Consider the following 98855-nt stretch of genomic DNA (forward strand, 5'->3'; position numbering starts at 1 on the left):
CGTGCAGCACCGACAGGTCCAGGTAACTCAGCCCACGGCTCATGAAGTGCTCGATCAAATGCCGCACCAGCACTTCACCGACACCCGGACGCGAACATTGCGGATCGACCGCCAGGCACCACAGGCTGCTGCCGTTCTCTGGATCGTTGAACGCCTTGTGGTGATTGAGGCCCATGACGCTGCCGATGATCGCGCCGCTGTCCTCATCTTCGGCCAGCCAATACACCGGACCACCCTGATGGCGCGGGGTCAGCAAGTTGGCGTCGATCGGCAACATGCCGCGCAAATGGTACAGCTGATTGATCGCCTGCCAGTCCGCATCGCTCTGGGCCCGGCGGATGCGAAAGCCGCGAAACACCCGGGTGGATTGACGGTAGTCGCTGAACCACAGGCGCAAGGTGTCGGACGGGTCGAGAAACAACTGGGCCGGCTCCAGCCCCAGCACTTGCTGAGGTGCAGCCACGTACAGGGCGATGTCGCGTTCACCGGTGTGCTCGTTGAGCAGCTCTTGGGCCAGGCTCGCCGCATCCGGAAAGGTGTGGCCGATCAGCAACCGGCCCCAACCGCAATGCACGGCGATCGGTGCGGCGCCCAATTCACTGCCGTCTTCGGCCAGGCGTGCCTGCAAGCGTTCGTACGAGGGCGCCTGACCGCGCAACAAGCGTTGGTTGTAGGCCGTGGCGTGGGGTTTCATCGATCAGATTCCTTGTTCACTGAGCCACAGGTTCAGGGCCGCCAATTGCCACAGCTTGGAGCCGCGCAACGGGGTCAACTGGCCTTGTGGATCGGTCAGCAGGCGATCGAGCATCTCTGGCTTGAACAGTCCGCGATCCTGGCTCGGATCGAGCAGCAGTTCACGCACCCAGTTCAGCGTGTCGCCCTGCAAATGCTTCAGGCCGGGGACCGGGAAATAACCTTTCTTGCGATCGATCACTTCACTCGGAATGACCAGTCGCGCAGCTTCTTTCAAGACTTGCTTGCCGCCATCCGGCAGTTTGAATTTGCCCGGCACGCGCGCCGACAACTCCACCAGGCGGTAGTCGAGAAACGGTGTGCGCGCTTCAAGGCCCCAGGCCATGGTCATGTTGTCGACGCGTTTGACCGGGTCGTCCACCAACATGATCGTGCTGTCCAGACGCAGGGCTTTGTCCACCGCGGCATCGGCGCCGGGCTGTGCGAAATGTTCTTTGACGAAGTCACCAGCGGCGTCATTCGCTGTCAGCCATTTCGGCTGCACGGTGGCGGCGTAGTCGTCGTAACTGCGGTCGAAAAACGCATCGCGATAGGCGGCGTAGGGATCGGCGGCACCGTCGACTTGTGGGTACCAGTGATAACCCGCAAACAGCTCGTCGGCACCCTGGCCGCTTTGCACCACTTTGCAATGCTTGGCCACTTCGCGGGACAGCAAATAGAAGGCGATACAGTCATGACTGACCATCGGTTCGCTCATGGCGCGGAACGCTGCGGGCAGTTGCTCGATGATTTCTTTTTCGTCGATGCGCAATTGGTGATGCTGGGTGTTGTAGTGCTTGGCGATCAGGTCCGAATACTGGAACTCGTCACCGCGCTCGCCGCCAGCATCCTGGAAACCGATGGAGAAGGTCGACAGGTTTTCAACACCGACTTCACGCAACAGGCCGACCAGCATGCTCGAATCGACACCGCCCGACAGCAGAACACCGACGTCGACCGCCGCACGTTGACGGATCGCCACCGCGTCACGGGTGCTGTCGAGTACACGGTCACGCCAGTCTTCGAGTGTCAGATTCATCTCATCGGCGTGTGGGCCGTAGGGCAGAGTCCACCAGGTTTTATGTTCGGTGGTGCCGTCTGCTTCGACGCGCATCCAGGTCGCCGGTGGCAGTTTTTCAATGCCGGCCAGCAAGGTGCGCGGCGCTGGGACCACCGCGTGGAAATTCAGATAATGATTGAGTGCCACCGGATCGAGGATCGGGTTGATGTCGCCGCCCTTGAGCAACGCCGGCAGCGTCGAGGCAAAGCGCAGGCGCTGACCGGTGCGCGACAGGTACAGCGGCTTCACGCCGAGACGGTCGCGGGCGATAAACAGGCGTTTGGCGTCGCGCTCCCAAATGGCAAACGCGAACATGCCGTTGAGCTTGGGCAGCAGTGCTTCGCCCCAGGCGTGATAACCCTTGAGCAGCACTTCGGTGTCACCACCGGAATAGAAGGCGTAACCAAGGCTTTCAAGCTCGGTGCGCAGTTCCGGGAAGTTGTAGATCGCGCCGTTGAAGGCCAGGGACAAGCCCAATTGGTTGTCGACCATCGGCTGCGCCGAGCCGTCCGACAGGTCCATGATTTTCAGGCGACGATGGCCCAGGGCAATCGGCCCCTGGCTGTGAAAACCCCATGCGTCAGGGCCGCGAGGGGCCAGGTGATGGGTGATTCGCTCAATGGCTGCAAGGTCTGCAGGTTGATGATCAAAACGTAACTCGCCAGCTAATCCGCACATAAATTCCTTACCGGTTTTTCCGTTGGGGAGGGTCAATCGATACCGCGCCAAAAACGGCGGGTACTCAGAAACTGACCCGGCTGAATCCCTGGAGTTTTAGACCGATAAGTTATAAGGCGTGCCGTCAGACTTTTCCGCGGATCAACTGGCGCACGGCGAAACGGTTGGGATGGCAAGCCTCGGCGACCGTTCTGGGCAGGGGCAGCGGTTCGTTTTCGATCCATGCCGCGAGCAATTCACCCGACAGTGGCGCGGTGATCAGACCGCGAGAGCCGTGCCCGCTGTTGACGTAAAAACCCTCAAGCCAGGGGCAGGGAATGTCCGGTACTTGCCGGGCGTCCTTGCTCAGTACCGCGTAGGCATCGGCGAAGGCCACTTGCTCGGCCAACGGGCCAACGATCGGCAGGTAGTCCGGACTGGTGCAGCGGAACGCGGCGCGTCCTTCAAGCTGTTGCGGGTCCAGTGCCTGAGCATGCAGTCGAGTGGCCAGGTCGGGGGAGATTTCCTCGAGCAAGGCCAGGTTGCCGAGGTGTTCGGCGAGGGTCGGGGTCAGGTCATCGCTCTTGAAGTCGAAGCTGGCACCGAGTGTGTGTTCGCCCAGTCGAGCCGGCGCCACATAGCCTTCGGCGCAGACGACGGTGGCCAGGCTCTGGCTTTCAGGTGTTTGCGCCAGTCGGGTGATCTGGCCACGAATGCGTTTGAGGGGCAGCTCGGCGCTGTGCGGGAAACGCTTGATCTCGGCCGCGCCGGCCAGGATCACCACGGGGGCACTGGCCAGCAAATCATCACCGTCCCAGGCCTGCCACTGATCATCAACCTTGCGCAGTTCCAGTACGTCGCGATGGGGCATCCACTGAATGTTCGTCGAAGACGCCTGCCAATGGCACAACGCTGGCGGATGAACCCAGCCGCCCTCCGGGAAGAATAATCCGCCGTGCTCCAGGGCGATGCCGGCCTGAGTCTGGGCTTGCGGTTGATCGAGCAAGTGCACCAGGTCTGGCGAAAAGGCGGCGGCCAATTGCGCCTGACGCTCGGCTTCCTTGGCGTTGAAGGCCAGTTGCAAGACCCCGCAATCGTCCCAGTCGACGCCCCGTTGCAGATGTTCGAGCAAGCGCCGGGTGTGACCGAAACCACTGACGATCAACTGCGACAACGCGGTGCCATGGGCCGACAGCTTGAGGTACAGCACGCCCTGAGGATTGCCCGAGGCTTCCTGCGCCAATGCGTTGTGACGCTCCAGCAGACTCACTTGCCAACCCCGCGCCGCCAGGCTGGCGGCGCTGGCGCAACCGGCCAGTCCGGCGCCGATCACCAAGGCACGACGCTCGCCGTTCAGTGGCGTCGGACGCGCAAACCATGGTTTGGCCGCGGCGGGCGCCGGGACTTCTTCAGGCCAGCCGAGAAACACGCCCCGCAGGATTTCCCATTTGTGGCCGATGCCTGGCGTGCGCTTCATCTTGAAACCCGCCGCATTCAGCAGGCGACGCACCCAACCGGTGCTGGTGAAGGTGCTGATGGTCGAGCCGGGGGCTGCCAGACGCGCCAGTTCGGCGAACAGTTCGGCGGTCCACATGTCAGGGTTTTTCGCCGGGGCGAAACCGTCGAGAAACCAGGCATCGATCTGCGCGTCCAGTTGCGGCAATTGCTCCAGCGCATCGCCGATCAGCAGGGTCAGGGTCACGCGGCCGTTGTCCAGCACCAGACGCTGGAAGCCTTGGTGGATTGCGACGTATTGCGCCAGCAATTGATCGGCAAACGGTTTGAGCTCCGGCCACAGGGCCAAGGCACGCTGCAGATCGGGCAGGCTCAGCGGGTACTTTTCGACACTGACAAAATGCAGCCGCGCCCCGGCCACCGCGTGCTGCTCGAACAACTGCCAGGCGCAAAGGAAATTCAGCCCGGTGCCGAAACCGGTTTCGCCAATCACCAGTCGACCGCCGGCTGGCAACGCAGCGAAGCGTTCACGCAACGCGTTCTGTTCGAGGAATACGTAGCGGGTTTCGTCCAACCCTGACAGATCGGAAAAATACACATCATCGAACACCCGCGAGCGCGGGAGCCCTTGGTCGTCCCAGTCGAGCTGGGCGTGGGGCAATACAGGTTTCATGGCAGGCTCGGCAACGGCAAGGCGGCCATTCTAGCCGATCGCCGGAGCGGTGCTTGATCCATGGCAAGTGTCAGGTTGGGGGCGTCAGGGACAATCGTCACTTTTGTGAAGAGAGAGCGCTTTCTGTGGCGAGGGGGCTTGTCGGAACGCCGCACCGCCCCGTTGGGGCGCGAAGCGGCCCTGAAGCCAGGCGACTCAGTCTGTCTGGTAAACCGCGTTTGCTGATTTCACGACTGCTGCGCAGCCGAACGGGGCGGTGCGGCGTTCCGACGAGCCCCCTCGCCACAAAAGCCCAAACCACAGGGAATTTTCTCTGCTGACTATCGGCCCAATCCGCTAGTCTTGCTCAATCCTGGAAGGAGCCGTCCCATGTTCGAATCTGCCGAAATCGGTCACGCCATCGACAAAGAAACCTACGACGCCGAAGAACCTGCCCTGCGTGAAGCCTTGCTCGAAGCGCAGTTCGAACTGCACCAGCAGCGCCGCTTTCCGGTGATCATTCTGATCAATGGCATCGAAGGCGCCGGCAAGGGCGAGACGGTCAAGTTGCTTAACGAATGGATGGACCCACGCTTGATCGAGGTCCGCACGTTCGATCAGCAGACCGACGAAGAGCTGGCGCGGCCACCGGCCTGGCGCTACTGGCGGATGCTTCCGGCCAAGGGCCGCATGGGGATTTTCTTCGGCAACTGGTACAGCCAGATGCTGCAAGGCCGGGTTCATGGCTTGTTCAAGGACCCGGTGCTGGATCAGTCAATCAACCAGTCCGAGCGCTTTGAAAAAATGCTCTGCGACGAAGGCGCGCTGATCTTCAAGTTCTGGTTCCATCTCTCCAAGAAGCAAATGAAGGCGCGGCTCAAGGCCCTGGCGGATGACCCGCTGCACAGCTGGCGCATCAGTCCACTGGATTGGCAACAATCGCAAACCTACGACAAATTCGTGAAGTACGGCGAACACGTGTTGCGCCGCACCAGCCGTGACTACGCGCCTTGGCATGTGATCGAAGGGGTGGACCCTCATTACCGCAGCCTGGCGGTGGGCAAGATCCTGCTCGAAGGCCTGCAAAGTGCCCTGAAGCGACACAAGGTCCATCCTTCCAAAGTCAATGCCGCGCCGTTGCCCATTCATGTCGATCAGTTGAACCTGCTCGACAGCCTGGATTTGACCCAGCGCCTGGACAAGGACGATTACGAAGAACAATTGATTACCGAACAGGCACGATTCTCCGGCCTGATGCGCGACAAACGCATGCGTCGGCACGCCTTGGTGGCGGTGTTCGAGGGCAATGATGCGGCAGGCAAGGGCGGGGCGATCCGCCGGGTCGCGGCGGCCCTCGATCCACGCCAGTACAGCATCGTGCCGATTGCCGCGCCCACCGACGAGGAACGGGCACAGCCTTATCTGTGGCGGTTCTGGCGACACATCCCGGCCAAGGGCATGTTCACGGTGTTCGATCGTTCGTGGTACGGGCGGGTGCTGGTGGAGCGCGTCGAAGGCTTCTGCCCGCCGGCGGACTGGTTGCGGGCCTACAGTGAAATCAATGATTTTGAAGAGCTGATCGCCGAGGCTGGGGTGATTGTGGTCAAGTTCTGGCTGGCCATCGACAAGCAGACGCAACTGGAGCGTTTCCAGGCGCGGGAAGAGATTCCCTTCAAGCGTTTCAAGATCACCGAAGATGACTGGCGCAATCGTGATAAATGGGACGCCTACCGCGCGGCGGTCGGAGACATGGTTGATCGCACCAGCACCGAGATATCGCCCTGGACGCTGGTGGAAGCCAATGACAAGCGCTGGGCGCGGGTCAAAGTCCTGCGCACCATCAATCTGGCGCTGGAAGAGGCTTTCGAAAAGTCCGACAAGCACAACAGGAAAGTGAAACAGCACAAGAAGTGAGCGATGGTTGCGCATACGCGGGGTGAATGATTGTCGCGGTCGGTAATGCAGTGGACTTATGCTCGGTCCACTCCCAACCGACAACAACAATGAGGTATGCCATGCGTGAAGTGGTGATCGTCGACAGCGTGCGGACCGGCCTGGCCAAATCCTTTCGCGGCAAGTTCAACCAGACCCGCCCGGACGACATGGCGGCTCACTGCGTCAATGCACTGCTGGCGCGCTCGGGTATCGATCCGGCCAGCGTCGAGGACTGCATCGTCGGTGCCGGTTCCAACGAAGGTGGCCAGGGCTTCAACATCGGTCGCAACATCGCGGTGCTGTCGCGCCTGGGCACCGGCACTGCCGGCATGACCCTCAACCGGTTTTGCTCGTCGGGCCTGCAGGCGATCGCCATCGCCGCCAACCAGATTGCTTCGGGTTGCAGCGACATCATCGTCGCCGGTGGCGTCGAGTCCATCAGCCTGACCATGAAAAGCATCAACACCGACAACCTGATCAATCCGCTGTTAAAAGAGCAGGTGCCCGGCATCTATTTCCCGATGGGCCAGACGGCCGAAATCGTCGCTCGTCGTTACAGCGTCAGCCGCGAAGAACAGGATCTGTACGCGCTGCAAAGTCAGCAACGTACCGCTCAGGCTCAGGCTGCTGGATTGTTTGACGATGAAATCGTGCCGATGGCGGTGAAGTATCGGGTTGAAGACAAGGCCACCGGTCAGGTGCAGATCCTTGACGGCATTGTCGATCACGATGACTGCAATCGCCCGGGCACCACTCTGGAAAGCCTGGCGGGATTGAAACCGGTGTTTGCCGAAGACGGTTCGGTGACGGCGGGCAATTCTTCGCAGCTGTCCGATGGCGCGTCGATGACGCTGGTGATGAGCCTGGAAAAAGCACTGCAACTGGGGTTGAAGCCCAAGGCGTTCTTCCGTGGTTTCACCGTGGCCGGTTGCGAGCCGGATGAAATGGGTATCGGCCCGGTGTTCTCGGTGCCGAAGTTGCTCAAAGCCAAGGGTTTGCAGGTTGCCGACATTGATCTGTGGGAACTCAACGAAGCGTTCGCCTCCCAATGCCTGTACAGCCGCATTCGGCTGGAGATCGATAACGACAAGTACAACGTCAATGGCGGTTCGATTTCCATCGGCCATCCGTTCGGCATGACCGGCTCGCGTCAGGTCGGGCATCTCGTGCGTGAATTGCAGCGCCGCAACGTGCGTTACGGCATCGTCACCATGTGTGTGGGTGGCGGGATGGGTGCGACCGGGTTGTTTGAAGCAGTGCGTTAAGTCCGGAAGACTTGTTTTGCCTGGTTAACCGCTATCGCGAGCAAGCTCGCTCCCACAGTGATCTGATGTGCGACATAGATCCCTGTGGGAGCGAGCTTGCTCGCGATGCAGGCGCCGCGGTCTATAAGCTCATACGCAAAAGCAGCATCCGCTCAATGTAAGCCTGTACCTCCCGCGCCAACTTCTCCGGGTTTTCAAACGGCCCCTCCAGGGTGTTTTCCCGGGTGCTGAAATACAAATCCCCATTCACGCGACACACTCGGTCGCAGCGAAAGTGAGTGGCGGGGGCATTGTCCTGGGCGCGTTTGCCGTACATGGCGATCTCCTGAGGAATGTTCCTGTTGGCGAATCCCATGAGCTTATGCATGAACCACTTGCAACGCCTGGCCAGCCGATCGACGGCATATCGCCAATTTAATGGTGCGACCTGCACAGTTTCATTCGCGGCCAACACCCAACTGTCCCTGTGTGCCGAACAGGTCTAAGCCTAGAATGACCGTTCTCGCCACTTGGCTTCGGGGTTCGCAATGCACATTTCATCGGGTCGCTGGGTTTACGGTCTGTTCCTGGCCTTGGTGACCGCGCTGCTGTGGGGAATCCTGCCGATCAAACTCAAGCAAGTGCTCCTGGTGATGGACCCGGTGACGGTGACCTGGTTTCGCCTGATCGTATCCGGCGGGTGCCTGTTCATTTATCTGGCGGCGACCAAACGCCTGCCGAGCCGCAAGGTGCTCGGCCCGCGGGGTGGATGGTTGGTGTTGATGGCGGTGCTCGGCCTGGTGGGCAACTACGTGCTGTACCTGATGGGTCTGAACCTGCTTAGCCCAGGCACCGCGCAACTGGTGGTGCAGATGGGCCCGATCATGTTGCTGATCGCCAGTCTGTTTGTATTCAAGGAACGGTTCAGCGTGGGGCAGGGGATTGGCCTGCTGGTGCTGTTGATCGGCTTTGCCCTGTTTTTCAATCAGCGGCTGGCCGAGTTACTGACCTCGCTGACCGATTACACCGCCGGCGTGCTGTTGGTGCTGTTGGCGTCCACGGTCTGGACGTTCTACGCCTTGGGCCAGAAGCAATTGCTCACGGTGTGGAATTCGCTGCAGGTGATGATGGTGATCTACCTGTTCTGCGCGATGTTGCTGACGCCGTGGGTGCATCCGCTGGAAGCGCTGCAACTGAGTCCGCTGCAAGGCTGGCTACTGCTGGCGTGCTGCATGAACACCCTGATTGCTTATGGCGCGTTTGCCGAGGCTCTGGCCCATTGGGAGGCGTCGCGGGTCAGTGCGACGCTGGCGATTACGCCGTTGGTGACGTTCGCCGCGGTGGCTGTGGCCGCGTGGATGTGGCCGGACTATGTGCATGCCGAGACGATCAATGGTCTGGGTTATGGCGGGGCAGTGCTGGTGGTGCTGGGGTCGGCGCTGGTGGCGTTGGGGCCGTCGTTGATTGCGGGGCTCAGGGCTCGAAAGGCCCGAGTAGCGGTCGGCTGAGGATCTTCAGCGCTGCCAATCGCGAGCGAGCTCGCTCCCACATTAACCGGGTTCTTTCAGAAGAATGCGGTCAACTGTGGGAGCGAGCTTGCTCCGGGCGGCGATCCGACGATGGCGGACTTACTGTCAACGCAGATCTCACCCCTTGGCGCCAGCCTCAAGCATATTCTCCGGCCTTACCCACGCATCAAACTCTTCATCCGTCAGATACCCAAGTTGCAACGCCGCCTCACGCAAGGTCAGCCCTTCGGCGTAAGCCTTTTTGGCGATTTCCGCCGATTTGTCGTAACCAATGTGCGGATTCAGCGCTGTCACCAACATCAACCCACGCTCCAGATGCTCAGCCATTTTCTCTGCATCCGGTTCCAGACCGGCGATGCAATGCTGCTGGAAGTTGCTGCAGCCATCGCCGAGCAGGCGGATCGATTGCAGCAGGTTGTGGATGATCACCGGTTTGAACACGTTCAGTTGCAGGTGCCCCTGACTCGCGGCAAACCCAATGGCGACGTCGTTACCCAATACCTGACAAGCAAGCATCGATAGCGCTTCGCACTGAGTCGGATTGACCTTGCCCGGCATGATCGAGCTGCCTGGTTCGTTGGCCGGCAGTTTCACTTCGGCGAAACCTGCTCGCGGCCCGGAGCCCAGCAGGCGCAGGTCGTTGGCGATTTTCATCAGGGTCACGGCGAGGGTTTTCAGCGCGCCGGACAGCGTGGTCAGCGGCTCATGGCCAGCCAGGGCGGCGAATTTGTTGGGTGCGGTGACGAACGGCAGGCCGGAGAGGGCGGCCAGCTCGGCAGCGATCGCTTCGCCAAAACCGTGGGGTGAATTCAGCCCTGTGCCGACCGCGGTGCCGCCCTGGGCCAGTTCACAGACGGCCGGCAGCGCGCTGCGGATCGCCCGCTCGGCGTAATCCAGTTGCGCGATGAACGCCGACAGTTCCTGACCGAAGGTGATCGGCGTCGCGTCCATCATGTGGGTGCGGCCGGTCTTGACCAGTTTCATATGCCGCGCGGACAGCTCGGCCAATCCGCCTGACAGTTCGCTGATCGCCGGCAGCAATTGCTGTTGCACTGCCTGGGCTGCCGCGATGTGCATGGCGGTCGGGAAACAGTCGTTGGAGCTTTGGGAGCGATTGACGTGATCGTTGGGGTGAACCGGCGACTTGCCGCCGCGAGCATTACCGGCCAGTTCGTTGGCGCGTCCGGCGATCACTTCGTTGACGTTCATGTTGCTCTGGGTGCCGCTGCCGGTCTGCCAGACCACCAGCGGGAACTGGTCGTCATGGCTGCCGTCGAGTACTTCGTCGGCAGCCTGTTCGATCAGCCGGGCGATGTCGGCGGGCAGGTCACCGTTGCGGTCATTGACCCGCGCCGCGGCTTTCTTGATCAGCGCCAGGGCATGCAGCACCGCCAGCGGCATGCGTTCGTTGCCGATCGCGAAGTTAATCAGCGAGCGTTGCGTCTGAGCGCCCCAGTAGGCTTCATCCGGGACTTCAACCTGGCCAAGGCTGTCGGTTTCGATACGGCTCATCATGCACACTCCTGTAGGTCTGATAGCGCAGTTTAGGCCGTGATCGCCGGCCGTGGTTCCATCAGTCTGGTTTTTGACCGTTCAACCCCTCTAAATCAGGCCCGACAAGGCTTGGGGTTGAGCCACACAGTTTTTTAGGCGCAGAATGGACGCCCTTGGGGTTTTACCTCGCCTGCTAGAAAAGGAAACTCGATGACTCGTCTTCGTGCCATCTGTACCGCGGTTGCACTGGTTTGCGCCAGCGGCCCTGTTTTTGCCGATACCGCCAGCCACAACGCCAGTGCCGAAGCTTTCCTGACCCTGGCGCACGCTGACAAATTGGGCACTCCGGTGTACATGCAAGTGCAGCAAATGTTCGCTCAGCGCTTTGAACAAACCAAAGCCCCTGCGTCGAAAAAAGCCTTGCTGGAAACCTACCAGGCCAAGGCCAACGCCGCGCTGGACCAAGCCATTGGCTGGAACAAGCTGAAGCCGGACATGGTCAAGCTCTACACCACCAACTTCAGCGAATCCGAGCTGAAAGACCTGGTCGCGTTCTACCAGTCGCCACTGGGCAAGAAAGTCCTGGAAAAAATGCCGCAGCTGACTCAGCAATCGGCCCAGATGACTCAAGCCAAGCTGGAAAGCGCCGTGCCTGTGGTCAACAAACTGTTGGCTGACATGACAGCCGAGCTGGAGCCTAAAGGCGCCGCCGCTCCAGCCAAGAAAAAGCCTTAAGCGGAGTTCGGTATGACCATGCAACAACGCATCGAATCGACGCTGGGCCTGTTGCAGCCGCAGCATCTGCAAGTGCTGGATGAAAGCCACATGCACAGCCGTGGGTTGCAGACCCACTTCAAGGCCGTGGTGGTCAGCCAGCAGTTCGAAGGGCTCAACCGCGTCAAGCGTCACCAGAAAGTCTACGGCACGCTCGGCGAGCTGATGGGCGAGTTCCATGCGTTGGCGCTGCATACCTACACACCAGAGGAATGGGCACAGATCGACGCGGCTCCGGCCTCGCCGACCTGTGCTGGCGGCAGCAAGCATTAAGCATCGGTTTTTTGCTAGAATCCGCAACGCGCCGCTCACCCGGCGCGTTTTTTTTCGCATCCGGTTCACCCCTTACGAGGGTAGCCACCTGGAGAATCACCCATGACACAACAGATTGTCGTGGCGGCACTGTATAAGTTCGTCACCCTGGAAGATTACGTCGCCCTGCGCGAGCCACTGCTGCAAGCGATGGTCGAAAACGGCATCAAAGGCACGCTGCTGATCGCCGACGAAGGCATCAACGGCACCGTGTCCGGCAGCCGCGAAGGCATTGACGGGCTGATGGCCTGGCTCAAGAACGATCCGCGCATGGACGACATCGACCACAAAGAGTCGTACTGCGACGACCAGCCGTTCTATCGCACCAAAGTCAAACTCAAGAAAGAAATCGTTACCCTCGGCGTCGAAGGCGTGGACCCGAACAAGAAGGTCGGCACCTACGTCGATCCAGAGAACTGGAACGCGTTGATCAGCGATCCGGAAGTACTGTTGATCGACACCCGCAACGACTACGAAGTCTCGATCGGCACCTTCGAAGGCGCCATTGACCCGAAGACCACCAGTTTTCGCGAATTCCCCGACTACATCAAAGCCAATTTCGACCCGGCCGTGCACAAGAAAGTCGCGATGTTCTGCACCGGCGGCATTCGTTGTGAAAAGGCTTCGAGCTATATGCTCAGCCAGGGCTTCGACGAGGTTTATCACCTCAAGGGCGGCATTCTGAAGTACCTCGAAGAGGTGCCGCTGGAAGAAACCAAATGGCAGGGCGACTGCTTCGTGTTCGACAACCGCGTGACCGTGCGCCACGACCTCAGCGAAGGCGACTACGATCAATGTCATGCCTGTCGTACACCGGTCAGCATCGAAGACCGCACATCCGAGCACTACGTGGCCGGCATCAGTTGCCCGCATTGCTGGGATAAGCTGAGCGAGAAGACCCGTCGCAGTGCCATCGACCGGCAAAAGCAGATCGAACTGGCCAAGGCTCGCAACCTGCCTCACCCGATCGGCTACAACTACAAGCAAACTCCTTCCGAGGCTTGAACCATGTCTGCGCAACGCCTGCTCTATGTGATGGACCCGATGTGTTCCTGGTGCTGGGGCTTTGCGCCGGTGGCCAACGCGCTGGTCGAGCAGGCGCAAGCAGCGGGGGTGGACGTGCACCTGGTGGTGGGCGGTTTGCGTACCGGCAGCGGTTCCGCGCTGGAGCCGACCACCCGGCGCTACATCCTTGAGCATTGGCAGGCGGTTACCGAGGCCACGGGTCAACCGTTCAAGCTGGAAGGCGCGTTGCCCGACGGGTTTGTCTACGACACCGAACCTGCCTGTCGGGCGCTGGTGACCGCGCGCAGCCTGGCGCCGGATTGCGCGTGGAAACTGCTGGGGCTGATTCAGCACGCGTTTTACGCCGAAGGTCGCGATGTCACTCATGCCAGTGTTCTGGTGGAGCTGGCGGAGCAGGCCGGTCTGCCGCGCATCGAGTTCGCCGCCGCGTTCGACCGTGCCGATCAGCACGCCGCGACGGCGGCCGATTTCACCTGGGTCCAGGACCTGGGTATTGCCGGTTTCCCTACCTTACTGGCTGAGCGTAATGGTCAATTGGCGCTGTTGACCAATGGCTATCAGCCGCTCAGCGTATTGTCTCCGTTGCTCGGCCGCTGGCTGGAGCGCGCTGCCTGTGCATGATCTGCCCGACGACGCGCCAGCTGCTTCACGTGTCGACCGTCTGAGCTGGGCGGAAATCCGTCGCCTGGCGCTGCATCACAAAAAATCCCTGTGGATCGCCAACGGCGTGGCTGTGCTGGCAACCCTGTGTAGCGTGCCAATTCCCTTGCTCCTCCCGTTGCTGGTCGACGAAGTGCTGCTGGGCCACGGTGACGCCGCACTGAAAGTCATGAACCACGCGCTGCCCGACGACTGGCAGAAAGCGGCGGGCTACATCGGCCTGATGCTGCTGGTGACCTTGTTGCTACGCTGTGGCGCCTTGTTCTTCAACGTGGTTCAGGCAAAGTTGTTTGCGGCACTGGCCAAGGACATCGTGTATCGCATTCGCACGCGGCTGATCGAACGGCTGAAGCGCATTTCCCTGGGCGAATACGAAAGCCTGGGCAGCGGCACGGTGACCACGCACCTGGTCACCGACCTGGACACTGTGGACAAATTCGTCGGCGAAACCCTCAGCCGCTTCCTCGTCGCCATGCTGACCCTGGTCGGCACCGCGAGCATTCTGATCTGGATGCACTGGAAGCTGGCGCTGCTGATCATGCTGTTCAACCCGCTGGTGATCTACGCCACGGTACTGCTGGGCAAGCGGGTCAAGCATCTGAAGAAACTCGAGAACGACAGCACCTCGCGCTTCACCCAGGCGCTGACCGAAACCCTCGACTCGATCCAGGAAGTACGTGCCGGCAACCGTCAGGGCTTTTTCCTCGGTCGCTTGGGACAGCGAGCCCGGGAAGTGCGCGATTACGCGGTGAACTCGCAGTGGAAAACCGATGCCTCGAACCGTGCCAGCGGCTTGCTGTTCCAGTTCGGCATCGATATTTTCCGTGCGGCGGCGATGCTCACCGTGCTGTTTTCCGACCTGTCCATCGGCCAGATGCTCGCGGTGTTCAGCTACCTGTGGTTCATGATCGGTCCGGTGGAACAGCTGCTGAATCTGCAGTACGCCTATTACGCGGCCGGCGGCGCGCTGTCGCGGATCAACGAGTTGCTGGCCCGGGCCGATGAGCCTGAATACCCGGGCGGTGTCGACCCGTTCAACGGTCGCGAAACCGTGGGCATCGAAGTCCAGGGATTGAGTTTCGGTTACGGCGACGAGCTGGTGTTGAACCAGATGAACCTGTCGATCGCCCCCGGCGAAAAGGTCGCGATTGTCGGCGCCAGCGGTGGCGGCAAAAGTACCCTGGTGCAATTGCTGCTGGGCTTGTACACGCCGCTCGCCGGGACCATCCGTTTCGGCGGCTCGACCCAGCAAGAGATCGGCCTGGAAACCGTGCGGGAGAACGTCGCCGTGGTCCTGCAACATCCGGCGCTGTTCAACGATACCGTCCGCGCCAACCTGACGATGGGCCGTGAACGCAGTGACGAGGCCTGCTGGCAGGCGCTGGAAATTGCACAATTGCACAACACGGTCAGGGGGTTGCCCAACGGCCTGGACAGCATCGTCGGACGTTCCGGCGTGCGCTTGTCTGGCGGCCAGCGCCAACGCCTGGCGATTGCGCGGATGGTGTTGGCCGAGCCCAAGGTGGTGATCCTCGACGAGGCCACCTCGGCACTGGATGCCGCCACCGAGTACAACCTGCACCAGGCGTTGGCGCGGTTCTTGAGCAACCGCACCACGCTGATCATTGCGCACCGGTTATCGGCAGTGAAACAGGCCGACCGGGTGCTGGTGTTTGATGGCGGGAAGATTGCCGAGGATGGCGACCATCAACAGTTGATTGCTGATGGTGGGTTGTACGCCAAGCTGTATGGGCATTTGCAGCAACATTAGATCAGTGCCACAGGACGTTCAGCGCATTTTTCCCGCCGTCGAAACCGAATTCCTTGATAACAACCGAACAGGATTCGCAGGGTGGCATGGTGGTGGCGACGTTAACCGTTTCGATCGATCTGGGATCGGGGTATTTTTCGCGAATTACGCGGATCAACTTGCTTTCGCTGTCCAGTGACGTGGGCTTGCGAGTCAGTGTCGGACTATAGTTTTCAATATCTTTTATTGTCGCCGGCACAGCGAGTAATTTGCCTTTATCAGACACAAGGAGTGATGTGCTGGGAAAAACTTCGTTCACATCAACATTGAAGTAGGTCGTTTCACCTATCTTGACCTGATCTGCGCCAAGATTTTGTTTGAACAAAGGCAGATGTCCGGTCGCCCCCTGCGCTCCCGAAACGCTTACATAAACCTCCCGCTTCCCGGTGGCGGTGACTACTTCGGCATAGGCGATGTTTCTAGGATTGAACGGGCGCTGGTGACGAGGGATAAGGTTGTGAAGCTTTTTCATCGTGCTATCGATCCTCAATGCGCTGTCGGTATTCTTCAGCACGATGCTCGGTTCAAGGAACAATGTATCGAAAACCTCCACTGTTCTTTGACGGAAGGCTTCTGATGCGACCTTGCTGCGCGACCAGCTTGTCGCACCTTTCGGCAGCTCAGCGACAATCATTCGCGTCGAGTGATCGAACAGCACCGCTTCGCCTGGACTGGTATCGACCTTGAGCAGCTTGAGCGTATCGGGCGGGTTCACGTGGCCGCCAATCGGAATGGCAATTTCTTCCATGGTTTTCAATGCACGTTCCACCGCTTCCGTACCGTGAATCCTTGCCATATTGTTGGCATTCAACGATCCGGTGTAGACAGTCAGCAATTCTGCTTTGAGATCTTCCGGCAATGTGGAAGCTTTCTTGAAATTCAGCGTGTCTCTTAGGCTTTGACCTTGTGCCAGTTCGGCGACGTAAAAAGCTCCACCATCCAGCCGGGTGAACACATAGTGCTTCGAATTGTCTATCGCCGGGATGATGGTGGCACCGGCCTCGAAGGTATCAAATTGATTTTGGGTCCCGTAGGGAATACTCACCTTGATCCTCCCATAAATCCCTTTTTTGAACTCCAACGTAGCCGGGAACCGGCTTTTTTTCTTCAGGGTTTTAAGCAACATCGCCCGATCCGCAGTGGCCGGCGTATAGAGACTGTCTCCGAACCACGGCGCCCAGCCTTTGTTTTCGTCGAAACTGCCAATGGCTGGCGTCGGTGCCGGATCACGGGTGACGAGTGTGGTCGTGCATACATCGGCACCCGGGCTACGTCGGACGCGGCAAGGCAAGGATTTGAACATCGCCTGATCATCAATCAAGTCGGCACGGCGCAATTGGTTGCCGTCCAGACGATAGGGAATGTCATCAACGAACAGTGTGGTTCGACCATCGACCTCAAGTACTTCACGGATATGGGCGTGTTCCGGGAGTTCTACCAGGGCGTGGGATTCGGCCGGAGGTAACGTTTTGAAGGTTGACCGGCCCTGTATGAGGTTTTCGCTGTGATTGGGCAGGCGCGGGCCATAGGGCAAGGACGTCACCGGGTCGATGGGGTGGAATCGGGTCAGGTCCGACGGGCTGGTATTGCGCACAAGTACATCATCGACACCGTTGACCGTTGCCAGTCGATCGTTGTTTGTCAGCGGTTTCCAGCGCCCCGGATCGGTTGTCTGGGGCAGGTTGTGGACCAGTCGGTAGTTGTCGACGTGTCTTGCCAGTTTTTTGAACCCGCTAACACCCATGCGGCCCACCGTGTACAGTCCTTTCCACGCACCGCTTCCCATTGTCTTGATCAGTGTCGGAACCCCGTCCAGCGGGTTCAGGTTTCTCAGCGAAGCGGTCAGTAGTTTTCGGGTCAACGTTGAAAAGGAGGGCAGACTTGCTTTGACGGTCATGCGTGAGGCCGTGGCCCCGGCCCTGATCAAACGCACCGAACCCGACATGAATTTCCCGACAGGACAGATGAATGAAGCCAGGTCCAATACGAGTCCGATCACGCCTGTGAGTATCCGGTCATTTTTGCCCGACAAAAGGTCCTCAATACTGCCCCAGAAGGGCACAAACTCTTTGGCCAACTCTACGAACGTATTCCGCCGTTGTTCGTTTCTAGCCCTGATGGTGTCGAATGCCGTCATGCCGCGGGCTTGGGTATGCAACTGCGGTTCATCTACGAACAGAAAATTCGTTGCAATGTAGTGGGCCACTGCATTCAAACGGGGGAATACCCGCGCCGTTCCTTCGCTATGGCTAACGGCTGCGTTTGGCAATACAGCCGCGGGCACGTCACCGACCACGCCGAGGATCGCTATGCAGTACGCCTTGTCAGCAGGGCGCGTGCCATTTAAGTGAGCTGCCCAATCAAGAAGCAGCGTAGTGCTGATTTCAGCAGAATATGTTTGTCCGGGGATCGAGGCGTGCAACGCAAACGTGGTGCGAACCCCGTTGACTGTTGAAACTCTCAAGTGGGGTCGGCAACGAATGACGCCAGCACTTGGGATCAGTTCGTAATAGGTGATTTCATGATTGTGGGTCACCTGTAGAACGAAACCTTTTCTTGGCCGGATGTCCCCCATTAATTGGATGTGTGTTTGTTCCAGGTGCAGGCTCAGCAAGCGGACGTCACCGCGTTCTAGGGCATGGCGGTCGGCCAGTGGCAGTGAGGTCAGTAGACTGGCGATCAGGGTCTGGTAGGCCGTCCTGATTTTCGAGAGGTAGTTTGTGAAGTCTGTTTCAAACTGCGCGTTGATATCAGGCAGCGTCTTGCCCTCATATCTGGTAAACACACGCCTTTCGATCCCCCGATGATCCTTGAGAAATTCCTCATGATGCAGGGTTCGCTTGTCATCGATCTTGATCCAGTGACTGGTTCGTGTTTTTCCATCGGATGGGGTTACAAACCATTTGCTTCCGTCATCGAATTGGCCGTCGGCATAGACATCGAGGAATGCATTGCCTGGCAGCTTCAATGAGGGCATATCTCTGAACCCCAAGCTGCTCGGTGGCTCATCACGCAGCAACTTGCGCCCGTCCGATTCGAACATTGCATCGCCAAACAGATCATCCTTTACCTGCTTGGCCATCTTCAGTCTTTCAGGGGGCGGCAAATCGAGTGTCAAGACGGCGTTGTTCAGGCTCTCGCTGTGGCTTTCCAGAGCCGTCATCGCCCGTTTTATATCGTCCTCGTCGTAATCGGATTTTGTTCGCGATTGAACGATGCCGCAGCAGACCGCCCATTCCAGTGCTGGACCCATCCTCAGTCGAGTAATCTGCTCAAGTTGTTCGGACGAGGCGTCGGCGCTCCGAGCCAGGGGTAAGTCGACGAGTTGTTGAAAGGACAGCGCTTGCAATCGATCAAGGCCGAGTTCATCTGCCAGCAGCACGCCGTGTACGAAGTTCACCCACACCACCGAGCTTTTGTAAGGAAGGTCGGGCGGGATATCGCGCACAGCGAAGTCCTTTGAGAGGCGGGTCTCGAACACCCGAGCGAGAAAGGTCGCTTCTTTTGCATCAGCGACCCGTTTGGTGCGCAGCAAGTGCTGTTCAAAATCGCTGCGCAGGGTCTGGTAGCTTTTGCCCCAGTGAGCCGGGTCTTGCCAGCGGAATCCGGCGAGTTCTTGCGAATCGTCAGCCGACGACTCATGAAAGTAGAGGCATATGGCTTTGCAAATCAGTTGATTGCGTACGGATGTCGGCGTCTGTTCGCCGGGGTGTGCGCCATACCACTTGAGTTTCTTGAGCAGCCGGTCTGCCAGATCCTGTGCTTGGGTCGCGTTCAATATCCGCTGGAGAAATACCGAGGGCGTCGCACGCAATTCCTCTTCGGACGCGAGACGCAGTACATCGCCGCCCAGATGACGGATCAACGAGGACTTGCCGGTCATGAAGCTTTTTACGGTGTCGACGATTTGAACATTGATGAGTTTTGCCTTGTACATGTTGATGGTCAGGGATTGCGCGAGGGTGGGTGTCGCGCGTTGCAAAGCCTTGAACCGTTGTCGATCCTGAGCGGTGGGTTGGGTAATAAAAGATTCGATATCAGGGCCGTCATCAAGTCCCAGCGCTTGTCTGGCGCGAAATTCTTCGGTGGCCGATGTGTCGGGTGCAGCTAAAGGTGTCGATGTCATGTCGCACTCCTCATGAAAGTAATTCCCCCAACAAGTAGGGGAATCCTGGAGTGCCCAGTAAATCGATCTCGAAATCTGCTGTGGCTGTACATATATATGGCTGTGTTTAGAGTGTATCGAGGCTGATCCTCCGCTTGCCGGAACCCGGAACGCACCCTAGTCTAGCTGTAGCGATCACGGTGGATGATGATCTGGCAGTGCTAAAACAAGGGACCTCATGAATCAAGCGCGGACTCTCGGAACGCCACGGTTGTTGGGCATCGTCTGGCCATTTATTGCCGTCGTGTTATTTCAAGCCTTGCTGGGCGGTGTCAGCCTGTATGTTCTGTCGGCGGTTCGCGGCTACGTTGCCGGTGAAAGCCTGTGGTCCAAAGGCCAAAAAGACGCCATCTATTACCTCAATCTCTACGCCGACAGCCGCGACGAGACAATTTTCCTCAAATACCAGAACGCCATTGCCGTACCTCAGGGTGGCCACGAGTTGCGTGTGGCGCTGGATCATCGGCCACCTAATATCGAAGCGGCACGGGTGGCGATCCTCAAGGGCGGCAACCACCCGGATGACATCAATAGTGTGATCTGGCTGTACCTGAATTTCCGGCACTTCAGTTACCACGAGAAAGCCATCGACCTTTGGACGGTGGGTGACGCGTATCTGGTGCAACTCGATGACGTTGCAAAGGAAATGCATCAGTACATCACCGCCAATCAGGCCTCCGAGGCCGACATCAAGCGCTGGAAAGACCAGATATTCGTCATCAACGAAAGTGTGACACCGGCGGCGAAAGCCTTTAGCGATGCCTTGGGCGAAGGTTCGCGGATGATCCTGCGGGTGTTGCTGGTGACCAACCTCGCCACCGCCCTGGGCTTGATTGCATTAGCACTGATGCGTACTCACAAACTGCTCAAGCAGCGCCATGCGTTCGCTGAAGCCCTGCAGTTGGAGAAGGATCGGGCGCAGATCACCCTGCAATCGATTGGCGATGGCGTGATCACCACGAATGTCGACGGCGCGATCGCCTATATGAACCCGGCCGCCGAGGCACTGACCCACTGGAAGGCCGAACAGGCGACGGGTTTGCCGCTGGCGGCGCTGTTCAATCTGTTGGACGAGAACGCTCAGGCCGATGGCTTCACGTTGATCGAGCACATTTTGAGCGGACAGCTGAGCGGTGGCAGTGAACACTCAAAACTGATCCAGCGCCTGGATGGCAGCACGGTTTCGGTCACCCTGGTCGGTGCGCCGATCCGCAACGCCGGGAAGGTCAGCGGCACGGTGCTGGTGCTGCACGACATGACCCAGGAGCGACAGTACATTGCCAATCTGTCCTGGCAGGCGACCCATGACGCCTTGACCGGGCTCGCCAACCGCCGCGAGTTCGAATATCGCCTGGAGCAGGCGCTGCACATCCTGGCGCGGCAGTCGGGGCGCCATGCCTTGATGTTCCTCGATCTGGATCAGTTCAAACTGGTCAACGATACCTGCGGCCATGCGGCGGGTGACGAGTTGCTGCGGCATATCTGCGCTCTGTTGCAATCCGGTTTGCGCGAAGGCGATACCCTGGCCCGCCTGGGTGGCGACGAGTTTGGCATCCTGCTGGAGAACTGCGCCCCGGAAGCCGCAGAAAAAATCGCCGAGGGCCTGCGTCAGACCGTGCAGAACCTGCACTTCGTCTGGAAAGGCCGACCATTCGTGACCACTGTGAGCATCGGGCTGGTTCACGTCGCTCAGAATCCGATGACTCTCGAAGCCTCGCTACGCGCTGCCGACATGGCCTGCTACATGGCCAAGGAAAAGGGCCGCAATCGGGTTCAGGTCTATCACGCCGATGATTCGGAACTGTCCCTGCGCTTCGGCGAGATGGCTTGGGTGCAGCGCTTGCACATGGCGCTGGAAGAGGACCGCTTCTGTCTATATGCACAGGAAATCGTCCCCCTTGGTCATATCGAGAAGGGCGGTGGACATATCGAAATTCTGTTGCGTCTGCATGACGAAGCCGGACGCATGATTTTGCCCGACAGTTTTATTCCGGCTGCTGAGCGTTATGGTCTGATGACGTCCCTTGACCGCTGGGTTGTACAGAACGTTTTCAAGATCATTGCCCAATGTATAGCCGAACAGCACAAAGGGCCGTTGGCCATGTGTGCGATTAATCTGTCAGGCACAACTATCGGAGATGAGGCGTTTCTGCACTTCCTGCGTGAACAGTTTGTTACTTACTCCATACCGCCTGAAATGATTTGTTTTGAAATTACTGAAACCAGTGCTATTTCCAATCTCGGAAGTGCAATCAGATTTATTAATGAACTCAAAGGTTTAGGTTGCCACTTTTCACTGGATGACTTTTGCGCCGGAATGTCCTCATTCGCATACTTGAAACATTTACCTGTAGACTTCCTGAAGATCGACGGGAGTTTCGTAAAGGATATGCTGGACGACCCGATTAACCGCGCAATGGTCGAAGTGATCAATCACATCGGTCATGTAATGGGTAAGCGTACGATTGCCGAGTTTGTTGAAACACCCCAGATCGAGCAGGCATTGCTGGAGATCGGGGTGGATTACGCTCAAGGGTATGTTATTGAACGCCCGCATTTGTTTACCTGCGACAGTTTACAAAGTCGTCCAGCCAGGCCTCAGCCTTTGTTATTCAAGGCCCCTGGCACGTTCCGTTGAAATCTCTTGCTGATCCTTATAATCACAATCAAAAGGAGCTCGACAGTGATCGATACATTCAACCGAACCGGACCACTCATGGAAGCTGCAAGTTATCCCGCCTGGGCTCAACGCCTGATCCAGGATTGCAGCGAGAGCAAACGCCGAGTTGTCGAACACGAACTGTATAAGCGTCTGCGTGATAACAAACTCAGTGCAAAGACCATGCGTCAGTACCTGATTGGTGGCTGGCCGGTAGTCGAACAGTTCGCGTTATATATGGCACAGAACCTGACCAAGACTCGCTTTGCCCGCCATCCAGGTGAAGACATGGCGCGTCGCTGGCTAATGCGTAACATACGCGTCGAATTGAACCATGCCGATTACTGGGTGCACTGGAGCCGAGCTCATGGTGTCAGCCTGGAAGATCTGCAAGCGCAACAGGTTACGCCTGAACTTCACGCGTTGAGCCACTGGTGCTGGCACACCAGTTCAGCGGATTCGCTGATCGTCGCCATTGCCGCCACCAACTACGCCATTGAAGGTGCGACCGGGGAGTGGTCGGCGCTGGTCTGTTCCAGTGGCGTCTACGCGGCATCATTCCCCGAGGAAGATCGCAAGCGGGCCATGAAGTGGTTGAAGATGCATGCCCAGTACGATGATGCCCATCCGTGGGAAGCCCTGGAAATCATCTGCACGCTGGCGGGCATGAACCCAAGCAAATCCCTGCAAGTGGAATTGCGTCACGCAGTCTGCAAGAGCTACGACTACATGTTCCTATTCCTGGAGCGCTGCATGCAGCTCGAGCATGCGGAAAAGGCTCCTGTCGCGCGTGGACGCATGGAGCTGGCCGAGAGCTGATCGTTTAATACACGCCATTGAAAAAGCCCGCTCCCCCTGTATCGAAGGGGGGCGGGCTTTTTCGTAATGGCAGCAAACAGTCAGGCGCTGATCTTCAGTCCGACCAGCCCGGAAATGATCAGCGCCACACTGGCCAGCCTGAACAGCGCCATGGATTCACCGAACAGAATGATCCCGGCAATTACCGTCCCGACCGCACCGACACCCGTCCAGATCGCGTAGGCCGTGCCCAGCGGCAATTCCTTCATGGCAAGGCCCAGCAAGCCAAGGCTGATGGCCATGGCGGCAACGGTCAATGCGGTGGGGAGAGGGCGGCTGAAGCCATCGGTGTATTTCAGGCCGACGGCCCAGCCAACTTCGAACAGGCCGGCGAAAAACAGAATGATCCAGGACATGGGAGACCTCCATCGATTGACGGGGTCGTCCCCAGATTAATGACTCGATCGAGCCGCGAGGTCGTCCTCGCGTTTTGCAATAGAGTGCCCATCATTAACCCGGGGATCAAGTTTTCGGATCAGTCGATAGCCTGCTGCGCCGCAGTTTCCCGATCTTCTTTCTCGCTCATCCGGCGGAAATACGTCGAGAGCAGCGCCCCGGAGATGTTGTGCCAGACGCTGAACAACGCACTCGGCACCGCCGCCAGCGGTGAGAAGTGCGCACTGGCCAGGGCCGCACCCAACCCGGAGTTCTGCATCCCGACTTCCAGCGCCAGGGATTTACGCTGGGCCAGTGGCAACTTGAACAGCCTACCGGTGAAGTAACCCAGCAGATAACCAAAGCTGTTGTGCAGCATCACTACGGCCATGATCAGCAGGCCGGATTCGGCAATTTTCGCCTGGCTGGCGGCCACCACGGCTGTGACGATAATGACGATGCTCACCACCGAGATCAGCGGCAGTACTTCCACCGCGTGACGAACCCGATCACCCAGCAGGCGCTGGGCAACCACGCCAAGCACGATCGGCAACAGCACCACTTGCAGGATCGACCAGAACAGCTCCATGAACGACACCGGCAACCAGGCTGAGGCCAGCAGCCAGATCAGCGCCGGGGTTAGCAGTGGGGCAAGGAGGGTGGTGACAGCGGCGATGGCCACCGACAGCGCCAGATCGCCGCGGGCCAGCCAGGTCATCACGTTCGACGAGGTGCCACTTGGGCAGCAGCCGACCAGGATGACGCCGACAGCGATCTCCGGCGGCAAGTGGAACGCCTGGCAAAGTAACCACGCCACACCGGGCATGATCACGAAATGCGCAACCACGCCCAGGGCCACGCGCCATGGATGGCGAGCGACTTCGGCGAAGTCTTCGAGTTTGAGGGTCAGGCCCATGCCGAACATCACCAGTCCCAGCAGCGGCACGATCGCGCCTTTCAGGCCGATGAACCAGGTCGGTTGCAGGAACGCCACGACGGCGAAAATCAGTACCCAGTAAGCGAAGGTGTTGCCGACAAAACGACTCAATGCAGCCAGTGCACGCATGGTCTGATCCTTGTTATTAAGTAACACCACAAAACCAATGTGGGAGCGAGCTTGCTCGCGATGGCGTCAAAACAGTCGACATTAATGTCGACTGACAGTCCGCTATCGCGAGCAAGCTCGCTCCCACAGTAGTTATCACAGGTATTTAGATCCCCTGCGGAGTCTCTTCGCCGCCCAACGCTTCAACCAGCGCCGGCAGGAAGTCACCGAAGGTCAGCATCATCAGGGTGAAGCTGGCGTCCAGTTGGCCGAGGGCTTCTTCGCCACCGTCCTGTTCCGCCTGGTCTTGCAGCAGGTCTTCGAACTTCAGGCGTTTGACCACCATCTTGTCGTCAAGCACGAAAGACAGCTTGTCTTGCCAGGCCAGCGACAGCTGAGTGACCACTTTGCCGGTGCTCAGGTGCAGCTGGATTTCTTCGCTGGTCAGGTCCTGGCGCTTGCAACGCACGATGCCGCCGTCTTCGTGGGTATCGCGCAGCTCGCACTCGTCCAGCACGAAGAAATCGTCCGCAGCTTTCTGGGTGGTGACCCATTCAGTCATGGTCGCGGTCGGGGACATCTTCACGGTCAGCGGACGTACCGGCAGCGTGCCGATGACTTCACGCAGGGTGGACAACAGGTCTTCGGCACGTTTCGGGCTGGCCGAGTTGACCAGGATCAGGCCCTGTTTCGGTGCGATGGCAGCGAAAGTCGACGAACGACGAATAAAGGCGCGCGGCAAGAAGGCCTGGATGATTTCATCCTTGATCTGATCGCGTTCCTTTTTGTAGACCTTGCGCATTTGTTCGGCTTCGATCTCTTCGACCTTTTCCTTCACCGCGTCGCGCACGACGCTGCCCGGCAGAATGCGTTCTTCTTTACGGGCGGCGATCAGCAGGAAGTCGCCACTGATGTGCGCCAGCGGAGCATCTTCGCCCTTGCCAAATGGCGCGACGAAACCGTAGGTGGTCAACTCCTGGCTTGCACATGGACGCGCCAGTTTGGTGGCCAGTGCAGTTTCCAACGCCTCGGCATCAAAAGGCAGATCTTGGGTCAGGCGATAGATAAGCAGGTTTTTGAACCACATGGGGCGAGTCTCTCCTTTATACAAAGGGGGGCATTATTCTCTTCGCAGCGCCATAGGCCAACCCTTCTCTAAGCCTTTGGAAGGCCTGAAAAAATTAATTTAAAAAGTGCTTGCCAGAGATGTGGTCGCTCCGTAGAATGCGCGCCACACCGAAAGTGAAGGGTGATTAGCTCAGCTGGGAGAGCGTCTGCCTTACAAGCAGAATGTCGGCGGTTCGATCCCGTCATCACCCACCATTCGCTTCCAGTGTTACGCGCAGCGGTAGTTCAGTCGGTTAGAATACCGGCCTGTCACGCCGGGGGTCGCGGGTTCGAGTCCCGTCCGCTGCGCCATATTCGGTTATCTGGAACGCTGAACGCCAGGTCACCACGGAAAAGCCCGCTTAACGCGGGTTTTTTTCTGTCCAACGTTTGTAAGTTGTTCCTGCAGGTCGCGTCGTTTTATGGGTTTTCAGATTTTTTTGAAAAATTATTCAATTAAATCAACACTTTATGAAAATCTGTGGCACAATGCGCCCCGCAACGAAGGTAAAGGGTGATTAGCTCAGCTGGGAGAGCGTCTGCCTTACAAGCAGAATGTCGGCGGTTCGATCCCGTCATCACCCACCACTACTTTCAATGTTACGCGCAGCGGTAGTTCAGTCGGTTAGAATACCGGCCTGTCACGCCGGGGGTCGCGGGTTCGAGTCCCGTCCGCTGCGCCATATTCGGTCACCTGGAACGCTGAACGCCAGGTCACCACAGAAAGCCCGCTTAATGCGGGCTTTTTGCTGTCTGGGGTTTGGCTTCTTCCTTCTTATCGTTCGGCGTTGCGGCTGTGTCGGTAGTCGCTCACGGCTTCGTACACGGCTTTGCGCAACCGGTTGATACCGCCAATGGGGCGATGAGCCTCAAGGCCAAACCACGGGTTGAACGACTGGTTATCGCATTGCACGTTCAGCGCAGGCGTATCGAAGTCCTGGGCGGGTACTTTGATCCGCGCCACGGTCTCGAATGGAGCATCGCTTTGCTGCCACTCAATGCTCGTGTCTTCAATCGGCATGTACTTGGCCGGGTCCTGGCGCTGTACCTGCAGGACGAAACAGGCCGGCATCCGGTCGGTCGACAGTTGCTGGTTCAGCGCATTGCGCAGGAAGTTCGGCAACTTCTGGTTTTGCGCGGGCAGGGTGTAGGTCGGGCAGCGTGCCAGATCGGGCATGACACGGAACTTGGCATTGGCTTCGCCGAATTTGTAGGGCGAAACCGAAAAGTAAGTCGCCTGGGTCGGGCTTTCCGGGGCGGGTGACAGTGTCGCCAGCGCGATAAACAGATGGCGAACCTGCCAGGTCCGCGGGTCCCAACCCGGAAAGAACGCCATCAGTTTCATGCCGTCAGCCTGTGCGGCTACATTCTGACGGTACTCGGCGACATCGCTGACGAAGAAATTCGGATGGCTGAACATCACGAAGTCCTGTTCGCCACGACTCTGTTGGTCATGCAGCAGTTGTTTACCGGGCACATTGAGCAACTTGATTGCCATGCCCCGTGCATCGCGAATGCTGTCGAACTGCGGGTAGGCATTGCCGTTGGATAGCCGCATCGTCGCTTGCCAGGTTTTGCCGGGTTCGCTGAACACACCCTGACGCAGTTCCCCCGCCAGATCCGGCAGCACCTCAACCTCGGCCTTCACGCAGCCATGGGCCTTGGCATGGGCGTCGCGCAGGTAGCGGGTGCTTTCACGGTGCTGATCGACGATGCGCACGGCCGTCTGGATGATGTCTTGGGTCATCGCTGATTCGCCATCCGGAATCAGTTCTTCAGCCGAAACCGGGCCGCTGTGCTGCCAGGCGAACCACGCCGTGGCCAGCGCCCAGCCGAGCAATCCAAGGCCTAGCGACCACAGCAGGGTTTTGCCGAGAAAGGCGCCAAAACGCATCCAGAGTCTGCTCATGGCAATTGTGCCTCTAACGGACCGCCCAACACTTTCAGATACTCCAGCAGCGCCCAGCGCTCTTCTGGTTGCAGCAGGCGACCGATGACGCCGTTGCCACGCTTGCCTGCCCGGAATTCGTGGCCGCTGTTGTGATTGCCGGTGATGCGTGTGTCGAACATGAAGCCATTGGTGAAGGCCTCGGTGCGATAACCCAGGTGCGTGGGGTCGTACTCGAAAGTGCCTTTGTAGAAGGTGGTTACGCGTTCATCCTGGGGCGAGAGCAACTGATAAATGCTCGGCACCGAACCGTTATGCAGAAACGGTGCGGTGGCCCAGATTCCCGCCAATGGCCGCGCCTTGTAGGCGCGCAATTCGCGCACGCCAATTGGCAGGCCGAAGCCATCCATGCCCGGTCGTTCTGCCGTAGGAATGTTTGCTTCACGGAAGGCCCGGTTTCCGACGAAAGCGGTGATGTAGGCCAACCCTTTAGCTGATGAGAGCTTGCTCAAATCCAGCGATTCAGTGGGCATCGGCTGCAATTGCACATCCAGCTGCGCCAGCTCTGCCGGGTCCCATTTCAAGGCTGTGAGGTCGAAGCGATGGTCGGCGATGTTATTGGCAGCGCCCGGGTCTGTGCCGATGAACTCCACGGGCAGCATTTTCAGATGTTGCACCCAGCGCCCGCCGCTTTGGACCGATCGAGGTACATGGCAGCCGGCGCAGTTCTCGGTGAATAATTCGCGACCTTTTGCGGCCTGGGTTTTGTCAATGGCGCCCAGCAGTTCTTCCGGCCAGACTGGCGGTTTGAGCCGTTGCAAGGTTTGTTCGATCAGGTGCAGATCGCGCAAGCGGACACTGGATGGATAACGAGCGTCACCTTTAAGCGGTTGGCCGTTAGCGTCGAAGAAGTTCAGCGTGGCACCCACACCCAAGGCCTCACCGATGTTGCGGGCCATCGGTTGCTGCGCCGAACCGTTCCATTGCACCCAGTCGAAGGTCCACATGTCCCACAGTTGCGGATAGTCGACCGGAGCGTTGGCCACGCGGTAGTTGGCGGGGGAAATCGCATCGCCGAAACTGGCGTTGGCAATGCGCCCGAAAGCGTCGGTGCGGCCGGGGCCTTCTTCGGTGGGATAGAGCCCGCGATGGGTGTCGTTCCAGGCCACCTTCAAGAAGGTGTCGAGAGAGACTTTGACGTCTTTGCGCAGTTGTTGATGCCGGGCATCGTAGTCCTGGCCCAATACGTTGCGTGCGAAACGTTCGAATTTCCACGGGTTGTAGTAAGTCGATGTCAGACTCGCTACCAGCGCTTGTCCGAAACTACCGCCGCGCAACGTAGGAACGCTGGATGGCAGAACGTGCTGCGCCGAACCGCCATCGATGCGCATGGCCTGTCCGTTAAAGCGCAGTTCGCCGGTGTGGCAGGCGGCGCAGGTGATGTCCAGAAACTCGTCCTGGCTTCCAGGGTTCTGATGACGGGCAAAGCCCACTGGCAGATTGCCGGGGTTGTTCGGCGTGGGTCTCTGGCTGGGGTCGATCAGAAAACCGAAGCGAGCGAGGTATTCGGGAGCGGCGAATCGCTGTTGCGAGAACGGTAATTCGAGGGCCTTGAACCAGTCGTAGCGCAAGCCTTTGACCTGAGTACCCTGAGGTGTGAAGTAGTAAATCTCGCGGTCGCTGGCGCTCCATTGCTCCAGGTAATGCACTTGCTGCATGGGTGACCAGGCCGGCAGTTTCGGGTTGGCGACGTAGTACAGAACCACGGTGAGGCCCAGCCCCAGCAGGACTGCGAACAGAACCAGCAAGCGAAAGAAGAGGTGCAAGATAAACGTCCTTGTCGATTTATAGCTCCCTTATGCCTCAGCACCTGAGGTGCGGCAAGTGGCCATTACGCCAGATGCTGGGGTTCTGCTATCGGTCTCTGTGGGCGCAAGATGACAGAAGCTTCATCAGCCCATTCCCGAAATGCGTTAAAACACCTGAACTTATCAGAAGTTTCCTGCTCTCATGCCGGTAGCCATTGGTCGTGGCCGCCTGATAAGCTCGCGGCTTTATTCGATTGCCCTTTAGGCGCATGAACAAGGAAATAGCATGAAACAGCATCGGTTGGCGGCGGCGGTGGCCCTGGTAAGCCTGGTACTTGCGGGTTGTGATTCGCAGACCAGCGTAGAGCTGAAAACCCCGGCGCAAAAAGCTTCCTACGGGATTGGCCTGAACATGGGCAAGAGCCTGGCTCAGGAAGGCATGGATGATCTGGATTCCAAAGCCGTAGCCCAAGGCATCGAAGATGCCGTCGGCAAGAAAGAACAGAAGCTGAAGGATGACGAACTGGTCGAAGCCTTCGCAGCACTGCAAAAGCGTGCTGAAGAGCGTATGGCCAAAATGAGCGAAGAGTCGGCAGCTGCCGGCAAGAAATTCCTCGAAGACAACGCCAAGAAAGCCGGTGTAACCACCACCGCTTCGGGCCTGCAGTATGAAGTGGTCAAGAAAGCCGATGGCGCACAGCCTAAGCCGACCGACGTAGTGACCGTTCACTACACCGGCACCCTGACCAACGGCACCGTTTTCGACAGTTCCGTCGAGCGTGGCAGCCCGATCGATCTGCCGGTCAGTGGTGTGATTCCGGGTTGGGTCGAAGGCCTGCAACTGATGCACGTTGGCGAGAAGTACAAACTGTACATCCCTAGCGAACTGGCTTACGGCGCCCAAAGCCCAAGCCCGGCGATTCCAGCCAACTCGGTGCTGGTATTCGATCTGGAACTGCTGGCAATCAAGGATCCAGCAAAACAAGACGCCGCTACCAAGTAATCAGCGTCTGCTCTAAAAACCACGCCTCGCTTATGCGGGGCGTTGTTGCATCTGGCGTTCAGCAAAGGTAAACAAAGCGAACGGATGCTGTAGGCTGGAGTCATAGCCATTGAGGACGCCCGTGCTAGCCGCGCCAGAGCGCCAAGTCAATGAAATCTTGGGTTTTTTTATGTGAGTAAAAAACGCCCGATCTGAGTTGGGCCCTTATGAAACGGGGCTTTCAGCCATGAAAAGCAGCTCTGTTCACAAGGTTATCCACAATTTGTGTGGATAACATTTCAGTGGGAGGAAAAATGAAAACACCCTGGAGTTTCGCTCGTTTCCTGCCTCTGGCCGGACGCCTGCTCGCGCGTGGACGTTTGCCGACCTTGCTCTTCGCGGTGGCCAGCAAAGGTGCCAGCCAGGGTAACCGGCTGGGCAAACTCAAGGATGATCTGCGTCTGTTGCAGGCACTCTGCCTGGCTTACTGGCGCGGTGAGTATCGGGCCATCAGCCCCAAAGCCCTGATATCGGTCGTGGCTGGCCTGATGTACTTCCTCAGTCCGCTGGATGCCATTCCTGATTTCATCCCGGTGTTCGGCATGCTCGATGACATCGCGGTGCTGGCTTGGCTGATGAAAGTTCTCGACGATGAGCTCAACGCCTTCCGCGCCTGGCGCAAGCGTCAGTTGCCGGAAAAGCTTGCAGTGGTTGAACGCCTGCCCGATACCCCGGAACAACTTCAACTTCTGGGTCCGAAAAAAAACTGAACTGATTCAGTCTCATCCATAGATTGATACCCCCGCGACCTTGGCCGCTGTTAGGATTACACTTCTAGGGAAAAGTGCCGACTCGCTAAGTGTTGTTGTCCTACGGGGTAGTCATGGATATTCAGATAATTACACGCGAAGGAGAGCCCGAGTATGCGGTTCTGCCATGGGCTCAGTATCAGGCTCTACTAAAAGCAGCAGGCATCAATGAACAACCGCCGCGGGTCGCCCCAGAGCGTCACGCAGCAACACCAGACCAGATTCTTCCGGGTCTGGATCAACTACGCAGTTTGCGCGAAGGGAAGGGTATCGCCATCGAGGCGTTGGCCCGCACGGTAGGCATCAGCCCGTCTTATCTGGCCTTGATCGAAAGTGGCGAGCGTTTACCCGACGCTGCGATTCGCCGCAGCCTGGCCTGGGAATTGACGGTGCCCGGGTGGAGGGATGAATCGTGAGCGTACGCATCAGTCGTCAACATTGGGACGGGTTGCTGGGTGAGCTGGATCAGGCGCGCCGTCAGCGACATCTTTTGACCTATCGGGCGCTGCTGGAGCGTTTGCAATTGCCGACGCCGGCCATGCAAACCCTGACGGCGGCCCTGGAGCATCTGGCCGCGCTGGACGCCAAGGCCGAGCAGCCGCTGCGCAGCTCGCTGGTGATCAGCCAGGGCGCCAGTCGCCTGCCGCGTACCGGGTTCTTTGAGTGTGTCGAACGTCTGGGGCGATTCTCCGGGCCGTCCGATGGGGTGGCCGCAGCGTCCTGGCATGCCTCTGAAGTGGTGCGTGTGTTCGAATACGAGTACCCGGAATCGGCGGAGGCCTGAGTGTTTTTAAAACTCAAAGCGCGGGCCAGCTACTGTTTGGCTCGCCGCTTGTTTCACTGGTCATGGTTTATGCACCAACCGCGTGGCTGGAGCTGGCTCGAAGGCCAGTTCGCGCGCATGGCGAACCTGGGTGATGTTGGCGCCCAGAGCTTCTATGGCCACATCCTGACCTTTCGCGGCGTCGGCCTTGGGGCTCGCGAGGAGGGCGTGCGATTGCTGCGCCTGGCGGCGTTGGCGGGGGACGGCAAAGCGGCGTATCAAGTTGGCGTGATCAGTCTCGCCGGAACGCCGAGCAAGGCGCCGGATGCGGTTGAAGCTGCGCGGTTTTGGGAGATGGCCGCCAAAGCAGGGCATCCGTTGGCCGAGCTTAAACTGAAAGAGTTGGCGTCTCGCGGTTCCGAGGCGCCGCCCTCAATCTGAGTTGAATGATCGTTCCCACGCTCTGGTCTGCGTGGGAACGATCAAGATCAGTAATCACCGCTGCCCGACGAGCAATTCTTCTTCGACTCCAGGCACCGCCAGGCTATCAATCACATGCACGCTATACCCCGGCACATTCTTCGCGTGATGCTTGGCCTGCGATGCCATCTCCGCCAACTGGCTTGCATCGAGTTGTCCACAGGCCTGTGGATGTAAATGCACCACCCCAATCGACAGTGACAGCAATGCAAACTCCTGGCGCACACCCTGACGGTTTGGAGCAATGAAGCAGCCGGCTTCCAGGTGTTCGCTGCGATAAAAGCGTCGGCATTGGCTTTGGAAGTCGTCCAGCAACTGGTTCAAGCGTTTGCGCCAGTCTTCCGGGCCGAGTACCAGCAGGAAGTCATCGCCGCCGATATGGCCGACAAAGTCGCGGGAAGGGTCGACGCGATCATTCAGGCATTGCGCCAGGCACAGCAGGACTTCGTCCCCACGGCCGTAGCCGTAGATGTCGTTGAAGGGTTTGAAACTGTCGATGTCGACGTAGCAGATCACCGACTCCCGTTGCTGTTGCAGCAGTCGCGACAGGCACTGCTGGATCGGCACGTTGCCCGGCAGCAGGGTCAGCGGGTTGGCGTAACGGGCTTGCTGGATCTTCAGTTCGGTAATCAGTTTGAGTACGTCGATCACTCGGCCCAGTCCCAGGTAACCGCCGTTGAGGGTGATGATGAAGTCTTCCTCGATGCGTTGCCGCGCGCGACTGGTAATCAAGCGACTCACTTGTTGCAACGACTGGCTTATCTCAACGGCGAGGAAGTCATCACTCATTAAACGGCTGATCGGCTTGCGGGCGAACAGGTCGGTGGCAAAAGGTTTGAGCAGTACATCGGAGAGTGAATGTCGGTGGACGATGCCGCAGGGCTGACCTTGCCCGTCGAGCACCGCCAGGGAGTTCAGGTTGGCCTGGCGGCGAAAGGCTTCCAGGACGGAGGCGGTCGGGGTATCGCGACCCACTGCCGGTTGGTCGTTGAGCAGGGCGCTGAGGTCGCTGACTTCATCATTCAACGCCACCACTGTGCTTTCACGTTTGGGCATCAGGGCTCGGGCATCACGAGGTGGATGTTCCTGGGGGCGGCAGAGCAGATAACCCTGGACCAGATCGACGCCCATCTCGGTCAACACTGCGAGTTCTTCCGGTAACTCGATACCTTCTGCGATCACTTGTGCTCGTGAGGCCTTGGCGATTTGCAGGATCGAGCCGACAAATTCGCGCTTGAGGGCATCCTGGTGAATACCGTCGATGAAGTGTCGATCAATCTTCACGTAGTCCGGACGCAATTCGGACCACAGCCGCAAACTCGAGTAGCCTGCGCCCAGATCATCCAGAGCAATGGAAAATCCCATCGCTCGATAGTGATGCAGCGCGGCTTGCAGCAGCTCGAAATCGTCGGTCGGGGTCTGTTCAGTCAGTTCGATCACCACCTGACTCGGCGGTATGCCGAAATCCTGCAGCAGTTGCAGGGTGCGCCCGGGTTGGTGGGCGGCTTCGAGCAGGGATTCAGGGGAAACGTTGAGGAACAGTTTGCCGGGCAGTTGCTGCTCATTGAAGCGTCGGCAGGCGCTTTGACGGCAAGCGATTTCCAGCTCGCTCAGGCGGCCGGCCTGACGGGCGACGGCGAACAGTGCGAGAGGGGAGTGCAGCGGACTGTTGGAGGGCCCGCGACTGAGGGCTTCGTAACCGACAATACGTCGCTCAGAGAGGGAAATGATCGGCTGGAACAAGCTGTGCAAACCGCTTTGAGCCAGTATGGAACTCAAGGCACTCAGCTGTTCTGTGGTGGTCATGGCTTTCTCTGGCGATAAAAAAAGGACTGGGAGCACTCTCTTGGATAAAGAGGGGCTCCCAGTCCTTTATTTCACGACAGAATGATGACTGTATGATGACGCTCCGGAGAGCGTCAGCATTAAATTGCCATCATCTTGCTTGTAACCACTTAGTGCTTGGCTACCGCGGTATTGAGTTTCAGGTAGTCCAACAGAATCCGCCCGGTCTCGCTCAGGTAGGCATCGTCTTCTGGTTTGGTCTTGTCTGGCTCGGCCGCGATCGCGTCTTCGTCTTCTTTCTTCAGCTCTTTGAGCGGCTCTTCACCCTTGGCCTTGCGACGGATGTTTTCCATGGCAAGTTGCTTGGCTTCGATATCGGCGTGTTGTGCACGACGATCGGCTTCATTGAGGCTGACGGTTTTTTCCGCCATCAGTTTCTGCGCCAGGGCCAGTTTGTCGCGGATGAACACGAACTCCGCGTCTTTGGCCGAGCGTACGTCATGCTCGGACTTGAGCTGCGAGATGTACGGCTTGAACGGGTCGACCGCAGGCTTGATGGCCGCGCGGATGGTGTCCCACGGCATGGCTTCAGGCAGTGCGCTTTCACCGATTTCCTTGGTGTCGATGATCGACGGGTAATCGATGTCCGGCAGTACGCCCTGATGCTGGGTGCTCTGGCCGGAAACCCGGTAGAACTTGGCCAGGGTCAGTTTCAGTTCGCCATGGTTCAGCGGCTGAATGGTCTGCACGGTGCCTTTACCGAAGGTCTGGCCGCCGATGATCAACGCGCGGTGATAGTCCTGCATGGCGCCGGCAAAAATCTCCGAAGCCGAGGCAGACAAGCGGTTGACCAGCAACGCCATCGGCCCTTTGTAGAAGGCACCCGGGTTTTCATCTTCCAGCACATCGACCCGGCCATCGGCATTACGCACGAGAACGGTCGGACCTTTGTCGATGAACAGACTGGTCAGCTCGGTGGCTTCCTGCAGGGAACCGCCGCCGTTGTTGCGCAGGTCGATGACCACGCCGTCGACCTTGTCTTTCTGCAACTCGGTCAGCAGTTTCTTGACGTCGCGAGTGGTGCTCTTGTAATCCGGATCGCCTGCACGGAAAGCCTTGAAGTCCAGGTAGAAGGCCGGGATCTCGATGACGCCGAGCTTGTAGTCCTTGCCGTCCTGTTTCAGGTTGAGGACCGACTTCTTCACCGCCTGGTCTTCAAGCTTCACCGCTTCGCGGGTGATCGGGACGATCTTGCTGGTCTGGTCGTTCGGCGCATTGTTGGCCGGGATCACTTCCAGGCGCACCACGGTGCCTTTCGGCCCACGGATCAACTTGACCACTTCGTCCAGGCGCCAGCCGACCACGTCGACCATTTCTTTGTTGCCCTGGGCAACGCCGATGATCTTGTCGGCCGGTGCGACTTGTTTGGTCTTGTCGGCCGGGCCTGCAGGCACCAGACGCACGACTTTCACCTGGTCGTTGTCGCTCTGCAACACGGCGCCAATGCCTTCGAGGGACAGGCTCATGTTGATGTCGAAGTTTTCCGCGTTATCCGGCGACAGATAGTTGGTGTGCGGGTCGTAGGACATGGCGAAGGTATTGATGTACGCCTGGAAGATGTCTTCCGGACGGGTCTGGTCCAGGCGCGCCAATTGGTTCTTGTAGCGCTTGGTCAAGGTTTCCTGAATCTGCTTGGAGTCCTTGCCCGCGATCTTCTGCCGCAAGACTTCGTCCTTGACGCGTTTGCGCCACAGGTCGTCGAGCTCTGCGGTGGACTTGAGCCAAGGGGCGTCCTTGCGATCGACCAGCAAGGTTTCCTTGGCGGTGAAGTCGATCTTGTCGACGCCTTTGTTCAACTCGGCAAGGGCGAAGTCCAGACGCGCTTTGACGCGGTCCAGGTAGCGCTTGTAGATGGTGAACCCGGCATTCAGGTCGCCGCTTTTGAGGAAGTCGTCAAACTGGGTTTTCCACTTGTCGAATTCGGCAATGTCGCTGGCCATGAAGTAGCTGCGCGACGGGTCCAGCAGCTTGAGGTAGCTGTCATAGATGATCACGGAGCGCGCGTCATCGAGCGGCGGCTTGCTGTAGTGATGGCGCTTGAGCAACTCGACGACGTTCAGGCTGGCGATCACTTCGTCACGATCAGGCTGAAGCTTGTCCCAGCTATTGGCTGCAAACGAATTGGTCGACATCGGCAACAGACCGATACCAATGAATAGGGCTAGGGCGGTGCTGGGGAAAAAATGCTTCATGCTGATTCGACGCGGGGACAATTGATCACGCATATTAGGCCGTCTTTGAAGTCGCCGGTACCACTAGGCTCTGTACGAAAACTGCCTGCTAGCTTTCGTATAGGCCCCAGGGCCGGTCGCATAATGCAAGAAAGCCCGGCGCTACAGCTACGGGCTCAGTCCAGACTCACTATGGAGGCACTGTGAAAGCATTGCAAGGCGTTGAAGGTCAAGTGGAGTGGGTTGAAGAGCCCAGTCCTACATGCGATGTAGGACAAGTTCGGATTCGAGTGGCGGCTGCGGGTCTCAATCGCGCCGATTTGTTACAGAAGGCGGGTCTTTATCCGCCACCGCCGGGAGCCAGTCAGGTACTGGGTCTTGAGTGTTCGGGGGTAATCAGCGAGGTGGGGGCGGGCTCGTCCTGGCAAGTTGGGGATCGGGTTTGCGCCTTGCTGGCCGGGGGCGGGATGGCCGAGGAGGTAGTTGTCGACGGACGGCATGTGTTGCCGGTTCCCGAAGGTTTGTCCCTGGCTGAGGCGGCAGCGCTGCCGGAAGTGTATGCGACCGTTTGGCTGAATTTGTTTCAACTGGCTGCGCTCAAGCCGGGTGAGAAAGTTCTGCTGCACGCCGGAGCAAGTGGAATCGGTTCAGCTGCCATTCAGCTGTGCAAGGCGTTTGGTAATCCGTGCTGGGTCAGCGTCGGTTCCGCCGAGCGTCTGGCCTACTGCGAAGCGTTGGGGGCCCAAGGTGGGGTCGTGCGCAACGGGGATCTGGACAGCTTGAGCGACCTGGGGCCGTTCGATGTGATTCTCGACCCGGTGGGCGGCAACTACGCCGCGCTGAATCTGAAACTGATGGCGCTCGATGGTCGTTGGGTGCTGATCGGCCTGATGGGCGGTCGTGAGGCGCAGCTGGATCTGGCGCAGGTACTGGCCAAGCGCGTGCAGTTGCTGGGTTCTACCTTGCGCAGTCGCGACGAACAGTTCAAGGCGGATCTGTTCAGTGATCTCAGCCAACATGTCTGGCCGCTGTTTGCCGAAGGGCGTTTGAGCCCGCAATTGGCCAAGACCTTTCCGATCAAGGACGCCGAAGCGGCGTTTGCGGAGTTGGCGACTAATAAGGTGTCGGGAAAGCTGGTGTTGGTGATTGACGAAAGCCTGACCTGAGAACGCCGAACCTGTGGGAGCGAGCCATATGGCGAGGAGATAAATCCCCTCGCCATATGGCTCGCTCCCACAGGGAATTGGGGTTACTTCCAGAGATGGATCGGCCAGCCGGCCTTTTCTGCGTGTTCAAGCAGCACCGGATCCGGGTTTACCACGTGTGGGAAATCCACCTTCAGCAGCAACGGCAAATCATTACGTGAGTCGGAGTAGAAACTCGCGCCTTCCAGGTTTTCCTCTTCCGCATCCAGCCACTCCAGCAAACGCGTGATCTTGCCTTCGCGGTAGGTCAGCGTGCCAACGGTGTTGCCGCTATAAACCCCATGCGTCACTTCCAGCTCGATGCCGAGAATCTCGTCGATGCCCAAGCGATCGGCAATCGGCCTCACCAGATGCGTGCCGGATGCCGAAACCACCAAAATCCGGTCGCCGGCCTTACGATGGGCCGCAATGGCTTTGGTGGCGTCACTGAAAATGATCGGCTCGATGAAGTCTTCCACCCAAGGCCCGACCAAATGGTCGACCTCTTCCGGCGTGCGCCCGATCATCGGCTCCAGGCTGAAGGTCATGTACTCCTCCATGCGCAGCTTGCCGTGGCTGTAAGCGTCCATCAGTTCGTTGTTCTGACGCATGAACGACTCGGGATCGACCCATCCCAGGCGGCCCATTTGCTCGCTCCAAAGGGTGGCGCAGTCGCCGTGGATCAGGGTTTCGTCCAGATCAAAAATTGCCAGGGCCATCAGTGCGGTTCTCTCTTCAACATCAGCAAAGGCATCAGGCTACCTCACACAGGGCCGTCGGATCGATGGAAAGCGCCAGACGCTGACCATCGGGATGCAGATCGGCCGCCGAGCGGTTCAGCACATCCACCACCAATTCCACGCCCCGGGCTTCGACCCGGTAGCGAATCACGTTGCCCAACAGGCTGTGACTGCGGATTTGCGCGTCGAGTTCGCCGTTGAGGCTCAGCTCGATGGCTTCCGGGCGAATCGCGATGCGGTGGGTAATCGGTCGCTGCAGCAGTTTTGTGGCGCTGTCGGCGTCCAGCAGGTTGTAGTTGCCGATGAAACCAGCGGCAAACACATCCACTGGCGCGGTGTAGAGGGTTTCGGCATCGCCGCTCTGTACGATTTTCCCCTGATTCATCAGGAAAATCCGGTCAGACATGGTCAGTGCTTCTTCCTGATCGTGTGTGACGAAGATCGTGGTCAGGCCGAGTTCGCGCTGGATCTGACGGATCTGTTCGCGCAGGTGCTTGCGAATCCGCGCATCGAGGGCCGACAGCGGTTCATCCAGCAACAGCAGCCGTGGCCGAGTGACCAATGAGCGGGCGAGGGCGACTCGCTGGCATTGTCCGCCGGACAGTTGATGCGGATAACGCGCGGCGAAGTCGTTGAGTTCTACCAGTTTCAGTACTTCGGCAACACGCCTATGGCTGTCGTCGGCGTTTACCTTCTGCATGCGCAAACCAAAGGCGACGTTCTGCTCGACGGTCATGTTCGGAAACAGCGCGTAGCTCTGGAACACCATGCCGATCCCGCGTTTCTGCGGGCTCAACGGAACGAGGTCCTGACCATCGAGCAGGATTTTGCCGCCATCCACCGAGGTCAGCCCGGCGATGCAGCGTAGCAGTGTGGACTTGCCGCAACCGGACGGGCCGAGGAGGGTGACGAACTCACCCTTCTGGATCTCGCAGTTGATGTCGCTGAATACGGTGGTGCCTGAATAGTTTTTTTGCAGGTGTTGGACGCTGACATAGCTCATTCGCTTTTGTCCTTGTTCAAGATATTGGCCGCCCAGGTCAGAACCAGCACAAAGAAGAAGTAGGAAATCACCAGCGCACTGGTGAAGTGGCCGCTGGTATTGCGCATGTTGTTGAGGTAGACCTGCAGGGTTTCGTAGCGGGTCCCGACGAGGATGTTGGCGAACACGAATTCACCGAACAGGAACGAGAACGACAGCAGCAACGCCACCATCAAACCCTTGCGCAGGTTCGGTAGCACCACCAGGAATGCCGCTTGCCAGGTGCTGGCGCCGAGCAATTGCGCGGCGTCCATCAGGTCGCGCAGGTTGATCGCTTGCAGGTTGTTGGTGATCGCCCGGTACATGAATGGCAGTGCGATGGTGAAGTAGCAGCCAATCAGAATCCATGGCGTACCGACCATCGCAAACGGCCCGGAGCCATAGAGCTGCAACAGCCCTACCGAGGACACCACCGGCGGCACCGCGAAGGGCAGCAGGATCAGGATGTTCATCAGCGCATCGAGTCTGGGGAAGTGGTAATGCACCACGAACAGCAGCGGCAGAATCAGCACCACCGAGAGAATCAACGCGCCGACGCACACCAGCAACGACTGCCCGAAGGCATGCAGAAAGCGCGGATCGCTCCACAGCTGGATGTACCACTTGAAGGTAAAGCCGCTAGGCAGAATGGTCGCCGACCAGCTGCTGGCGATCGAGTAGATTAACGTCCCGACCAGCGGCAACAACAGAATGGCCAACAGCAAGTACACCACCACCCGGTGATAGACACCGACGGGGCCCAATTCAGCGCGAGACATGGTAGCTCCTCTTCAACAGCAGCTGATGCACGATGGTTACCAGGGTCATCAGCGCCACGAGCACCACGGCCAGTGCGCTGGCCAGGTTCGGATCAAGGGAAATGTCACCGGATACCATCGCCGCGATGCGGATCGGCAGCACGTTGAAGTTGCCAGTGGTCAACGCGTAGACCGTAGCGTAGGCGCCAAGGGCGTTGGCCAGCAGGATCACGAAGGTGCCGAGTAGCGCAGGCGTCAGCACCGGCAAACCGATGTGGCGCCAGAACTGCCAGCCGTTGGCGCCGAGCAGCTCGGCAGACTCACGCCAGTCTTCGCGCAAGGCATCGAAGGCCGGGTAAAGCAGCAGCACGCCCAATGGAATCTGGAAGTAGGTGTAGAGAATGATCAGCCCGGTTTTGGAATACAGGTTGAAATCCTGAATGATCCCGGCTTGTTTCAGCATGATCGTGAAGCTGCCGTTGAACCCCAGCAAAATGATGAACGCGAAGGCCAGGGGCACGCCGGAGAAGTTGCTGGTCATGTTGGCGAAGGCGTTGACGAAGTTGCGCAGTTTCGAGTCGACCCGGCGCAGGGAATAGGCGCCGAGCACCGCGATGACGATTCCGAATACGCTGGACCAGAAGCTGATCTCGAGACTGAGCTGGATCGCTTGCAGATAGAACTTCGAGTTGAAGATTTTGCTGAAGTTGGCGATGCCCCAACCGAACTCTTCCGATTGCAGGCTATTGATCATTACCCAGGTCAGCGGGGCGATCTCGAATACGATAAAGAACAGCGCGAAGGGCACCACGCACAGTGCCGCCAGCCATTTACCACGGGCAATGGAGTTCACTTGAGCAGCTCCCGGCAGACAGGTTTGTCGTGGGCCACGCCCAGCAGTTCGCAGACGGTGCCGCAGATGTCAGTCTGTTTCGGTGCGGCGCTGGTGTTGAAGCTAAAGGCGTCGCCAAGGACGAACAGCGGCACTTCGCGTTCTTCCGGCAGCAGGCCGTTGTGCGAACGGTCGTTGTTCATGCCGTGGTCGGCGGTCACCAGCACCTGATAGCCGGCGTCGAGCCAGGTTTGCAGGTAGTCGGCCAGAATAATGTCCGCCGAGCGGGCGCTGTTGCGGTATTGCGGGGTGTCGAGACCGTGCTTGTGCCCGGCGTCGTCGATGTTCATGGGGTGGATCAACAAGAAGTTCGGTGCGTGGCGCAGACGCAGGTTTTCAGCGTCGGTGAACAGGTGCGAATCCGGGTAGTGATCGCTCCAGTAGAAGTGTCCGTGCTGGATCGGCAGGTCGGGGTTGTCGGTGTGACGATCCCGTGCCGCCACGAAGGGCGAGCGGTTATACAGCTCGCTGACCCAGTGATAAGCCGCGGCGGCGGTCGTCAGGCCGGCATCCTTGGCGTAGTGATAAATGCTGCGCTGGTTGGACAGGCGCGAGACGTTGTTGTGGACGATGCCGCTCTCGATGGGCGGGACGCCGGTGAGGATGCATTCGTAAAGCGGTCGGGACAGGGCCGGCAGTTCGCACTCCAGTTTGTAGAGCGATGCGCGTCCTGCGCCAACATAAGCCTGCAGGTGCCCCATGGCGTGGCGTGCGACCTCAAAATTGAGGCCGTCGAGCACGACAAGGATGACGTTGTGCTTCATAGGGGCGGGACTCCGCAATACAGAGATATCTTCGAAACCTGTAGGAGCGAAAGCGGTCTTCCAGCCAACATTAATGTTGAATGTCAGTCCGCCTTCGCGAGCAAGCTTCACTCCTACAAGTGCAGCATCACTTCATTTCGACGAGGACTTCTTCGTTCCACTTCTGCGGCAAAGCCTTGGAAGTCTTTTCCCACGCATCCGCGTCTTTGATCGGCGTGACCTTTTTATACTGCTCGTTAGGCAGCAGCTTGGCCTGGACGTCAGCCGGCAGCTTGATGTGCTCGGCACGGATAGGACGGGCGTTGCCTTTCGCCAGGTTGATCTGGCCGGCATCGCTGAAGATGTATTCGCGGGTCAGCTTGGCTGCGTTCGGGTTTTTCGCGTATTTGTTGATGATGGTGGTGTAACCGGAAATCACCGAGCCATCGGATGGAATCAGCACCACGTAATCATCCGGATTCGCCATCTTGGCCTTGTAGCTCAGGCCGTTGAAGTCCCAGACCACGCCGACTTCGATTTCACCCTTTTCCATCGTGGCGATGGTCGGGTTGGCCATGGACAGGCGACCCTGTTTGGCAATGTCTGCGAACAGCAACAGCGCTGGCTGCAGGTTCTTCTCGTCACCACCGTTGGCCAGTGCCGCGGCCAGTACACCGTTGGCGGCCTGGGCGGCGGTGCTCACGTCACCGATGGAAACCTTGTACTTACCGGTTTTCAGGTCAGCCCACTTGGTCGGGGCTTCGGAACCGTGGAGCAGCTTCTTGTTGACGATGAACGCGATGGTGCCGGTGTACGCCAGTGCCCAGTTGCCGTCCTTGTCTTTGGCCCAGTCCGGGACTTGCTCCCAGGTACTTGGCTTGTAAGGTTGCACCACGCCTTGTTTGACCGCGATCGGGCCGAAGGCTGCGCCAACGTCGCCGATGTCAGCGCTGGCGTTATCTTTCTCGGCGGCGAACTTGGCGATTTCCTGTGCCGAGCTCATGTCAGTGTCGATGTGTTTCAGGCCGTAAGTCTTGGCCAGGTCTTCCCAGGTGCCTTTCCAGTTGGCCCAGTCATCGGGCATGCCGACGCTATTGACCGCGCCTTCCGCTTTCGCAGCGGCTTCCAGGGTTTTCAAATCATCAGCGGCCATGGCTGCGGTGCACACGGCAATGGTCGAGCCTAACAGTGATGCCAGGAAAAGTTTTTTCATCCGAAGCTCCTTTGGGCGTTTTCAACGCTGCGATTGCGGTTGTGTTGGTCTAGGTCAGCAATACCTGAGCCAATTTAGGCGCCTCTGATGACATTTTGATGTCGACGACCGGTCGGCCTATATTTTTCGATCGGCAATGCTCAGGCTTCGGAGTAAGCGTAGACCATGGCTAATAGGCTGATATAAAAGGACTTGGCCGTGAAATTGCAGGCGTCTGGATCAACCGTTCGGCGGCTTTGTCATCTGTCAGTCATGTGCAGTGCCTAGGCTTGTCGGGAGTTGAGGGAACTGATTTGAGTCGCGGTTCCGCCCCGAAACAGTGCTGGTCTAGTCCAGATAGGTAACGTTGATGCGCATCGAGACAACCAAAGCGGTGACAGCCATCGGGCAGGTTCTGCAGGAACAGCTCGACCATGGCCTGTTGGCGCCCGGGAGCAAACTGCCGGCCGAGCGCAAACTCAGTGAGTTGTTCGGGACCACCCGGATCACCGTGCGGGAAGCGTTGTTGCAACTGGAGGCTCAGGGGCAGATTTATCGGGAGGAGCGCCGTGGCTGGTTCGTGTCGCCACCGCGCCTGGCCTACAACCTGATGCAGCGCAGTCACTTTCACGCGATGGTCAGTGCGCAGGGGCGGGAGCCGTCCACCGAGGTGATTTCGGCGCGGTTGCAACCGGCGTCGGCGGCGGTCTGTGCCTGGTTGCAGTTGCCGGCGTTGTCGAGCGTGATTCAGATTTGCCGGGCACGACGGATTGATGAGCGGCTGGTGTTGTATGTGGAGCACTATTTGAATCCGCAGTTTTTCCCGGGGATTCTGGATTTCGATTTGAATCAGTCGATTACCGAGTTGTACGCGCGGCATTACGATTTGCATTACGGACGGGTGCGTTTCGAGATTGTGCCGACGGCGTTGTCGGTCGATGCGGCCGCCGCTTTACGGGTGTCGGTGGGGAGCCCGGGGTTGCGCATCGCTCGGGTCAATTACGATCAGCATGAGCGGTTGATTGATTGTGATCTGGAGTTTTGGCGGCACGATGCGATTCATGTCGGGGTTGATGTGGTCTGAGCCTGGCCGCCACAGGTTGAGCTTATCCGAAGCGGTAAATGTCCATGCCCAAGGCCCCCATGGTGAATCCCTTGTGGGTCACGCTGAAGTTTCCTCCGGCGCCGCGGGCAAAATACAACGGCAGCAAATGTTCATCACTGGGATGGTTGCGCACCGCATTCGGTGCTTGCTGACGGTAGTCGTGCAACGCGATTTCGTCGTTGGCAGCGAGTTTTTCGATCATCCAGTCACGAAATGCCTGGGCCCAGGGTTCGACGCTTTCCGGGCCGGCGTGCCAGTCCAGTTCGCGCAGGTTGTGGGTGATGCTCCCGGAACCGATCAGCAGCACGCCGTGTTCGCGCAGACTGGCCAGGGCATGACCGACGCGGGTCTGCAGGGCCGGGCCGCCGCGGGTGGGCAGCGAGACTTGCACCACGGGGATATCGGCTTGTGGATACATCAATGACAAGGGCACCCAGACACCATGGTCGAACGGCCGTTTTGCATCGATGCGTGCGGGCAGGCCATCGCTCTTCAGCAGTTCGACAACCTCTGCGGCCAATTGTGGATTGCCGGGTGCCGGGTATTGCACGTCGAATAACGCCTGCGGAAACCCGCCGAAGTCATGCCAGGTTTCAGGCTGGGGATTGCCGCTGACGAGCAACTCATTGCTTTCCCAGTGCGCAGAAACAATTACGATGGCTTTGGGTTTCGGCAATTCTGCGGCCAGGCGAGCGAGGGCGGGCCCGCTGGCGCCCGGTTCCAGTGCCAACATGGGCGAGCCATGGGATATGTACAGGCTGGGGAACATGAATGAGCTCCTGAGGGGTAAGATGGCATCATCTTCAGTCAGATCATTGATCTAAATCTAATATAAGTTTTAGGGTCTTTTGATCGAATTTTCGGGATTAATTATGCAGCCGGAGTTTTGGCACAAGCGGTGGACGTCGAATCAGATCGGCTTCCACCTGCCGGAAGTGAATCCATATCTGCAACGGTACTGGCCGCAGCTGGGCCTGGAAGAGGGCACACGCGTACTGGTGCCGTTATGTGGGAAAAGCCTGGATTTGCTGTGGCTGGCGAAATGCGGTCACGAGGTGTTGGGCGTCGAGTTGTCTGAAAAAGCGGTGGAAGACTTTTTCCACGAGCATCAATTTGATCCAGACGTCAGCGACCAAGGCCCCTTCACTGTCTATCGGGCGGGCTCGATCGAGATCTGGTGTGGTGATTTCTTCGCGCTGACGGCCGGCGATGTCGCCGATTGCAGTGCGCTGTACGACCGCGCTGCGTTGATCGCCTTGCCACCAAAGATGCGGGAGCAATACGCCGAGCATCTGAAGCGGATTGTGCCGAAGGATTCACTGGGGCTGCTGATTACCCTGGATTACGACCAGACGCAAATGGAGGGACCACCCTTTTCAGTGTTGGATGACGAAGTGCAACGGTTGTTCGGTGCGTCGTGGGCGTTGAAGATTCTGGAGGACCAGGACGTTCTGGGCGAGAGCTGGAAGTTCCTGGAAAGCGGTGTTACGCGGCTTGAAGAGCGGATTTATCGGGTTTCCAGCCGGTAAGGTGTGTTGAGTTTGCTGGCCTCTTCGCGAGCTTGCTCGCGATGGGGCCCGAATGGACACTGCAAAAATCAGCAGACAAAAAAAGGCCCGCATCACTGCGGGCCTTTTCTTTTAGTGCGGAACCTCTCAGCCCCGACGACGCAGTGCGTCGATACGCTCTTCCAGCGGCGGGTGGCTCATGAACATGCGGGCGAACCCTTGTTTGATGCCACCGTTGATGCCGAAAGCCGTCAGGGTGTCCGGCATGTGCACCGGCAGCCCCTGTTCGGCACGCAGGCGTTGCAGGGCGCCGATCATTGCGGCGGTGCCGGCCAGACGTGCACCGGCTTCGTCTGCACGGAATTCGCGTTTACGCGAGAACCACATGACGATGGCGCTGGCCAGAATGCCCAGAACCAGCTCGGCGAAGATGGTCGCCACGTAGTAGGCGATGCCCTGGCCTTCTTCGTTCTTGAAGATCACTTTGTCGACAAAGTTGCCGATGATCCGTGCGAAGAACATCACGAAGGTGTTCACCACGCCCTGGACCAATGCCAGGGTGACCATGTCGCCATTGGCTACGTGGCCGATTTCGTGGGCCAGAACGGCCTTGACTTCATCTGGCGAGAAACGCTCGAGCAACCCCTGGCTGACCGCGACCAACGCGTCGTTCTTGTTCCAGCCGGTGGCAAAGGCGTTCGCCTCGTAGGCCGGGAAAATACCGACTTCGGGCATCTTGATCCCGGCTTCCCGGGACAATTGCTCGACGGTTTGCAGCAGCCATTGCTCGTGACGTGTGCGCGGCTGGCTGATGATTTGGGTGCTGGTGCTCATCTTCGCCATCCACTTGGAGATGAACAGCGAGAACAGCGAACCGGCGAAACCAAAGACCGCACAGAAAATCAGCAGCTGATTGAGGTTGAGATCAACCCCATTGGCCGCCATGAACCCGTTGAAGCCGAAAAGGCTCAGGGTGATGCTGGCAATCAGCACGACCGCCAGGTTAGTGGCCAAAAACAGCAGGATGCGCATCATGGTTGTAGAAATCTCCTCATGCTAAAGATGTAGCGTACTGCGGGGTATATAAGGTGCTGACCCGGGCTATTCAACCGGGTGACTATTTCAAACTGTGTCCTACGGCAACAGTCTAGCTGTTTGAAGGGCATTTCCGACGTCGATGCGGGAAGCGTTTGTCAGCCAATTAACGTCGTAAGCCCCGCCGTTGTTAGACGCGAGCACGCACGAGTCATCAGTCAGTGATTGAAGAAGCGATGTTCGGCAGGGCGCAAAGAAATGTTGCTGAATCAATCACCGTGCGACTTGCACAAGCGTCGCACGGTGACAGGCAGGTTACTGGCGATAGGACTTGAGGAAGTTGCCGATACGTCCGATGGCCATATCCAGCTCGTCCACGCGCGGCAGGGTCACCACACGGAAGTGGTCCGGCCATGGCCAGTTGAAGGCGGTGCCTTGTACCACCAGCAGCTTCTCTGACAGCAGCAGGTCGAGCACGAATTTCTCGTCGTTATGGATCGGGCAGACTTTCGGGTCGATCCGTGGGAACGCATACAGCGCGCCCATTGGCTTGACGCAGCTCACGCCGGGAATGTCGTTGAGCAGTTCCCAGGTGCGATTGCGCTGTTCCAACAGTCGTCCGTTGGGCAATACCAGATCATTGATGCTCTGGTAGCCGCCGAGGGCGGTCTGGATCGCATGCTGGCTCGGCACGTTGGCACACAGGCGCATGTTCGCCAGCATGTCGATGCCTTCGATATAGCTCTGGGCATGGTGTTTCGGGCCGGAAATGGCAATCCAGCCGGAACGGAAACCCGCCACGCGATAAGACTTGGACAGACCGTTGAACGTCAGGCACAGCAGGTCTGGCGCCAGGGACGCCGTGCAGATGTGCACGGCATCGTCGTACAGAATCTTGTCGTAGATCTCGTCGGAAAAAACCACCAGGTTGTGCTGACGGGCGAGTTCCAGCATGCCCAACAGGACTTCTTTCGAATACACCGCGCCCGTCGGGTTGTTCGGGTTGATGATCACCAGTGCCTTGGTGTTCGGGGTGATCTTGGCCTTGATGTCGGCCAGGTCCGGCCACCAGTTAGCCTGCTCGTCGCACAGGTAATGCACCGGGTTGCCGCCCGAGAGGCTCACCGCGGCGGTCCACAGCGGGTAGTCCGGGGCCGGCACCAGCACTTCGTCGCCGTTGTTGAGCAGGGCCTGCAGCGACATCACGATCAGCTCGGAAACACCGTTGCCCAAATAGATGTCTTCAATGCCGACGCCTTCTACCTGCTTTTGCTGGTAGTACTGCATCACGGCCTTGCGGGCGCTGAACAGGCCTTTGGAATCGCTGTAGCCCTGAGCAGTCGGCAGGTTGCGGATGACGTCCTGAAGGATTTCATCCGGCGCTTCGAAACCAAAAGGCGCCGGGTTGCCGATGTTCAGCTTGAGGATGCGATGGCCTTCCTCTTCCAGGCGTTTGGCGTGCTTGAGCACTGGGCCGCGAATGTCGTAGCAGACGTTGGCGAGCTTGTTCGATTTGCTGACCTGCATGGCGATGTGTTCCCGAAAATGAACGATCCAGGCGGCGTATGAACAACCGCACTGGGAATCCTGCGTATTCACACAGGCCTGACGCCTTGAGAGGCAGCACCCATAAATCCGTTTGAATGCGCGTGGTCTGGCTGCCAGACTGGCGTATGACGAGGCGCAATCATACGTGCCGCCCGATCCGTGGAAAAGGTTCAGATCGGGCTTTTTCAGCTGCTGAGGTGTGATGATGGAAAAGTTGGAAAAAACCCTGGAAGAATGGCGGGCGATGCTCGATCCGGAGCAGTACAACGTTTGCCGCCTCAAAGGCACCGAACGGCCGTTCTCCGGCAAATACAACGACAGCAAGGTCGACGGCATTTACCACTGCATCTGCTGCAACGAGCCGCTGTTCGACTCCAAAACCAAATTCGACTCCGGCTGCGGCTGGCCGAGCTTCTATGCGCCGATCGGTGACAGCGCCATGGTCGAGATCCGTGACGTCAGCCACGGCATGATCCGCACCGAAGTGGTCTGTGCCAAATGCGATGCGCATCTGGGGCACGTGTTCCCGGACGGCCCGCCGCCGACCGGCCTGCGTTATTGCATCAACTCGGTGTGCCTGGACCTGGTACCCCGCAGGTAATAAGCCAGGGGGCGATCCGATGATCGCCCTTCGGATATTTAAATTGCACACAATTCAATTGCTCGCTATGTTTGTCTCATCTTCCCTCATTTAGAGTCCGAACCATGAGCGACAACCTGCTGAGCATCCCTTGCACCACCATCAAGGGTGAGCAAAAGACCCTGGCTGATTTCGCCGGCAAGGCCGTGTTGGTGGTCAATACCGCGAGCAAATGCGGCTTCACCCCGCAGTACAAAGGCCTCGAAGAGTTGTGGCAGACCTACAAGGATCAAGGTCTGGTGGTGCTGGGCTTTCCGTGTAACCAGTTCGGCAAGCAAGAGCCAGGCAACGAAGGGGCTATTTCCGAGTTCTGCGAGTTGAACTTCGGCGTCAGTTTTCCGCTGTTCAAAAAGATTGAAGTCAATGGCGCCGGCGCCCATCCGCTGTTCGTTCAACTGAAAAAGCGCGCGCCGGGTGTGCTGGGTTCTCAGGGCATCAAGTGGAACTTCACCAAGTTTCTGATTGGCAAGGATGGCCAGTTGGTCAAGCGCTTCGCCCCGGCGACCAAGCCGCAGGACCTGACCCGCGAGATCGAAGCCCTGCTCAAATGAACACCTTGTCAGTCGATTCCCTGAAGCTTGACAGTCAACTGTGCTTCAAGCTGTACGCCGCTTCCCGGGCGGTGATCCGCGCCTACAAGCCTATGCTCGATCAGCTCGGCCTGACCTACCCGCAATACCTGGCGATGCTGGTGTTGTGGGAATGGCAGGAGGCAGCCCCGGAGCAGCCGACGGTCAAGGCATTGGGCGAACGCCTGGCGCTGGATTCCGGCACGCTGACGCCGTTGCTCAAGCGTCTTGAGCAACTGCAACTGGTTCAGCGTCAGCGCTCGGCGCGGGACGAGCGTGAAGTGCACTTGAGCCTGTCGCCAACCGGCAAGGCCTTGCGCGATCAGGTCGGGCCGCTCAAGGCCCGTCTGTTGTGTGACAGCGGTGTGGATCTGGATCGCCTGAATGATCTGCGCGATGGTCTTGATCACCTTTTGGGGCAAATCAAAGCACTGTCGTAGTAGGGACCCACAAGTCCAGCAGGGCAGCCAACTCTTCCCGGCGGAAGGGTTTTGCCAGGTAATCGCTCATGCCTGCCGCACGACAGCGTTCGCGCTCTTCGGACATGGCGTTGGCGGTCAGGGCGACGATGGGCAGCTGCGGCCAGCGTCCGCTGCGACGGATTTGCCGACTGGCCTCGTAGCCGTCCATCACCGGCATGTTGCAGTCCATCAGCACCAGATCGAATTCGCTCTGCTCCAGCTGATCCAGCGCCTCGCCACCGTGACCGGCGACAATCACCTCGCAACCGAGTTTTCCGAGCATCCCCTTGGCCACCAGTTGGTTGACCGGATTGTCCTCCACCAGCAGCACGCGTCCGCGTCGTTGTGGGGAGAGGGCGTCGAGCCGGGCACCGTTGATCGTGTTGAGTTCCGGTTGCAGGATTCGCCGTAGTGTCTGGTACAGCGCGTTGCGTGCCAGAGGCCGCGCCTGTTGCTGTAAGGGGGCGAGGGCGAGGGCTTCTTCGCTGGGCATGAAACTGCCGTAAGCGGTGACCAGCAGAATGGGGGCTGTACACGAGGGGCGCAGGCCAAACAGGCATTCGGGGCAATCGGTAATCAGTACATCCGGGTTCAGGCCCAGCAACGAGTCATCGATGGAACGCTGCTCATAGTCGAGCCCCCAGCCGGGCAACACACTGTTCAACAGTTCTGCCAGACCACTGCTGGCGGCGGTGATGGCGATGACCTTGCCCTGTAAATAGGCCGGGGCAAGGGCGCGGGTGTGGCTGGGCAGCGGCAGATCCGCACAGAACTGGCTGCCGAAGCCTGCTTCCGAGCTGATGGTGAGGCGCCCTTGCATGGCTTCGCACAGGTTGTAGGTCAGTGCCAGGCCCAACCCGGTCCCGCCGAATTGCCGGGTAATGCCAGCACCCGCTTGCGTGAAGGGCTGGAAGATCTTGACCTGGGCGTCCTGGGCGATACCGATGCCGGTGTCGCAGACTTCGATTCTGACGCCGTCCTCGAATGTCGACAGGCGCACATCGACCCGACCGAAACGGGTGAACTTGAGGGCGTTGGACAAGAGATTGCTGACGATCTGTCGGACCCGGGTCGGATCCCCGACCACCAGGGCCGGAAAGTGCGGGTCGATCAGGCAGCTCAGCTCGACACTCGGCGCGGCGTTTTGCGATAGCAGGTTGGCGGTGTCCTCGATCAGCGAACCGAGGTCGAACGGAATATGTTCGAGCTCCAGCTGGCCGGCATCGAACTTCGACAAATCGAGAATATCGTTGAGCAGTTCCACCAGTACTTTGCCCGAGTCATGGGCGATGGACAGCTGTTGCTGTTGCTCGGCATTGAGCGGGCCGTCCAGGGACAGCGCGATCATCCCCAGCAGGCCATTGAGCGGTGTGCGGATCTCGTGGCTCATGTTGGCCAGGAACACCGAGCGCGCTTCGGCCATGTCCAGGGCGGTGCTGCGGGCGACTTCCAGCTCCTGATTGGATTGGCTGAGCCGGGAGTTGATCGCCTTGAGTTCCGCGGTGCGGGCCGAGACGATGTTCTCCAGTTGCCCGAGGTAGTCGGTCAGGCGGTTTTCGGCGTTGCGTCGCTGCTGGATTTCGGTGGCGATGTTTTCGAATTGTTGATTGGTAACTTTGACCAGTACACCGATTTCATCGTTTTCATGGTCCGTCGGACACTCCAGCGACGTCGACTCCGCGCTGCGCGGGTCGCGACTGCTGAGTTCACGGATGACCCGCACCAACGGCTTGGTCAGCATCACATAGAACAGCGCCAGCAGGATGCCGGTCAGCAGCAGGCTGCGAGCGAAACCATTGAGCAGGGTCACCTCGGCCCGACGCAGGAACCGGTTGCCGAATGAATAGGTGTCGACGTCCAGACGCAGGGTGCCGAGGGATTCGGTCGGCAAGTGATCCAGGTAGAGACGGTCTTCGAACTGTCGGTTGGCGCCGAACAGGAAGTCACTGATCACCCGATAACCGCTTTGCACGCCTGGGCGTTTGACGTTGGCCAGCACGGTATTGTTGTTGTCGGTCAATTGCGCACCGATGATCGCCGGCGAGCGCAACAGGCCCAGGGTCAGTTCCTGAGCAAGTTCGGCGTCGATGTTGTAGGCGATACGAGACGCGGGGTTATGGCTGATTTCCAGCAAAGACAGGATTTCGCGGTTGATGGAGGCGTCTTCACTGGCATAATCGATGCCTATTTGCAGCAGACTGAGCAGCGTGCCCAGAATGAAACCGACCAGCACGGTAAGCCGGGCTTGCTTATAGGACAGCCGGTTGGTGAACTTGATATCCATGGGGTGTTGAACCACTTCCGTTTCCCTTCGCTGCTCAAGCATAGTCGATCATGCATGGATACCGATGTTCTCGCGAGCCCTTGTACAAAGGGATGAAGCGGACACCGGACGCTGTGTTTCGTCGCTGTATCGCCATCATTACTGTGAACGTGCCCGAGGAGAAGACGTGGATTCCCGATTAAATGCTTTTCTTGAACGCGCCGATGCCGTTTTGGCCCGTATCGAACCACTGCTGCCCGCCCCTCGGCAAGCTATCGACTGGAATCATTGCCTTGCCGCGCGCTGGCAGCGCGAGGGTCGCAGCGGATTTCTGTTGCCGCTGGAAGTCAGCCTCGACATGCGTTTGTCCGACCTGATCGGTGTCGACCGGCAACTGGAGCAACTGGGGCGGAATACCCAACAGTTCCTCGATGGCATGCCGGCCAACCACGCTTTGCTCTGGGGCTCGCGCGGCACCGGTAAATCATCGCTGGTTCGTGCCTTGCTGGCCGAACACGCGAAGGCCGGTCTGCGGCTGATCGAGATCGAACGCGATCACCTGGCGGACTTGCCGCGAGTGGTCGAACAGATCGCCAAGCTGCCCCAGCGTTTCGTGCTGTTCTGCGATGACCTGTCGTTCGAGTCGGGCGAGGGCGATTATCGCGTGCTCAAAAGCGTGCTCGACGGCTCTCTCGAACAGGCGCCGGATAACGTTTTGTTGTACGCCACGTCCAACCGTCGCCATTTGGTCCCGGAAAAGGAAAGCGATAACGAAAACTGGAAAAGGGTCGATGGCGAACTCCACCCCAGCGAGGCGGTGGAAGACAAGATTGCGCTGTCGGATCGTTTTGGATTGTGGCTGTCGTTCTATCCGTTTACCCAGGAACACTTCCTCAACGTCGTCGAACACTGGATCGGTCAACTGGCCGACAAGGCGGGCCTAAAGTGGCAGCGAGACGAAGAACTGGACATCCTCGCGGTACGCTGGGCCACGGGCCGCGGTAATCGCAACGGACGTTGCGCGTATCAATTTGCCCGCTATTGGGTCGGGCTGAAGTTGTTGGAGCACAAGGCATGATCGATTTACAAAAGAGCGGCCAGGGCCTCGAAGGCTATGGCATGCTGTGGGCGCAATTGGAGTCATTGCTGGCGGACGAGCGGGATTTCATTGCCAACGCCGCGCAGTTCTCGGCGTTCCTGTTCAACCAGCTCGATGACCTGAACTGGGCCGGGTTCTACCTCAATCGCAACGAAGAGCTGGTGCTTGGCCCGTTTCAGGGACAAATCGCCTGCGTGCGGATTCCGTTCGGCCGGGGCGTGTGCGGAGCGGCGGCGGCCACCTTGCAGACCCAGTTGGTCGAGGATGTGCACGCGTTTCCCGGACACATCGCTTGCGACAGCGCGTCGAACAGCGAGCTGGTCGTGCCACTGGTCAAGGACGGTCGCCTGATCGGCGTGCTGGACCTCGACAGCCCGAAACTGGCGCGTTTTACCGCTGAAGATCAGGCCGGTATCGAGCAATTGGCGGCGATTTTCCTGCGCCTGACCGACTGCTGATCATGCCCGCAAGCCTGCCTTGACCAGCAGGCTTGTCGGATCAACCGCATCGATCTGTTGGGGATCGAGGAATCGATCGGCGTACTGCAAGTAGATTTGCGCGTTGATGAACAGCCCGAACAACTCAGGATCGATGTGGGCATCCCGGCACATGGTGGCCATGATGCCCAGCGCTTCGCTCAAGGACTTGGCTTTCTTGTAGGGGCGATCGGCGGCGGTCAGTGCTTCGAAAATATCGGCAATCGCCATCATTCGCGCCGGCAGGCTCATTTCTTCGCGCTTCAACTGTTTGGGATACCCGGTGCCGTCCATTTTCTCGTGGTGGCCGCCGGCGATCTCCGCGACGTTAGTGAGGTGGCCGGGGAAGGGCAGGTGGCTGAGCATCAGAATCGTCTGCACCATGTGGTGATTGATGATGTAACGCTCCTCGCGGGTCAGGGTGCCTCGGGCAACGCTCAGGTTGTAGAGCTCGCCCCGGTTGTACTTGTAGGGCGGCACATCGAGTTTGAACCCCCAGGGATTATCCTCCGGAATCAGTTCGGCTTCGGCCCGTTCGAACAGGTGCTCGGGTTTGTCCGCCAGCAATGGCTCGCTGACCGGCAGTGTCGGTGCCGGGGTCCGCGCCTGACGCCGGTTCTCTTCCCAGGAAACGCCCAGCCGGTCATCCAGGGTTCGGGTCCAGGTGCGTTGGGCGATGCTGCGCAGGCGTTGCAGGTCGGACTCGGCCATCGCCTCGCCACCCAGGTTGCAGCGGGCAACGAACGCGAAATCATCGTCCAGCCCCGCCAGCGTGGTGTTGCGCAGTTCGGCCAAGTGCTGCTCGTCACCGCCCAGGGCCATGGCTTGCCAATAGCTGATCCAGGCATCGCGCTTGAGCACTTCAAAGCGGGTGCGGATTTCGTGAATACGGTCGTTAAGGGTTTCCAGCTTCGTGGCTTTATCGACCACATATTCCGGCGTGGTGACCTTGCCGCAGTCATGCAGCCAGGCGGCGATGTGCAGCGCTTCCCATTCATCTTCGGTGGGTTGATAGCCACTGAAGGCCGGGTCTTGGCTGGCAGCGGCGGCTTGGGCGAGCATCAGGGTCAGCGCTGGCACTCGCTGGCAGTGACCGCCGGTATAGGGGCTTTTGGCGTCAATCGCCCCCGCCAGCAGTTGAATGAAGGAATCCAGCAGTTGTTTTTGTTTGGCTTGCAGACGCTGACTTTCAATACTCACGGCGGCCGCGCCGGACACAGCCTGGAGGAACGCGATGCGGTCCGGGCGAAGTTTCTCCAGATCGCTCTGGTTGCCGGTATCGGCCAACAGGAGGATCAGCAAGCCCACGGTTTCGTTATGACGATTGTGCAGCCGAATACCGATCAGATGAACGCGGGGACACTCCAGCGCATGCAACACCTTCTGCAAATCCCCGGCCTCTTCGAAACCCAGCGTGGTGACGACGTTGTCGGCATTCGACAGCTGTTGTAGCCATGCAGGGCTTTGCGGAGCCTGGAGTTCGTGTCCTCGAAGATCAAACGACGGCAATGCCCGTGAGGTGCCGTTGACGACCAGGCCATGGGGCTCCATGCGATCGCCATCACTTTCGCGCAGGTAGATCAGACCGGCCTGGGCCTGGCCGATTTTCACGGTTTCAAACAATACCCGTTCCAGCAAGGGGGCGAAGCGGGTCTCGGCGCTCAGGCTGTCGGTGATCTGGAAAAAACTCGCCAGGGTGTTTTTCATGCGCGTCATCGACACGCTCAGTTGGTCGACTTCGAGCACGGGAGAGCGACGTGAGGCCGGAAAGTTGAAGTCGAAACTGCGAACCGCATCGGCCTCCCTTACCAGCGCGCGCAGGGGTTTGACCAGAATCCGCGAGGTCAGCCAACCCAGCGGCAGGCACAGCAACAGCGTGGCCAGGGTAATCAGCGCGCCTTGCCAGCGCATGCGGTAGGCATCGGCGAGTAACTCATCTTCCGGCACCAGCAGCGCCAGTTGCAGCCCCTGAGGGCCGCCCTCTTGCATGCGGCTGCGGGCAACGATCCATTGACGACCGGCGACATCCAGGCGATTACCTGCGGGGGGATTGTTGAGCAATGCGCCGAGGCTGGGGCTCAGGTCGGCGGCTTTGATCAGGCGGGCAGTCTGATCGTCGATGATCAGTTTGCTGCTGTCGGGATACGCGATGGCATTCCCTTCAGCATCGAACAGCACTATTTCGGTACTGGGGGTCACAACATGTTTGGCCAGGGTTGCGGAGAGTTCCACCAGGGTCAGATCGGCACCCATGACAGCCTGTTCGCCATTGCGCCGAGCCAGGGTAGTGCCGACATTGTGGGTGGAGAAAAAGATGTAGGGTTCGGTAGTGATCTGATCGCTGTTGCTGCGGGCGTTGGCATACCAGGCGCGGGTTCGCGGATCGTAGGTTTCGTCGGGGTTGTCCTGGCGGCTGATGAGGGCCAGATCCTGATCGAAAAACAATGATTGGGAGCGGACCTGACCGCTGTTGCCTGTTCGCTCAATGCTCCACACCTGATAAGCCGCAGTGTCCGGTGCCTTGAGGAGCGTTTTCAGGTCGGGGGTTCGCAAGGGCCGAACCATGAAGAAATCACCATTGCCATAGCCCAGATACAACGAGGCCAGGTCAGGGTTGTCCTTGAGCGACTGGCTGAAGGGTTTGAGCAGCGCCAGGCGTTGCGCAAGGTCAGGTGCCTGGGTCGCGGGGTATTCCGTCAGCAGGGTCAGCAGATGGCGAATCGGCTCATAGGTAGCGTGCAGGTCGAGACGGACGTCCTGCTCGATGCGGTTGAAGAGCTTTTCACTGCTGGAAAGAATGATTTGCGTGGTTTGCCGGTAGTTGAAAACGCCCAGCACCACGCCCGTCAGCAACAGCAGGAGAGTGAACATCACACTGATATGGACGTGCAGGGGAAACCGTCGTTGATCCGGGCGCAGTGGGCTGGGCATTGCAGGTCTCTCCATGATGGTTAACGCACTGCTCAGCGTCCAAGCATAGTTAAGGCTCTGTCATTCTGCTTTTGGCGTTTTGGCCGATCTGTTGCTGCAATGCTTGCTCCAGTTCGAGCATGGCGCGCTCTATAGCCTTGCTGCAATCGGCCACTTCGTCGTGATGGAACACTTCATGGCAGGCCTTTTCCAGAGCCTCGCAGCTGTCGATCACCCTGGACGCCTGGACGATTCGGGCGGCGCCCTTGATTTTGTGGGCGACGTCGAGAAATGACTGAGGCTCTTTGGAGGGGGAAAGCGCCAGCAGTTCTTGTCGGTCCAGACGGTTGCTGTTCAACAGTTCGGTCAACAATCGCTGGTCCAATACCGGATCTCCGCCGGTCAAAAGACGCAGTCCTTGCAGGCTGAACGCGGGATCGCGGACGGTTGGCCTGATACCTTCAACCCACTGACTCAAGGCTGTCAGGGTAAGGGGCTTGAACAGGCAGTCGTCCATCCCGGCTTGTTTGCAGCGTTGTATTTCTTCCGGCTGTGCGTTGGCGGTAAAACCCAGCACGGTACAGGGCGGGCGGTGCGTTTGCTGTTCATGTCGGCGAATGGCGCGGGCCAGTTCGTATCCGTTCATGATCGGCATGTTGCAATCGACAATCACCAGATCGAACGGCTCAACTTCCCATGCCTGAAATCCCGCCTGGCCATCCGGCGCGACGCTGAATCGGTGACCCAGCGCTTGAATTCATTAGAAATGGAAATGCTCTTGAACATAATCAATGACTTAATATCGGTCTACCATTAAAAATGGAATGGAAAAAATCATTAGATATGGAATTATGCATACGGTGGTTCAATAGTTTTAAAAATAGGGTGTTTTTTGGAGGCGAGTAGGGGGTGCTCGAGGGAGGTTCAATCTTTATAGCTAAATCTCGACCAGAATTTGCGGGCGCTTTGCGGAAGTGTAGATGGTGGTGTATTTCAGTTTCTCTTGTTTTACCAGATCTATAACGAGACTTTCTGAAATATTCAAAAGCTTGCCTGCTTCCAAGCACGACATGTATTTTTTTAAATGAGCGCCCATAAAATCCAAGCTCTTGACAGTAACAAATCTCACTCTGCAAATGTCGATCTTTTCGATAAGGTTTGATCTGATAAAGCGGAGGTTAAGCGCATGCTGATGGGTATTAAGTCGATTTGCAGCCGCTTTTAGTGTGATATGGACGGCGAGCCACTGCTGGAGTTTTGATCGCTGGAGTAGGGAAAGTTCCTTCGAAGGGGTACTGCATTCGCAATACGCTTTCAGGATGTGGTACAAAACTGTAACGCTGATATCGAGTTGGTCAGCTATGATTCTCAGCTGTTGAATGGCTGGAGAACATTTACTTTTTTTGATTTTAAAGTTTTTCAGTATCTCTCTCATTCGATCGAGGTCCATGCTATCTCTAAGGTAGATGGCTGGTTCTTCGAGGTGACGGTCATAAGCGTGTATCAAATTGAGATGGCCGCTTATTCTATTCAAGGTTCTTCTGGAGATGTTGAGCAAATCGGAGACTTCGCTGTAAAACACGAAGCGCGTTCTGAAATCGGTAATCGATGTATTAGGTATAAAGTACACACGGTCGCCGATGATTGTGTTGGGGAAAAAACCTCGTTTAACAGCGGCAGCCATCGAGGTTGTCGTGGTCTTGAGTAGAACGGCTGCCGTGCCAAGCGAACTGTGTTCTTCTGTACGCTGCGAGATGCGATGCCGGCGGGTGGGTTCCAGTCCTGCTCGAATGACTGCGCACAGATTGGGGTGGCTATAGGCGATTGTATTTTGAGTTGGAAAACGTTCGTTCAGTATCGACATTTCAGTAATCAATGCTCGGGTGCGTGCTACACCTGCGCCGATGGCGTATTGCAATTGACGGAACGAGAGCTTGATCGAACTGCAACAGTTTTTCCTTTGGCAGGGACCGGAGAGACCGAGATTTGTCATCAGATAATCGATTGCATGCTGCCGAAGTGCAGGGTCATTGACTGTTGCCCAAACGGACTGAAACGCGCTGACCGGAAGTTGGCGGTAGGTGCTCAAGTCGACTTGAATGGCATGCTGGATTTGCGCATAGAACTGCTCAAGCGGCGCACATTCGATGTGATAAGGCTCAGCTATTTTAATTTTTTGTACTTCATCAAAAAAATAACCGTTGATCGTGCTGCTGGCGTCCTGAACGCCGAAGCTCGAGGGAATAGTTATCTGGAGTCTTTGCCGGTATGGAGTGATCTCTGCTTCTGCCAGGTTAAACCCGCATTCGCAAGTAAAACCACAGATTTTTTTCCACTCATTGACTCGGCCGCAATGGGGGCAAGACGGTGTCAGTAGCACATTGTGTGCTGGGCAAAAATCAAAAAATACGAAATCTTGGGGATCCCTTGAGTAGCCCAATTTGAGGCACACCGGACACGAGAGAAACTGGCGTCTCAAAGACCGTGTAGACACATCATGGTTGTGTACTTTTATATGGCATCCGCGCAAACGTTGTTGTGCCGGAAGTACGTAAAAGATTTCGCGTAAATCGTCTGTCAGGCACGGTGCTTCGTTGCACAAAAGGTCGAACAGCGGTTGATCCCTGAGCCGAAGGTCCAGCACGCGCGAGGATAAGGATATGTCCAAGGTTTTGCACATGTCGCACACGTTCTGATACCCGTTGCGTTTCGCGGTGCGTATAAGAATGCTCGTCGGACTTTCCAGGTAAAATGGACGTGCGACAAAAGACAGCACGTTCATTTGCTGATCGCCTTGATAACCCGTTTAGTGCTGATCAAAAACGGGTTGAGCGTTTTCTCAATCCGCTCGGGAAGGTCCAGCACCTCTACCGTACTGGAGAAATCCAGAATGTTTAGCACCCCATCGCCTCGTATCAGTGCCCGTTTGAATGCTCCATGTAAAAGGCGACGGATGCAGCGCATATTGCCGCCGCTAGCCATATAGATGGCGTCGGACATATGTTGGTCCGCCAGATACAGATCAGACTGGAGGTTTCCCAACTTGACGATTTCCGCTGAAAACATAGCCAAGATGGTTCTGAATTCGGAGTGAGGGTCGGCGCTGTAGGCCAGGTGAGACAAGTTGATACGGTACGGATAACGGGCTGAAAGTTGCGCCAGTGGCGTGATGATCTTGTCGTTGGTGGGTTCACCTGACAGCAGAAACGTGATTCTGCTCTGATTTAACATGTATTTAATCCAGTTGCAGGTTTCCGCCTTGGTTTTCTCAGCCCCTTTCTCGGCGAAGTTTTGAAATTCATCCAATATGACCAATTGCGTTTCCCGGGATTTTAAAGCTGTCAGGATCCGTTGTTGGAGGGATGACACTGTGCCGCCCGTCGAAACCTTGAATTCCTCTAGAATGGCAACCGCCACTGAGTTTATGGTCGGGCGAGGAGGCAATTCCAAGTAGAGGCAAGGTAAGGTGGTGACCCATCCTTCGGCTCTCAACAACGGCGTAGGGGGGCCCAAGAGCTGCACTAATCGAGTGCAGATACTGGATTTTCCAGTCCCGCTCTCGCCCATTAACATTGGGCAGGAGGGCTCCCCGCATTCAATGGTAGTCTGCATACTGGTCATGATCGTATCAATCGCATGCTGGTATTGAGAATGCAGAATTGTGAACTCGCTAAATGTTTTTAACGTGGTAGTAATGTCCACATCAATGATCCTCGATGTACACCGATTTGATGCTAACCCCGGGAGGGAGTAGGGGGGGATTGGTTACGGGCGGTATTATTGCCGGGGCTGGGATAGCTTTATTCGAGGATTTCGCGGCTTTCTTGTCAGCTTTGCGCTGTTCCTGTGCCTTGGTTTTTTTCCGCTGGTGGTACTCCTTCTCGATCTGCTTGATGTTCTGGCGAATGTGCAGCAAGGCTAAACATACCTCGTCGCCGGTGAATTTCGCCTCTTCAGCAGCAATCGCATCCATCACCAATCGGTGTTCGTACATGCTCAACCCGGTCTGATAGCGGGAGTCGCGGGCCTCGGCGCGGATTAATGGAAGGGGGCGGTCCGGATGGTGCACCCAGACCTGACCCAGGTCCGCGATGTCGTAAAGGACGATTGCCTTCTGACGCGGTTTAAAATCGTGCTCGATTTCGGCTAAGCCCGCGCCGCTCCACTGCAAGTGATCGAAACCGACAATGCCGTTATTGATCCTGCAACGCTTCGTCGATCGTAGCGCAGCGTTTAGATCCTCCTCTGAATACTTTTCCGGTGGTAGTTGTTGAGACATGGCCTTGGCCCAGCGCGCGTTTGGCGACAGTTTTGTACGGCCACGTTTGAGCGGGTGGTTGTGGTAGACATTCTCCAACCAGTATTCAAATTCCTCTTGCAGTTGTTCAATGGTTAGGCATGCGTGTGCCGCGGAGTTGTAGCGGCCACAGGCCTTGGGATTGGAAAACGTGGTGCCCGGTAACGAATGGATGAAGGTAATGACCGTCGCGAAAAAAGCTTCGATGTGCGGGCGGGCATCGGGCATACCGGGTGGGGGTAACAACAGTTGTATGCCTAGCGTATTGGTGGCTGTCTTAACATTGATGTTGTTGTTTTCGATGCCCCGATCACCGGCGAGTGTCACGAGCTTGCCCCGTTCAAATTCTTCGCCAGGCACGGCCTGTAGGGACATCCGTAAACTTTTCAAGGTTTTTCCAGCGCAGGGTGGCATCAAGGAGAGGTCGTGGCCGATGATTTTTCCGCTCTTCACTTCAATAATTGCCTGCAAGTGGGCCACCTTGCCCAACAACTCGCCCTGGTCATCGACGAGCATGATGTCGCACGGCGTTTGACAGTCGATTTCACCTTGTTCCAACAAGTACTCGGGTTCGTCCCAGGCCGGCCCGTATTTGTTGTTGTCCGCAGCCGCTTTGGCGCCCAAGCGCGCCTTGTCAGTTTGATAGTGACACAGGCGCTTGATCTCGCGGCGCACGGTGCTGAGGGAGGGCTTGGGCAACAAGCGAGCATTGGTGCTGCGGCGAACGATGTTGTCCTCTGTGATTTGTCCTTTGATCCACTGGTGGACTATCGCAATACTGTTTTTCTGTTCACTGAGGTAGGACTCGTTGATGAAGCGCAGCATCACTTTGCGTACGGCTTCCGGGGTTTGTTTGCCACGAGGGCGGTCGCTTTTCTGCTTGAGCAAGGACCAGGGTGACCAGTTGCCTTGTTTGCACAACGCTGTCCATCGCCACAGGCTGGTGTAACTCGGTGCTTTGGTTTCACCGCGTTCGATGGCGAGTGCCTTCAACTTTTCGACGCAGGCATTGCGGGGTAATGCCCCTTGAAACGCTTTGCGGATGGCCATGACGATAAAGTGTTGGCCTTTGGCTCGGATGACGGCGGGGTCAGTCGAATTCACAAATCGTGCGGCGGCGGAGATTTCGATGGGCGGGCACTCGGCCAGCACAATCTGTTTTTTCAATAACAGGCCGTCCAGATCGTCGGGCGTGAGGAACAGCGTGCGTGTACCGTTGGCATCGCGGAAGGAAATGAGTTCGCTGGTGATATTGATGACTTCGTACAGCCGGCCGTCCATCAGGTACCGTCCGCCCACGCCAGGCGGCGGCACGTTAACGGACTTCACAAAAGCCTCTGCTCGATGCGCGACTGCCGGTTCAGGGGTAGGCTTAAATCAATGCTGAGCTCGCCCCGAAATAACCAGCGGTAGATGCCCCTGAGACTCGGGGGATAAGCACTGTTGAGGAGCTCACCCAGGGTGAAACACGTTTTATAGCGGGCCAGGAAGTCGATGAGGTAAGCCTGCTCGCGGGCGCTGATCCTGAACCCTTGAAAGTACAAGTAGCGCAGGTTGGCAAAGAGCTGTGGTGGCATTAATTGCTGTTTGTCGACCCGCCGCCATTCGATCTGCCACGCCTGACACTGCGTCGCGAAACTGTCCAGCTTGAACCGAGTGAGTTCCTTTATTTGATGAAAGTCGGATTTGACCTCGGTGAAATGGTTAGCCGATTGCTCGCGCAGGACAAAAAAATCGGGGGTGTAGCGCATCGAGCCCCGTTCCGTTTCCCAGGTGAAAGTATGGGGTTGGGGGTAGTAGGCGATGACATCGCAGTCCCATTCCAGCCAGACACAATACGCCGCCTCCACAGACCCTTCGCAGAGCACGGCCTTGTTGTTTTTCAGGGAGGGGAAAAAGATCGTGTAGTAGCCCGGCAGTCCGCGATGAAGGTCACGCACCGGCGCGCGATCGCCGGCCAGCCACGCTTGTTCATTCCACATCATCTTTTCCTCCAACAGGCGGCAGTGGTATCCGGCTGCCAGCTTGCGCAGACGGCAACTCAATACGGTCAAGCGCTGCGCCGATGACGTACGGCGGCCTGGCACCGGCTGGCTGTTGCTCGGGCTGGGTTGGTCGCAGCCGGGCGATCGCACAGGGCGCCACCGTCAGGGCCGGGCTGCCCATCATGGAGGGCAGCGTCTTCAGACGAGGCCCGCTAGGGGCCGTTGGGGCCGGGCGCACCTGGCGCTTGGCCAGCCAGCGATCCTCGCTCGCTGTCATGGTCTCGGCCGGAAGTCGGTGTTGCGTGCGCGTCCTGATGGCACCTCGGCCAGGATCGGGTTTCAGCATTTGCATCTGCGCATAGTGCTCAAACAGCGCCTGTATTTCCGCCAGAATCACCGAGGAATAACCGTGATAGCAACTGAACTCATCCACGATGAGCACTCGCACGCGTTCCGCCGGGTGGTGGGCTAAGCCATCATTCAGGCCCTGGAACAGCCGGGTGCAACGCAACTCGCGTTCTTCAGCGCCGTTGCGCCATGGGCCAGAGTCAGCCGGTGCTTCACGCGGGTTCATCGGTGGCCACGGCGTTGTCGCCGTCCGCTGAACCGCCGGTCCGGTCAATGGCTCGTGGTCGTCCAGCGGCGCCCCAGCGGGCAGGTAAGGTCGGTAGCGAGGGTCCAATTGACACAGGCGCCGGTATGTCGAGTGCTTGACCTTGATCAGGTCCTGCTGCTGGATCATCTGCCACGCTTGGTCCCGCGTGAACAATAAACAATGTCCGTCCAGCAGGTCTTCCAGACGCAGGCTGGTCGGGGTGAGGCCAGTCGTCTTGTACAGTCGACCGCCGACGCGATACAGCGCATGCGGGGAGGGGGCGTTCAAGCGGTTCATAGCTGTCTCCTTGCTAATCTGAGAGGGGCGGGTCAGGGCAGAAGATCCTGCGCTGAGATACCTGGACAATAGGCGCGAGCGGGGTGGCCCCTGGGGGGCGGCCGTGCCTCGCCCATCCTGGGTGCGTCGTAACCCACCGTGCGGGCTTAGCGGCAGCTGACGGCGAAGGCACGGCGCACGGTGGCCGACGGCGCGGGACTGGCGTTTGCGCTACTGGGCGCGTGGGCGGCGAGTCATGACGTGCAGGGCATAAGACGCTCGCCTCGGTGGCGGCCGGACGCCGTCGGCGCGGGGGGGGGCCGGACCGCGGCAGCCACGGGCGCTAAGTTCACCGTACACCTGTGGGGTGTGTACCGCCGACCATAGTTGCTGAAAGGGTAAGAGTGCGATGAGGGGATTTTTCCTGTTTTTTTTCTGGTTATATAGGTAATCATTCAAACGCTTGCAGTTTGTTTCTCTTCCAGTGTCGAGAGTTTTCGCAAATGAAAAATGTGGAACTTGATCAGTGTCACGGGCAAGTCAGCTGTACCGGTGTAAGAGGCGTACACTGATTTTCGCGTTCCCGTTCTGGGTATCGAATCATGGCCTGCGTCGAGCACCTCACGTGGCAAAATCTGCGCATGGCGATGGCCTTGCAGGCGACCGCTGCGCACCTTGGACTGGAGCCCAGTGCCGGGATCATGGCGCGCTGGGCCGAGGCGGCTGCGGGGGAGGTCCGGGGAAGTCAACGTGAGGTGCGCTGGTGCGCCATGCTGCAGGGGCTGGCCCATTCCAATGCGGTGTTACGTTTACTGGGCAAGCAGAGCCCGGCATTAACGGCCTTGATCGAGCACCCGCTGTGGTGGGCGCTGGGTTTTGCCCGCGTCACCCATGAGGACATTCGGCGCTGGTTGCCATTGACGGCGGTGCCGGCCATGAGGGCCCGGCGCTTGGTGGGGTTGCCCTGCACCACACCGCTGGTGCGCATGACGTGGTTGCTCCTCTGGCTCAGGGCGACCCCGCCGGTCCATCTCCTGCTGCGGTTGTTACTCAGCCGTGCGCTGAAACGTGAGTTGCCGCGCCTGTTGCATGCACCGTTGTGGAATGCACGATGCTACGGGCTCAGCCGGTTGTTGAGAGCACGTCTGCCCGCCCCGCTTGGCGACCAGGCCGCGGTCTGGTATGACACCGAGCAAGCGCTGGATGACAGTGTGCGTTTTTGGTCGTTGTTGCGGGCGTGGGGCATGGGCACCCCGCTGTTTCAGGATGAAGCCCAGTGGTGCCAGTTCTGTGACGTCTGTGACCGATTGTCCACTGAACAGTTGCGCACGGTATTCCTCCAGCTGTCGGTGTTTGATCGGGAACGCGAGTCGGTGTTCGAGGTGCATACCCTGCGCTGGCTGTATCAAAAGCTCTACCGGTTGCGCCGCGCCGCTCTAGATCTGTCAGCGCCGAAAACGGACGGACTCAAGCCGGTGCGTCGCTTGCCGGGGGCGGTCAGGTCGTGTGCCGCGAGACGACTGTGGCACACCGCCAGGTCGATGTTGAGTTGTTCGCGTTGACCGCTGAGTTCGCTGAGCGCGACGCTGGTCTGGCGCAGTTGCTCACTCAGCGACAGCCGCGCGGCCAGCAGTTGTTGTTCTTCATGGGTGAGTCGTTCGACGCGGCGTTCGAGCTGCGCATTGTGCTGGTGCTGGTCACGCAACTTTTGCCGCTCCAGGGACACGCTCAACTTGAGGGCGGCCAGCTCCTCGTTCAGTTGCGAAGCCCGCTGTTGCGCCTGCTGCAGCAGCAGTTCCAGTTTGCGCTGCTGCTGGTGGCTGTCTTGGCGAAACTGCTCGTGCTGCCGCTGCTGCGCCGCGTACTGCTCGTGACTTTGCTGGCGAAAATGTTCGAGATTTTCCCGCGTGTGCTGGTGCGAGGCTTGCAGTTGGGCGATCAGCGCGGCGCGTTCATTGAGCGTGACATTCAGACCGTGGGCGTCCTGGCGCGCCAGCCGCAGCGCCTCGTCCTTCGTCTCCATGGCCACGGCCTGCTGTTGGCGCTGCTGCAGCTCGTCGCGCAGCTGGCTTTTCAGCTGCGTCAGCTGCTCCTGAGCCACCCGCTGCTGCGCCTCCAGGGCCTGCACCTGGGCCAGCAGCTGCTGTTCCCGTCCGGCGCCGCGTGCCTGTTCCTGTTGCACGGTCGCTTGCGCCTGCTCCAGCAACTGGGTGCGAATCGCCTGCACCACGCTCATCAGGCGCTGGTCGATCACTGTGGCGGGGGGAGACTCGTTGGCGGGCGGCGCGGCGGCATCGAGTTCTTTCAGGTAGCGCGAGATCGTGCTTTTCGAGCCGGTGTTGCCGAGCTCAATACGCACCGCATCGATGCTCGGCCGCCGGCCCCGCCTGAGCAAGGCGGCACGGGCTTCACGCACCAGCGCCAGGTTGATTCCACCGCGAGCCATGGGTTACCTCCAGACGATTTCGTAACGTGTTACGTGACCTGTAATTACAGGCTACAAACGGTATGCATAAGGTGTTTGATGGAGACGGGTCTGGCACGGGATAAGCCGGACTTACCCCGTGTCAGCATCGTTTTGTCCCGGTTTCGGTTTGTTTTTCCTTACACCGTGCGATTCACCCCCACACTTTGGCGGACGCGGGGTCCACGGCGGCCACCTCCTTTTCAGCTTAGTTCGCTTTTGGCGGCGCTCGCAGGGTGGACGGGGCGCTTGCGATCAGATAAAGGACTGGGCCGGCAGCGATACATACGGAGTTGTGGGCTGCGGGGAAGGGGGAGCCCTGATCCCCTCGAGAGCATCGTGCCGCCTTCCTTTGACGGGCGCCCACCTTGATCAACGAAGGGCGTGGTACTTTTGGGGTGAGCAGCCGGCCGAGCGGGTCGGCAGGAGCCCCGGACGTTTTGCTCATTCCTCAACAGTGGTCAGGGAATAGACGTTCGTGACTCACCTCGAGCACCGTGATGAAAGGTAAACGCAAAGTCGAAACGAGCAAGTGGCAGCTCGCTGAGCAATTCAAGGCCGAGGCTCAGCGTCTGTTAAGGGCGCGCTCGGCACGCGCGCATCGATTCTTGGATGCCGCGCTAGTAGAAGGTAGAGACCTGGAGCCAGTCGGATCACTGGCGGGGGCCCGGCCTGCGACATTGGTTGACTTTCAACATCGCCGCCGACCCGCAACCAGCGTGGGGACCGATGGATCGACTTAACCGGAGCGAGGAGTGCGGTGCATTCTTGGGGCGTGGCTGACGGGGTTTCCGACCAAGCCACCTTCCCTGGCGGCGGAAATGGCCGGATGCTTCCTGCACGACGACGCACCGGATAGGCGACCCATGTTGGCTGAAGTGATGCACGAAAAGGCTTACCGGGCTTACCGGGTCCGGCTGGAAACGTTGCTGCGGATCCCTATTGACGCTTCAGATCAGGACATCCACGAGTTCATCACTGCGGGTTTCTGGGCCGCGAGAGTCAAGATGCTCTACGATATCGGTGCACTCAGCCCGGCAACGCGCAACCACATCATTGCGCTCAACGCCCTTAACATCCGGTTGGCTCGCGGTCAGCGCCTGAGCGTGAGTGAGAGTGACCGCCTATTTCGGCATGCGCACATCACGGCCATGGCCGAGGTGCTCTTTGGGGATAGCAAAAAAGCGAGGCGCTGGCTCAACAAATCCAAGCGGCGCTTTTCGGGTGAAACTCCCAATGCGCTACTCTCCACCAGCCAGGGTACTCGCCTGGTGGAAGAGATGCTGATTGAAGTAGCAGAAGGGTTGGCATTTTAATGGTGTCGCGGGTGAATGCGGTTGTGAGTATCACCATTCACGGGGACTTGGGGAGATAGGTCCCGCTGTAGGGTAGCCTCGGGACGAGGGGACGAAATGAAACCGGCGCCGGACGGTCATCCTGTAACCAGCCATCAGGGATAGATTGCTTATTAGCAATTTGGCACAGCACCGATGACCTCTGGGAGGTTGGTATGACTTTCAGTATCGACATCATTGAAATTGTTCGGGAATCGTCGGTGGTCGAGACTGAAACCTCGTCTCAAGATAGCGAGGGCTCTAGGCATAAAATTATTATTACCGTGGATGCGGAGCCTCGGGACTTGGTCGACGACTATGTACGCTCCGTAGAAATGCTCACCCAGGCGTTCCTCGACCACATTAACCCCCTCCCTGCCGATACTATTTCTTCCATCGTCTCCCTCATGGTGCCTAAGAAACCGGTGCCGTCGACGCTACTGCGCGAGGCTAGGATGCTCGTACAGGCGAAAGCCGAGATCCTTCAAAGCACCGATTGGGTGACGGCCAACGAGATCACGGATCTCGCACGCTTCAGCTCTAGCAACCCCAGCTTGCAGCCCAACAAATGGAAGCAGACCGGGAAGATATTTGCTGTGCGCCATCAAGGCGTCGATTATTTCCCCATCTACGGACTCGATCCGGAACAAGGCTTTCGGCCATTTTTAGCGTTAGAGAGGGTAATTTCGACGTTGGTTACGACGAAAGATGGGTGGGGCATGGCATTCTGGTTTGCGTCGCCAAATACCTTCCTCGGCGGGAAGCCGCCAAAGGAAGTGCTTCCGGCCAATCCCTCATGCGTTCTCACAGCCGCGAAGGAAGAGGTGTCAGGGAACTTTCATGTATGACAAGCCACCGTAGGCGCTGGCAGTCCCCGGTGAGGTGATGCACCTAGGCCAATTCACTCTTGAACCTACGTCGCTATTGGCCGATTTATGCCTGTCGTGACCGGCAGTAGTCGGCCAGAAGCGGACGTCCGTGACCTGCGCTTTTACAAGTCGGAAACATACTCTCGAATTCGCAGTTATTTATCCTTCAGCAATTCCTCGATCAGTCTTTCTGTCGCACACATTTCATCTAGAAATTTCTGATCATAATGACTGGAGGTTTCCAGGTAACCTCTTGTGCAATTTAACAGTCCCTTCAAGCTCGCCTCCAGCTTTTGCTCTGAGCCAGTACCGAACAATGCCAAGGTCAATTCGTACCGCCTCATGAAATCAGCCACAACGACCTCATCAGACGCCACGAGTTTGTCTTGCATAGCAGCGGTAGCTTTTTCGATTTGCTGGTTCAAACCCAATAATTTGTCGTTTAGCACATTCCACTCCTGCTAGCGTTCACTCATAAAATTTACCAGCGAGCAAAATTGCCGCACAGCGCTGCCATACGTTCAATACAGAAGCGTCCGTCAGAGAACACCTGGTGCTAGCGGTTGCCCACGAAGCTGCAGCATCAAGAAAGGTGTCAACAGAACCGTTCTCCCACCCCAAGGCGCCGGGCCCAAAGGGAGATGATGGAGAAGTCTCCTCCAACAAACGTTCCCGGGAGAAATCATTACCGAGAGCCGCCATAAATCCAATGAAGGATTGCTCGTCGTTTACGCTTTCCAGCAACTCATGAAGATCGGCAGACATAGGCATCCTGGCATCAACGTAATGGCGAGATAATACTGACCGGCATGCTGCTATGCCACGATATGGGCGGTCAACTTCGGCCATTGCCAATGCCTGCAATGGGTCGTTCACTGCCGGTGACGACAGGCAGTAACCGGCCAAAAGCTGACGGTCAGACTCTGGCCGCTTGCTGCCCTTCTCGATAGGCAGCAAACGGCCATTAGAAGTTCTTCGAATCGGCTAACCCTTCACGGCCACTAATCCCATGGGTTTGTACCAAGAGGAGAATCCTCCGCTAGATCCACATACAAAGTATCGTAGCCCCTTGTAACCCTCTGAGCCTGGTGCCATCCGGCTTCGCTTTTTACCATACGAACCTCTTGTACTGTCCGGCCGTTCTGCGCATACATAAAGATGTTGAAGCTCCGGCTATCCCTACCGTCCATAGGGAAGCTCCCGAACATTGAATTGATACCCGGCAGCAGTCGCTCAATGTTGAAGAAACGATCATTAATCAGTGCAGTGCCTTCTTTCAAAAGGTCCAAGTCACAAACCCTAATTTCGATGTTTGTGAGCGGGTACTCGCCGCAATGAATCGCCATCAGCATCAGAGAACCCGGATTTGTGCCATCAAACGCGCACAGTACGCGACAATAGCTTTCTCCCCCCGTTGTATAGCCAACAATGTCTTTGGCTTGATTTTCCAGATGATTGGCCTGCTGCTCCATATGTCCCACTAGGGCAGTTAGCCGTTGCTCAACAGATGTTAATCCCCCCTCAACCTTGAGCTGCTTTCGTACCCTGAACCATTGCCCGGATAAAAAACTCAAGAAAAAAAATGCGGGCGCAAAGGTGCCGATGCAATTCAATACTGTCTGCTGCCACCCTGTACTCGGATCAGGCACTGATAGCATGCGCAATATTGTCCACAGCACGGCAAACGTGAGCGGGAACCAGAACTCCAAGATTATCTGTTTGAATGTTTTCATAACTGTCCTTGTTGGTTCGCAACCTTGGCCGGTAGTCTGACACCTCTATAAGCTCGATTGAAAGCTGCTGCCGCACCTCTCCTGCACCATGGCGCATGTTAGCCGCGACCAAGTGAAATCCAAGCTTCAATAGGGCAGCCTTCAACAGCGGCTGCTTTTGGCCGAGGCTGTGTGAAAACGTTTTTCAGCGCGACAGGTACTCAAAAACGGACTGCAAATCGCGCTTCTACGCGAAATCCACATCTGCTGACGTGCCGATAAATTTCAGATTTAACGTAGACGCGCACACTTCAATTTTGGCAAAGCGTTTTTACACACTCTGTGCCGATTGCTGTCTGTCGCGAAGGCTGCAATCGACTGTGAAATCAACTAATCGATGCAACAGACCGGCTAGCGTCAACCCTATCGCTGGGCGCACTTCAATAAATTATTGCAATGCACATTCTGTTGGACGGCGACAATTGCGTCATCATCGCCATGGATTACCGCAATCTCCCACAGCATCTGGGGCGATCGAACGTGAGGTGGAGGCGCTGGAGTTCCGAGTATCTAGCCGCACGAATGCATTGCCTGTTCAGCTTATCTGCCTCTGCACCGGGATGGGCGTAGTAGATGAGCGAGTGACATCAAAGACCGTGTAAAACCAATAAACTGGCTCTTGGCACTCAACAGATCAATCAGCGAGTGCACGTTTGCTCCTTCGACATCAAGAGCGCGGTAGCCATTTAAAATGGATTTCTCCCGTTCAAGGTGAGCGATTCGAGCTTCCAGTTCCTGGATTTTCTGTTGCTCTGGCATTAGCAGCCTTGCTGCGGAGTAACACCTTTGCTCTCCTACTGAAGCTGATTAATCCAGCGTGTAACGCGAACTCAACAACCCCGAGCGAACGTTAGGCTTCGATATGGCTGAAGCCTTCATCAAGCACGAGGCCTGCGGCCTCGCGTTTGAATTCAGCGGAAAAGGAACGACGTTGCTTGGTCTTCAGACACCTCTATCTGGCGAGCATTCTCGTCTAAATGGTGTCCGGTTTCATTAGATCCACTACAGGAAGTGTACTTTGGCTACTTGACACGCCAAGGGCTATGTTAGTTTTTGTAGAGTGGAAGTTTTTTTGCACTTTCGGTCCATTCAGTAATTTTCTCTGGGTGTGAGTCAAGATAATGAGTGATAGCCCCATCGGGGTTTGAAGTCTCATGAGCCTCGGCCATAATTCCCTGCAAGTCGGCAAGGGGGATTTTGTAGTTTTGAAGGAAGTTCGCAGCTCGAGGAAAATCTTCACCGAACCCTTTGCGAGAAAGGGCATGTACGCCCTCAGCACCACCTAAAGAGCCTTTTGGATCTTCCAAATAGCGTAGGTTCCACTTTCCAAACATCCAATGAGGGGTCCAGGCTGTGGCAACGATCCAGTCTTTTTTAAGAATGGCTCGATCCATCGCAATAGTCATTGCAGTTGCGCTGCTAGCGGAGAGTTTGTAATCGACTAAGTTGTAATTTTTTATTGTTTCTTCGGATTTTCTCATTAGGCCTGCACCAGGGTCGATGCCTTGTATTATTCCTTTAAATTTCTTTGCAACTTCGGGATTTTCCAAATCAGCGATTGTTCTTACTTCGTTAACCGGTACATAGTCTGGCACCACCCATCCAAGCTTCCCGCCATAGATTATGCCTAAATCATCAACACTATTTTTGTACTTATCCCAATAAGCAGCTTGGGTGTTCGGTAGCCAAGCCATGAGCATAGCATCAAGCTTTTTAGTTGAGATGCTTTGATATTGCACGCCAAGTGCTAGCAGTGAGAGTTTTACTTTATAATCGAGTTGTTGCTCTAGGATTTTCTTGGCCATATTTGTAACGATTTCAGAGTCCGGCTCTGAAATAAAACTCAATCGCAAGGCTTGATCTTCCCTGAATTCAGACTCCGCCGCTTGAACGCCTAATGACATTAAAGGTACCACTGCCAACGTCGCACACTTGAATACATACATAAAATCAAGCTTCATTTTAATCATCCTATTATTTTAGCTTTTGGGTGGTGTATGGAAGATCAATTTACGCCAGCGCAAGCTCTTGGAGTTCCTGAATTCAGAGGAGATCCTAATTAAGCGGCTACCTATGCGTGTACGGGTAGGACTTCCCACGGTGCTACCCAGTCGCCCGCCACTCGCAACGCTATCTTTGCATCATCTTCAATGAGCCGGCAGACACTCATTTCACCGGAACGCTCTCCGTAACGCTGCTTCGCTTCTTCGAAGCGCGCATGAGTTGCACGGGTTAGCTCGCAGCGTGTTCCGGTTTCATTTAACAATTCTTCTATCAGGCCAAGATCTTTCAGGCACAGCGCAAGCGGGAAGGATGGGTCGTAGTGACCGGCAAATATCGACGGTACATCGTGTTGCATTACGAAGCTATCGGCGGCCCCTCCCTTCATTGCTTCCCACCATACATCTGGCTCCAAACCTGCAACCTTAGCGGCTACCATAGCTTCGCCTATAGCGGCAGCGTGGATTTTCCAAAGCTGGTTGTTAACCAGCTTGGCGACGTAACCGTTGCCATAGCGGCCAACTTTTCGAATTACACCCATCGCTTCAAGAACAGGACGCGTTTTTTCGATATGAGCATCCTGCCCACCTACAAACAAAATCATGTCACCACGTATGGAGGAATCAACTGACCCGGTAACAGGTGCATCAATAGGAAATCCGCCCCGCGCGACGAACTCGTCGGCGAGCTTGCGCATCATAAACGGACTGCTGGTTGTCAGGTCGATCCAGTATTTGCCAGTAATATCGGCTTCAAAAAAACCACCGGCACCACGTACAACTTGATCAATTTGCACTGGTCCGAAGACCATGCTAACTACGACATCTACATTCTCAATCACTTCTCGAGGGCTGTCAGCCCACACAGCACCATTGGCTAACAAAGACTCTGCCACTTCCCTCCGCAGGTCATATACAACCAAGTCAAAGCCTAAAGCCTGAATGTTCCGAGCCGCGGGAAGTCCCATTGTTCCTAAACCAACAAATCCAATTTTCATAATGTTTCTCGTTTTTATTGATGGGGCGATTGGAAGCTACGAGCAACATAAAATGCTTGTTGGCTATAAACAAATGAAATATTATTATGATATCGATCATGAAACGTGATAGTAAGAGGTGAGCGATTGAAAAACCTTGATTTGAACCTGCTCCAGGCTTTTATAGCCATCGTCGACAGTGGAGGTTTCACGCGTGCTGCTCACTTTTTATGCCGTACTCAGTCAGCCGTAAGCATGCAGTTGCAAAAGCTTGAAGAGCAGATGGGCAAACAGTTGATTCGACGGGATAATCGGCAAATAAGGTTGACGGAAGACGGTGAGATACTTCTCGGTTATGCGCGTCGTATGATCCATCTAAATGAAAGCGCCTTTGCGGCCGTTGGAAAGCCATACACTGAGGGGCACCTCAGACTAGGCATACCTGATGATTACGCTCAGTTTTTTTTACCTTCTGTGTTGACCCGTTTTGCACATGCATACCCACGAGTGCAGCTTGAAGTAACTGGGGCTTTGAGTGGGGAGCTGCTTGACCTACTTGAGGCGGGAGATCTTGACGTGGCTCTGATCACGCGACAGCCAAATCGAAGCTGCGGAAAAATTTTGCGCAAAGAACGGTTAGTCTGGGTAGGTTCGCGCCAACATATGGCTCAGAGCATGGAGCCGGTTCCGCTGGCGTTTTTCCCCGAAGGGTGTGTGTTCCGTGAGCATGCCATAGCTGCTCTTAACGCCCATGGACGGCCTTGGCGAATTGCCTATTCCAGTCGGAGCTTTGCTGGAGGAACAATCGCTGTAAACGGAGGTTTAGCAGTGACTGTAATGGCCCAGAGCATGGTGCCGGTTGAGTGGCGGATCTTCGGGGTCGAGGATGATTTTCCTCAATTGCCCGAGATCGAGATCGTTTTGCATCGAGCACCGAGCAAGCTACCATCAGCCACAACGCTGTTAGAGGAACAGTTGATTGAAAGCGTCCAGACAGCTTTTAATTCAGCTTTCCGACAAGGTAGCTATTTAACACGGGCTTAGTAAAGCGCTCACTTCTCAAGCGTCAGCCTCGATGAAGCAATTGCGCATATCGGCTTCTTGGCAGATTTTTGCCAGCCGATCGTGAACAGCCTTATCCAGCTCTTCGTCGCTCCAATAGGTGTGGCCAGCTCGTAATTGCCCGACCCCAGCCGCTTCATCCCGTAGGGTTCCAGGTAGTAGTGCTCGATGTTTTCCCCGGCTCGCTTTCTGCTGCGCACGAACTTGCTATTGTTCTCGACAACCAGGCGCAGCACGACAGTGGCGACCCGTTCGGCATCGACCTCTCCCAGCAGCCAATGAGCGTCCGCATCGCGGCGCACATGGCCTATGCACTCCACAATGAGGCAGAGGTTGCGTACAGCAACGCCGACTCTCCGCTCGGCCACGCAACTCAGAAAATCGCTGCGATCGATCAGGTCTTGATGTCACGGATGGTGCCGCGTTATTGAGCAGATTTAACGTCAGGGCCTAACGTTATTCCGGATAGCGTCTAACCCGAATGACCGCTCCTGGCCGATAGCTGCCCGTCATCAGTGGTAGCTATCGGGTAATGCTAGATATCAGAATGGGGGCTAGAATGAGCCGAACGGCTTGCGTTGATCTCGCCAAGCTTGAGCAGACGCTGATCGAAGGCGTGCATATTTCAACCATTCGCTCGCTACCAACACGCTTCGTCTCACCCATACATGTACAAAAGGTCGTCGATCAGCTCTAGCTCCTGCTGCGTGTACTGGACCTTGTTGTACCGTCTAATGTTCTGAAGCACACCTCTGATCGGAACCTGCCGCGAAGGATCCTGAACAATTTCGATCAAACGGTCGTAATCGGGATCGTTTCCCTTGAGGTATTTTTCAATCAGTTCTTTGAGCGCTACGCGCGCCTCTAGATCGGTTAGCACTGTTACTTCTCCGGCAAGACAGTGACCTCATCCACTTTGATGATAGTGGTAGTACCTGGTTTCGGAACGAGTTATCGCCCACCACCTGTACCTTAGCCAGCATACGCTTTCGTGAAGCGTTCCAGGTTCGGACTTTTACCATCAAGCTAATATGGGACTTTTACGGTTGGCACGTCGTCCTTATAGAGTTGCAGCGTGTCGAACTTCAATCGCAGGCAACCATCACTCCATGCAGGGGCGGGGGCAGCACTACGGCCATCAAGCAGATTTGGTATCCATGTGGCGATTCAGTGGTTGCAGAAAACTCTGAATAATAGGGTAAATGTAGGGAGCCATTCCGGTCTGTGAGATGGTTTCAATCCCCGCGTGTGCTGCGGGGATTACTTTCCATAAGCTAGGAGCTACTGATAAAGTCCCGCAGAAGAATCCAGGGCGTTCAACAATTCCTGAGCTGGAATAGCGTACTGACCGAGGTTCGCCATATCCAGATCCCCCCAGTCTTGATCATCATCAATTTCCAATATCAGCAAATCGATTTTTTTGAGCTGGAAGAAACTGATGATGTCGCGAATCTCTTTCTCGCGTTGCACGTGATCATTTCCATAGAGCCCACCGGCATAGAAGAAGCCCTTATCACCCATGGCAAGTTTCTTCTGAGAGCCAATAAGGGACATTTTGAAGCGTTGGTGAAGAAATTTCGTGGCTTCCACATAACTCGTCGGTGATGCCGCTGCAATGCTTATTTTGGTCATGGTTTAAAAGCCCTCAGAGATCAGAGGGTTAAGTGGTTTGCCCATGGTGTCTTTCTGGTAGTTACCATCGTGCCACCTGTAGAGGTGTTCATCGGCGACGTCGCGCACGCGGAGCGTGGTTAGCCCTGTCCTATTTTATTTGTTTTTATTTATTTAAATCTTTAAAGGGATTCGAACTCGGTAGTGCAACCAAGTTTTTTCAGCCTTTGGATTTCTTGTTCGAATGTGTAGTTTGGCAGGTCTTTATTTTGTTTGTCATACTCGTTCCTGAGAAGTCTAAATAGCTTGCCTGTTTTTTCTTTTGTTTTGCTGTTGAGGCTGTTAATAAGGTCATAGTTGTCGGCAGATAAAAACTCAAACTTGTGCTTTATTACGTAATAGGCTGTAATGTTCGAAAGTAATCCTGCCGCGTCTTCGTAATTTTCTCCGAGGTACTTTGCATACTCTTCAAATATGTTTGTCAGTAAGCTTCGTGCTGCGTTTTAAGTACGCCGCACATTTCCTGCCAGTTGCTGACATAAAGATGATCGCCCCAATCAGATCCCCTCGCGAAGTAAATGCCGTTTCCCTTGAAAAAATCGGCGATTTCATGCTGATCTAGAGCCGTTTCGAAAGTGGTTTTCATTGAAGCTTTTCCCAGTCATCAAAATTTTTCAACAGCGTTCCCACGTCACTATTATGGGAAACGCTCTCTGATCCGATCAGAGCAGCTTCTTTTGTCCCACTTTTGGTTGCCCCGCCAGGAACCCATTCGTTCGGGTACGCACCATTTTCTTTTCCATTAGGCATTTCATAGCGGAATCTTGGGTCGTCAGGCTTGATTTTAACGATATATATGCCCTCGCCCTCTAGAGTTTTTGCGCCAAGGTTTAGCTCGCTATTTAGCACCCGCCAATCGTTGCCGGCAGCTCGGTATTTCGTCGCCGAACTCCGTTTTCTTTAGCAACTGGCCTTTGAGGTCGTATTCATAAGCGGTACGACGACCGTCGAAGCCGGTTTCCTGCTGGATTAGGCCGTTAGAGTAGTAATCGAGTTGGTAGTGTTCGCGACGTTCGTTTTCGATCTCACTGAGCAGTAGGCGCGCATTGTCGTAGCGATAGCGCAGTTGGCTACTATCCGGATTGATACGACGGCTGACTAGATGCAGGTTTACGACTTAGCTCAAAAAGCGGTCCCTTTCCATTTTGTCTTAAGTAGTGCAACTGAAGCTGTTGAGGAACCGCATCCTTCATTATGTAATGATGCGCCGCCTTCTTTCGCTCTATCCAAATTCGACATGCCTTTAAACGAAAGAAGAAACCCTTTAGCCTTGACTGGAGACCGGCTAATGGGTGTCCCGTTTCATTAGGGTTTTTAGTTGTCTTTTTGGGCGTTGTAGGTTCGTAGCATTTCCTCTGAACCGTCCCAGTTCGGGGGCGTCTCCCAATTTTTATTTTTCTTTTGTCCAATTATTGCGCCAATAAATGTATTTTTTTCATCATAAAAAATGCGACCGTCCCAACTTGTACTGTCAATGAAACGCATTGATAGTATTGCGTCAGGCGCCATACTTGAAAGCGCATTTATAAGCTCTTCAAATCCTGGTATTACCGATGAAGTTGTGTTTGCAATTTCTTTTTGAGTGGTGAGTTCTTTTTTATACGCATCGCTAGTTTTTTTTATAATGTAATCGTTTTTAAAAATGAAACTTTCTTCAGTTGATTTTTTTAATAGTTGGGCCGATTTTATCCCGCCGTCTGCGAGATGAAAATTCTGCTGTAACAAATCTAATATATTCATGGCTTAAACACCTCGATATCCCCGCTGCGGGGTCCTTTCAAGAGAACTTCTTGCTCCCCCCAACGATCTTCCGAATACTGCCATGACCACTTATCTCCTTCTTTTGGGGCGCCAATTTTAACTCTCAGAATAAGTCCATCCTCTTTCGCAAATTGCCTGGCGATATCAGGTGATCTTGTCCATGAAGTATAGGGGCTGTCTCCCGAGTGTCCTCCATAATTGTGATCGTCAGGATTTACTACGCCATCAATTTTTCCGGGAGTTACCTTTCCGGAAAATGCGTCATTTTCGGCAGGATGGCCCTTATGAACACCGCGATACAGATATCCTTCCTCTGGAGTGCTTGGGAGACGAGGAAGATTCTCGTAGTCCGTTTCGCGAGATTGGTTTGATTGCTTCTCATCAGGACCGTCGCACGGTTCGCAGCTCAACCCTAATGGATCCACCCATCCTGTAGGGTTAGGCACGTACTGGTAATTGTTCAGCCCGCCTGCAAGCTTGATCGGATCCGGCGTCAGATACCGTCCAGTCCCCGGATTGTAGTAGCGATGCCGGTTGTAATGTAAGCCCGTTTCCGCATCGAAGTACTGGCCCTGAAAGCGCAGCGGGTTGTCGATTTCTGCAACGTCGAGCGTGGCGAGGTTGCCATAGGCGCGGTATTTCGCCGACCACATGATCTCGCCGCTGTAATCGGTGAGTTCCTGCGGCGTGCCGAGGTGGTCGAGTTGGTAGTAGAACGGCTCAGCTTTGAGCGGGCCTTCACCGTCGAGCATCGCCAAAGGCCGGAAGGAGCCCGGCTCGTAGATGTAGCTGCGATAGCGGTTATTGGCGCTTTCTGCGATGAGGCGTTCGCCTTGCCACAGGAACTCTGTGGTTTGGTCGTTGACGGTTTTGGCGATACGGCGGCCGAAGGCGTCGTACTTGTAGCTTGCGATGCTGCCGCTGGGGAGGCTGACACCGATGAGGCGGTGTTGGCAGTCGTAGCGGTATTCGGTGACGAGCTTTTGCTCGGTTCCGCGGCGCTCACGGCTCAAATTGCCAAAGGCGTCGTAGTCGTAATGTCGATCGCCCTGCATCAGCAAACGGTTGCCTTTGACATTGGCCAAGTTCGCGGTGGGTTGGTCACCTTGACCTAGAAGGTTGCCCGCCGGGTCGTGGGCAAAACTTTCCGGGGTGGCGCCTCGAACGTTGATCAAACGGTCGAGCGGGTCGTAGTGATAACTACGATTGCCTTTCCGGCTGTCATTGATGCCGGCGAGGTTGCCGTTTGCATCGTAAGCGTAGCGACGCTGGAACAGGTTGCGATCCTGCTGGCTAACGCTGTGAGCTTGCAGGCGGCCTTGTTCGTCGTATTGGTATTGGCTGAGCAACAAACCCTGTTGACGCTGCTGTTCGCGACCTGCGCTGAACTGGTGAGTGGTCAGGCGTGAACCGTTGAGGTCGATACTGCTCAGTTGACCGCCTCGTTGGTGGCGATAATCAAGCTTGCTGCCGTCGGGTAAGCGGCAGTGGCTGAGTTGGCCGAGTTGGTCGTACTCGTAACGCAGGGTCCCCCAGCCTTGGTGCTCGGTGATCAGGCGGTCTTGCAGGTCGTATTCGTAGGCCAGCGGCCAGTTTCCGTCATCGACGTTCACCAGGCGCCCGAGGGCGTCGTAGCTGTAGTGAATTTCCTCGCCATCGGCCAGGGTTTTCACCAGCAGGCGGCCAGCGGCATCGCGCTGGTACTCGGTAATCAGTTCGTTACCGTCGTCGCCGAACTCGGTTTTCTTCAGCAACTGACCATTAAGGTCGTATTCATAAGCGGTACGACGACCGTCGAAGCCGGTTTCCTGCTGGATGAGGCCGTTCGGGTAGTAATCGAGGTGGTAGTGCTCGCCACGTTCGTTTTCGATCTCGCTGAGCAGCAGACGTGCGTTGTCGTAGCGATAGCGCAGTTGGCTGCCATCCGGGTTGATGCGGCGGCTGACCAAGTGCAGGTTATCGGCATATTCGTAGCGGGTGACTCGGCCCAACTCATCGCGCTCGGCGGTGACGCGGCCGTATGGGTTGTAAGTGAACGCGCGCGTAGCGCCACCGGGCAGGGTGATTTGCGCGAGCCGGTTGGCAGCATCCCATTGGTATTGGGTGATCGCGCCGCTTTCGTCCTGACGGGTGATCTGCCGGCCCAACGCGTCGTAGCGATACTTGCGCTGACCACCATCGGGCAACTGTTCTTCGAGCAGTTGGCCGAGATTGTTCCATCCCAGTTGATGACGGCTGCCATCCGGATGACGGATTTCTAGAAGACGGCCCTGGCGGTCATAGTTGTAGTGGGTTGAATTGCCGTCCGGGTCGATTTGTTCGGTGATATCGCCTTGGTCGTTGCGCCAATATATCCACTTCGCCGGGCCACGATTCACCACACGGACGTAGCCGTGGTAATACTCATAAGAGGTCGGGGTGTCTTCGGGTGGAATAACCGCGATCAGTCGGCCTGCTTCGTTGTATTGGTATTCGGTGACGGCGCCGAGTGGATCTTTCTCGGCGATCAGGCGGCCCTTGTCGTCGTAGGCCTTGAGGTGCTCCGCACCGTCCGGATCAACCTTGGCAACCAGTCGCGCCTTATCGTCGTGGGTATAGACCTCTTCGCTGCCGTCAGCATTGGTAACTGTGACGCTGCCTTTGTCATCCCAGGCGTAATGCGCGTCCATCTGCGAGAAGCTAGCCCAGTGATGGATGCAGCGCGCCGATTTACCTTCTTTTTCCCATTCCCAGTAAAAACTGGTGCCGCCGGCGAGTTGCCGCTCAAGAATGACGTTCTGGTCGTTGTAGGCATAACGCTCGGCTTCGCCGGCGGCGTTTTTGGCTTCGATCAGGCGGTGTTGGGCGTCGTAACTGTAGGTGACCAGGGTCTGGATGGTGCTCCAGGCGTCTTCCAGATTGTCGGCCGGGATGAACTGCTGGTAGTCGATGGCGACGATGTGCTTGCGGTCGTATCGCACGAGAAGGGCACGACCGGCGCCGTTATCGACGCGCTTGATTCGCCCGTGAATGTCACGGGTGATGTGCAGCCGATTGCCGTAGTTGTCGCTGATGGCGATCAGCGTGGCGCCCTTGCTGTTGTAGCGAAAGTGGTAGAACTGGGCACGTTCTCCGGCCTGGGTGAGGATCAGTTCAGAGGGATCATCACCCAGGAAAATCGCTGCTTCTGACAGGCTGTTGGTGATCGCCGGACGCTGCACACTCGGTAACGGGAACGTGGTGATACGGTTTTCGTGGTCGGTCCAGACTACCTCGTCGCCCTGTATATCGACCCGTTGTGCCAAGGCGTGGCTCCAGCCGTAGCCGAGGCCGCAATCAATTTCCGCAGCGCTGGTGCGGTAAAGGCGAGTCCACTCGAAAGGTAGTAGCCCGTCGAGCTGACCATCGGTCAGCGTCAGTAGCTCTTCACCGGTAACCATGGAAACCGGGCAATTGTTGGTGCAGGTTTTCTTGGCGCAGGTTGAGCTCTTTTCGTCGGGCGTTTTTGACTGGGCCGGAGCATCGCTGACTTTTTCCTTTGGCTCCAGGACGAATTGTTTTTCTGCTTTTTTTCGAGCAAATGCCGAGGCGTTTTTTTCCAGTAGTGTTGGGGTGTCGCTGGTGATCGGCAAAGGACCTTTTGCTCTTGCTGCGGTGGCTTGCTCGATTTTCAATGCAGCCTTTTTGGCGGCGTCCATCGGTACGCCTTGCGCACTGGCCAACAGTGGTTTCACGGTTTCGCCGTGAGCCTTCAAGGCGTGTCCCTTACTCGCGGCCAAGAGTTTTTCCGCGAGCTCCTCTAGCATTTTTACCGCTGTACCGGATTTGACCTTGGCCAAGGTTTTTGTGCCAACACGTATAGCCAGCCCGAGGCCGCCAGACAGACAGATCCCTAGTATCACGTTGATCAGAAAGGAAGCGCCGATGGCAGTAATCACTTCCACACAGACTTGCGGTGGCAACATGCCAACCCACGCGATAATGGCGGATAGATAGATGTACATCAGCGGTTCGTCGCTGAGGATCAACAATCCAGTGGCTATGGCTTCTTTCGATGCTGAGTAGAGTTTCTCAACTTCCTCTTTACTCAGGTAATGAAGAAGTTTCTCCACATTTTTAAAGGGGTCGGCTAATAGTTCGAACAGGCTTTTGATGTCATCCCACAGACCTAGAAGCGCTTTCTCAAGACTATCGAGTGCAGACTGCATCAATATGAGCGAGCGACCCGCCCGGTCTGTCGCCGAGTAGCTCGCCCACTGTGGCTGGAACTTACTCGACCATTCGCTTTTCAACCAGCCGTCAAGATTGCCGATGACACCCTGGTATGAGTCGTACAGCGCTTTGACGTTGCTTTCAGAAACGTTGGGAAAAAAAGTGATGCGGTACATCTGGCCCGGCTTACAGCCTTTGATGACTTCAATGCCGCTCGGGCCGATATTCGCAGGAATTACCGGACCGACAACGTCGTATCCGCCGAACATCGCTTTTTTGACGGGTTCGAGCCTGACCGGTGTATTGCCGATCGGCACGTAGCGCGCACTCTCAAACATATGGATCAGCGTGAAATCGCCCATCAACGGACAGGTTGCGTAGGTTTCAACCGGTCCCGTCTTAGTTTTGCGCTCAGTGACGCTGACTTCGTTACCCACCTTGAACTTCTGGTCGACATCCATGGCCCAGCCAGTCCAGAAGCCGTCAGCCCAGGTTTTGTAGTCGGTCAGGCAATTATTGAAGTCTTTGAGAATGACATTCACGTCTGGGGTCTTGGCGTCGAGAACTCGAATAACCAAATTACCGATGGGATCAATCATGACGTGACTTCCTTTGTCAGCTCAGCAGCCAGACGCTCTGCCATATCTTCTGTATTGGATTGTTGGCGCACGAAGCGCTCGACTTTGTGGCGCAGATTTCTTTCGGGGAAGGAGAAGAAGAGTTCTGGGCAATCCTCTCCCAACCACTGCATTAGGTTGTCGACGACGGTGGTGTGGTCTTTTTCCGCCAGCGTGTCGACTAACTTCTGCGGCACCTCCCACCACGGCCAGGCCTTGGCCGGTGGCACTCCCCTCGGTCCCACTTCCAGTTTCTGGCCATTGATCAGGTAGCGGTCGAACACTGGCAAAACTTCACCCGCGCCAGCACCCAATCCTTCAAGAATCGGGAAAATATGCCGCCCATCCCAAAACCGAAAGAACACCTCGGTCCCATCCGGCATCCGCACTTGAGTCAAACTGCGAAGATGTTCGAACACCACGTCCGGGGTGCTGGTGGACACCGCCAGCCAGCCCCAATCCTGAGCGTCGGTTTCAGCAATCCACTGAAGGAAACCGGCGTTGGGTTTCAGCTCGGCGAGGTAGGGCATCACTGGCTGCCAATCGGCGTACGGCGTGCCGCTCCAGATCGGGATCAGCTCCGGCGCCATCTCCTGCTGGTAGAAGGCCTTCAGTGGCTCGGCATCGCTCGCCGCACTGACAATCAAATAAAGACGTTCATTAGCCTGCAACGGCCGTTCAGCCAGCCAATCCTGCGGGGTCAAAAGATCAGATCGCACAAGCACCTGCCTTGCATTTTTCGCACTCTTCACAGAACGGGGCGTTGCGTTTTAGCGTATTGATCTGCGCCGGGGTCAGGACCGCGCCGGCCTTGTCGGCATCCGCCTGTTTCAGCACGCCGGGCATCAGTGGCGCGGCGCCAGTGCCGTTGCCGGGGCTGCCACCGGAGTTCATGTTGATCACCGGCCCGCTCAGGGTGACGCCGTTGCCGTCGATCTTGATGAAGCTGCCGCCGCCCTTGAGGGTCAGTTCGCTGCCGGCTTCGAGCACGACTTTCATGCCGCTGCTCAGGTGGATTTCCTGGCCGGCTTCGATGAATTGGCCGGTGCCGACTTTGATGTGTTGGTTGACACCCACCGTGAGGTGGTCGTTGGCGCGGGTTTCGACTTTGCGGTCGGCGTAGACGGTGTGGTGTTCTTCGGCCTTGAATTCGCTGTAGCTGTTTTGCTCGACGGTGTCGTGGCGTTCGTTGCCGACGCGGATTTTCTGGTCGTGCTCGACGTTTTCGTCCCAGTCGCGTTGGGCGTGCAGGAAGATTTGTTCCTGGCCCTTTTTGTCTTCGATGCGCAGTTCGTTGTAACCGCCGCCGCCGGGGGAGCTCAGGGTTTTGAAGGTGCTGCGGGTTTTGTTCGCCGGCAGGGCGTACGGGACGACGTTTTCCTTGTGGTACAGGCAGCCGCTGATCAACGGTTGGTCGGGGTCGCCTTCCAAAAACGAAACCAGCACTTCCATGCCGATCCGCGGGATGGCGATGCCGCCGTAATGGGCGCCGGCCCAGGCGGAGGAGACGCGCAGCCAGCAGCTGGTCTTGTCGTCGGCCTGGCCTTCGCGGTCCCAGTGGAATTGCACTTTGACGCGGCCGTATTGGTCGCAGTGGATCTCTTCACCCTTGGGCCCGGTGACCACGGCGCTTTGGCTGCCGAGGATGCGCGGCTTTTTCTGGGTCAGCGGTGGGCGGTTCGGCACGTCCCACGGGGTGGCCTGGAAGCGGTTGCGGTAGCCCTGGTGGAAATCGTCTTTCAGCTTGGTGGTGTCGCTGGTGACTGACTCTTCCAGCACTTGCGGCTGTTTGCCTTCGTGGAGGATTTCGGTCAGCAGCCACAGATCGTTCCATTTGGCTTTCGGGTGTTGGGTCAGGGCCAGGAAATGGCCGCTGACCAGCAACGGCTGATCGCTTTTGCCTTCGGCGAGCTGGAAGTCGCTGCGGTGACGTTCGAGGGCGCGTTTGGCCAGGTGCTTGCCACGTTCGCGGTCGATAAAACGACCGGGGTAGTCGTAGTCTTCGAGGTCGGGCAGGGCGTCGCCACGGTTTTCGCTTTCCAGGGTCAGGCGTGGTTTTTCGAAGTCGTAGTCGCGGCGGGTGGTGCGGCTGGTGCGGGTTTCCAGGCGCAGGTCGAAACGCTTGATTACCGGGTTGTTGGCGACCATGCCGGAGTCTTGCTGATAGGCCACGGGGGCGAGTTTCGGGAACACCGTCTGGTCATCGCCGAACACCAGCTTGTGGGCCGTGGCGCTGTGCTGGAAGTGGTAGTGGATACCTTCCTCCTCGCACAGGCGCTGGATGAATTGCAGGTCCGACTCATCGTATTGAACGCAGTAAATGCGCTCGGGATAGATCGCCCCGACTTTGAATTCGTAGGCATTGCTTTGGATGCCGTGCTCTTCAAGGACCATGCCGATGATTTTCGGCACGCTGAGGTTCTGGAAGATGCGTTGGTTGATGCGGTGCGCGAGGTAGGACAGTTGCGGGCGCAGGGTCACCGCGTAGCGGGTCAGGCGTTTGCCGGAATCACCCTGGGCGGCGCGATAGATCTGGCCATGGATGCCGCTGCCGTCAGGCGAGAGCTGCAAGAAGGCCGGTTTGTGCAGCAGGGTCTCGAGGTCCAGGGACGGCTGTTCACTGACCAGCTCCACCTCAAACACAAAAGGCTGGCTGATGGCTTCCCGACCTTGCAGGGCAAGCACCTGGAGATCGTTATCCAGACCTTCGATAGTCAGGGCAAAGTGAGTCTGATTGGCCGGCGCGAACATCCCTTGTTCCTCTTGCAGTGCTGCGGCGTAAACCAATACCCGATCAAAGGATCAGCAGACGCAAATTCTGGAAAGGCGGAAACAACATCGACCAGCAGAGCTGGCCGATGCGTGAAGCGGTCAGCCGCGATTAAGCGACTGGCTGACGCCAGTCATCGGAACCCGAAGTACCGGATACTTCGTGGGTCCAGGTGATTTTGCGGTAGGTGAACTGTACTTCTTCCAGGTGCGTGAAGTGGGAGTTCGACGGATCCTGGCAGTTGTGCATTTTGTTGTTGATGGCGACGATGATCGCGTCTTCCAGTTTGGTGGTGTAGTAGTGCTCTTGGGTCCCTTGGGCCGAAGTACGGAACCACTGGATAACGATTTCGCTCATGCGCTCGCCCGAGGTCAGAGCCGCTTGCAGCAGTGGCGAAGACTTGTCGTAGACCTTGGTGATCACAACTGGTTTGTGTACGCGCTGACCGGTCGGTTGGCCGGACTGCGGGTCACGCGGGATGATTACGTCGTGGTTGAAAGCCTGAACCATGACCTGGTCTTCGTGACCTTCCTGGTAGGTGTTGCCAACCGAGTCGGCGGTGAACGCACCGGCAGTGATCAGACCTTGTTTTTCGCCAGTGACGGACATGTACGCTGGAGTAGCCATGGATGTGCTCCTTGCTGAATAAAGTAAGAGTGCCCGGGAGGCGGTATCGCCCGGTGGGTGCCTGACTGTTATCAAGGTCCGTGCCAGAAATGTTGAGGACCAATCAAATCGGGGGGATAGCCGAGGTTTTTCAATCGCTTGAGTGATTTTCAAGGGAAAACACCCCACAAAGTGCGCAACTTCTTGCGCAGTACTGCGCAACTTCTTGCGCACTCGGCTGGAGGCCGCGGCGGGCCTGACTCTCAGCGATGTCGGAGGTGTTTTTTGCGAAATAACTGCGCAACTTCTTGCGCATAATGGCTATGAGGTATCAGTGGGTGATGATGGTGTAGCCAAGCTGTTGCCGCTGGCCGAGCATTGACTTGATAACGGCTGTCCTGCCGGCTGAAAACTGTCCCCAGGTATTCAATTTGCGCCCATTAGCTTTCGAGTAGGAGGACAGGGCTCGCCGGACTCGAAATCAGCAACCTGCCCTAGATCAAATCACGATCGACAGGGTCGGTCAGTTTTCAATCCGTGCCGAGCCCCTCACCACAGACAGCAATCGGCCAATAGCGGTCATTTGGGCGCTCGAAATCCGCCCTACTTCGAAAGCCCGGGTGCGCCCTCGTCTATCCCACACAAAATCCTCTCTAGCTCAGGCCGCGTCCACTTCTCCCAAGGAAATACATCCCGTTGATCGCCGCTGTGCCAATGCTCGCCCGCATCAAATGCCTGGTAGATAGAAAATGCCGGCTCGGGCATCTCCGCGTGCATGGACAAATCGACGATATCGCTGATTACAATATTCATCACCTCATCACAGTAGTGAAAATCGCGGGTGCCCGTAATAAACAGTCTGGCCATTGAGATCGCCAATTGATTCAAAAGATCGCGACTGTCGATCTGTAGGTGCTCACAAATGACACTTAATTCCGTGTTGGGGGCTTTTTCAATGACCCCAAGTACGTAATGAAGGTTGGCATCACTCAGACCTGTGGTCATGGGATCAAAATACTCGTGAATTGAGTAGTGCGATGGATTCAGGACAAGCCTGTTAGAAAACATACTGCCAGATGTGCTGCTGAACGTCCGCTATGGGTTGTGGATTCAACCGGTCGATGCAACAGATTGGCTAAATCGTTCAGCGGCGACAACTTGGCTACGCCATCATCACCCACTGATGCCTAATAGCCATTATGCGCAAGAAGTTGCGCACTATTCCACGAAAAACCCCTCCAACATCGTTGAGAGCCATGCCCGCCGTGGCCTGTAGCCAGGTGCGCAAGAAGTTGCGCACTACTGCGCAACTTCTTGCGCACTTTGAGGGGGCTTTTCCCTTCAAAATCACTTAAGCGATTGAAAACCTCGGCCATCCCCCCGGTTTACATAGCCCTCAACATTTCTGGCACGGACCTTGATAACAGTCAGGCACCCACCGGGCGATACCGCCTCCCGGGCACTCTTACTTTATTCAGCAAGGAGCACATCCATGGCTACTCCAGCGTACATGTCCGTCACTGGCGAAAAACAAGGTCTGATCACTGCCGGTGCGTTCACCGCCGACTCGGTTGGCAACACCTACCAGGAAGGTCACGAAGACCAGGTCATGGTTCAGGCTTTCAACCACGACGTAATCATCCCGCGTGACCCGCAGTCCGGCCAACCGACCGGTCAGCGCGTACACAAACCAGTTGTGATCACCAAGGTCTACGACAAGTCTTCGCCACTGCTGCAAGCGGCTCTGACCTCGGGCGAGCGCATGAGCGAAATCGTTATCCAGTGGTTCCGTACTTCGGCCCAAGGGACCCAAGAGCACTACTACACCACCAAACTGGAAGACGCGATCATCGTCGCCATCAACAACAAAATGCACAACTGCCAGGATCCGTCGAACTCCCACTTCACGCACCTGGAAGAAGTACAGTTCACCTACCGCAAAATCACCTGGACCCACGAAGTATCCGGTACTTCGGGTTCCGATGACTGGCGTCAGCCAGTCGCTTAATCGCGGCTGACCGCTTCACGCATCGGCCAGCTCTGCTGGTCGATGTTGTTTCCGCCTTTCCAGAATTTGCGTCTGCTGATCCTTTGATCGGGTATTGGTTTACGCCGCAGCACTGCAAGAGGAACAAGGGATGTTCGCGCCGGCCAATCAGACTCACTTTGCCCTGACTATCGAAGGTCTGGATAACGATCTCCAGGTGCTTGCCCTGCAAGGTCGGGAAGCCATCAGCCAGCCTTTTGTGTTTGAGGTGGAGCTGGTCAGTGAACAGCCGTCCCTGGACCTCGAGACCCTGCTGCACAAACCGGCCTTCTTGCAGCTCTCGCCTGACGGCAGCGGCATCCATGGCCAGATCTATCGCGCCGCCCAGGGTGATTCCGGCAAACGCCTGACCCGCTACGCGGTGACCCTGCGCCCGCAACTGTCCTACCTCGCGCACCGCATCAACCAACGCATCTTCCAGAACCTCAGCGTGCCGAAAATCATCGGCATGGTCCTTGAAGAGCACGGCATCCAAAGCAATGCCTACGAATTCAAAGTCGGGGCGATTTATCCCGAGCGCATCTACTGCGTTCAGTACGATGAATCGGACCTGCAATTCATCCAGCGCCTGTGCGAGGAAGAAGGTATTCACTACCACTTCCAGCACAGCGCCACGGCTCACAAACTGGTGTTCGGCGATGACCAGACGGTGTTCCCGAAACTCGCACCCGTGGCCTACCAGCAAGACTCCGGCATGGTCGCCAACAACCCGGTGATCAAGCGCTTCGACCTGCGCCTGGAAACCCGCACCAGCCGCACCACCCGCCGCGACTACGACTTCGAAAAACCACGCATCACCCTCGAAAGCGAAAACCGCGGCGACGCCCTGCCCGACCTCGAAGACTACGACTACCCCGGTCGTTTCATCGACCGCGAGCGCGGCAAACACCTCGCCAAGCGCAACCTGGAACGTCACCGCAGCGACTTCCAACTGGCCGAAGGCAAAAGCGATCAGCCGTTGCTGGTCAGCGGCCATTTCCTGGCCCTGACCCAACACCCGAAAGCCAAATGGAACGACCTGTGGCTGCTGACCGAAGTCCTGCACGAAGGCAAACAGCCGCAAGTGCTGGAAGAGTCAGTGACCAGCGACACCACCAGCCTCAAGGGCGATTTCCACCAGGGTTACCGCAACCGCTTCCAGGCCACGCCGTGGGACGTGCCGAACCGACCGCCGCTGACGCAGAAGAAGCCGCGCATCCTCGGCAGCCAAAGCGCCGTGGTCACCGGGCCAAAAGGTGAAGAGATCCACTGCGACCAGTACGGCCGCGTCAAAGTGCAATTCCACTGGGACCGCGAAGGCCAGGCCGACGACAAGACCAGCTGCTGGCTGCGCGTCTCCTCCGCCTGGGCCGGCGCCCACTACGGCGGCATCGCCATCCCGCGGATCGGCATGGAAGTGCTCGTCACCTTCCTCGAAGGCGACCCCGACCAACCGCTGATCAGCGGCTGCCTGTACCACAAGGAAAACGTCGTCCCGTACCCGCTGCCGGCGAACAAAACCCGCAGCACCTTCAAAACCCTCAGCTCCAAGGGCGGCGGCGGCTTCAACGAACTGCGCATCGAAGACAAGAAAGGCCAGGAACAAATCTTCCTGCACGCCCAGCGCGACTGGGACGAAAACGTCGAACACGACCAGAAAATCCGCGTCGGCAACGAACGCCACGACACCGTCGAGAAAAACAGTTACAGCGAATTCAAGGCCGAAGAACACCACACCGTCTACGCCGACCGCAAAGTCGAGGCCCGCGCCAACGACCACCTGACCGTCGGCGTCAATCAGCACATCAAGATCGGCACCGGGCAATTCATCGACGCGGGTCAGGAGATTCACCTGAGCAGCGGCATGAAAGTCGTGCTCGAAGCGGGCAGCGAACTGACCCTGATCGGTGGCGGCAGCTTCATCAAGATCGATGCCGGCGGCGTGACCCTGAGCGGGCCGGTGATCAACATGAACTCCGGGGGTGGGCCGGGAAGCGGGACGGGGGCTGCGCCGTTGTTGCCGGGGGTGTTGAAGCAGGCGGATGCGGACAAGGCTGGTGCGGTGTTGACCCCGGCGCAGATCAATACGTTGAAACGCAATGCGCCGTTTTGTGAAGAGTGCGAGAAGTGCAAGGCAGGTGCTTGTGCGATCTGATCTGTTGACTCCGCAAGCGTGGTTGGCGGACAAGCCATTGCAGGCAGGTGAACGCCTGTACCTGATTGTCAGTGCGGCGAGCGATGCCGAGCCACTGAAGGCCTTCTACCAGCAGGAGATGGCGCCGGAGCTGATCCCGATCTGGAGCGGCACGCCGTACGCCGATTGGCAGCCAGTGATGCCCTACCTCGCCGAGCTGAAACCCAACGCCGGTTTCCTTCAGTGGATTGCTGAAACCGACGCTCAGGATTGGGGCTGGCTGGCGGTGTCCACCAGCACCCCGGACGTGGTGTTCGAACATCTTCGCAGTTTGACTCAAGTGCGGATGCCGGATGGGACCGAGGTGTTCTTTCGGTTTTGGGATGGGCGGCATATTTTCCCGATTCTTGAAGGATTGGGTGCTGGCGCGGGTGAAGTTTTGCCAGTGTTCGACCGCTACCTGATCAATGGCCAGAAACTGGAAGTGGGACCGAGGGGAGTGCCACCGGCCAAGGCCTGGCCGTGGTGGGAGGTGCCGCAGAAGTTAGTCGACACGCTGGCGGAAAAAGACCACACCACCGTCGTCGACAACCTAATGCAGTGGTTGGGAGAGGATTGCCCAGAACTCTTCTTCTCCTTCCCCGAAAGAAATCTGCGCCACAAAGTCGAGCGCTTCGTGCGCCAACAATCCAATACAGAAGATATGGCAGAGCGTCTGGCTGCTGAGCTGACAAAGGAAGTCACGTCATGATTGATCCCATCGGTAATTTGGTTATTCGAGTTCTCGACGCCAAGACCCCAGACGTGAATGTCATTCTCAAAGACTTCAATAATTGCCTGACCGACTACAAAACCTGGGCTGACGGCTTCTGGACTGGCTGGGCCATGGATGTCGACCAGAAGTTCAAGGTGGGTAACGAAGTCAGCGTCACTGAGCGCAAAACTAAGACGGGACCGGTTGAAACCTACGCAACCTGTCCGTTGATGGGCGATTTCACGCTGATCCATATGTTTGAGAGTGCGCGCTACGTGCCGATCGGCAATACACCGGTCAGGCTCGAACCCGTCAAAAAAGCGATGTTCGGCGGATACGACGTTGTCGGTCCGGTAATTCCTGCGAATATCGGCCCGAGCGGCATTGAAGTCATCAAAGGCTGTAAGCCGGGCCAGATGTACCGCATCACTTTTTTTCCCAACGTTTCTGAAAGCAACGTCAAAGCGCTGTACGACTCATACCAGGGTGTCATCGGCAATCTTGACGGCTGGTTGAAAAGCGAATGGTCGAGTAAGTTCCAGCCACAGTGGGCGAGCTACTCGGCGACAGACCGGGCGGGTCGCTCGCTCATATTGATGCAGTCTGCACTCGATAGTCTTGAGAAAGCGCTTCTAGGTCTGTGGGATGACATCAAAAGCCTGTTCGAACTATTAGCCGACCCCTTTAAAAATGTGGAGAAACTTCTTCATTACCTGAGTAAAGAGGAAGTTGAGAAACTCTACTCAGCATCGAAAGAAGCCATAGCCACTGGATTGTTGATCCTCAGCGACGAACCGCTGATGTACATCTATCTATCCGCCATTATCGCGTGGGTTGGCATGTTGCCACCGCAAGTCTGTGTGGAAGTGATTACTGCCATCGGCGCTTCCTTTCTGATCAACGTGATACTAGGGATCTGTCTGTCTGGCGGCCTCGGGCTGGCTATACGTGTTGGCACAAAAACCTTGGCCAAGGTCAAATCCGGTACAGCGGTAAAAATGCTAGAGGAGCTCGCGGAAAAACTCTTGGCCGCGAGTAAGGGACACGCCTTGAAGGCTCACGGCGAAACCGTGAAACCACTGTTGGCCAGTGCGCAAGGCGTACCGATGGACGCCGCCAAAAAGGCTGCATTGAAAATCGAGCAAGCCACCGCAGCAAGAGCAAAAGGTCCTTTGCCGATCACCAGCGACACCCCAACACTACTGGAAAAAAACGCCTCGGCATTTGCTCGAAAAAAAGCAGAAAAACAATTCGTCCTGGAGCCAAAGGAAAAAGTCAGCGATGCTCCGGCCCAGTCAAAAACGCCCGACGAAAAGAGCTCAACCTGCGCCAAGAAAACCTGCACCAACAATTGCCCGGTTTCCATGGTTACCGGTGAAGAGCTACTGACGCTGACCGATGGTCAGCTCGACGGGCTACTACCTTTCGAGTGGACTCGCCTTTACCGCACCAGCGCTGCGGAAATTGATTGCGGCCTCGGCTACGGCTGGAGCCACGCCTTGGCACAACGGGTCGATATACAGGGCGACGAGGTAGTCTGGACCGACCACGAAAACCGTATCACCACGTTCCCGTTACCGAGTGTGCAGCGTCCGGCGATCACCAACAGCCTGTCAGAAGCAGCGATTTTCCTGGGTGATGATCCCTCTGAACTGATCCTCACCCAGGCCGGAGAACGTGCCCAGTTCTACCACTTTCGCTACAACAGCAAGGGCGCCACGCTGATCGCCATCAGCGACAACTACGGCAATCGGCTGCACATCACCCGTGACATTCACGGGCGAATCAAGCGCGTCGATAACGGCGCCGGTCGTGCCCTTCTCGTGCGATACGACCGCAAGCACATCGTCGCCATCGACTACCAGCAGTTCATCCCGGCCGACAATCTGGAAGACGCCTGGAGCACCATCCAGACCCTGGTCACCTACAGTTACGACGCCCAACACCGCCTGATCGAAGCCAAAAACGCCGCCGGCGAAGCCGAGCGTTATGCCTACAACGACCAGAACGTCATTCTTGAGCGGCAACTCGCCGGCGGCACCAGTTTTTACTGGGAATGGGAAAAAGAAGGTAAATCGGCGCGCTGCATCCATCACTGGGCTAGCTTCTCGCAGATGGACGCGCATTACGCCTGGGATGACAAAGGCAGCGTCACAGTTACCAATGCTGACGGCAGCGAAGAGGTCTATACCCACGACGATAAGGCGCGACTGGTTGCCAAGGTTGATCCGGACGGTGCGGAGCACCTCAAGGCCTACGACGACAAGGGCCGCCTGATCGCCGAGAAAGATCCACTCGGCGCCGTCACCGAATACCAATACAACGAAGCAGGCCGACTGATCGCGGTTATTCCACCCGAAGACACCCCGACCTCTTATGAGTATTACCACGGCTACGTCCGTGTGGTGAATCGTGGCCCGGCGAAGTGGATATATTGGCGCAACGACCAAGGCGATATCACCGAACAAATCGACCCGGACGGCAATTCAACCCACTACAACTATGACCGCCAGGGCCGTCTTCTAGAAATCCGTCATCCGGATGGCAGCCGTCATCAACTGGGATGGAACAATCTCGGCCAACTGCTCGAAGAACAGTTGCCCGATGGTGGTCAGCGCAAGTATCGCTACGACGCGTTGGGCCGGCAGATCACCCGTCAGGACGAAAGCGGCGCGATCACCCAATACCAATGGGATGCTGCCAACCGGCTCGCGCAAATCACCCTGCCCGGTGGCGCTACGCGCGCGTTCACTTACAACCCATACGGCCGCGTCACCGCCGAGCGCGATGAGTTGGGCCGAGTCACCCGCTACGAATATGCCGATAACCTGCACTTGGTCAGCCGCCGCATCAACCCGGATGGCAGCCAACTGCGCTATCGCTACGACAACGCACGTCTGCTGCTCAGCGAGATCGAAAACGAACGTGGCGAGCACTACCACCTCGATTACTACCCGAACGGCCTCATCCAGCAGGAAACCGGCTTCGACGGTCGTCGTACCGCTTATGAATACGACCTTAATGGTCAGTTGCTGAAGAAAACCGAGTTCGGCGACGACGGTAACGAACTGATTACCGAGTACCAGCGCGATGCCGCTGGCCGCCTGCTGGTGAAAACCCTGGCCGATGGCGAGGAAATTCACTACAGCTACGACGCCCTCGGGCGCCTGGTGAACGTCGATGACGGAAACTGGCCGCTGGCCTACGAATACGACCTGCAAGACCGCCTGATCACCGAGCACCAAGGCTGGGGGACCCTGCGTTACGAGTACGACCAACTCGGCCAACTCAGCCACTGCCGCTTACCCGACGGCAGCAAGCTTGATTATCGCCACCAACGAGGCGGTCAACTGAGCAGTATCGACCTCAACGGTTCACGCCTGACCACTCACCAGTTCAGCGCAGGTCGCGAACAGCAGCGTCAACAGGGTTTGTTGCTCAGCCAATACCAATACGACGAACAAGGCCGCCTGCAAGCTCACAGCGTTAGCCAGCAGGATCGCAACCTGTTCCAGCGTCGCTACGCTTACGATGCAAACGGCAACCTCGCCGGCATCAATGACAGCCGGAAAGGCAATCGTAGTTATCACTACGACCCGCTCGACCGTTTGATCAACGTTCGAGGCGCCACCCCGGAAAGTTTTGCCCACGACCCGGCGGGCAACCTTCTAGGTCAAGGTGACCAACCCACCGCGAACTTGGCCAATGTCAAAGGCAACCGTTTGCTGATGCAGGGCGATCGACATTACGACTACGACGCCTTTGGCAATTTGAGCCGTGAGCGCCGCGGAACCGAGCAAAAGCTCGTCACCGAATACCGCTACGACTGCCAACACCGCCTCATCGGTGTCAGCCTCCCCAGCGGCAGCATCGCAAGCTACAAGTACGACGCCTTCGGCCGCCGTATCGCCAAAACCGTCAACGACCAAACCACAGAGTTCCTGTGGCAAGGCGAACGCCTCATCGCAGAAAGCGCCAATAACCGCTATCGCAGCTACATCTACGAGCCGGGCTCCTTCCGGCCTTTGGCGATGCTCGACGGTGAAGGCCCGCTCAAAGCTGAGCCGTTCTACTACCAACTCGACCACCTCGGCACGCCGCAGGAACTCACCGATTACAGCGGCGAGATCATGTGGTCGGCGAAATACCGCGCCTATGGCAACCTCGCCACGCTCGACGTTGCAGAAATCGACAACCCGCTGCGCTTTCAGGGCCAGTACTTCGATGCGGAAACGGGCTTACATTACAACCGGCATCGCTACTACAATCCTGGCACTGGGCGGTATCTGACGCCAGATCCAATCAAGCTAGCGGGTGGATTGAACAACTACAGATATGTACCCAATCCAACAGGTTGGGTCGATCCTTTAGGTTTGGAAACAATACCAGTAGTCTGTCCCGGCGGCCCAAACTGTACTCCTAAAACAAAGTCCTTAGAGGAATTGGTTCCCGGCGGTAGCATTCCAAGTGTCAAAGATGGCGCATTTAATAAGTGGTTCAATGAGTTGACTCCAGACGAATTTGATACGGTTTGGTCCAACAAAACCTATCAGGACTCCATTAAAGCCAGGTTGAGGTACCCAGGTGGAATGCACGAATGGCACATGGTTTCGAGAGCGGATACATTCAAGCGCTGGGGAGTGAATGCAGAACAAATTTATGAGCTACGGTCCGCAATTTCAGATGTGAAATTTGTCAATCCTGCTGGGCACCATGGCGGTAAAGGCTCGACGAAAGCGCATAATGAAATCCTAGACATTATCGACAACTCCAAAGATCACAGTGAATTCCGAAAAGGCCTAAAGGAGTGGGCTGGACGGCGATTGGAAGGCGGTGCCGATGCTCTACCTTCAGGACTAAAAAATTGAGGAAACAAAAAATGGGCTCGAAAAAAATCGTTTCTATTTGGACGGCAAACACCGATTGGGAACCGTCTACTCTTCGAGATGTGATGAGCCCAGAGTATTCTGACGACGGAGACTTTCTTGGCTCTGAGTTCAGCAAGGCTTTCTCACTTGGTTTTGTTGACGATGACGCTGTCGAAGCAGATAAAATCGAGCCAACCAATTCTCTAATTAATGCAATTGACGGATGCTCATACGACCTTGACATCGCGTCTGACATGAAAAATAAAAACACTCCTCTGACCGACGTGCCTATAGACACCATAGTTGCAATCTACGACTACTCCTTCTCGGGCACTCCCCAAAACACTAAAATCAGAAATAATCTATTTACATACCGAGGAAGCTTTGAATACCAAGACTAAACTCTCAGAGAATAGAGAGTAAGGGATAGATATATTTCTGCATTCTAAAATAAATCTGTCCCTGGGAAATCCCATTGATGTTAATCCGGAGACTTCGACTCGTATACCAGGAAACCGATGAAAGTGAAAATTGATAAGAGCCTCTAACTAGAAGTAAAAGATCTTATTGTCGCACTGGTTATTGGTGATTTTGATAAAATTTCCGGCAAAAACTGGTATGGAAGACTCAACGAACCGGATATTAATGCAAGAATCTCCGAGTACGGCAATACATTGGCATTACCTCCAGCGTCTTTCGTAGAAAAGAAAGATACTTATGAGTACAAGGATGGCTCTGGCTTAGCCCTCGATATACCACTGTGGACAAAGGAGGAAGGAATGAGCGACCTGACTCTTTCCCTTGTGTTGATATATGACGAAACCAAAGTGAAGCTTCAAATGAATGACCTTCGTGTTCTATGAAAACCTGTATGGGGTTCCTCAACAGCTTCAGCTGCAACACTCAAGGCAAAATAGAAATGGCCGCTAAGTCATAAGACTCACCTTTCAACCTTAAAAGGCAAGGGCCGAGAAGCAGTAAACTCCTACGGACATAGCCAACACCCAGATGCGCCTGTAGATATGGAGCTCTTTAAGAAAGAAGTTCCACAGTATTGGAAAGACCGAGCAGTAGAGACCGCAAAATGATCCCGAACGAGCTGACTCAACTTATTGAAAAACAACCTGGCGATATCCGCCGAACAGATAAGCGCTCCGTTACCGAAGCACTAACAGCACTGAATATAGGTTTAGACTGTGAACTATCAGAGTTTTTTTTAAATCACACCATAACTTTTTTCAGAAGCAACTCTTCGGATGAAGAGCTATGTGACATCGCCGACCCAAGCAATGAGATAGAAGTTGGCACCAACTTTATTCATGAGGTATGGGAGCTACCAGAAAACTTCATTTGTCTCACAAGTTTTCAAAGTGAGGGGTGCTATCTATATGACAAAAATAGCGGGGAGGTTTTAGATTTTAGCCTTGCTAACCGAGATGATTTTTTAGCTGGAAAACAGCAGCTAAAATGGAGCGGCTTTTTTGAGTTTCTTACTTGGTACTTATCTTAAAAATAAAACCAGCCGGAACAATTTTATACAGGGCAATGAGTCTGGGTGTCGGGCTCATGTGTCGCTGGCGAGTAGTCACTAGCCGCGGGGTTGACAAAGTTGAAGTGTAAAGGCATTACTCTGCAGCTAATCCCGGAGTTGCCATCCACAAGTGTCAGTTAGGGGGGCGCGGGTTAGTGATGACATCAGAGGCGATTCAATTCCTGGCCCGCGAGTTTTGTAAAGTCCCCCTACATAGCTTTTACCGAAACCACTTCCACAAACTTGAATTTCTTCTTGGCCGCCTTGGTAGCTTCCTGCTCTGCTAGAAGGGTGCTCAGCGTATCCGCCTCATGGACCATTTCGTGAGTCTTGCCCTCAAATTCATTGCCCACCCGCAGTGTTACCCTCAACCTGGGCGTGAAAGCTTTGACGACCTTCCTTTTCTCCGCGGCCTTTGTCGGCGGTATGATCGCGACACCCGAAAGGGTGTCTTGCACAGGTAAGGCAGTAGTCTGCGCAAGGGGCTCTGCACCGCCGAACAGCGCGCGGCGCATCTCTTCTTCAGTCAGTTCTTCGTTCATGCAATTTCTCAGAAGGGTGTTATCTCCAAACGTCCTGATTCTATCAGCATGACCGGTCTCAACAGCTGTGAATCTCTGGGACAAAACCCTGAATCAGCCCTGAACCAATGACGGTAGGACCGGTCAATTTGGTTCGTTTGTGCAGCCCATACGGCTTGCCGATGATAAGCAGACGTTCACAGAGGGCTGATATCGACCCAAAGCGGCCCTTCGTAAAGGGCAGCAGTCGGCCAAAAGCGGTTAGTCAGCGTCCACGAAACAAGGGGTGCTTCAGTGACGATGTGGTCTGGGTTCTCTGCTGTCCTGATGCTTTGTACGGACCTTGGAAATTTTCATAGTGGCAACCTAGGCTCTTTGGTAAGGAAAAGAATTTTTAGGCGGGGGTTGACCACGTATTTTAATCCTGTAGTATTCGCCTCCCGCTAACGAGCAGCTTGATGCTGGTTTTGGCCTAAGTAATTGATTTTATTAATAAAATCAGGAGCTTTTAAGGGTGCTACTTGAGGGTGTGTGCTGTAAAGTGCACGCCTCGGTTGAGACGAAAGATCTTAACCAACTGCTCTTTAACAACTGAATCAAGCAATTCGTGTGGGTGCTTGTGGAGTCAGACTGATAGTCAACAAGATTATCAGCATCACAAGTTACTCCGCGAGAAATCAAAGATGTAACCAACGATTGCTGAGCCAAGTTTAGGGTTTCTTAAAAACCCAAAGATGTTTGAACTGAAGAGTTTGATCATGGCTCAGATTGAACGCTGGCGGCAGGCCTAACACATGCAAGTCGAGCGGCAGCACGGGTACTTGTACCTGGTGGCGAGCGGCGGACGGGTGAGTAATGCCTAGGAATCTGCCTGGTAGTGGGGGATAACGCTCGGAAACGGACGCTAATACCGCATACGTCCTACGGGAGAAAGCAGGGGACCTTCGGGCCTTGCGCTATCAGATGAGCCTAGGTCGGATTAGCTAGTTGGTGAGGTAATGGCTCACCAAGGCGACGATCCGTAACTGGTCTGAGAGGATGATCAGTCACACTGGAACTGAGACACGGTCCAGACTCCTACGGGAGGCAGCAGTGGGGAATATTGGACAATGGGCGAAAGCCTGATCCAGCCATGCCGCGTGTGTGAAGAAGGTCTTCGGATTGTAAAGCACTTTAAGTTGGGAGGAAGGGCATTTACCTAATACGTAAGTGTTTTGACGTTACCGACAGAATAAGCACCGGCTAACTCTGTGCCAGCAGCCGCGGTAATACAGAGGGTGCAAGCGTTAATCGGAATTACTGGGCGTAAAGCGCGCGTAGGTGGTTTGTTAAGTT

80 protein-coding genes, 4 tRNA genes, 1 rRNA gene and 3 pseudogenes (2 of these 88 only partly in view) are annotated in these 98855 nt (G+C 56.8%); 38 read left to right on the forward strand and 50 right to left on the reverse strand.

Annotated features, from left to right (window positions below):
• The 3 genes from ngg to mnmC form a co-directional block, all read right to left on the reverse strand.
• Positions 1–694: the start of an N-acetylglutaminylglutamine synthetase gene (ngg, locus tag ACA056_RS07645; RefSeq protein WP_497271635.1), read on the reverse strand. Its footprint begins 1052 nt before the window's first position; only the first 694 of its 1746 coding nucleotides appear in the window; it begins with the start codon at positions 692–694; the stop codon falls past the left edge of the window.
• A gap of 3 nt (positions 695–697) precedes the next feature.
• Complete coding sequence (locus ACA056_RS07650) at positions 698–2470, reverse strand: N-acetylglutaminylglutamine amidotransferase (RefSeq protein WP_497271637.1); 1773 nt, start codon at positions 2468–2470, stop codon at positions 698–700.
• 124 nt (positions 2471–2594) lie between these two features.
• Positions 2595–4577, reverse strand: coding sequence for a bifunctional tRNA (5-methylaminomethyl-2-thiouridine)(34)-methyltransferase MnmC2/FAD-dependent 5-carboxymethylaminomethyl-2-thiouridine(34) oxidoreductase MnmC1 (mnmC, locus tag ACA056_RS07655; RefSeq protein WP_497271639.1), 1983 nt, complete (start codon positions 4575–4577; stop codon positions 2595–2597).
• A 369-nt stretch (positions 4578–4946) separates the two neighbouring features.
• Here mnmC and pap point away from each other — a divergent pair, with 369 nt between their 5' ends.
• Together pap and ACA056_RS07665 are read left to right on the forward strand one after the other, a co-directional pair.
• Positions 4947–6470 carry a polyphosphate:AMP phosphotransferase gene (pap, locus tag ACA056_RS07660; RefSeq protein WP_497271641.1) on the forward strand — a complete coding sequence of 508 codons (1524 nt, stop codon included), beginning with the start codon at positions 4947–4949 and terminating at the stop codon, positions 6468–6470.
• A gap of 101 nt (positions 6471–6571) precedes the next feature.
• Positions 6572–7756, forward strand: coding sequence for a thiolase family protein (locus tag ACA056_RS07665; protein ID WP_497271643.1), 1185 nt, complete (start codon positions 6572–6574; stop codon positions 7754–7756).
• 121 nt (positions 7757–7877) lie between these two features.
• Here the strand turns inward: ACA056_RS07665 and ACA056_RS07670 are convergent, their stop codons facing one another.
• Positions 7878–8072 carry a DUF6316 family protein gene (locus ACA056_RS07670; RefSeq protein ID WP_033055288.1) on the reverse strand — a complete coding sequence of 65 codons (195 nt, stop codon included), beginning with the start codon at positions 8070–8072 and terminating at the stop codon, positions 7878–7880.
• Positions 8073–8283: 211 nt separating this feature from the next.
• Here ACA056_RS07670 and ACA056_RS07675 point away from each other — a divergent pair, with 211 nt between their 5' ends.
• Positions 8284–9243: a DMT family transporter gene (locus ACA056_RS07675; RefSeq protein ID WP_497271645.1), complete on the forward strand. Its 960-nt coding sequence runs from the start codon at positions 8284–8286 to the stop codon at positions 9241–9243.
• A 138-nt stretch (positions 9244–9381) separates the two neighbouring features.
• Here ACA056_RS07675 and ACA056_RS07680 read toward each other — a convergent pair whose 3' ends face one another.
• Complete coding sequence (locus ACA056_RS07680) at positions 9382–10776, reverse strand: class II fumarate hydratase (protein WP_403141894.1); 1395 nt, start codon at positions 10774–10776, stop codon at positions 9382–9384.
• Positions 10777–10968: 192 nt separating this feature from the next.
• Here ACA056_RS07680 and ACA056_RS07685 point away from each other — a divergent pair, with 192 nt between their 5' ends.
• From ACA056_RS07685 to ACA056_RS07705, 5 genes are all read left to right on the forward strand, one after another.
• A complete protein-coding gene (locus ACA056_RS07685; protein WP_149629281.1) occupies positions 10969–11493 on the forward strand; it encodes a DUF2059 domain-containing protein in 525 nt (174 codons plus the stop codon).
• 12 nt (positions 11494–11505) lie between these two features.
• Positions 11506–11805 carry a BolA family protein gene (locus tag ACA056_RS07690; RefSeq protein WP_008151216.1) on the forward strand — a complete coding sequence of 100 codons (300 nt, stop codon included), beginning with the start codon at positions 11506–11508 and terminating at the stop codon, positions 11803–11805.
• Between the two features lie 102 nt (positions 11806–11907).
• Complete coding sequence (gene trhO / locus ACA056_RS07695; protein WP_497271648.1) at positions 11908–12849, forward strand: oxygen-dependent tRNA uridine(34) hydroxylase TrhO; 942 nt, start codon at positions 11908–11910, stop codon at positions 12847–12849.
• A 39-nt stretch (positions 12850–12888) separates the two neighbouring features.
• Positions 12889–13491: a DsbA family protein gene (locus ACA056_RS07700; RefSeq protein WP_177327861.1), complete on the forward strand. Its 603-nt coding sequence runs from the start codon at positions 12889–12891 to the stop codon at positions 13489–13491.
• The gene (locus ACA056_RS07705; protein ID WP_497271650.1) at positions 13484–15301 is read left to right on the forward strand and encodes an ABC transporter ATP-binding protein; all 1818 of its coding nucleotides are present in this window, start codon (positions 13484–13486) and stop codon (positions 15299–15301) included. The genes ACA056_RS07700 and ACA056_RS07705 overlap by 8 nt, the downstream gene beginning before the upstream one ends.
• Before the next feature lies 1 nt (position 15302).
• Here the strand turns inward: ACA056_RS07705 and ACA056_RS07710 are convergent, their stop codons facing one another.
• Positions 15303–19466 (reverse strand): hypothetical protein, encoded by a 4164-nt coding sequence (locus ACA056_RS07710; RefSeq protein WP_497271652.1) that lies wholly within the window; start codon positions 19464–19466, stop codon positions 15303–15305.
• A 217-nt stretch (positions 19467–19683) separates the two neighbouring features.
• Here ACA056_RS07710 and ACA056_RS07715 point away from each other — a divergent pair, with 217 nt between their 5' ends.
• The gene (locus ACA056_RS07715) at positions 19684–22143 is read left to right on the forward strand and encodes an EAL domain-containing protein (RefSeq protein ID WP_497271654.1); all 2460 of its coding nucleotides are present in this window, start codon (positions 19684–19686) and stop codon (positions 22141–22143) included.
• 78 nt (positions 22144–22221) lie between these two features.
• Entirely contained in the window at positions 22222–22983 is a 762-nt protein-coding gene (locus ACA056_RS07720; protein WP_497271656.1) for an iron-containing redox enzyme family protein, read from the forward strand.
• Positions 22984–23063: 80 nt separating this feature from the next.
• On the opposite strand, the gene sugE is transcribed toward ACA056_RS07720, so the two are convergent.
• The 3 genes from sugE to rdgC all read right to left on the reverse strand — a co-directional run bounded on the left by sugE (position 23064) and on the right by rdgC (position 25529).
• Entirely contained in the window at positions 23064–23378 is a 315-nt protein-coding gene (gene sugE / locus ACA056_RS07725; protein WP_008151200.1) for a quaternary ammonium compound efflux SMR transporter SugE, read from the reverse strand.
• A gap of 119 nt (positions 23379–23497) precedes the next feature.
• The gene (locus ACA056_RS07730; RefSeq protein WP_056742477.1) at positions 23498–24463 is read right to left on the reverse strand and encodes a bile acid:sodium symporter family protein; all 966 of its coding nucleotides are present in this window, start codon (positions 24461–24463) and stop codon (positions 23498–23500) included.
• A 145-nt stretch (positions 24464–24608) separates the two neighbouring features.
• Positions 24609–25529 (reverse strand): recombination-associated protein RdgC, encoded by a 921-nt coding sequence (gene rdgC / locus ACA056_RS07735; RefSeq protein ID WP_046056543.1) that lies wholly within the window; start codon positions 25527–25529, stop codon positions 24609–24611.
• Positions 25530–25689: 160 nt separating this feature from the next.
• On the opposite strand from rdgC, the gene ACA056_RS07740 reads away from it, so the two are divergent.
• The 4 genes from ACA056_RS07740 to ACA056_RS07755 all read left to right on the forward strand — a co-directional run bounded on the left by ACA056_RS07740 (position 25690) and on the right by ACA056_RS07755 (position 26232).
• Positions 25690–25765: transfer RNA gene (locus tag ACA056_RS07740), tRNA-Val, on the forward strand.
• Positions 25766–25784: 19 nt separating this feature from the next.
• Positions 25785–25861, forward strand: a tRNA-Asp gene (locus ACA056_RS07745).
• A 200-nt stretch (positions 25862–26061) separates the two neighbouring features.
• Positions 26062–26137 (forward strand) — tRNA-Val (locus tag ACA056_RS07750).
• Between the two features lie 18 nt (positions 26138–26155).
• A tRNA-Asp gene (locus ACA056_RS07755) sits at positions 26156–26232 on the forward strand.
• 92 nt (positions 26233–26324) lie between these two features.
• On the opposite strand, the gene ACA056_RS07760 is transcribed toward ACA056_RS07755, so the two are convergent.
• Together ACA056_RS07760 and ACA056_RS07765 are read right to left on the reverse strand one after the other, a co-directional pair.
• Positions 26325–27458, reverse strand: coding sequence for a catalase family protein (locus ACA056_RS07760; protein WP_497271659.1), 1134 nt, complete (start codon positions 27456–27458; stop codon positions 26325–26327).
• Positions 27455–29263: a di-heme-cytochrome C peroxidase gene (locus ACA056_RS07765; protein ID WP_497271661.1), complete on the reverse strand. Its 1809-nt coding sequence runs from the start codon at positions 29261–29263 to the stop codon at positions 27455–27457. The genes ACA056_RS07760 and ACA056_RS07765 overlap by 4 nt, the downstream gene beginning before the upstream one ends.
• 268 nt (positions 29264–29531) lie before the next feature.
• Between ACA056_RS07765 and bamJ the strand changes: the two genes are divergently transcribed.
• From bamJ to ACA056_RS07790, 5 genes are all read left to right on the forward strand, one after another.
• Positions 29532–30248, forward strand: a complete 717-nt coding sequence (gene bamJ, locus ACA056_RS07770) for a BamJ family beta-barrel-assembly machinery protein (RefSeq protein WP_033059101.1) — start codon at positions 29532–29534, stop codon at positions 30246–30248.
• Between the two features lie 293 nt (positions 30249–30541).
• Complete coding sequence (locus ACA056_RS07775) at positions 30542–30997, forward strand: YkvA family protein (RefSeq protein WP_497271663.1); 456 nt, start codon at positions 30542–30544, stop codon at positions 30995–30997.
• Between the two features lie 113 nt (positions 30998–31110).
• Entirely contained in the window at positions 31111–31452 is a 342-nt protein-coding gene (locus ACA056_RS07780; protein ID WP_123369006.1) for a helix-turn-helix domain-containing protein, read from the forward strand.
• Positions 31449–31820 (forward strand): hypothetical protein, encoded by a 372-nt coding sequence (locus tag ACA056_RS07785; RefSeq protein WP_003223109.1) that lies wholly within the window; start codon positions 31449–31451, stop codon positions 31818–31820. Before ACA056_RS07780 ends, ACA056_RS07785 begins: the two co-directional genes overlap by 4 nt.
• Positions 31821–32240: an SEL1-like repeat protein gene (locus ACA056_RS07790; RefSeq protein WP_497271666.1), complete on the forward strand. Its 420-nt coding sequence runs from the start codon at positions 31821–31823 to the stop codon at positions 32238–32240.
• 54 nt (positions 32241–32294) lie between these two features.
• Here the strand turns inward: ACA056_RS07790 and ACA056_RS07795 are convergent, their stop codons facing one another.
• Positions 32295–34085, reverse strand: a complete 1791-nt coding sequence (locus tag ACA056_RS07795) for a bifunctional diguanylate cyclase/phosphodiesterase (protein ID WP_497271668.1) — start codon at positions 34083–34085, stop codon at positions 32295–32297.
• Between the two features lie 149 nt (positions 34086–34234).
• Positions 34235–36316: a carboxy terminal-processing peptidase gene (locus ACA056_RS07800; RefSeq protein WP_497273500.1), complete on the reverse strand. Its 2082-nt coding sequence runs from the start codon at positions 36314–36316 to the stop codon at positions 34235–34237.
• Positions 36317–36498: 182 nt separating this feature from the next.
• On the opposite strand from ACA056_RS07800, the gene ACA056_RS07805 reads away from it, so the two are divergent.
• Positions 36499–37461 carry a zinc-binding dehydrogenase gene (locus ACA056_RS07805; protein ID WP_497271670.1) on the forward strand — a complete coding sequence of 321 codons (963 nt, stop codon included), beginning with the start codon at positions 36499–36501 and terminating at the stop codon, positions 37459–37461.
• 83 nt (positions 37462–37544) lie between these two features.
• Here the strand turns inward: ACA056_RS07805 and ACA056_RS07810 are convergent, their stop codons facing one another.
• The 6 genes from ACA056_RS07810 to ACA056_RS07835 form a co-directional block, all read right to left on the reverse strand.
• A complete protein-coding gene (locus ACA056_RS07810; protein ID WP_497271672.1) occupies positions 37545–38198 on the reverse strand; it encodes an HAD family hydrolase in 654 nt (217 codons plus the stop codon).
• Positions 38199–38232: 34 nt separating this feature from the next.
• On the reverse strand, positions 38233–39222 hold the full coding sequence (locus ACA056_RS07815; protein ID WP_497271674.1) for an ABC transporter ATP-binding protein: 990 nt from the start codon (positions 39220–39222) through the stop codon (positions 38233–38235).
• A complete protein-coding gene (locus tag ACA056_RS07820) occupies positions 39219–40019 on the reverse strand; it encodes an ABC transporter permease (RefSeq protein WP_497271676.1) in 801 nt (266 codons plus the stop codon). The genes ACA056_RS07815 and ACA056_RS07820 overlap by 4 nt, the downstream gene beginning before the upstream one ends.
• A complete protein-coding gene (locus tag ACA056_RS07825; RefSeq protein WP_497271678.1) occupies positions 40006–40851 on the reverse strand; it encodes an ABC transporter permease in 846 nt (281 codons plus the stop codon). Before ACA056_RS07825 ends, ACA056_RS07820 begins: the two co-directional genes overlap by 14 nt.
• Positions 40848–41654, reverse strand: a complete 807-nt coding sequence (locus tag ACA056_RS07830; protein WP_497271680.1) for an alkaline phosphatase family protein — start codon at positions 41652–41654, stop codon at positions 40848–40850. Before ACA056_RS07830 ends, ACA056_RS07825 begins: the two co-directional genes overlap by 4 nt.
• A gap of 127 nt (positions 41655–41781) precedes the next feature.
• On the reverse strand, positions 41782–42846 hold the full coding sequence (locus ACA056_RS07835; RefSeq protein WP_497271682.1) for an ABC transporter substrate-binding protein: 1065 nt from the start codon (positions 42844–42846) through the stop codon (positions 41782–41784).
• 349 nt (positions 42847–43195) lie between these two features.
• Here ACA056_RS07835 and ACA056_RS07840 point away from each other — a divergent pair, with 349 nt between their 5' ends.
• Positions 43196–43909: a UTRA domain-containing protein gene (locus ACA056_RS07840; protein WP_415773771.1), complete on the forward strand. Its 714-nt coding sequence runs from the start codon at positions 43196–43198 to the stop codon at positions 43907–43909.
• A 22-nt stretch (positions 43910–43931) separates the two neighbouring features.
• Here ACA056_RS07840 and ACA056_RS07845 read toward each other — a convergent pair whose 3' ends face one another.
• Positions 43932–44699, reverse strand: coding sequence for a DODA-type extradiol aromatic ring-opening family dioxygenase (locus ACA056_RS07845; protein WP_497271684.1), 768 nt, complete (start codon positions 44697–44699; stop codon positions 43932–43934).
• Positions 44700–44802: 103 nt separating this feature from the next.
• Here ACA056_RS07845 and ACA056_RS07850 point away from each other — a divergent pair, with 103 nt between their 5' ends.
• The gene (locus tag ACA056_RS07850; RefSeq protein ID WP_497271686.1) at positions 44803–45459 is read left to right on the forward strand and encodes a thiopurine S-methyltransferase; all 657 of its coding nucleotides are present in this window, start codon (positions 44803–44805) and stop codon (positions 45457–45459) included.
• A 126-nt stretch (positions 45460–45585) separates the two neighbouring features.
• Here ACA056_RS07850 and htpX read toward each other — a convergent pair whose 3' ends face one another.
• Both htpX and ACA056_RS07860 read right to left on the reverse strand, forming a co-directional pair.
• Entirely contained in the window at positions 45586–46473 is an 888-nt protein-coding gene (gene htpX / locus ACA056_RS07855) for a protease HtpX (protein ID WP_008145865.1), read from the reverse strand.
• A gap of 315 nt (positions 46474–46788) precedes the next feature.
• Positions 46789–48000: a pyridoxal phosphate-dependent aminotransferase gene (locus ACA056_RS07860; protein WP_008145866.1), complete on the reverse strand. Its 1212-nt coding sequence runs from the start codon at positions 47998–48000 to the stop codon at positions 46789–46791.
• A gap of 226 nt (positions 48001–48226) precedes the next feature.
• Here ACA056_RS07860 and msrB point away from each other — a divergent pair, with 226 nt between their 5' ends.
• The 3 genes from msrB to ACA056_RS07875 all read left to right on the forward strand — a co-directional run bounded on the left by msrB (position 48227) and on the right by ACA056_RS07875 (position 49670).
• Entirely contained in the window at positions 48227–48622 is a 396-nt protein-coding gene (gene msrB / locus ACA056_RS07865) for a peptide-methionine (R)-S-oxide reductase MsrB (protein ID WP_497271689.1), read from the forward strand.
• 104 nt (positions 48623–48726) lie between these two features.
• Positions 48727–49212, forward strand: coding sequence for a glutathione peroxidase (locus ACA056_RS07870; protein WP_008002671.1), 486 nt, complete (start codon positions 48727–48729; stop codon positions 49210–49212).
• Positions 49209–49670: a MarR family winged helix-turn-helix transcriptional regulator gene (locus tag ACA056_RS07875; RefSeq protein WP_008145868.1), complete on the forward strand. Its 462-nt coding sequence runs from the start codon at positions 49209–49211 to the stop codon at positions 49668–49670. Before ACA056_RS07870 ends, ACA056_RS07875 begins: the two co-directional genes overlap by 4 nt.
• On the opposite strand, the gene ACA056_RS07880 is transcribed toward ACA056_RS07875, so the two are convergent.
• On the reverse strand, positions 49654–51975 hold the full coding sequence (locus tag ACA056_RS07880) for a hybrid sensor histidine kinase/response regulator (RefSeq protein ID WP_497271692.1): 2322 nt from the start codon (positions 51973–51975) through the stop codon (positions 49654–49656). The genes ACA056_RS07875 and ACA056_RS07880 overlap by 17 nt on opposite strands.
• 166 nt (positions 51976–52141) lie before the next feature.
• Between ACA056_RS07880 and ACA056_RS07885 the strand changes: the two genes are divergently transcribed.
• Both ACA056_RS07885 and ACA056_RS07890 read left to right on the forward strand, forming a co-directional pair.
• Positions 52142–53032 carry an ATP-binding protein gene (locus ACA056_RS07885; protein WP_497271694.1) on the forward strand — a complete coding sequence of 297 codons (891 nt, stop codon included), beginning with the start codon at positions 52142–52144 and terminating at the stop codon, positions 53030–53032.
• Positions 53029–53511 carry a GAF domain-containing protein gene (locus ACA056_RS07890; protein WP_076028162.1) on the forward strand — a complete coding sequence of 161 codons (483 nt, stop codon included), beginning with the start codon at positions 53029–53031 and terminating at the stop codon, positions 53509–53511. The genes ACA056_RS07885 and ACA056_RS07890 overlap by 4 nt, the downstream gene beginning before the upstream one ends.
• On the opposite strand, the gene ACA056_RS07895 is transcribed toward ACA056_RS07890, so the two are convergent.
• The 8 genes and pseudogenes from ACA056_RS07895 to ACA056_RS07930 all read right to left on the reverse strand — a co-directional run bounded on the left by ACA056_RS07895 (position 53512) and on the right by ACA056_RS07930 (position 66038).
• The gene (locus ACA056_RS07895; RefSeq protein WP_497271697.1) at positions 53512–56460 is read right to left on the reverse strand and encodes an HD domain-containing phosphohydrolase; all 2949 of its coding nucleotides are present in this window, start codon (positions 56458–56460) and stop codon (positions 53512–53514) included.
• A 49-nt stretch (positions 56461–56509) separates the two neighbouring features.
• Positions 56510–57196: pseudogene (locus ACA056_RS07900) on the reverse strand (response regulator); the annotation flags it as partial.
• Positions 57197–57376: 180 nt separating this feature from the next.
• A complete protein-coding gene (locus ACA056_RS07905) occupies positions 57377–59221 on the reverse strand; it encodes a TniQ family protein (RefSeq protein WP_497271699.1) in 1845 nt (614 codons plus the stop codon).
• Positions 59218–60141: a TniB family NTP-binding protein gene (locus ACA056_RS07910; RefSeq protein WP_497271701.1), complete on the reverse strand. Its 924-nt coding sequence runs from the start codon at positions 60139–60141 to the stop codon at positions 59218–59220. The genes ACA056_RS07905 and ACA056_RS07910 overlap by 4 nt, the downstream gene beginning before the upstream one ends.
• Position 60142: 1 nt before the next feature.
• The gene (locus ACA056_RS07915; protein ID WP_497271703.1) at positions 60143–62065 is read right to left on the reverse strand and encodes a TnsB C-terminal domain-containing protein; all 1923 of its coding nucleotides are present in this window, start codon (positions 62063–62065) and stop codon (positions 60143–60145) included.
• The gene (locus tag ACA056_RS07920) at positions 62062–62721 is read right to left on the reverse strand and encodes a Tn7 transposase TnsA N-terminal domain-containing protein (protein WP_497271705.1); all 660 of its coding nucleotides are present in this window, start codon (positions 62719–62721) and stop codon (positions 62062–62064) included. The genes ACA056_RS07915 and ACA056_RS07920 overlap by 4 nt, the downstream gene beginning before the upstream one ends.
• Complete coding sequence (locus ACA056_RS07925) at positions 62708–63613, reverse strand: hypothetical protein (protein ID WP_497271707.1); 906 nt, start codon at positions 63611–63613, stop codon at positions 62708–62710. Before ACA056_RS07925 ends, ACA056_RS07920 begins: the two co-directional genes overlap by 14 nt.
• 1393 nt (positions 63614–65006) lie before the next feature.
• Positions 65007–66038 carry a DNA-binding protein gene (locus ACA056_RS07930; RefSeq protein ID WP_497271709.1) on the reverse strand — a complete coding sequence of 344 codons (1032 nt, stop codon included), beginning with the start codon at positions 66036–66038 and terminating at the stop codon, positions 65007–65009.
• Between the two features lie 884 nt (positions 66039–66922).
• On the opposite strand from ACA056_RS07930, the gene ACA056_RS07935 reads away from it, so the two are divergent.
• Together ACA056_RS07935 and ACA056_RS07940 are read left to right on the forward strand one after the other, a co-directional pair.
• Positions 66923–67372, forward strand: coding sequence for an antitoxin Xre/MbcA/ParS toxin-binding domain-containing protein (locus tag ACA056_RS07935; RefSeq protein ID WP_497271711.1), 450 nt, complete (start codon positions 66923–66925; stop codon positions 67370–67372).
• A 194-nt stretch (positions 67373–67566) separates the two neighbouring features.
• On the forward strand, positions 67567–68238 hold the full coding sequence (locus ACA056_RS07940) for a hypothetical protein (RefSeq protein WP_497271713.1): 672 nt from the start codon (positions 67567–67569) through the stop codon (positions 68236–68238).
• 176 nt (positions 68239–68414) lie between these two features.
• Here ACA056_RS07940 and ACA056_RS07945 read toward each other — a convergent pair whose 3' ends face one another.
• The 6 genes and pseudogenes from ACA056_RS07945 to ACA056_RS07970 form a co-directional block, all read right to left on the reverse strand.
• Entirely contained in the window at positions 68415–68708 is a 294-nt protein-coding gene (locus tag ACA056_RS07945; RefSeq protein ID WP_497271715.1) for a hypothetical protein, read from the reverse strand.
• A gap of 19 nt (positions 68709–68727) precedes the next feature.
• On the reverse strand, positions 68728–69024 hold the full coding sequence (locus tag ACA056_RS07950; protein WP_497271717.1) for a hypothetical protein: 297 nt from the start codon (positions 69022–69024) through the stop codon (positions 68728–68730).
• Between the two features lie 236 nt (positions 69025–69260).
• Positions 69261–69992: a hypothetical protein gene (locus ACA056_RS07955; protein ID WP_497271719.1), complete on the reverse strand. Its 732-nt coding sequence runs from the start codon at positions 69990–69992 to the stop codon at positions 69261–69263.
• A gap of 657 nt (positions 69993–70649) precedes the next feature.
• A pseudogene (locus tag ACA056_RS07960) lies at positions 70650–70977 on the reverse strand (transposase); the annotation flags it as partial.
• A gap of 100 nt (positions 70978–71077) precedes the next feature.
• On the reverse strand, positions 71078–71992 hold the full coding sequence (locus tag ACA056_RS07965; RefSeq protein WP_497271721.1) for a glycine betaine ABC transporter substrate-binding protein: 915 nt from the start codon (positions 71990–71992) through the stop codon (positions 71078–71080).
• Positions 71993–72102: 110 nt separating this feature from the next.
• Positions 72103–73029: an NAD(P)-dependent oxidoreductase gene (locus ACA056_RS07970; protein ID WP_497271723.1), complete on the reverse strand. Its 927-nt coding sequence runs from the start codon at positions 73027–73029 to the stop codon at positions 72103–72105.
• Between the two features lie 126 nt (positions 73030–73155).
• On the opposite strand from ACA056_RS07970, the gene ACA056_RS07975 reads away from it, so the two are divergent.
• Entirely contained in the window at positions 73156–74052 is an 897-nt protein-coding gene (locus ACA056_RS07975) for a LysR substrate-binding domain-containing protein (protein ID WP_497271725.1), read from the forward strand.
• 8 nt (positions 74053–74060) lie between these two features.
• Here ACA056_RS07975 and ACA056_RS07980 read toward each other — a convergent pair whose 3' ends face one another.
• The 12 genes and pseudogenes from ACA056_RS07980 to ACA056_RS08035 all read right to left on the reverse strand — a co-directional run bounded on the left by ACA056_RS07980 (position 74061) and on the right by ACA056_RS08035 (position 86691).
• Positions 74061–74372 (reverse strand): hypothetical protein, encoded by a 312-nt coding sequence (locus ACA056_RS07980; RefSeq protein WP_497271727.1) that lies wholly within the window; start codon positions 74370–74372, stop codon positions 74061–74063.
• A 356-nt stretch (positions 74373–74728) separates the two neighbouring features.
• Complete coding sequence (locus ACA056_RS07985) at positions 74729–74950, reverse strand: hypothetical protein (protein ID WP_497271729.1); 222 nt, start codon at positions 74948–74950, stop codon at positions 74729–74731.
• Between the two features lie 401 nt (positions 74951–75351).
• Positions 75352–75702: a hypothetical protein gene (locus tag ACA056_RS07990; protein WP_497271731.1), complete on the reverse strand. Its 351-nt coding sequence runs from the start codon at positions 75700–75702 to the stop codon at positions 75352–75354.
• Between the two features lie 460 nt (positions 75703–76162).
• Positions 76163–76327 (reverse strand): hypothetical protein, encoded by a 165-nt coding sequence (locus ACA056_RS07995; protein ID WP_497271733.1) that lies wholly within the window; start codon positions 76325–76327, stop codon positions 76163–76165.
• Positions 76324–76590 carry a hypothetical protein gene (locus tag ACA056_RS08000; protein WP_497271735.1) on the reverse strand — a complete coding sequence of 89 codons (267 nt, stop codon included), beginning with the start codon at positions 76588–76590 and terminating at the stop codon, positions 76324–76326. The genes ACA056_RS07995 and ACA056_RS08000 overlap by 4 nt, the downstream gene beginning before the upstream one ends.
• A 28-nt stretch (positions 76591–76618) precedes the next feature.
• Positions 76619–76852 (reverse strand): annotated as a pseudogene (locus ACA056_RS08005) (hypothetical protein); the annotation flags it as partial.
• A gap of 203 nt (positions 76853–77055) precedes the next feature.
• Positions 77056–77481 carry a hypothetical protein gene (locus ACA056_RS08010; RefSeq protein WP_494373655.1) on the reverse strand — a complete coding sequence of 142 codons (426 nt, stop codon included), beginning with the start codon at positions 77479–77481 and terminating at the stop codon, positions 77056–77058.
• Positions 77478–82292 carry an RHS repeat-associated core domain-containing protein gene (locus tag ACA056_RS08015; protein WP_497271737.1) on the reverse strand — a complete coding sequence of 1605 codons (4815 nt, stop codon included), beginning with the start codon at positions 82290–82292 and terminating at the stop codon, positions 77478–77480. Before ACA056_RS08015 ends, ACA056_RS08010 begins: the two co-directional genes overlap by 4 nt.
• On the reverse strand, positions 82289–83029 hold the full coding sequence (locus ACA056_RS08020) for a DUF4123 domain-containing protein (RefSeq protein ID WP_497271739.1): 741 nt from the start codon (positions 83027–83029) through the stop codon (positions 82289–82291). The genes ACA056_RS08015 and ACA056_RS08020 overlap by 4 nt, the downstream gene beginning before the upstream one ends.
• Positions 83019–85061, reverse strand: coding sequence for a type VI secretion system Vgr family protein (locus ACA056_RS08025; RefSeq protein WP_497271741.1), 2043 nt, complete (start codon positions 85059–85061; stop codon positions 83019–83021). The genes ACA056_RS08020 and ACA056_RS08025 overlap by 11 nt, the downstream gene beginning before the upstream one ends.
• A gap of 130 nt (positions 85062–85191) precedes the next feature.
• Complete coding sequence (locus ACA056_RS08030) at positions 85192–85707, reverse strand: Hcp family type VI secretion system effector (protein WP_017338154.1); 516 nt, start codon at positions 85705–85707, stop codon at positions 85192–85194.
• Positions 85708–86289: 582 nt separating this feature from the next.
• The gene (locus ACA056_RS08035) at positions 86290–86691 is read right to left on the reverse strand and encodes a hypothetical protein (RefSeq protein ID WP_497271743.1); all 402 of its coding nucleotides are present in this window, start codon (positions 86689–86691) and stop codon (positions 86290–86292) included.
• Positions 86692–87178: 487 nt separating this feature from the next.
• Here ACA056_RS08035 and ACA056_RS08040 point away from each other — a divergent pair, with 487 nt between their 5' ends.
• From ACA056_RS08040 to ACA056_RS08070, 7 genes are all read left to right on the forward strand, one after another.
• Positions 87179–87694, forward strand: coding sequence for an Hcp family type VI secretion system effector (locus tag ACA056_RS08040; RefSeq protein ID WP_017338154.1), 516 nt, complete (start codon positions 87179–87181; stop codon positions 87692–87694).
• 130 nt (positions 87695–87824) lie between these two features.
• On the forward strand, positions 87825–89867 hold the full coding sequence (locus ACA056_RS08045) for a type VI secretion system Vgr family protein (protein WP_497271745.1): 2043 nt from the start codon (positions 87825–87827) through the stop codon (positions 89865–89867).
• A complete protein-coding gene (locus tag ACA056_RS08050; protein WP_497271747.1) occupies positions 89857–90597 on the forward strand; it encodes a DUF4123 domain-containing protein in 741 nt (246 codons plus the stop codon). The genes ACA056_RS08045 and ACA056_RS08050 overlap by 11 nt, the downstream gene beginning before the upstream one ends.
• Positions 90594–95468: an RHS repeat-associated core domain-containing protein gene (locus tag ACA056_RS08055; protein WP_497271749.1), complete on the forward strand. Its 4875-nt coding sequence runs from the start codon at positions 90594–90596 to the stop codon at positions 95466–95468. The genes ACA056_RS08050 and ACA056_RS08055 overlap by 4 nt, the downstream gene beginning before the upstream one ends.
• A gap of 11 nt (positions 95469–95479) precedes the next feature.
• Entirely contained in the window at positions 95480–95869 is a 390-nt protein-coding gene (locus ACA056_RS08060) for an immunity 22 family protein (protein WP_348129783.1), read from the forward strand.
• A 180-nt stretch (positions 95870–96049) separates the two neighbouring features.
• On the forward strand, positions 96050–96331 hold the full coding sequence (locus tag ACA056_RS08065) for a DUF7668 domain-containing protein (RefSeq protein WP_497273501.1): 282 nt from the start codon (positions 96050–96052) through the stop codon (positions 96329–96331).
• A gap of 221 nt (positions 96332–96552) precedes the next feature.
• Positions 96553–96978 carry an SMI1/KNR4 family protein gene (locus tag ACA056_RS08070; RefSeq protein WP_348129780.1) on the forward strand — a complete coding sequence of 142 codons (426 nt, stop codon included), beginning with the start codon at positions 96553–96555 and terminating at the stop codon, positions 96976–96978.
• Between the two features lie 230 nt (positions 96979–97208).
• Here the strand turns inward: ACA056_RS08070 and ACA056_RS08075 are convergent, their stop codons facing one another.
• The gene (locus tag ACA056_RS08075; RefSeq protein ID WP_348129777.1) at positions 97209–97541 is read right to left on the reverse strand and encodes a hypothetical protein; all 333 of its coding nucleotides are present in this window, start codon (positions 97539–97541) and stop codon (positions 97209–97211) included.
• 719 nt (positions 97542–98260) lie between these two features.
• On the opposite strand from ACA056_RS08075, the gene ACA056_RS08080 reads away from it, so the two are divergent.
• Positions 98261–98855 (forward strand): 16S ribosomal RNA (locus ACA056_RS08080); it runs 944 nt beyond the window's last position.

The organism is Pseudomonas sp. LBUM1666, from assembly GCF_059695775.1.

What these genes read in the sequence shown, in the direction of transcription:
- ACA056_RS07650 (WP_497271637.1), bottom strand. Translation starts at nt 2,470, where the DNA reads ATGTGCGGATTAGCTGGCGAGTTACGTTTTGATCATCAACCTGCAGAC.
- mnmC (WP_497271639.1), bottom strand. Translation starts at nt 4,577, where the DNA reads ATGAAACCTGTATTGCCCCACGCCCAGCTCGACTGGGACGACCAAGGG.
- pap (WP_497271641.1), top strand. Translation starts at nt 4,947, where the DNA reads ATGTTCGAATCTGCCGAAATCGGTCACGCCATCGACAAAGAAACCTAC.
- ACA056_RS07665 (WP_497271643.1), top strand. Translation starts at nt 6,572, where the DNA reads ATGCGTGAAGTGGTGATCGTCGACAGCGTGCGGACCGGCCTGGCCAAA.
- ACA056_RS07670 (WP_033055288.1), bottom strand. Translation starts at nt 8,072, where the DNA reads ATGTACGGCAAACGCGCCCAGGACAATGCCCCCGCCACTCACTTTCGC.
- ACA056_RS07675 (WP_497271645.1), top strand. Translation starts at nt 8,284, where the DNA reads ATGCACATTTCATCGGGTCGCTGGGTTTACGGTCTGTTCCTGGCCTTG.
- ACA056_RS07680 (WP_403141894.1), bottom strand. Translation starts at nt 10,776, where the DNA reads ATGAGCCGTATCGAAACCGACAGCCTTGGCCAGGTTGAAGTCCCGGAT.
- ACA056_RS07685 (WP_149629281.1), top strand. Translation starts at nt 10,969, where the DNA reads ATGACTCGTCTTCGTGCCATCTGTACCGCGGTTGCACTGGTTTGCGCC.
- ACA056_RS07690 (WP_008151216.1), top strand. Translation starts at nt 11,506, where the DNA reads ATGACCATGCAACAACGCATCGAATCGACGCTGGGCCTGTTGCAGCCG.
- trhO (WP_497271648.1), top strand. Translation starts at nt 11,908, where the DNA reads ATGACACAACAGATTGTCGTGGCGGCACTGTATAAGTTCGTCACCCTG.
- ACA056_RS07700 (WP_177327861.1), top strand. Translation starts at nt 12,889, where the DNA reads ATGTGTTCCTGGTGCTGGGGCTTTGCGCCGGTGGCCAACGCGCTGGTC.
- ACA056_RS07710 (WP_497271652.1), bottom strand. Translation starts at nt 19,466, where the DNA reads ATGACATCGACACCTTTAGCTGCACCCGACACATCGGCCACCGAAGAA.
- ACA056_RS07715 (WP_497271654.1), top strand. Translation starts at nt 19,684, where the DNA reads ATGAATCAAGCGCGGACTCTCGGAACGCCACGGTTGTTGGGCATCGTC.
- ACA056_RS07720 (WP_497271656.1), top strand. Translation starts at nt 22,222, where the DNA reads ATGGAAGCTGCAAGTTATCCCGCCTGGGCTCAACGCCTGATCCAGGAT.
- sugE (WP_008151200.1), bottom strand. Translation starts at nt 23,378, where the DNA reads ATGTCCTGGATCATTCTGTTTTTCGCCGGCCTGTTCGAAGTTGGCTGG.
- ACA056_RS07730 (WP_056742477.1), bottom strand. Translation starts at nt 24,463, where the DNA reads ATGCGTGCACTGGCTGCATTGAGTCGTTTTGTCGGCAACACCTTCGCT.
- rdgC (WP_046056543.1), bottom strand. Translation starts at nt 25,529, where the DNA reads ATGTGGTTCAAAAACCTGCTTATCTATCGCCTGACCCAAGATCTGCCT.
- ACA056_RS07760 (WP_497271659.1), bottom strand. Translation starts at nt 27,458, where the DNA reads ATGAGCAGACTCTGGATGCGTTTTGGCGCCTTTCTCGGCAAAACCCTG.
- bamJ (WP_033059101.1), top strand. Translation starts at nt 29,532, where the DNA reads ATGAAACAGCATCGGTTGGCGGCGGCGGTGGCCCTGGTAAGCCTGGTA.
- ACA056_RS07775 (WP_497271663.1), top strand. Translation starts at nt 30,542, where the DNA reads ATGAAAACACCCTGGAGTTTCGCTCGTTTCCTGCCTCTGGCCGGACGC.
- ACA056_RS07780 (WP_123369006.1), top strand. Translation starts at nt 31,111, where the DNA reads ATGGATATTCAGATAATTACACGCGAAGGAGAGCCCGAGTATGCGGTT.
- ACA056_RS07795 (WP_497271668.1), bottom strand. Translation starts at nt 34,085, where the DNA reads ATGACCACCACAGAACAGCTGAGTGCCTTGAGTTCCATACTGGCTCAA.
- ACA056_RS07800 (WP_497273500.1), bottom strand. Translation starts at nt 36,316, where the DNA reads ATGAAGCATTTTTTCCCCAGCACCGCCCTAGCCCTATTCATTGGTATC.
- ACA056_RS07810 (WP_497271672.1), bottom strand. Translation starts at nt 38,198, where the DNA reads ATGGCCCTGGCAATTTTTGATCTGGACGAAACCCTGATCCACGGCGAC.
- ACA056_RS07815 (WP_497271674.1), bottom strand. Translation starts at nt 39,222, where the DNA reads ATGAGCTATGTCAGCGTCCAACACCTGCAAAAAAACTATTCAGGCACC.
- ACA056_RS07820 (WP_497271676.1), bottom strand. Translation starts at nt 40,019, where the DNA reads ATGTCTCGCGCTGAATTGGGCCCCGTCGGTGTCTATCACCGGGTGGTG.
- ACA056_RS07830 (WP_497271680.1), bottom strand. Translation starts at nt 41,654, where the DNA reads ATGAAGCACAACGTCATCCTTGTCGTGCTCGACGGCCTCAATTTTGAG.
- ACA056_RS07835 (WP_497271682.1), bottom strand. Translation starts at nt 42,846, where the DNA reads ATGAAAAAACTTTTCCTGGCATCACTGTTAGGCTCGACCATTGCCGTG.
- ACA056_RS07840 (WP_415773771.1), top strand. Translation starts at nt 43,196, where the DNA reads ATGCGCATCGAGACAACCAAAGCGGTGACAGCCATCGGGCAGGTTCTG.
- ACA056_RS07845 (WP_497271684.1), bottom strand. Translation starts at nt 44,699, where the DNA reads ATGTTCCCCAGCCTGTACATATCCCATGGCTCGCCCATGTTGGCACTG.
- ACA056_RS07850 (WP_497271686.1), top strand. Translation starts at nt 44,803, where the DNA reads ATGCAGCCGGAGTTTTGGCACAAGCGGTGGACGTCGAATCAGATCGGC.
- htpX (WP_008145865.1), bottom strand. Translation starts at nt 46,473, where the DNA reads ATGATGCGCATCCTGCTGTTTTTGGCCACTAACCTGGCGGTCGTGCTG.
- ACA056_RS07860 (WP_008145866.1), bottom strand. Translation starts at nt 48,000, where the DNA reads ATGCAGGTCAGCAAATCGAACAAGCTCGCCAACGTCTGCTACGACATT.
- msrB (WP_497271689.1), top strand. Translation starts at nt 48,227, where the DNA reads ATGGAAAAGTTGGAAAAAACCCTGGAAGAATGGCGGGCGATGCTCGAT.
- ACA056_RS07870 (WP_008002671.1), top strand. Translation starts at nt 48,727, where the DNA reads ATGAGCGACAACCTGCTGAGCATCCCTTGCACCACCATCAAGGGTGAG.
- ACA056_RS07875 (WP_008145868.1), top strand. Translation starts at nt 49,209, where the DNA reads ATGAACACCTTGTCAGTCGATTCCCTGAAGCTTGACAGTCAACTGTGC.
- ACA056_RS07880 (WP_497271692.1), bottom strand. Translation starts at nt 51,975, where the DNA reads ATGGATATCAAGTTCACCAACCGGCTGTCCTATAAGCAAGCCCGGCTT.
- ACA056_RS07890 (WP_076028162.1), top strand. Translation starts at nt 53,029, where the DNA reads ATGATCGATTTACAAAAGAGCGGCCAGGGCCTCGAAGGCTATGGCATG.
- ACA056_RS07895 (WP_497271697.1), bottom strand. Translation starts at nt 56,460, where the DNA reads ATGCCCAGCCCACTGCGCCCGGATCAACGACGGTTTCCCCTGCACGTC.
- ACA056_RS07905 (WP_497271699.1), bottom strand. Translation starts at nt 59,221, where the DNA reads ATGAACGTGCTGTCTTTTGTCGCACGTCCATTTTACCTGGAAAGTCCG.
- ACA056_RS07920 (WP_497271705.1), bottom strand. Translation starts at nt 62,721, where the DNA reads ATGATGTGGAATGAACAAGCGTGGCTGGCCGGCGATCGCGCGCCGGTG.
- ACA056_RS07925 (WP_497271707.1), bottom strand. Translation starts at nt 63,613, where the DNA reads ATGAACCGCTTGAACGCCCCCTCCCCGCATGCGCTGTATCGCGTCGGC.
- ACA056_RS07930 (WP_497271709.1), bottom strand. Translation starts at nt 66,038, where the DNA reads ATGGCTCGCGGTGGAATCAACCTGGCGCTGGTGCGTGAAGCCCGTGCC.
- ACA056_RS07935 (WP_497271711.1), top strand. Translation starts at nt 66,923, where the DNA reads ATGTTGGCTGAAGTGATGCACGAAAAGGCTTACCGGGCTTACCGGGTC.
- ACA056_RS07940 (WP_497271713.1), top strand. Translation starts at nt 67,567, where the DNA reads ATGACTTTCAGTATCGACATCATTGAAATTGTTCGGGAATCGTCGGTG.
- ACA056_RS07950 (WP_497271717.1), bottom strand. Translation starts at nt 69,024, where the DNA reads ATGTCTGCCGATCTTCATGAGTTGCTGGAAAGCGTAAACGACGAGCAA.
- ACA056_RS07955 (WP_497271719.1), bottom strand. Translation starts at nt 69,992, where the DNA reads ATGAAAACATTCAAACAGATAATCTTGGAGTTCTGGTTCCCGCTCACG.
- ACA056_RS07965 (WP_497271721.1), bottom strand. Translation starts at nt 71,992, where the DNA reads ATGAAGCTTGATTTTATGTATGTATTCAAGTGTGCGACGTTGGCAGTG.
- ACA056_RS07970 (WP_497271723.1), bottom strand. Translation starts at nt 73,029, where the DNA reads ATGAAAATTGGATTTGTTGGTTTAGGAACAATGGGACTTCCCGCGGCT.
- ACA056_RS07990 (WP_497271731.1), bottom strand. Translation starts at nt 75,702, where the DNA reads ATGACCAAAATAAGCATTGCAGCGGCATCACCGACGAGTTATGTGGAA.
- ACA056_RS07995 (WP_497271733.1), bottom strand. Translation starts at nt 76,327, where the DNA reads ATGAAAACCACTTTCGAAACGGCTCTAGATCAGCATGAAATCGCCGAT.
- ACA056_RS08010 (WP_494373655.1), bottom strand. Translation starts at nt 77,481, where the DNA reads ATGAATATATTAGATTTGTTACAGCAGAATTTTCATCTCGCAGACGGC.
- ACA056_RS08015 (WP_497271737.1), bottom strand. Translation starts at nt 82,292, where the DNA reads ATGATTGATCCCATCGGTAATTTGGTTATTCGAGTTCTCGACGCCAAG.
- ACA056_RS08025 (WP_497271741.1), bottom strand. Translation starts at nt 85,061, where the DNA reads ATGTTCGCGCCGGCCAATCAGACTCACTTTGCCCTGACTATCGAAGGT.
- ACA056_RS08030 (WP_017338154.1), bottom strand. Translation starts at nt 85,707, where the DNA reads ATGGCTACTCCAGCGTACATGTCCGTCACTGGCGAAAAACAAGGTCTG.
- ACA056_RS08035 (WP_497271743.1), bottom strand. Translation starts at nt 86,691, where the DNA reads ATGACCACAGGTCTGAGTGATGCCAACCTTCATTACGTACTTGGGGTC.
- ACA056_RS08040 (WP_017338154.1), top strand. Translation starts at nt 87,179, where the DNA reads ATGGCTACTCCAGCGTACATGTCCGTCACTGGCGAAAAACAAGGTCTG.
- ACA056_RS08045 (WP_497271745.1), top strand. Translation starts at nt 87,825, where the DNA reads ATGTTCGCGCCGGCCAATCAGACTCACTTTGCCCTGACTATCGAAGGT.
- ACA056_RS08055 (WP_497271749.1), top strand. Translation starts at nt 90,594, where the DNA reads ATGATTGATCCCATCGGTAATTTGGTTATTCGAGTTCTCGACGCCAAG.
- ACA056_RS08060 (WP_348129783.1), top strand. Translation starts at nt 95,480, where the DNA reads ATGGGCTCGAAAAAAATCGTTTCTATTTGGACGGCAAACACCGATTGG.
- ACA056_RS08070 (WP_348129780.1), top strand. Translation starts at nt 96,553, where the DNA reads ATGATCCCGAACGAGCTGACTCAACTTATTGAAAAACAACCTGGCGAT.
- ACA056_RS08075 (WP_348129777.1), bottom strand. Translation starts at nt 97,541, where the DNA reads ATGAACGAAGAACTGACTGAAGAAGAGATGCGCCGCGCGCTGTTCGGC.